General features: G+C 64.9%; 77 protein-coding genes (1 of these 77 only partly in view). 45 read left to right on the top strand and 32 right to left on the bottom strand.

The annotated features are described in order from the left end of the window. On the bottom strand, positions 1 to 1513 hold the 5' portion of the coding sequence (locus AC0MRV_RS07870) for an ArnT family glycosyltransferase (protein WP_472763898.1). Its footprint begins 230 nt before the window's first position; only the first 1513 of its 1743 coding nucleotides appear in the window; it begins with the start codon at positions 1511 to 1513; its stop codon lies off the left edge, out of view. A gap of 36 nt (positions 1514 to 1549) precedes the next feature. After that, a complete protein-coding gene (locus tag AC0MRV_RS07865) occupies positions 1550 to 2926 on the bottom strand; it encodes a sigma-54-dependent transcriptional regulator (protein ID WP_472763897.1) in 1377 nt (458 codons plus the stop codon). A 131-nt stretch (positions 2927 to 3057) separates the two neighbouring features. On the opposite strand from AC0MRV_RS07865, the gene AC0MRV_RS07860 reads away from it, so the two are divergent. After that, positions 3058 to 3909 (top strand): hypothetical protein, encoded by an 852-nt coding sequence (locus AC0MRV_RS07860; protein WP_472763896.1) that lies wholly within the window; start codon positions 3058 to 3060, stop codon positions 3907 to 3909. A gap of 2 nt (positions 3910 to 3911) precedes the next feature. Here AC0MRV_RS07860 and AC0MRV_RS07855 read toward each other — a convergent pair whose 3' ends face one another. The 3 genes from AC0MRV_RS07855 to rnhC all read right to left on the bottom strand — a co-directional run bounded on the left by AC0MRV_RS07855 (position 3912) and on the right by rnhC (position 6988). Further along, entirely contained in the window at positions 3912 to 5081 is a 1170-nt protein-coding gene (locus AC0MRV_RS07855; RefSeq protein ID WP_472763895.1) for a two-component system sensor histidine kinase NtrB, read from the bottom strand. 118 nt (positions 5082 to 5199) lie between these two features. Further along, entirely contained in the window at positions 5200 to 5955 is a 756-nt protein-coding gene (locus AC0MRV_RS07850; RefSeq protein ID WP_472763894.1) for a ribonuclease HII, read from the bottom strand. Between the two features lie 16 nt (positions 5956 to 5971). Further along, the gene (rnhC, locus tag AC0MRV_RS07845; protein ID WP_472763893.1) at positions 5972 to 6988 is read right to left on the bottom strand and encodes a ribonuclease HIII; all 1017 of its coding nucleotides are present in this window, start codon (positions 6986 to 6988) and stop codon (positions 5972 to 5974) included. A gap of 85 nt (positions 6989 to 7073) precedes the next feature. Here rnhC and AC0MRV_RS07840 point away from each other — a divergent pair, with 85 nt between their 5' ends. Next, entirely contained in the window at positions 7074 to 8108 is a 1035-nt protein-coding gene (locus AC0MRV_RS07840) for an A/G-specific adenine glycosylase (RefSeq protein ID WP_472763892.1), read from the top strand. Positions 8109 to 8125: 17 nt separating this feature from the next. Here AC0MRV_RS07840 and AC0MRV_RS07835 read toward each other — a convergent pair whose 3' ends face one another. Continuing rightward, positions 8126 to 8605, bottom strand: coding sequence for a plastocyanin/azurin family copper-binding protein (locus tag AC0MRV_RS07835; RefSeq protein WP_472763891.1), 480 nt, complete (start codon positions 8603 to 8605; stop codon positions 8126 to 8128). 205 nt (positions 8606 to 8810) lie between these two features. On the opposite strand from AC0MRV_RS07835, the gene coxB reads away from it, so the two are divergent. The 9 genes from coxB to pdxA all read left to right on the top strand — a co-directional run bounded on the left by coxB (position 8811) and on the right by pdxA (position 19777). Further along, a complete protein-coding gene (gene coxB, locus AC0MRV_RS07830; RefSeq protein ID WP_472763890.1) occupies positions 8811 to 10115 on the top strand; it encodes a cytochrome c oxidase subunit II in 1305 nt (434 codons plus the stop codon). A gap of 22 nt (positions 10116 to 10137) precedes the next feature. Beyond that, positions 10138 to 12087 carry a cytochrome c oxidase subunit I gene (gene ctaD / locus AC0MRV_RS07825; RefSeq protein ID WP_472763889.1) on the top strand — a complete coding sequence of 650 codons (1950 nt, stop codon included), beginning with the start codon at positions 10138 to 10140 and terminating at the stop codon, positions 12085 to 12087. 23 nt (positions 12088 to 12110) lie between these two features. Next, a complete protein-coding gene (locus tag AC0MRV_RS07820) occupies positions 12111 to 12968 on the top strand; it encodes a cytochrome c oxidase subunit 3 (protein ID WP_472763888.1) in 858 nt (285 codons plus the stop codon). Then, entirely contained in the window at positions 12965 to 13324 is a 360-nt protein-coding gene (locus AC0MRV_RS07815; RefSeq protein ID WP_472763887.1) for a cytochrome C oxidase subunit IV family protein, read from the top strand. Before AC0MRV_RS07820 ends, AC0MRV_RS07815 begins: the two co-directional genes overlap by 4 nt. Positions 13325 to 13735: 411 nt before the next feature. Continuing rightward, positions 13736 to 14992, top strand: coding sequence for a hypothetical protein (locus AC0MRV_RS07810; RefSeq protein ID WP_472763886.1), 1257 nt, complete (start codon positions 13736 to 13738; stop codon positions 14990 to 14992). A 51-nt stretch (positions 14993 to 15043) separates the two neighbouring features. Beyond that, positions 15044 to 15835: a cytochrome c oxidase assembly protein gene (locus tag AC0MRV_RS07805; protein WP_472763885.1), complete on the top strand. Its 792-nt coding sequence runs from the start codon at positions 15044 to 15046 to the stop codon at positions 15833 to 15835. Between the two features lie 49 nt (positions 15836 to 15884). After that, on the top strand, positions 15885 to 17687 hold the full coding sequence (locus AC0MRV_RS07800) for an SLC13 family permease (protein ID WP_472763884.1): 1803 nt from the start codon (positions 15885 to 15887) through the stop codon (positions 17685 to 17687). A gap of 6 nt (positions 17688 to 17693) precedes the next feature. Next, entirely contained in the window at positions 17694 to 18740 is a 1047-nt protein-coding gene (locus AC0MRV_RS07795) for a four-carbon acid sugar kinase family protein (protein ID WP_472763883.1), read from the top strand. Beyond that, a complete protein-coding gene (pdxA, locus tag AC0MRV_RS07790) occupies positions 18737 to 19777 on the top strand; it encodes a 4-hydroxythreonine-4-phosphate dehydrogenase PdxA (RefSeq protein WP_472763882.1) in 1041 nt (346 codons plus the stop codon). Before AC0MRV_RS07795 ends, pdxA begins: the two co-directional genes overlap by 4 nt. Positions 19778 to 19784: 7 nt before the next feature. Here pdxA and AC0MRV_RS07785 read toward each other — a convergent pair whose 3' ends face one another. Further along, entirely contained in the window at positions 19785 to 20255 is a 471-nt protein-coding gene (locus AC0MRV_RS07785) for an MEKHLA domain-containing protein (protein WP_472763881.1), read from the bottom strand. Positions 20256 to 20372: 117 nt separating this feature from the next. Continuing rightward, entirely contained in the window at positions 20373 to 21347 is a 975-nt protein-coding gene (cysK, locus tag AC0MRV_RS07780) for a cysteine synthase A (RefSeq protein WP_472763880.1), read from the bottom strand. Positions 21348 to 21617: 270 nt separating this feature from the next. Between cysK and AC0MRV_RS07775 the strand changes: the two genes are divergently transcribed. Continuing rightward, on the top strand, positions 21618 to 22517 hold the full coding sequence (locus AC0MRV_RS07775; RefSeq protein ID WP_472763879.1) for a PEP-CTERM sorting domain-containing protein: 900 nt from the start codon (positions 21618 to 21620) through the stop codon (positions 22515 to 22517). Here AC0MRV_RS07775 and AC0MRV_RS07770 read toward each other — a convergent pair. Further along, positions 22487 to 23269: an MBL fold metallo-hydrolase gene (locus AC0MRV_RS07770; RefSeq protein WP_472763878.1), complete on the bottom strand. Its 783-nt coding sequence runs from the start codon at positions 23267 to 23269 to the stop codon at positions 22487 to 22489. The two genes, AC0MRV_RS07775 and AC0MRV_RS07770, sit on opposite strands and share 31 nt — an antisense overlap. Before the next feature lie 121 nt (positions 23270 to 23390). Between AC0MRV_RS07770 and AC0MRV_RS07765 the strand changes: the two genes are divergently transcribed. Then, entirely contained in the window at positions 23391 to 24014 is a 624-nt protein-coding gene (locus tag AC0MRV_RS07765; protein ID WP_472763877.1) for a YdcF family protein, read from the top strand. Positions 24015 to 24140: 126 nt separating this feature from the next. On the opposite strand, the gene groL is transcribed toward AC0MRV_RS07765, so the two are convergent. The 3 genes from groL to dnaK all read right to left on the bottom strand — a co-directional run bounded on the left by groL (position 24141) and on the right by dnaK (position 28175). Next, on the bottom strand, positions 24141 to 25775 hold the full coding sequence (groL, locus tag AC0MRV_RS07760; RefSeq protein ID WP_472763876.1) for a chaperonin GroEL: 1635 nt from the start codon (positions 25773 to 25775) through the stop codon (positions 24141 to 24143). A 46-nt stretch (positions 25776 to 25821) separates the two neighbouring features. Beyond that, a complete protein-coding gene (locus tag AC0MRV_RS07755) occupies positions 25822 to 26118 on the bottom strand; it encodes a GroES family chaperonin (protein ID WP_472763875.1) in 297 nt (98 codons plus the stop codon). A gap of 101 nt (positions 26119 to 26219) precedes the next feature. After that, the gene (dnaK, locus tag AC0MRV_RS07750) at positions 26220 to 28175 is read right to left on the bottom strand and encodes a molecular chaperone DnaK (protein WP_472763874.1); all 1956 of its coding nucleotides are present in this window, start codon (positions 28173 to 28175) and stop codon (positions 26220 to 26222) included. Positions 28176 to 28401: 226 nt separating this feature from the next. Here dnaK and AC0MRV_RS07745 point away from each other — a divergent pair, with 226 nt between their 5' ends. Both AC0MRV_RS07745 and AC0MRV_RS07740 read left to right on the top strand, forming a co-directional pair. Beyond that, positions 28402 to 29076, top strand: coding sequence for an LON peptidase substrate-binding domain-containing protein (locus tag AC0MRV_RS07745; RefSeq protein WP_472763873.1), 675 nt, complete (start codon positions 28402 to 28404; stop codon positions 29074 to 29076). Between the two features lie 347 nt (positions 29077 to 29423). Then, the gene (locus AC0MRV_RS07740) at positions 29424 to 30521 is read left to right on the top strand and encodes an AraC family transcriptional regulator (protein ID WP_472763872.1); all 1098 of its coding nucleotides are present in this window, start codon (positions 29424 to 29426) and stop codon (positions 30519 to 30521) included. 103 nt (positions 30522 to 30624) lie between these two features. On the opposite strand, the gene AC0MRV_RS07735 is transcribed toward AC0MRV_RS07740, so the two are convergent. Continuing rightward, a complete protein-coding gene (locus tag AC0MRV_RS07735; protein WP_472763871.1) occupies positions 30625 to 34239 on the bottom strand; it encodes a TonB-dependent receptor plug domain-containing protein in 3615 nt (1204 codons plus the stop codon). A 460-nt stretch (positions 34240 to 34699) separates the two neighbouring features. Here AC0MRV_RS07735 and AC0MRV_RS07730 point away from each other — a divergent pair, with 460 nt between their 5' ends. The 4 genes from AC0MRV_RS07730 to AC0MRV_RS07715 are packed head-to-tail and all read left to right on the top strand — an operon-like array spanning position 34700 to position 44340. Next, positions 34700 to 38278, top strand: a complete 3579-nt coding sequence (locus tag AC0MRV_RS07730) for a CRTAC1 family protein (protein WP_472763870.1) — start codon at positions 34700 to 34702, stop codon at positions 38276 to 38278. Between the two features lie 2 nt (positions 38279 to 38280). Then, a complete protein-coding gene (locus AC0MRV_RS07725) occupies positions 38281 to 40656 on the top strand; it encodes a hypothetical protein (RefSeq protein WP_472763869.1) in 2376 nt (791 codons plus the stop codon). A 35-nt stretch (positions 40657 to 40691) separates the two neighbouring features. Beyond that, a complete protein-coding gene (locus tag AC0MRV_RS07720; RefSeq protein ID WP_472763868.1) occupies positions 40692 to 43733 on the top strand; it encodes a sensor histidine kinase in 3042 nt (1013 codons plus the stop codon). Further along, a complete protein-coding gene (locus AC0MRV_RS07715) occupies positions 43711 to 44340 on the top strand; it encodes a response regulator (protein WP_472763867.1) in 630 nt (209 codons plus the stop codon). The genes AC0MRV_RS07720 and AC0MRV_RS07715 overlap by 23 nt, the downstream gene beginning before the upstream one ends. A 25-nt stretch (positions 44341 to 44365) precedes the next feature. On the opposite strand, the gene AC0MRV_RS07710 is transcribed toward AC0MRV_RS07715, so the two are convergent. Both AC0MRV_RS07710 and AC0MRV_RS07705 read right to left on the bottom strand, forming a co-directional pair. Beyond that, entirely contained in the window at positions 44366 to 45559 is a 1194-nt protein-coding gene (locus tag AC0MRV_RS07710; RefSeq protein ID WP_472763866.1) for a hypothetical protein, read from the bottom strand. A 31-nt stretch (positions 45560 to 45590) separates the two neighbouring features. Continuing rightward, positions 45591 to 47315 carry a family 43 glycosylhydrolase gene (locus AC0MRV_RS07705; RefSeq protein ID WP_472763865.1) on the bottom strand — a complete coding sequence of 575 codons (1725 nt, stop codon included), beginning with the start codon at positions 47313 to 47315 and terminating at the stop codon, positions 45591 to 45593. A 309-nt stretch (positions 47316 to 47624) separates the two neighbouring features. Here AC0MRV_RS07705 and AC0MRV_RS07700 point away from each other — a divergent pair, with 309 nt between their 5' ends. The 18 genes from AC0MRV_RS07700 (at position 47625) to AC0MRV_RS07615 (ending at position 70332) form a co-directional block, all read left to right on the top strand. After that, positions 47625 to 48392 (top strand): hypothetical protein, encoded by a 768-nt coding sequence (locus AC0MRV_RS07700; RefSeq protein ID WP_472763864.1) that lies wholly within the window; start codon positions 47625 to 47627, stop codon positions 48390 to 48392. Positions 48393 to 48405: 13 nt separating this feature from the next. Further along, positions 48406 to 49722 (top strand): FG-GAP repeat domain-containing protein, encoded by a 1317-nt coding sequence (locus AC0MRV_RS07695; RefSeq protein WP_472763863.1) that lies wholly within the window; start codon positions 48406 to 48408, stop codon positions 49720 to 49722. Continuing rightward, the gene (locus AC0MRV_RS07690; RefSeq protein WP_472763862.1) at positions 49707 to 51434 is read left to right on the top strand and encodes a tetratricopeptide repeat protein; all 1728 of its coding nucleotides are present in this window, start codon (positions 49707 to 49709) and stop codon (positions 51432 to 51434) included. The genes AC0MRV_RS07695 and AC0MRV_RS07690 overlap by 16 nt, the downstream gene beginning before the upstream one ends. Before the next feature lie 159 nt (positions 51435 to 51593). Beyond that, positions 51594 to 53126 carry an alpha-L-arabinofuranosidase C-terminal domain-containing protein gene (locus tag AC0MRV_RS07685; protein ID WP_472763861.1) on the top strand — a complete coding sequence of 511 codons (1533 nt, stop codon included), beginning with the start codon at positions 51594 to 51596 and terminating at the stop codon, positions 53124 to 53126. 55 nt (positions 53127 to 53181) lie between these two features. Further along, the gene (locus AC0MRV_RS07680; RefSeq protein ID WP_472763860.1) at positions 53182 to 54114 is read left to right on the top strand and encodes an alpha/beta hydrolase; all 933 of its coding nucleotides are present in this window, start codon (positions 53182 to 53184) and stop codon (positions 54112 to 54114) included. 17 nt (positions 54115 to 54131) lie between these two features. Further along, complete coding sequence (locus AC0MRV_RS07675) at positions 54132 to 55253, top strand: alpha/beta hydrolase (RefSeq protein WP_472763859.1); 1122 nt, start codon at positions 54132 to 54134, stop codon at positions 55251 to 55253. Positions 55254 to 55260: 7 nt separating this feature from the next. Next, the gene (locus tag AC0MRV_RS07670; RefSeq protein ID WP_472763858.1) at positions 55261 to 57204 is read left to right on the top strand and encodes a glycoside hydrolase family 97 protein; all 1944 of its coding nucleotides are present in this window, start codon (positions 55261 to 55263) and stop codon (positions 57202 to 57204) included. A gap of 8 nt (positions 57205 to 57212) precedes the next feature. Next, positions 57213 to 58133: an alpha/beta hydrolase gene (locus tag AC0MRV_RS07665; RefSeq protein ID WP_472763857.1), complete on the top strand. Its 921-nt coding sequence runs from the start codon at positions 57213 to 57215 to the stop codon at positions 58131 to 58133. Between the two features lie 32 nt (positions 58134 to 58165). Beyond that, complete coding sequence (locus AC0MRV_RS07660; protein WP_472763856.1) at positions 58166 to 59101, top strand: alpha/beta hydrolase; 936 nt, start codon at positions 58166 to 58168, stop codon at positions 59099 to 59101. Between the two features lie 590 nt (positions 59102 to 59691). Beyond that, positions 59692 to 60537: a sialate O-acetylesterase gene (locus AC0MRV_RS07655; RefSeq protein WP_472763855.1), complete on the top strand. Its 846-nt coding sequence runs from the start codon at positions 59692 to 59694 to the stop codon at positions 60535 to 60537. Positions 60538 to 60969: 432 nt separating this feature from the next. Continuing rightward, positions 60970 to 61359: an RbsD/FucU domain-containing protein gene (locus AC0MRV_RS07650; RefSeq protein ID WP_472763854.1), complete on the top strand. Its 390-nt coding sequence runs from the start codon at positions 60970 to 60972 to the stop codon at positions 61357 to 61359. A 5-nt stretch (positions 61360 to 61364) separates the two neighbouring features. Beyond that, positions 61365 to 62318, top strand: coding sequence for an aldo/keto reductase (locus AC0MRV_RS07645; RefSeq protein WP_472763853.1), 954 nt, complete (start codon positions 61365 to 61367; stop codon positions 62316 to 62318). 16 nt (positions 62319 to 62334) lie between these two features. Then, entirely contained in the window at positions 62335 to 63363 is a 1029-nt protein-coding gene (locus tag AC0MRV_RS07640; RefSeq protein ID WP_472763852.1) for a zinc-binding alcohol dehydrogenase family protein, read from the top strand. A 16-nt stretch (positions 63364 to 63379) separates the two neighbouring features. Next, positions 63380 to 65701 (top strand): glycoside hydrolase family 95 protein, encoded by a 2322-nt coding sequence (locus tag AC0MRV_RS07635; protein WP_472763851.1) that lies wholly within the window; start codon positions 63380 to 63382, stop codon positions 65699 to 65701. Positions 65702 to 65711: 10 nt separating this feature from the next. Beyond that, positions 65712 to 66617, top strand: a complete 906-nt coding sequence (locus AC0MRV_RS07630; protein WP_472763850.1) for a ThuA domain-containing protein — start codon at positions 65712 to 65714, stop codon at positions 66615 to 66617. Between the two features lie 172 nt (positions 66618 to 66789). Continuing rightward, entirely contained in the window at positions 66790 to 68193 is a 1404-nt protein-coding gene (fucP, locus tag AC0MRV_RS07625; RefSeq protein ID WP_472763849.1) for an L-fucose:H+ symporter permease, read from the top strand. 418 nt (positions 68194 to 68611) lie between these two features. Next, positions 68612 to 69589 (top strand): alpha/beta hydrolase, encoded by a 978-nt coding sequence (locus AC0MRV_RS07620; RefSeq protein ID WP_472763848.1) that lies wholly within the window; start codon positions 68612 to 68614, stop codon positions 69587 to 69589. A 269-nt stretch (positions 69590 to 69858) separates the two neighbouring features. Further along, positions 69859 to 70332, top strand: a complete 474-nt coding sequence (locus tag AC0MRV_RS07615; RefSeq protein WP_472763847.1) for a hypothetical protein — start codon at positions 69859 to 69861, stop codon at positions 70330 to 70332. 97 nt (positions 70333 to 70429) lie between these two features. On the opposite strand, the gene AC0MRV_RS07610 is transcribed toward AC0MRV_RS07615, so the two are convergent. After that, positions 70430 to 71320 carry a phosphotransferase gene (locus tag AC0MRV_RS07610; protein WP_472763846.1) on the bottom strand — a complete coding sequence of 297 codons (891 nt, stop codon included), beginning with the start codon at positions 71318 to 71320 and terminating at the stop codon, positions 70430 to 70432. A gap of 25 nt (positions 71321 to 71345) precedes the next feature. Further along, entirely contained in the window at positions 71346 to 72278 is a 933-nt protein-coding gene (locus AC0MRV_RS07605; protein ID WP_472763845.1) for an MBL fold metallo-hydrolase, read from the bottom strand. 288 nt (positions 72279 to 72566) lie between these two features. Between AC0MRV_RS07605 and AC0MRV_RS07600 the strand changes: the two genes are divergently transcribed. Next, a complete protein-coding gene (locus tag AC0MRV_RS07600) occupies positions 72567 to 73721 on the top strand; it encodes a glycoside hydrolase family 5 protein (RefSeq protein ID WP_472763844.1) in 1155 nt (384 codons plus the stop codon). A 225-nt stretch (positions 73722 to 73946) separates the two neighbouring features. Here the strand turns inward: AC0MRV_RS07600 and AC0MRV_RS07595 are convergent, their stop codons facing one another. Further along, the gene (locus AC0MRV_RS07595) at positions 73947 to 76751 is read right to left on the bottom strand and encodes a glycoside hydrolase family 2 TIM barrel-domain containing protein (protein WP_472763843.1); all 2805 of its coding nucleotides are present in this window, start codon (positions 76749 to 76751) and stop codon (positions 73947 to 73949) included. 24 nt (positions 76752 to 76775) lie between these two features. Beyond that, the gene (locus tag AC0MRV_RS07590) at positions 76776 to 78461 is read right to left on the bottom strand and encodes an alpha-L-fucosidase (RefSeq protein ID WP_472763842.1); all 1686 of its coding nucleotides are present in this window, start codon (positions 78459 to 78461) and stop codon (positions 76776 to 76778) included. A gap of 268 nt (positions 78462 to 78729) precedes the next feature. Here AC0MRV_RS07590 and AC0MRV_RS07585 point away from each other — a divergent pair, with 268 nt between their 5' ends. Both AC0MRV_RS07585 and AC0MRV_RS07580 read left to right on the top strand, forming a co-directional pair. Beyond that, positions 78730 to 81780 carry a sensor histidine kinase gene (locus AC0MRV_RS07585; protein WP_472763841.1) on the top strand — a complete coding sequence of 1017 codons (3051 nt, stop codon included), beginning with the start codon at positions 78730 to 78732 and terminating at the stop codon, positions 81778 to 81780. A gap of 16 nt (positions 81781 to 81796) precedes the next feature. Further along, the gene (locus AC0MRV_RS07580; protein WP_472763840.1) at positions 81797 to 82495 is read left to right on the top strand and encodes a response regulator; all 699 of its coding nucleotides are present in this window, start codon (positions 81797 to 81799) and stop codon (positions 82493 to 82495) included. Positions 82496 to 82627: 132 nt separating this feature from the next. Here the strand turns inward: AC0MRV_RS07580 and AC0MRV_RS07575 are convergent, their stop codons facing one another. The 4 genes from AC0MRV_RS07575 to AC0MRV_RS07560 form a co-directional block, all read right to left on the bottom strand. Then, a complete protein-coding gene (locus AC0MRV_RS07575; protein WP_472763839.1) occupies positions 82628 to 84562 on the bottom strand; it encodes a sialate O-acetylesterase in 1935 nt (644 codons plus the stop codon). A gap of 316 nt (positions 84563 to 84878) precedes the next feature. Next, entirely contained in the window at positions 84879 to 87143 is a 2265-nt protein-coding gene (locus AC0MRV_RS07570) for a cellulase family glycosylhydrolase (RefSeq protein ID WP_472763838.1), read from the bottom strand. Positions 87144 to 87265: 122 nt separating this feature from the next. Continuing rightward, positions 87266 to 89821 carry a non-reducing end alpha-L-arabinofuranosidase family hydrolase gene (locus AC0MRV_RS07565; protein WP_472763837.1) on the bottom strand — a complete coding sequence of 852 codons (2556 nt, stop codon included), beginning with the start codon at positions 89819 to 89821 and terminating at the stop codon, positions 87266 to 87268. 256 nt (positions 89822 to 90077) lie between these two features. Further along, the gene (locus AC0MRV_RS07560) at positions 90078 to 93713 is read right to left on the bottom strand and encodes a TonB-dependent receptor plug domain-containing protein (protein ID WP_472763836.1); all 3636 of its coding nucleotides are present in this window, start codon (positions 93711 to 93713) and stop codon (positions 90078 to 90080) included. Between the two features lie 556 nt (positions 93714 to 94269). Here AC0MRV_RS07560 and AC0MRV_RS07555 point away from each other — a divergent pair. Beyond that, positions 94270 to 95976, top strand: a complete 1707-nt coding sequence (locus tag AC0MRV_RS07555; protein ID WP_472763835.1) for a PQQ-dependent sugar dehydrogenase — start codon at positions 94270 to 94272, stop codon at positions 95974 to 95976. Positions 95977 to 96289: 313 nt separating this feature from the next. Continuing rightward, positions 96290 to 96787 (top strand): VOC family protein, encoded by a 498-nt coding sequence (locus AC0MRV_RS07550; RefSeq protein WP_472763834.1) that lies wholly within the window; start codon positions 96290 to 96292, stop codon positions 96785 to 96787. Between the two features lie 96 nt (positions 96788 to 96883). On the opposite strand, the gene AC0MRV_RS07545 is transcribed toward AC0MRV_RS07550, so the two are convergent. From AC0MRV_RS07545 to AC0MRV_RS07530, 4 genes are all read right to left on the bottom strand, one after another. Beyond that, complete coding sequence (locus AC0MRV_RS07545; protein WP_472763833.1) at positions 96884 to 98026, bottom strand: alpha/beta hydrolase; 1143 nt, start codon at positions 98024 to 98026, stop codon at positions 96884 to 96886. Between the two features lie 18 nt (positions 98027 to 98044). Further along, positions 98045 to 98599, bottom strand: coding sequence for a gluconate 2-dehydrogenase subunit 3 family protein (locus AC0MRV_RS07540; protein WP_472763832.1), 555 nt, complete (start codon positions 98597 to 98599; stop codon positions 98045 to 98047). Between the two features lie 21 nt (positions 98600 to 98620). Next, positions 98621 to 100336 carry a GMC oxidoreductase gene (locus AC0MRV_RS07535; protein WP_472763831.1) on the bottom strand — a complete coding sequence of 572 codons (1716 nt, stop codon included), beginning with the start codon at positions 100334 to 100336 and terminating at the stop codon, positions 98621 to 98623. 105 nt (positions 100337 to 100441) lie between these two features. After that, positions 100442 to 100924, bottom strand: coding sequence for an SRPBCC family protein (locus AC0MRV_RS07530; protein WP_472763830.1), 483 nt, complete (start codon positions 100922 to 100924; stop codon positions 100442 to 100444). A gap of 148 nt (positions 100925 to 101072) precedes the next feature. Between AC0MRV_RS07530 and AC0MRV_RS07525 the strand changes: the two genes are divergently transcribed. Beyond that, positions 101073 to 102527 (top strand): nucleoside hydrolase-like domain-containing protein, encoded by a 1455-nt coding sequence (locus AC0MRV_RS07525; RefSeq protein WP_472763829.1) that lies wholly within the window; start codon positions 101073 to 101075, stop codon positions 102525 to 102527. 123 nt (positions 102528 to 102650) lie between these two features. Then, positions 102651 to 103838 carry an alpha/beta hydrolase-fold protein gene (locus tag AC0MRV_RS07520; RefSeq protein ID WP_472763828.1) on the top strand — a complete coding sequence of 396 codons (1188 nt, stop codon included), beginning with the start codon at positions 102651 to 102653 and terminating at the stop codon, positions 103836 to 103838. Between the two features lie 262 nt (positions 103839 to 104100). On the opposite strand, the gene AC0MRV_RS07515 is transcribed toward AC0MRV_RS07520, so the two are convergent. The 4 genes from AC0MRV_RS07515 to AC0MRV_RS07500 form a co-directional block, all read right to left on the bottom strand. Continuing rightward, positions 104101 to 105666, bottom strand: a complete 1566-nt coding sequence (locus AC0MRV_RS07515; RefSeq protein ID WP_472763827.1) for an MFS transporter — start codon at positions 105664 to 105666, stop codon at positions 104101 to 104103. 47 nt (positions 105667 to 105713) lie between these two features. Beyond that, complete coding sequence (locus AC0MRV_RS07510; RefSeq protein ID WP_472763826.1) at positions 105714 to 109241, bottom strand: PVC-type heme-binding CxxCH protein; 3528 nt, start codon at positions 109239 to 109241, stop codon at positions 105714 to 105716. An 85-nt stretch (positions 109242 to 109326) separates the two neighbouring features. Next, on the bottom strand, positions 109327 to 110454 hold the full coding sequence (locus AC0MRV_RS07505; RefSeq protein ID WP_472763825.1) for a Gfo/Idh/MocA family protein: 1128 nt from the start codon (positions 110452 to 110454) through the stop codon (positions 109327 to 109329). Positions 110455 to 110466: 12 nt separating this feature from the next. After that, positions 110467 to 111345 carry a sugar phosphate isomerase/epimerase family protein gene (locus tag AC0MRV_RS07500; protein WP_472763824.1) on the bottom strand — a complete coding sequence of 293 codons (879 nt, stop codon included), beginning with the start codon at positions 111343 to 111345 and terminating at the stop codon, positions 110467 to 110469. Positions 111346 to 111500: 155 nt separating this feature from the next. On the opposite strand from AC0MRV_RS07500, the gene AC0MRV_RS07495 reads away from it, so the two are divergent. Continuing rightward, positions 111501 to 112226, top strand: coding sequence for a helix-turn-helix domain-containing protein (locus tag AC0MRV_RS07495; protein ID WP_472763823.1), 726 nt, complete (start codon positions 111501 to 111503; stop codon positions 112224 to 112226). Positions 112227 to 112901: 675 nt separating this feature from the next. On the opposite strand, the gene AC0MRV_RS07490 is transcribed toward AC0MRV_RS07495, so the two are convergent. After that, positions 112902 to 115175, bottom strand: coding sequence for a glycoside hydrolase family protein (locus AC0MRV_RS07490; RefSeq protein ID WP_472763822.1), 2274 nt, complete (start codon positions 115173 to 115175; stop codon positions 112902 to 112904). Between the last annotated feature and the right edge of the window lie 168 nt (positions 115176 to 115343).

Genomic DNA, 115343 nt, shown 5'->3' with positions numbered 1-115343 from the left:
GATCGACATCCACCTCATAAAAATCCCGCAGGGTATCGGGCTGGGCCCACACGCGGCTGCTCGAATACCAGGCCGCGCCCGCCGGCACATCACACATCCACCCCGCCACCGGACCACCCCGCAGGTGCATTTCCTGCCCCAGCGCCAGGAAAAACGCCGGATAGTAGGGCGGATAACTGAAATGAATCCGGCGCGGCTCCGCCACGTCATGCCACAGCGGCAGACCTTGCAGGCCGAGCAAACCCAGCACCGCCAGGCGCGGCCACGCGCGCAGAAATTCGCTGCTCGCGGCCAGCACGGTGAAGAACCCCACGCCAAACAAAATGATCAATGGTGCCGCCACCACCGTCGCCGCGCGCTCCCCTTCCCCGGAGTTAAACAAACCCTGCGCCACGATCATAAGACCCAGCGTGAGCGCAAAAACGGTGCGCAGCCGGTTGCTGCGGTCGCGGCGGAAGCGATAGATCCAACCCGTCACGAAAAAGGCCGTCAGGATGAGTCCGCCCCCCGACCACAGGTCCTCGCGCAAACTTTCCTGCACTGCCGTCAGCACCTTGTTGCCCATTTTGTTGACGCTGAGCGGGGGTGGCTCGGCGGTGAGCGTGGTGCGCCACGCCGCCGGGTCCGCCGTCGGGTCGCCGGCGCGCAACGCGACATCCTGCGCCGCCAGTCCCACCGGTGAACCCACGACCTGCAGGTTGCGAATCAACCAGGGCGAGGCCACGGCCAACGCCGCCCCCACCGCCATCACCGCGCCCAGTTTGCGCCGGTGCCACAGGGCGTGACCACCAACGACCAGGAGCAGGGTCGCGAGCGGATAATCGGTCAGAAAAAGTAGACCCGTGACCGCGCCGCCGGCGCCCCACCAAACGAGCGGATTCCGCGCCTCGCCCAAGGCGCGTTCCGCCCGGCCCAGACATTGGAACAAACCCAGGAGCAAGACCATCGCCAGCGGCGTGCCATCCACCGCGACGGCGTGCGCCCAGGCGGGCGTCGAAAGCAACAGGGCGATCGCGGCGACGGCGCCGACTTTGCGATCAAACAAACCGCAACCAAGTCGCCAGGTCTGAAACGCGGCGATCCACAGCAGCACGATGTTCAGCGCCAGCAACACGTAGTCGGCCGCAAACCCGTCCGGCGGCGCCGGCGCGTCGGCATAGAGTCCGGCGCGGGTCGCTTCGGGCAGCAGCCCCAACACCGCACCGATCACCATCGCGTATCCCGGTGCCTGATACACCTCCGGCAGCGGTTGGTCGGGCGAGAAGACGTGACCGCGCGCGGTCAGCACGGTGTAGGCCTGCGGATAGTTGACCGAGGTGGTGAAGCCCTTGCCCTCCGCCAGCGACCGACCGAGGTCGGCCTGGCGCATCGTCTCCTCGGTGCGCGGGCCGTGAAACTGTTTGTAGGCCACCGTGAGCGAGAGCGCCACCACACCCAGCAGCAACGCCACCCGTTTGAGCACGGCCGCGCCCCGTCCCTGTTCCAGCCAGTGGATCCACGCTTGGGCGTTCATGCGGTCGGGCGCGCGGCGATCACCGGGCGAGTGGGATCAATCAATGACATCGAGTTCGGGCCACAACGCGATCTTGCGGTGCAAGGTGCGGCGGCTGATGCCCATGAGCTGGGCTGCCTTGGTGCGATTGCCGCGCGCCTTGATGAGGGCTTCGCGCAACAGGCGCTTTTCGTTTTCCTCGACCGACAAGGTGGCCGTCGGCGTGGGGGCGCCGGCCACGGCCGCACCGTCGTCGGACGTCGTGCCGCCGGCCGAGTCCCCGGCCCCGGCGCGGAACTTCGGGTCGATGTCGTATTCGGTGAGTTTGCCGCCGCGGTGCAACACCACGGCGTTCTCACAAAAGTTGCGCAACTCGCGGATGTTGCCCGGCCAGCGGTAGGATGAGAGCGTGGCCAAGGCCCCCGGCTCGACCGACGGCACCGGCAGGCCGTTTTCCTCGGCAAAGTGTCTCAGGTAATGCGCCAGCAGCGCCGGAATGTCCTCCACGCGCTCCCGCAACGGCGGCATGCGAATGCTCACCACGTTGAGGCGGAAGAACAGGTCCTCGCGAAATTTCCCTTCCCGCACCATGTCCTCCAGCCGCCGGTTGGTTGCGGCGACGAGGCGCACGTCCAACTCGATGGGCTTGGAGCCACCCACGCGCTCGATGGTTTTGTTCTCCAGAAAGCGGAGCAGCTTCACCTGAGTCGAGGCAGAGATCTCGCCGATTTCGTCGAGAAACAAGGTGCCGGTATCGGCCGATTCGAATCGGCCCACCCGCCGTTCCATCGCGCCGGTGAAAGCGCCGCGCTCGTGGCCAAAGATTTCACTCTCCAGCAGGTTCTCGGACAAGGCCGCACAGTGCACCGCCACAAACGGCGCGCGGGCGCGCGGACTCGTCTGATGGATGGCTTGGGCGATCAGCTCCTTACCGGTGCCCGACTCGCCTTCGACGAGAATCGTGGCCTTGGAGGGCGCGACCAGTTTCACCCGATCGATCACCTCCTTGAGCTTCGGGGAGTCGCCGACGATGCCCTTGAAGTTGAACTTCTCGTCGAGGCGCTCGTGGAGCTGTTTGACCTCCACTTCGAGCGTGCGGCTTTTAAGCGCGCGGTTGATGAGAATCTCCAGGCGTTCGATGTTCACCGGTTTGGTGAGAAAATCCACCGCGCCGCGGCGCATCGCCTCCACCGCCGTGTCGATCGAACCGTAGGCGGTCATCATCAGCACCGCCGGGCGATTCGGCAAGGTGAGCGCCTTGTCGATCACCTTCAGGCCACTTTTGCCCGGCATGCGCAGGTCGGTCACGATCACGTCGAAGGTTTCCGCTGCCATGAGGTTGAACGCCTCGTCGGCACTGCCCGCGACGGACACGTCGAAATTGTCCTCCAAGGCCTGTTGCAGCCCTTCCCGGGTGTGGCGTTCGTCATCCACGATTAATACCGTCGGCACCATGCGCTTAACTCACGGGCAGGACCCTGCGCCGGTCAAGCCTAGGTGCGACGAAATGTCCCGCCCACGGAACCGCCCCTTTCGCCACCGGTCGCAACCTCAAACCCCTTCCCGTGACCACCCAACGCTCCACTTTTGTCCCCGGTCTTTTGGCCGCGCTCGCCGCCCTGCTCCTCAGCGCTTGCGGCACCCCCTATCGCACCACCAGCGCGGCCGCGCCGCCGCGATCTCCCATCACCTATGCGATCGTGCTTTACCTCGGGGACGGCGAAACTTTGGACGAAGACGATCGGCTCAACGCCCTCGCCCTCGCTCGCGACACGCTGCTGGCCGCCGGCATCATCACGCCGCAGGACCGCATGATCTCCGACGTGGAACGGGCCCAGCAACTCTACCGCGCCCGGGTGGAGAACGGCGTGCTCACTGAGATCGCCGGTGTGCCCAGCGTCTCCAACTCCACCACCGTCGTGCTCTCCCGTCCGCACTACTCCGGCGAACGCCTCTTTTGGGAAACCTCCTATCCCTACGGTTACCCGGGGTCATTTGAGAGCATCCACAGCGGCTTCCCGCTGCCCGGACCCGGTTGGGGTTATCCCGCCTACGGTCGTGGTGGCTACGGCCGGCGCGATCGGGATCGCGACTACCGGGGCGATCACCGCGGTGGCCATCGGGACGACCAACAACGGGATCGTGACCGCGATCGTGGTCCGCGCCCCCCGCGCACCGATGACAGCAACAACGCCGGACGCCGTATGCCCGATCCAAACCGCGACGGCTCCACCTTCGTGCCGCCGCCGCGGCCGGTGTCAGCTCCACCACCGCGGATGTCGCCCGCGCCCGCGCCCGCGCCGACGCCGCCCCCAGCACCTTCGGTCGACCGCAGCGACCCACCGCCGAGCCGCGACAGCAACCCCGATCGCGGCGCACCGGATCGCAGTCGCTATCGCCGCGACAAGATCGACTGAGCCTAGCGCAGCATCCGCACGCGCCGGTCTTTGCGGGGGAACTCGAGCGTCACCACGGTGCCGGTGCCGCTCTTGCTCTCCACGCCCACCTGCCCGCCGTGCTCGCGCATGATGCGCTGCACGATCATGAGGCCCAGGCCGGTGCCGGTCGCCTTGGTCGTGTGATAGGGTTCAAACATGCGCAGGATGTCCTCCTGCTTGATGCCTTTACCGGTGTCACCAATGAGCAAATACACCGAGTCGTCGTCGGCCCGCGCCACCAGATGCAGGCGGCCGCCCGGCTCCATCGCCTCCATAGCGTTCTTGATGACATTGAAGAAGACCTGCTTGACCTGGTTGCGGTCGGCCATGACCAGCGGCACGTCTCCCTCCGACTCCACATCAACCTCGATGCCGCGGTCGGCCAGTTCGTTTTGTTGAAAACGCAGGACTTCATCGAGCACCTCGAGCAGGTGCGTTTCGGTGAGATCGGGCGGTCGCGGCCGGATCGCCTCGAGGAAGTTGTTGATGATGCCATCAAGCCGGCGCACCTCGTCGCGGCACACCGTGATCGAGTCGGTGAGCCCATCGACGTCCTTGGCCGGGGCCTTGAGTTTGCGCAGGCGGCGCTCGATGAGCTGCAGGTGGATATTGAGCGAATTGAGCGGATTGCCCAGCTCGTGGGCGACGCCCGCCGCCAGCAGCAGGATGGAAGAGGTGCGCTCGTTCTCGATGCGTTCCTCGGTGGAAGCTTTCTCCCGGGTCACATCGCTGAGGATGACCGCGTAGCGTCGCGCGTCCTCACGCCCGCCGTCGGAAAACGGCACCATGTAAAGCCGCACGATGCGCGGCTCCGGATAGGTGAGCTCGAACTCCCGCGCAACCGCCGGCAGCGCCCCGCCGTCGAGCGCGGCGCCAAGCGACGGACGCAGCCCCGGCACCAGGCGCCACAGGGTTTGGCCGGACAGTTCATCGGCGTTGAAACCAATGAGCCGGTGCGCCGAATCGTTGGCGTATTCGATCTCCCCGTCCGGCGTGATGACGAGCACGCCCTCCTGCAGCGCGTTGAAGATTTCCTCGAACAGACCGCGCTCGCGGGCGAGGCGCTGCACGAGGTTGGTGAGATTGACCGTATCCAAAGTATCGAGACGGCCGAGCACGCGATCCAGGGAGCTGTGCTTTTTGGGAGGCATGGAAAACAGGTGGGGTGGGAACCACGAATTCACACGAATGGTGAACCGATCCGATCCGCCGCAGCTTCACGCTCTATTTCATTCGTGTCCATTCGTGGTTGAAGAAAAGGCAGTTTGATCAGTGCAGAAAATCGAGCTGACCGGGGTCGATCCGCGAAGCCATGAGCTTGCGCAGGAAGGTGGTGCGATGGAAGCGGCAAGGGCCGTGCTCCAGGATAGCCGTGCGATGTTCCTCGGTGCCATACCCTTTGTGGGCGGCAAAACCGTAGGCCGGAAAGTCGCCGTCGAGCCGCTCCATTTCGCGGTCGCGCGCGACCTTGGCGATGATCGAGGCCATGGCGATGCAGAGCGAACGCGCGTCGCCGTGCACCACGCCTTCGTGCGGATAGGGAAAGTTTTTCAGGCGCAGACCGTCGACCAGGATGCGCGCGGAGGCGCGGGGTTGGAACGAGGCGATCTCCTCGGCCGAAGAGAACAAGTCGGGCTCGCGACGCCGTTCGAAGGCCGAGGGCGGGTAAATCCCCTCCAGCGCGCGGCGCATGGCCAGCTTGGTCGCGCCGAGGATGTTGAGCTGCTCGATCTCGGCGACGTCGGCCATGCCGAAGTGCGCATGAATCTGGCGCTCCGCCATGAGGGCTTCGAAGTCGAGCCACAGCGCGTCGCGGTCGGCGGCGGTGAGCTGTTTGGAGTCGTTGATGCGGCGGGCGTTCTGCGCGACCCAGTTGCTGTCGAGAAACTCGCGCGTCACCAGCACCGCGCCCGCGGCAACCGGTCCGGCGAGAGCGCCCCGCCCCGCCTCGTCGACGCCGATGAGGCTTTCCACATCGGCAATCTGCTTGAGGTCGTAACCTCGGAGCTGGCGGCGTTTGGGCATGAGTCAGGCGGATCGATCAGTCGCGCTCGAAGCGGTCCTTCGGTTCGGGCAGCGGCAATTCGTGGAGCTTGCCGGCCTCTTTGACGACCTCGTAGGCGGTGCGGAAATGCAGTTTGGCAAAGTCGCCCAGCGCTCGGGCGCCGAACTTTTGGATGATCTCGTGCGCCTGCGCCTTCACCAAGGCGCTCGCGCCTTTCTGCAACGGGCCGCCGAAACGGTCGGAGAGTTGCCGCATGATGCGCACGTATTCGGCGCGCGCGATGATCGAAGCGGCGGCGACGACCGGGTCGGACTCAGCCTTGGTGCGCATGTCGAGGGTGAAGCCGGTGACGCCCTTGCGCTTGAGTTCGTTTTGCACGAGCGGGGTCTTGCTGAACTGGTCGAGCAGGCCGCGCGGGACGCGTTGTTTTTGCAGGGCGTTGATCAGCGCAATGCCGTGCTGCCACGCGAGTAACTTGTTCATGTTGGCGCGGGGCCGCGACATGAGCTCGTTGTATTTCGGCATGCCGCAGGTGCAGACCTCGACGGTCACGCCCCGGGTGGCGCGCACGACCTGGTCGAGTTTGAGAATGACGGAGTCGGCGATCTTCTTGGAGTCCTTCACTCCGGCTTTGATCAGCGCGTCGATCGCGGCGCGATCGGCGGCGATGACCGTCGCGGCGACGACCGGGCCGAAGAGATCACCCTTGCCGCTCTCGTCGAGACCGGCGTGCGGCTCAAACCAGTCGGGGTGATGCACCTCATCGTAACCGAGGCGGGGATCGCCGGTGACCTCGGGTTCCAGCGTCATCGACACGAAGTCCTCGGTGCCCTTGCCCGCGATGACGACCTTGCCGCTGGTGTAGGCGGTGACGTTGACCTTGTCGGTCTCGCCCTTGAACGCGAAACGGGTGTAAGCGACCTCAAACGGCGCCCAGCCGCGCGCCGCACAGATGGCGGCAAGCTTGTCCATCTGGGCGGCATCGAGCTTCACCGTATAGGAGGCAAGCTTCTTGGGAGCGTCGGGATCGACGGGTGATTTCTTCTTGGGCATGGAGGGCGGCGCAGCGTGCGCCATGGCTTCACAAAACGAATCTAGGGTGGCGCCGGGAGGTTTTTTTGCACCTGTTGGGATTTTTGTGAGTTCGACCCTGCTGCAACAACCCGCCGCCTTTCAACGTGATCTGTTGACCTGGTATCGCGCGAACCGCCGCCAACTGCCGTGGCGGGAGGAGCCGTCGCTGTATCGCACGGTGGTCAGTGAACTCATGGCGCAGCAGACCCAGATCAAAACCATGCTGCCCTACTTTGCCCGGTGGATGGAGGCGCTGCCGACCTTCGAAGCCTTGGCGGCGGCCGATGAGGCGACGGTGCTCAAACTCTGGGAAGGACTCGGCTACTATTCGCGCGCCCGCAATCTGCACCGCCTCGCGCAGGCCTTCGTGGCGCTACCCGAGCCGCCACGGTCGGTCGAGGGCTGGCGCGCGCTGCCGGGCATCGGTCCCTATACGGCCGCCGCCGTGGCCTCGATCGCGCAAAACCTGCCCGCCGCCTGCGTGGACGGCAATGTCGTCCGCATCCTCGCCCGGCTGACCGCCGACGGCACGCCTTATCGCGACAGCGCCAGCGCGGCCAAAGCTTACGCTCCGCTCGCTGAGGCCGTGCTCAATCACGCCCACCCCGGCGACCACAATCAGGCCATGATGGAGCTCGGCGCGACGGTCTGCCATCGGCGGGCTCCGCTTTGCACGATTTGCCCGGTCCGGTCGCATTGCGCGGCGTGCGCCGCTGGCGCCCCGGAGGATTACCCGCAACTCGCTGCCAAAAAGATCGAAAAAGTCGCGATCACCCGCGCCTGGTGTGAACGCGACGGCGCACTGTTGCTGCATCGCGCCGCCGCCGGATCGCGACGCCTCGCCAACCTGCACGAGCTCCCCGAGGCCGGGACGCTCGGTCTGGCCGCCGAATCCCTCGCACAAGCGAAGGTCCTCGCGGTGAAGAAGCGTGGCATCACGCGCTACGCGATCACCGAGACGATCGTCGCCCTCGAAGCGCCGCCCGACCTCGCCGGGCAAAGTGGCGAGCTGGTCTGGGTGAAATTGGCGGATCTCGAGCAAGTCACCCTGTCGGGCCCGCACCGCAAGTGGATCACAGCGCTCCTCGCGAACCGTTGATTCGCCCCGGTCACGCCCTACGGCGCCGTCACCACCAGGATGCCCCGCATTCCGGCAGCAAAATGGGCCGGGAAGCTGCACAGGTAGACATACTCACCGGCTTCGCTCGGCACCGTGAAGGTGATGGTGTCGCTCTCTCCGGGGCCAAGCAAAGCGGTGTGGGCCACCACCTCCGCCGACCGGGCCGCCGGGATATAATCTGTCGCCGCGGCCGCGACAGCGGCGTTGGCAAACCGCGTGGCATCAGCTGTTTTGTTCAACACAACCAGATTGTGCCCCATCGCCTCTTTCGGCATTTTGCCGACGTTGCGCAGCACGAGGGTCAGGGACTCGCCCGCGGTCGCTTCGATGCGCGTGACGCTAAACGCCATGCTATCGTTGGCCTCGACCACGACCGCACCTTCCACGGCCGCGGTGTCGGCGCCAGATTTGACGCAGCCGACCTGCAACAAGACCGGGAGGAGCAGCGAAAGCGACGACAGCAGCAAACGATTCACAAACCCCAAACCACGTTGCTTCTCCGTAACCGCCAGCGAATTCGCCCCCCCACCCGGCCTATGCAAATCGCTTCACGCCCTGATAAGCAGGTTCATCTTATCCGCTAACAGTCGATATAATGTCTTGAAATGACCCTGCCCATCGGGACGCTTTGCGGCTTCCCGTGCCCTGTCCCCTGGTCTCGGAACGCGTTTTATTGTCCTCATGAGTTCTTCTGCTTTTTCCGGCAAATCCGCCCGGCGTATCTGCGCCGTGTTGCTGGCAACCCTTCTGCCCGTGCTCTTCGGCGGCTGGCTGAACGGTCCTCAGTCCACCTTGGACACCAAGGGCCCGGTCGCTGAAGCCCAGACGCACCTCTTCTATGTCACCTTGTGGGTGACCGGCGTCATTTTCGCCATCGTCGCCGGCGTGCTCGCCTACGCGACGCTCAAGTTCAAGGCCCGCAGCGACGACGACGAGCATGCCGAGCCGCCGCCGCAGGGACACGGCAACCCGTTGGTGGAGATGAGCCTCATCGTCGCCTCGATCCTCGCCCTCGTGGTGATCGCCGTGCCAACGCTCAAGGGCATCTGGTATACCTATGACGTGCCCGAGGAGGAACGGGAGAACGCCTACCACGTCACCGCGACCGGCTATCAGTGGTGGTTCCGTTTCCAGTATGACAATGAGCTCGCGGCTGATCCCTTCGGCGGCGAAGTCCCGCTGGTCACCGCCAACGAGCTGGTGATCCCGGCCGGCCGCCCGGTCCGCATCGAACTCCGCACCGTCGACGTCATTCACTCGTTCTGGGTGCCGAAGCTCGCTGGCAAGGTCGACATGATGCCCAACCGGGGCAACCACATGTGGCTCAAGGCCGATGAGCCCGGTTACTTCTGGGGCCAGTGCGCCGAATACTGTGGCGACTCCCACGCCGTGATGCGTTTCCGCGTGATCGCGCTCGCCGAAGATGAGTTCAACGCTTGGCTCGAGAACCAGAAGCAACTCGCCCGCAGCGTTGAGGTGCCGGAAGGTGCCACCCTGCCGGCCAGCCACGCCGATTACGGCACCTTCGAAGAAAACCAAAAGGGCTGGACCGAAGAATTTGACGCCGATCCGCTCGGCAACTGGCGCAAGCAGCAGGAGATTGTGGCCGACGAAAACGCCGCCCTGATCGACGCCGGGCGCAAAGCTTTCACCGAAAACCGCTGCGCCGGCTGCCACACCGTTCGCGGTCACGAGGGCGCCGGTGTCATCGGTCCGGACCTCACGCGCATTGGCTCCCGCACCACCATCGCCGCCGGCCTGCTCGAGAACAGCGACGAAAACCTCTATCGTTGGATCACCGAGCCGCAGCGCGTGAAGCCCGGTAACTGGATGTATCACACCCGCATCGTGCAACCCGCCGGCATGGTCATCATGCCCGGCTACACCATCTCCGATCCGGACACGGGGGATGTCGCCACCGTCGACATCGAAATCACGCCCGAAGAAGGCCACGCCCTCGTCGCCTACCTCCACAGTTTGAAATAAGTAACGGCACCGCCCACCCGCCATGGACCAATCCCTGACCAAATCTGACTTCATCGGCCACGAGGAGCATGCCCCGGAGGCCAAGCGCTCCTGGTTGTTTGCCCGGCCCGATCACAAGACCGGCATCGTGAGCTGGCTGACGACCGTCGACCACAAGCGCATCGGCTTCCTCTACGGCATCACCGCCCTGTTCTTCTTCCTCGTGGGCGGTGTCGAGGCGCTGATGATCCGCACGCAGCTCATCGTCCCCAACAACACCTTCATCTCGGCCCAGACCTACAACGAGATGTTCACGATGCACGCGACGACGATGATCTTCCTCGCCGTCATGCCGCTCTCGGCCGCGTTCTTCAATTACATCATGCCGCTGCAGATCGGCGCGCGCGACGTGGCCTTCCCCCGCCTCAACGGCTTCGCCTTCTGGGTTTTCCTCGCCGGCGCGATCATCCTCAACGTCGGCTTCTTCACGAAGGCCGGCCTGCCGGATGTCGGTTGGTTCGGCTACGCGCCCATGACGGCCCAGGCCTATTCCAGCGAATTTGCCGGGGACAATTCCACCGACCTCTGGGTCATGGGTCTGCAGGTGCTGGGTGTGTCGTCCGTGATCGGTTCGCTGAACTTCCTCGTCACCATCATCAACATGCGCGCCCCGGGCCTCACCATGATGCGCCTGCCGGTGTTCACCTGGATGACGCTCTTCACCGCCTTCCTCATCATCCTTTCCTTCCCCGCCATCACCATCGCGCTGGTTGAGGTCATGATGGACCGCAACTTCGGCACCAACTTCTTCGAGGTCTCCGGCGGCGGTTTGCCCATCCTGTGGCAGCACTTGTTCTGGGTCTTCGGTCACCCGGAGGTGTATATTCTCATCCTGCCGGCCATGGGCATCATCTCCGAGATCCTGCCCTGCTTCTCCCGCAAGCCCCTCTTCGGCTACCCGATCGTCGTCTTCTCCGGCGCCGTGATCGGTTTCCTCGGCTTCGGCGTGTGGTCCCACCACATGTTCACCACCGGCATGGGCACCGTCGCCACCGCCGCCTTCTCCATGGCCACCATGACCATCGCGGTGCCCACCGGCGTAAAGATCTTCAACTGGATCGGCACGCTCTGGAAGGGCCACCTCATGATGCGCACGCCCATGATGTTCGCGCTTGGTTTCGTGTGGATGTTCATGACCGGCGGTATGTCGGGCATCATGCACTCCGCCGCCCCAGCCGATGCCCAGCAGCAGGACTCCTACTTCATCGTCGCCCACTTCCACTACGTGCTCATCGGCGGCTCCATCTTCGCGCTGCTCGCCGGCATTCACTACTGGTTCCCCCTCATGTTCGGTCGCAAGGTCTCCGAGACCGCCGGCAAGGTGTCCTTCTGGATCATCTTCGTGGGCTTCAATGTGACCTTCTTCCCGATGCACTTCCTCGGGCTGAACGGTATGCCGCGCCGCACCTTCACCTATGACGGCAACATGGGTTGGGACTCGGCCAACTTCATTGCCACGATCGGCTCCTACGTTCTCGGCGTCGGCATCGCCTACTACTTCTTCGTGATGATCTACACCTACTTCAAGGGTGAGAAGGTCGGTCGCGATCCGTGGGACGGCCGCACCCTCGAGTGGTCGATCCCGAACCCGCCGCCCGCGCACAACTTCGACGTCACGCCGACCGTGCACGCCCGTGATGCCTTCTGGTATGAGAAGCACCACAAGGCCGAGATCGCCGCCGAGAAGGCCAAACAGGCCGCGGCCGATGAAGCCCACGGTGGCATCCACATGCCGAGCAACTCGTGGTTCCCCATCATCACCGCCACCGGCATGCTGATCGGTTCCCTGCTCTTCGCCTTCCACCATATTGCCGGCGCCATTGTCGGCCTCGCGATCACCTTCTTCGGCGCCTGGATGTGGGCGGTCGAAGGTCCGGGTGGCTACCACCTCCACCCGACGAAGTCCGACGACAAGTCCGACGCCGCGCACTGAGTTCAACCTTTTCCAACCCAGTCATGAGTTCCCACGCCGCCACCGCCGGCCACATCGACCACCACCACGACGCGACCACCACGACGGGCATTCCGAACAAGAAGCTCTTCATGTGGGCCTTCCTCGCGTCGGACTGCATGTTCTTCGGTTCGCTCATCGCGACCCACCTCATCTACCGCTTGCACCCGCCGACGGGTTCGCCGGATCCGCGCGACATCTTCTCGATCGAGCTCACCTCGGGTTCGACCTTCATCCTGCTGATGTCCTCGCTGCTCATGGCGCTCGCCGTGAACGCGATCCAGAAGGGCAACGTCGTCACCACCCGCAAGATGCTGCTGGGCACGATCGTCTTCGGTCTGATGTTCCTCGGCGGCCAGGTGTATGAGTTCAACCACTTCGTGCATGTCGGTGGGCTCACGCTCTCCAACAGCGTGTTCGGCTCGACCTTCTACACCCTCACCGGCACGCACGGCACCCACGTGGCGATCGGCGTGCTCTGGTTGGTGCTGATGTATATCCGCACCTTCAAACCCGCCGATGAGTCGAAGGGCCAGGGTTGGATCCTGAAGGGCGCCATCCACTTCGCCGCCTGGGTCGGCACGGTCGTCGTGGGGATGTATACCATCCTCGCCCTCACCCACGCCTTCGAAGAAGGCCACGGTTTCGCCTACTACTTCAGCCACCACTTCCTTTCCTTTGGTGGCACGATCGTCCTCCTGGGCGTGCTCGTCGCGTTTGCCCGTTCGCCGGGCAAAGTGGATTTCGGCGAAGCCAACGCCATCGACGTCGAATCGATGGGCCTTTACTGGCACTTCGTTGACATCGTTTGGATCGTGATCTTCCCGGTCGTTTACCTCCTCGAATACATCGTCCTGCCATGAGCGCTACCGCCGACGCCACCACGCTTTCCGCCCCCGACAGCCACTCGCACGAGGGCAAGTTCCACATCTTCGTCCAGTTGGCGATGGTCCTCGCGATCATCACCGGCATGGAGCTCCTGGTCATCTACATTCCCATGATGACCTGGCTGATCATCACGATCCTCATGGTGCTTTCCGCCGTGAAGTTCATCGCGGTTATCTTCATCTTCATGCACCTGAAGTGGGACAAGGCCTTCTGCACCATCCTCTTCTTCATCGGTCTGATCCTGGGCGGCGGCACCCTCTGGGCGCTGTTGCTCCTCCACGGTGCGGACGCCTCCGCTCCGGTAGGCCCTGCCTACGAAGAGCTGGGCTGAGTTCCGCTTTCGTTTTTCGTTCTAAAAGACCGGCTCAGGCCGGTCTTTTTTTTTGGGGGGGGCCATCAACTGGCGGGTAAACCTCGGCGACCTGTCGTGATTGGCAGCATGCTCGCGTCCCACCTCCTCGCGGTCCTCGTTGTCTCCGGCGCCTGGTGGACCTTGGTTTTGCACTTATCAGGCTGGCTAAGCAGACTTGTCGACCTCCCAACGATCCTCCGGTTCTCCGTCGCATGGGGTGGCGTAGCCGCGACAGGGCTCGCTTGTCTCCCACTCTGGTTCATCCATCCAGCGGTCGGAGCAAGTGTGGGCCTGACCTTTTGGGTGGCGATCGCATGGTTCACTTGGCGCCGACGAAAAATCCTTCTTCAGCAGTGGCGACAGGATCGGGAAACATCCTGGTGTGGCCTGATGCTGATCGGCATCGGACTGGTTTACATTGGATACCTCCACGCCGGCGCCCCGGCCCCGACGATCGATAAACTCGCAGCCAACCGCTTTGTGCAGGGCTTGCCGATCGATAACGAGCTACCTCGGCTGTGGGCCGAAAAACTGATCCGCGGAGATCGTGGCAGCAACCTGCACGCCGAATGGCAGACCAGCGACCGACCACCTTTGGCGACAGGCGTGGTGTTGTTGTTTTGTCCGTTTTTTCCGCGTTCCGTCGATGGTTTCCGGTTCGGCTCCCACGCAACCGGGATGCTGCTGCAACTGTGGTGGGGGCCGGCCATTTGGGCTCTGCTGCGCTGGCGAGGTTGCGAGCCGGGACCGACTGCGGCGGTGGTTGCTGCGCTGGCGATCACCGCCACTCCGTTGATCCACACGCTCTACGTCTGGCCCAAGCTCGGCGCTGCCAGCGCCGTCATCACCGCCGGTGTCCTTTATTTCTCCGAGCCAACTCGGCCGATGGCGCGTTGCCTCCTCGCGGCCGCCTGTAGCGGACTCGCGTGGCTGGCCCATGGCACCAGCGCTTTCGCGTTGCTCACGCTGGGGATCCTCGCCGTGCGCCCCCCGCTGCCGTCGCGGGCGGCACTGCTGGGGGCCATCGCCATATTAGGGCTATTTGTGCTGCCATGGTGGGGCTACCAACAAGGCTACGCGCCGCCAGGCAATCGTTTGCTCAAGTGGCATCTTGCCGGCGTGATCGACATCGATTCCCGCGACAGCTGGCCGACGGTGCGCGAGGCCTACGCCAAACTGAGCCCGACCGAGATCCTCCACCACAAAACGGCGAATCTGCGCTACCCGTTGGTCTACGGCCTTTCCAGTTGGCTGCGTTGGCCTTCGTCCGACCAGATCGCCACACGTTACCAATCCTTCTATTTTCTCTTCGCCGCCTTGGGTCCGTGGAATCTCATGTGGCCGCTTCTCCTGTTCGACCTAGGACAACGTTGGTTCAGACGCGCGGTGGAACAAGCGCCAACCGCCAAGCTACCTTCGTGGGGGCCGGTGTTGGGCGCAGTGGCGATCAACTTTGCGCTCTGGGCCAGCCTTCTTTTCGGCCCGGCAACAACTTCGGTATCCAATGGCAGTCTGGCCGTCCCTTTGGTCCTGCAGGCGGTTCTCATCTCCACGGCGTGGCGCACCCACCCGGGGGTGTTCATCAGCCTTCTTCTCTGGCAAGTCCTGATCTTCTTACTTGTGTGGATGCCACCCGCACCGATCTGAAACGGTTTCAGTTGTCTGACCGCTAAGTGCCGACAAGCATCGGCCGTTTCCATGATCGACTGGCGTCACTGGCACAACGAACCCTACCTGATCGGCGGTCTCCTCCTGCTGGCCTGGAGCTACGCCGTGCTCACCGGTCCGCTGCGCGAACGCATCGCCCCCGGAGCCAAACTTCCGCGTTGGCGGGCGTGGAGTTATTACAGTTCGCTCGTGTTGTTCTACCTCGCGGTCGGTTCTCCTTTCGACCAACTCGGAGAACGTTTCCTCTTCTCGGCCCACATGGCGCAACACGTCGTGCTGATCTACCCCTGCGCAGTCCTGTGGTTGATTGGGCTCCCCGACTGGTTGGTCGACAGTCTGGTGGACCGGCCGGTGCTGCGCCCGCTTGGTCGACTGCTGCTGTATCCGGTGAGCGCCGGCATCCTTTATGTGATGGTGCAAAGCCTCTGGCACGTGCCGGCGCTTTACGACCTCGCGCTGCAGGACCGTTTCGTGCACGTGCTGGAACACGTCACCTTTTTCGGCACGGCCGTGATGTATTGGTGGCCGGTCCTCGCCGTCAGTCGTGTCTGGCCCCCCATGCGACTGGGCGGCCGCTTGGTTTACCTCTTCGCGGTGGCGGTCGGTCTGACCCCGCTCTTCGCCTTCATCACCTTTTCCACCGACATCCTCTACCCCACTTACGAATTTGCGCCGCGTCTCATCGACGGTTTCACCCCGATGGACGACCAACTGCTGGCCGGCGCGATCATGAAACTAAGCAACGTCCTCGTGACGTTTCTCGCCATGACCTGGGTCTTTATCCAGTGGTATCGGCAGAGCGAAGGCCGCAAAGCGGCCTGAAAATTGAGCTGGGAGCGCCGGTTCCGGCCACGTAGCGTCTCATCCGCCCATGACCTGGGAAATCGCGCTTATCTTTGTGCTCCTCGTGCTTACGCTCGCGAGCTTCGTGTGGGAAAAATTCCCGCCCGACGTCACCGCGTTGACGCTGTTCGCCACGTTGATGGTGACCGGGCTGCTGCCCGCGAGTGAGGCGTTGACCGTTTTTGCCAACCCCGCGCCCATCACCGTGGGCGCGATGTTCGTGCTCAGCGCCGCCCTCGTGAAGTGCGGCCTCATCGACCGCATTTCCACGGTGGTCGACCGAGCCGGCAACCTGCCCTACCCGGTCGTGATCGTCGTTATGGTCGCCTTCGTTGCGACCCTCTCGGCCTTCGTCAACAACACCCCGGTCGTGGTGGTCTTCCTGCCCGTCGTGCTTGGCCTGGCCCGGAAGATGAAATTGGCGCCGTCAAAGCTCCTGATCCCGCTCTCCTACGCCGCGGTGTTGGGCGGCACCTGCACCCTCGTCGGCACCAGCACCAACCTCATCGTCAACGGCATCGCGGTCTCGCATGGGGAACGCTCCTTCAACCTCTTTGAGATCGCGTGGCTCGGCATCCCCACCGCAATCCTGGGCGCCATCTATCTGGCGATCGTGGGCAAACGCGTCCTGCCCGTGCGCGAAATGCTGACGGACATCCTCACCGACGAAGAGCGTCGCGAATACATCACCGAGGCCTTCGTCCAGCCCAACTCCCCGCTCGCCGGCAAGACCATCAACGATTCCGGTCTCAAACGCGCCCGCGGGGTGCGCGTGCTCGAAATCGTGCGCAACGGCGTCGCCATCCCCTTCGACCCGACCGAGACCACGCTCCTCCCCGGCGACCGCATGATCCTTTCCTGCCGCCCCAAGGGCATCGCGCACACCCGCAGTGTGGAAGGCATCGACCTCGTGGCCGACCTGCAACTGGGCCTCGAACAGATCGCCGCCCACGAGGGCTCCTTGGTCGAAGCGGTTGTCACCCCGCAATCCGCCCTCGTCGGCCAGACCGTGCGCGGCGTCAACTTCCGCCAACGCTTCCGCATGGTCGTCATCGCCATGCACCGCAAGGGCCGCAACGTGCGCTCGGCCATCGAGACCCTGCCGGTCGAACCTGGCGACGTGTTGCTCATGATGGGCACCGACCAAGCCATCGACCGCCTGCGCAACAGCGATGATCTCATGTTGTTCGACCGGGCGCGGACCCCGGCCAAATCCCCCGCCGGCAAGATGGCCCTGGTCATCGGCGTGATCGCCGCGGTCATCGCTGCCGCCACGTTCGGCATCGCCCCCATCGAAGTCGCCGCCCTTACCGGTTGCGTCGTTCTTCTGGTTGCCGGCGTGCTTAAATCCAAGGAGGCCTACGGCGCCGTCGAATGGAACCTCATCTTCCTCATCTTCGGCATGCTGGGCATGGGACTCGCCCTCGAACGCACCGGCGCCGCCTCCTGGCTGGCCACCCACCTCGTCGACGGCGTGAACAGCCTCGCCAGCAATGAGTATCGGTCCCTCGTGGCCCTGGGGGCGATCTATCTCACCACGATGGTGCTGACGGAGATCCTTTCCAACAACGCGATCGCCGCGCTCATGGCCCCCATCGCGCTGCGCGTCGCGGCCGAACTCGGCGTCGACCCGCGGCCCTTTATCGTGGCCGTGACCTTCGCCGCCTCGGCCGCGTTCTCCACCCCCATCGGCTACCAGACCAACACCTACGTGTATGGAGTTGGCGGATACCGCTTCACCGACTTTCTCAAGATCGGCCTGCCGATGAACGCGCTTTGTTTCGGCATGGCCCTCACTGTGATCCCGGTCATCTGGCCCTTCCACGGCTAAAGCGCCATGCGTGTGGTGATCGCCGACGACCTCTCGGGCGCCGCCGAAATCGCCGGTATCGCGCATCGGCACGGCTGGTCGCCGGTCCTGCTCACCCAAGACCAACTCGGACGCGCGCCGGCAACCTCGGTGCTCGTGATCGACGCCCACACCCGCGATCACCCCGCCGAGGTCGCCGCACAGGTCTGGCAAAGGCTCACCACCCGCCTGCTCGAACGCTTTCCCGCCGCTCGCTTTTTCAAAAAGTGCGATTCCGTGCTACGCGGCCACATCGCCGTGGAATCACGAGCCATGGCCGCCGTGCTCGGCGTCCCGCGAACCTTGTTGGTGCCGGCCAATCCGTCGCGCGGACGCACCATCATCGAGGGAAACTACCTCATCGAGGGCAAACCACTCCACACCACCGCCTTCGCCCACGATCCGGCTCACCCGGCCACCCGTTCCCAGGTTCAGACCCTGCTTGGCGCAGAAGCCGGTGACCTCGCAATCCCGGACCTGCACTCCGTTGCGGACGTGGTGCGTGCCATCACGGCGGCCAAGGATGCCACACTCATCGTCGGCGCGGCCGATGCCTTCACTGCTTGGTGCCCCGCGGCCCCCTCGCCCAACGCGCTCACGGCCAACCCGACCCCGCGACGTCACTTCCTCATCGTCAACGGCAGCACGGCGCCCGCCCCACTCGAAACGCTGCGCGCGCACGGCGTCACGATGTGTGACGCAACCAGCTCGCTTGAAAGCGTGCACAGCGCCCTGCGGCGGGAACGGCGGGTTCATGCGCAGGTCGGCCCGGAGGACCTTAACCGCCTGCAAGCCCTCGCCCGGATGGCCGTGGAAACGGGCGACACGCACCTCGCGCTGACCGGCGGCGCCACCGCCCGCGCCGCCTGTGACGAACTCGGACTCGCTTGTTTTACTGTCAGCGCAGAATGGACGCCGGGGGTGGTCTCGTTGTTGCCGAAAGCCACCACGCTCCCTGCGATCACGATCAAACCCGGCAGCTATCCGTGGCCGGCCGCTTTTCTGCAGCACGCTTGTTCCCCTGAGGCCCCATGACCAACTCCACCATGTCTCGTCCGCTCATCGGCATCGCCACCGGCGATCCGGCTGGCATCGGCCCGGAGATCACCGCCAAGGCCGTCAGCGATCCCGCGCTGCTGGACCTCTGTAGACCGCTCGCCATCGCCGACGCCAGGGTGATGCGCGACATTGTGCAACGCTGCGGCATCGAGCTCGAAATCCGCCCGGTCTCCTCACCCGCGGAGGGCCGCTACGAAGTCGGCACGCTTGACGTGCTCGACCTCGCCAACGTCGATCCGGCAACCTTCGCTTTCAACACCGTGGCGGCTTCGTCCGGTCAGGCGTCGTTTGACTACGTGGTCAAAGCCATCGAGCTCGCGCAGTCCGGCGTCATCGACGCCACCGTGACCGGTCCGATCCACAAGGAGGCCCTGCGCGCCGCCAACCTGGATTTTCCGGGCCACACTGAAATCTACGCCCACTACACCGGCACCCGCGACTACACGATGATGCTGGCCGAAGGAAACTTCCGCGTCGTGCACGTCTCGACCCACGTCTCGCTGGCCGAGGCCATTCGCCGGGTGCAACGCGAGCGCGTGCTCAAGGTCATCCGTCTCGCCCACGCCGCCCTGCGCGACATGGACATCGCGACGCCCCGCATCGCCGTGGCCGGACTCAATCCCCACGCCGGCGAAAACGGCCTGTTTGGGCGGGAGGAGATCGACGAGATCATTCCCGCGATCGACGCCGCCCGGGCCGAAGGCATCGCCGCCCACGGCCCCTTCCCGCCCGACACCATCTTCCCCAAAATGCGCGGGGGCGAATTCGACGTGGTGGTCTGCATGTATCACGATCAGGGCCACATCCCGACGAAGCTCCTGGGCTTCGACTACGACCACGCCACCGACACCTGGAAATCGATGGCCGGCGTCAACATCACACTCGGTCTGCCGATCATTCGCGTGTCGGTCGACCACGGCGTCGCCTTTGACCGCGCCGGCACCGGCACCGGCAACCCCGGCAGCATGATCGAGGCGATCCGCTACGCGGCGCGGTTGTGCGCCAAACGCTAGCGGTCGGTCATCCGACCGGCGTCCATTGCGCAAAGGTGGCCGCCTGCCCTCGCGGCACCCCGGCCTCGTCGCTCACGTTCCAGACCGTCGCCTGCTCGATCATAAAACGCCGACCGGATTTTGAAATCCGCACGCCACGGTAGTCATCGATGAAGCCCTTCGTCGTCACCGCCGCCAACAAGCGCGCCCGCTCTTCGCGACTCACCGGCTCGGCGGAATAGCGCGACGGTAGTTGCATCATTTCCGTCCAACTGAGCTCAAACAGGCGCTGGGCGGTGAGGTTGGCGTAGTTAAAAATCGGATCGGTCTCCGTGCCATGGGAGAGCACCACAAAGGGGGCGTGGTAAAGCGCCCGGGCACGCTCCTCCGGCGTGCTGCCTGCCTGCAGCACTCGTCCAGTAAACGCGCTATACGACGACGCCAACATGGCGACATGGGCAGCCAGGTAGTCATTGGAGGCGGCGGGTTCGGGTCTCATCTCAAAGGCTGAAAACCGAAGTCCCGGCTCCCGACCCTTTCAGGCCAAGAGCCGGGACCGGCTTGGGGTTAGGAAGCCCGACTGCGCTGGGGCGCAGCCGGGGATTTGGAAACTAGATCAGCTCTTGATCAGATCGTCCAGCGAATCACTTTCCGTGTTCACGTCGGCGAAGAGCCAAGTGGACAAGTAGCGCTCGGAGCAGGACGGGATGATGGCAACGACAGTCTTGCCGGCGTTTTCGGGGCGCTTCGCGACCTCGAGGGCGGCCCAGGTGATCGCGCCCGAGGAGATGCCGATCGGGATACCGTCGAGTTGGGAAACTTCTTTGGAGATCGGACCCGAGTCCTCCTCCTTCACGGTCACGACCTCATCGTAAACCTTGGTGTTGAGCACGTCGGGCACAAAACCGGCGCCAATGCCCTGCAGCTTGTGCGGGCCCGGGTTGCCGCCGGAAAGGACCGGCGACGAGGCCGGTTCGACCGCGATCATCTTGAGGTCGCCGTTCTTCTCTTTGAGGACCTCGCCAACGCCGGTGATGGTGCCGCCGGTGCCGATGCCGGCCACGACGAAGTCGACCTTGCCGTCGGTGTCTGCCCAGATCTCCTCGGCCGTCGTGCGACGGTGCACAGCCGGATTGGAGGGATTGGCAAACTGCTGCAGGATCACGGCGTTGGGGATCTGCGCGGCGAGTTCCTCGGCCTTGGCGATCGCCCCCTTCATGCCCTTCGGGCCTTCGGTGAGCACGAGACGGGCACCGAGCACCTTGAGCAGTTTGCGGCGCTCCATGCTCATGGTCTCCGGCATGGTGAGGATGAGCTTCAGCCCCTTGGCGGCGGCGACGAAGGCCAGCGCGATACCGGTGTTACCCGAGGTGGGTTCAATGAGCACGGTGTTCTCGTTGATCGCGCCGCTCTGGAGCGCGTCGTCGATCATGGCGAAGCCGATGCGGTCCTTGACGGACGAAAGCGGGTTGAAGAACTCGAGTTTGAGCAACACATCGGCGACCGCGCCGTGCTTTTGCGCCGTGCGGTTGAGACGCACGAGCGGGGTATTGCCGATGGTTTCAGTGATGTCGTTGTGAATGCGGGCCATGGTGAGGGGATGGGTCGTTGGGTGGATTACGAAATTATTGGGCTAATAGATAAACTTACCTAAATTAAAAGTCTACGGTTTAATCGACTTTGTCGCCGAGGTCAGGCGATGGGCGATGCGGGACGGCAAGCGCACTACCCGCGAGATGCCGATTTCCCCCCAGAGAACACGGACCACAAACCACCAATTTAGGTAGGGTAACACGCCTATTACAAACATCTTGTGAACTTTTCCTCCTTCCCGGAGTCTTCATAGACGGAGGCACGGCCAATGCGGCGCACGATCATCAAACTCCTCGGGCTCCTCGGCACGAGTCCACTCCTTGCGGTGACCTTTGTCTGGGACGGGTCCGAAAGCACTTTGGTCTCCGACGACGACAACTGGTTCTCGGGGAGCGCCCCTTCCGGCAATCCGAACTTGGAGTTTAACGCCGGTGCGCCGCCGAACCTGACGGTGTATTTCGATTTCGGCGCGGGCGCCATCACCGGGGTCGACGATGTAAACTTTGGTGCTTCAGCGGGCGCCTACACCCTCACCAGCGACAGCACCAACCAACTCCAAATCGGCAACATCACCAACAACTCCGGCAACCTGCAAATCTTCGACCTCGAGCTCGAATTTCAGAACAAGGAAACCGTGCTGGCCGGGTCCGCCGTGCAGTTCAACCAGGCGGTGACGACGAAAACCGGCAACACCGAGCTCACCTTCTCCGGCAGCTCGGAAATCATTGCCGGCGCGAGCAACATCTTTGATTCGAGCATCAATCTGTTTCTCAACAATACGACCCTCGACCTCGGCAACACCACGCAGTCCCTGACCAGCATCACGGTAACGGGAGACTCGGTGATCGATTTCGGCGGTGCTGGCGCGGCGCTCACGTTATTTGAACTCAATGTCATTGGCGGCAGTTTGACCGTCTTGAACTGGACCGGCGATCCGGGTGATTTTCTGGTTCAAAGCGCCGTCGACAGTGCCAGCCTCGCCAACATCACGTTTGACGGTTGGGGAGATGCGACCTGGGACTCCGGCACTGGCGTCACGCCGGTGATTGTGCCGGAGCCCGCCACCTACGGAGCGGCTCTCATCAGCCTCATGGCGACCTTCTACGCGCTGCGCCGCAGGCGTTCGTCGGCACCGCTTTACCCTAGTTCCAGGCGTAGACCGTCGTAGGCGATACGCACCGTTTCCGGCAGTTCCGCCTCCGTCTCCGCGTGGTCGGACAAGTGCGTAAGATGCGTGAGGTAGGTGAGCGGCGCACCGATTTGTTTGGCCACCGCCACGGCCTCGTCGATTGACATGTGCGAGGGGTGCGGTTGCGGCCGCAAACCATCGAGCACGACCACATCGGCATCGAGCGCCAGGTCGACCGCCTCGCGGGGCACACGTTTGCAGTCGGTGTAATAAACAAACTTCTTTCCGCTGCTGCGCTCAGTGAACACAAGGCCCAGCGTGTTGATGCCGCCGTGGGGCAGCAGCGTCGATTCGATGGTGCCCTGCTCCAACTCCAGCCGGTCCGGCATCTGGTCCATTTTGAAGGCGGCGTAGCCCTTCACCACCGGACGATCGAGAATCGCATAGGGGTAGATCGACAGCACGCGGCTGATGCCTTCGTCGGTCGAATACACCTTGAGCGCCTCGCCGCCCAGCAGGTCGCAAAAGCGCCTCAGGTCGTCCATGCCGGTGATGTGATCCGCGTGGCCGTGGGTCAGGATGAAGAGGTCGATCCAGTTCACCTTCTCCTCCACGCACCGCAGCCGGAACTCCGAAGAGGCATCCACCTGAATATGCAGCCCGTCCATCACCACATGGATGCAGGCGCGCGTGCGACGATTCCGCGGATCGGGCGACGTGCAGACCGCGCAGTCGCACGCGATCATGGGAACGCCTTGAGAGGTGCCGGTGCCGAGAAAAATGACTTCCATGCACCGACCAACGAACCTGCCAGCCCCCACGCTGGGAAGCGCAAAACGCACCCCTGCATGGATTGTGACCGCGGCGTTGCTGAGCCGGGCCATCCCAGCCACGCTCCCTGATGCCGACGCCATGCACTCGGACCCCGCCCAACTCGTCTTCAACCACCTGAACCTCCGCTCCAGCCAGCCGCCGACCGGCTGTGACGTGATCATTGGCTTCGGTCATTTTGACCAACGCATCGCCCGCCATTGCGGTGATTTGTGGCGCGCGGGCGTCGCGCCGCGGGTGCTTTTCACTGGCGGAGTCGGCGCCGGTTCCGCCGACCTGGATCGACCGGAGGCCGAGGCCTTCGCCGTCACCCTACAGGCGCACGTCCCGGAGTTTCCCGATGCCGCCCTGCTGCTGGAAACGGAGTCCACCAACACCGGCGAGAACATCCGCAACTTGAACCTGAAAGCCAAAGCCGCGCACTGGTCGCTCACCACGGTCGCACTGGTCGCGAGCCCTTATCGGATGCGGCGGGTTGCCCTCACCTGGCGCAAGCAGGGAGCCGGCAAAGCCTTCTTCTGTGCGCCGCCGCCGACTAAGTTTCACGACGAGATCGAGTTGTTTCGCAGCAAGCGCGAGGACCTCATCGCGATGTTGCCCGGGGAAATCGATCGCCTCACCACCTATGCGGAGCGCGGCTGGATCGCCGCCGAGTCGGTGCCACTGGAAGTCGCCGCGGCGGCGGAACGACTGCGCACCAGATAAGGCAGTTGCGCCGCCGCGTTCACGGCCCGTTCGGCGAACGCGCCCTGCCCCCCAACAAAAAACCCGCCCCGCGCGAGCGGGACGGGCTTGGTGATTGGTTTTTGGATACGCGGATGAAGCGCGGACTCAGTAGCCCATGCCGCCCATGCCATCCATACCGCCGGCGGGAGCCGCGGCCTCTTTCTTCTCCGGGATCTCGGTGATCATGCACTCGGTGGTGAGGAGCAGACCGGAGATGGAGGAAGCGTTCTGGAGCGCGGTGCGGGTGACCTTGGTCGGGTCGACGACGCCGGCCTTGAGCAGGTCGACATACTCGTCGGTCGCCACGTTGTAGCCTTGGGCCCCCTTGCTCTTGAGCACGGTCTGAACGACCACGCCACCGTCGACACCGGCGTTGGCGCAGAGCTGCTTGAGGGGAGCCTCGATGGCGCGACGCACGATGCTGGCACCGATCTTTTCGTCACCGGCGAGATCGGCGTCCTCGATGGCCTTGGCGGTGCGCAGGAGCGCGACGCCACCGCCAGGGACGATACCCTCTTCCACCGCGGCGCGGGTGGCGTGGAGGGCGTCCTCGACGCGAGCCTTCTTCTCCTTCATCTCGGCTTCGGTCGCGGCGCCGACGTTGATGACGGCCACGCCGCCGGCCAACTTGGCAAGGCGCTCCTGGAGCTTCTCGCGGTCGTAGTCGGAGGTGGTCTCTTCGATCTGGCGGCGGATCTGCTTCACGCGGCCCTGGATATCCGAGGACTTGCCGGCGCCTTCAACGATGGTGGTGTTTTCCTTGTCGACGGAGATGCGCTTGGCGCGGCCGAGGTCGGACACCTGAACGTTCTCAAGCTTGATGCCGAGGTCTTCGGTGATGCACTTGCCACCGGTGAGCACGGCGATGTCTTCGAGCATGGCCTTGCGGCGATCGCCGAAGCCCGGAGCCTTGACGGCGCAGACGTTGAGCGTGCCACGGATCTTGTTCACCACGAGGGCGGCGAGGGCCTCACCTTCGATGTCCTCGGCGATGACGAGGAGGGGCTTGCCGGACTTGGAGACCGACTGGAGCAGCGGGAGGAGGTCCTGCAGGGAGGAAATCTTCTTCTCGTGGATGAGGATGTAAGCGTCCTCGAGGACGGCTTCCATGGCCTCCTGGTTGGTGGCGAAGTAAGGCGAGAGGTAACCCTTGTCGAACTGCATGCCTTCCACGACGTCGAGGGAAGTCTGGATGGACTTGGCCTCTTCGACGGTGATGGTGCCGTCCTTGCCGACCTTGTCCATGGCGTCGGCGATGATGTCACCGATCTCGGTGTCCCAATTGGCGGACACGGTCGCGACCTGGCGGATCTCTTCGCGGTCGTTGACCTTCTTGGAGATCTTGTGGAGCTGGGCGACGGCGGCCTCTACGGCCTTGTCGATGCCACGCTTGAGGAAGATCGGGTTGGAACCGGCGGCGACGTTCTTGAGACCTTCGCGGTAGATGGCCTCGGCGAGCACGGTGGCGGTGGTGGTGCCGTCACCGGCGTTGTCGGAGGTCTTGGAGGCGACTTCCTTCACCATCTGCGCACCCATGTTCTCGTAGGCGTCCGGAAGCTCGACTTCCTTGGCCACGGTCACGCCGTCCTTGGTGACGGTCGGGGAGCCGAATTTCTTGTCGATGACGACATTGCGGCCTTTCGGGCCGAGGGTCACCTTGACGGCGCGGGAGAGGACCTCGACGCCCTTGAGGATCTTGGAGCGAGCGGACTCGTCGAAGAGGAGTTGTTTGGCTGCCATAATCTTAAATCTGGTTTGGTGTTTAAAGCTTCTGGGTTGAGCGGGATCAGACGATCACACCGAGGATGTCGTCTTCACGGACCAGCTTGTATTTCTGACCGTCGACTTTGACCTCGGAGCCACCGTAGGGGCTGAGGAGCACCATGTCGCCGACCTTGACCTCGAAGTCGACGGCCTTGCCGCTGTCGTCCTTCTTGCCGGTGCCGAGGGCGATGACCTTGGCCTCCTGCGGCTTCTCTTTGGCGGAGTCCGGGATGATGATGCCACCACGGACTTGTTCCTTTTCCTCGATGTGCTGCACGAGCACGCGATCACCGATGGGCTTGATGCTTACTTTAGCCATATGATTGGGATGTTGGGTTGTTTTAGGGATAAGGTTGTTGGATTGCGGGATCACAAAAGCGCACCGCGGGATGACGAATCATCCACGATGCGCGAAAGGGTTTAGCTCTTCTTCTTGTCGTCGTCGTCGACCACCTCGAAGTCGGCATCGACGACATCGCCGTCGACCTTCTTTTCCTTCTTCGGCGCGTCAGCACCGGCCGCGCCGGCGGCGGCCGCGGCGGCCTCGGGGTCAACCCCGGCGGCTTGCGCGGCCTCGGCGGCTTTGGCGTAGAGCTCTTGGCCGACCTTGGAAAGGTTCTCCATCGCGGCCTTCATCTTGTCGACGTCGCCGGACTCAAGGTCTTTCTTGGCGTCGGCGATGGCGGGCTCGATCTTGGCCTTCACGTCGTCGGGCAGTTTGTCGCCGTTGTCCTTCAGCGCCTTCTCCATCTGGTAGATGGTGGAATCGAGCTGGTTCTTGGTCTCAACGGACTCCTTGCGCTTCTTGTCCTCTTCGGCGTGAAGCTCGGCTTCCTTGGTCATCTTCTCGACCTCTTCGGAAGAGAGACCGGAGGAACCTTGGATGGTGATCTTCTGCTCTTTGCCGGTGCCCTTGTCCTTGGCGGTGACATGGAGGATGCCGTTGGCGTCGATGTCGAAAATGACCTCGATCTGCGGCGTGCCGCGCGGCGCCGGCGGGATGCCGTCGAGGCGGAAGGTGCCGAGGTTCTTGTTGTCCTTGGACATCGGGCGTTCGCCTTGCAGCACGACGATTTCGACCGAGGGCTGGTTGTCCGAGTAGGTCGAGAAGACCTGGGACTTCTTGGTCGGGATGGTGGTGTTGCGGGAAATCATCGGCGTGGACACACCACCGGCGGTCTCGATGCCGAGGGTGAGCGGGGTCACGTCGAGCAGGAGCACGTCGCGCACGTCGCCTTGGAGCACGCCACCCTGGATGGCCGCGCCGATGGCGACGACTTCGTCGGGGTTCACCCCTTGGTGCGGCTGCTTGCCGGCGAGGCCGCGGGCGAGTTCGACGACCTTGGGCATGCGGGTCATGCCGCCCACGAGCACGAGCTCGTCGATGCCGGCCGACTCGAGATCGGCGTCGCGCAGGCAGGACTTGAACGGGGCGATCGTGCGCTCGAAGAGCGAATCGCAGACCTGCTCCATCTTGGAGCGGGAAAGAGTGATGTTGAGGTGCTTCGGACCGGAGGCATCGGCCGTGATGAACGGCAGGTTGATGTCGGTGGACTGCGCGGAGGACAGCGCGATCTTGGCTTTTTCCGCTTCCTCCTTGAGACGCTGCAGCGCCATCGGATCGGAGCGGAGATCGATGCCCTGCTCGGACTTGAAGGAATCGACGAGCCAGTTGATGAGGGCCTCGTCCCAGTTGTCACCGCCGAGGTGGGTGTCACCGTTGGTGGCCTTCACCTCAAACACGCCGTCACCGATCTCGAGGATGGAAACGTCGAAGGTGCCGCCGCCCAAGTCGTAAACCGCGATCTTCTCGTCGGACTTTTTGTCGAGACCGTAAGCGAGCGAAGCGGCCGTGGGCTCGTTGATGATGCGGAGCACCTCAAGGCCGGCGATCTTGCCGGCATCCTTGGTCGCCTGGCGCTGGGCGTCATTGAAGTAGGCCGGCACGGTGATCACCGCTTGGGTGACTTGGCCGCCGAGATAGGCTTCGGCATCGGCCTTGAGTTTCTGCAGCACGAAGGCAGCGATCTGCTGCGGCGCGAACTGCTCGGTCTTATCGCCCACCTGAGCCTCGATGTAGGCGTCGCCATTTTTGCCCTCGACCACCTTGTAGGGCAGGTTCTTGGCCTCCTCCGAGACTTCGGAGAACTTGCGGCCGATGAGGCGCTTGGCCGAGAAAATGGTGTTGCGCGGATTCGTCACCGCCTGGCGCTTGGCGGCCTGACCGACAAGACGCTCGCCGGACTTGGTGAAAGCGACGACCGAAGGCGTGGTGCGCGCGCCTTCCGCGTTGGGGATGACCACCGGTTCTCCGCCTTCCATGACGGCCATGCAGGAGTTGGTGGTGCCTAAATCGATTCCGAGAATACGGCTCATGCCCTCCCCCCAAGCAATGCATGTGCCCTACCGGCCTTTCTTACTCTTTTACCTTTATATCAATTATTTACAGTATTCTCTCGTATGTTCCAGGCCTTCTTACCTGCGACAGCTTGCGCCTTCCTGTCTCACCCTGTGACACAGGGTCTGCGCCATGAGCGAGGTGGTGTCACATCAGACCGACCGATGCTTGCAGCCAGGAATTGGCTGCATCTACGTTCACGACGTGGAAACCGAAATCATCGTCCCGGAGGAAATCGGCGTGATGACCCTGCCCGACGTGGCCTTCTTCCCGCAGGCCCTCATGCCGCTGCACATTTTTGAGGAACGCTACCGGTTGATGCTTCGCAACGTCCTGCGGTCCCATCGCATTTTTGCCGTGACGGGACTTCATCCCGCGTCAGATCCATCCGAAGAACGCGGTCAACGCATCGCCACCGCGGGCATCGTGCGGGCGTGCAACCAAAACACCGACGGCACCTCCAACCTCCTGCTGCAGGGGTTGGTGCGCGTGGAATGCGAGTCGATCGTGCGCGAAGACCCCTACCGCATCATCCGCGTGCAACCGCTCGCGAGCACGGCCGGTGCCGCCGAGGCCGAGAATCGCAAGCTGCGGCGGCGAGTCGAACGACTGCTCGCCCTCAAACGCCAACTCGGCTCTCCGGTGCCGCCGGGGTTCACGGAATTCCTGCGCACGGTCGACGACGCCGAATCGTTCGTCGACCTGGCGGCCTTCACCTTGTGCGACAGCACCTCGCTGAAACAAAAGCTGCTGGAGACGCTCGATGTGAACGCGCGCCTGCAACTCTACGGTCGGGCGCTGCGGCAGGAGATCGAGACCTTGAGCCTGCACCGCAAGCTGCAAGGGCGTTTGGGCGACGACGAAATCGCCAACAATTGATTCGGACGGACGTTCTCGCCGGGACCCCGGCCTAGGGCATTCCCCTGAAATCGGACCGTGGTTGCGCTACCACCTGAGTCATAGCAGCCCCTTAACCATCGCTCGCTTGACCGGCGAATCCGCTCTCCGGTGCGATGGTGGTGCGCTGCTGCTCGTTCATTTCCACCCCGGAGCAGCGGCTTTGCCCCCACCCCATGTGCGCCGCCGTTTCACCTCTTCCCCGCCTCGATGCGCCGCCATCGGGTCGTCGTGCAGCGGTGGCCGTTCCGGCCCAGGTGGCGCCTTCCCCGGGTCGCGTTCGACGCCAGCGGATCCTGGTCGCTGCCCCGGGGGCACCACTCGGGTTCATGCAGGGTCTGGCCCAATATGCACGGGAGCAGAATTGGCACTTGGTGACGGACGTGATCCACACCGGCGTGGTGCCTCACCGCTGGGAGGGAGACGGAATCATCGCGCTTGCCTGCTATGGCCACGAAGGGGTCACCGATGCCATGCCCGCCGGCGTCCCCTGCGTCACCGTCTCGCTCGCCGCGGAATCCCGCGCCCGGCCTCGGGTCGAACCCGACCAACGGGAGATCGGGCGGTTGGCCGCGAAACACCTGCTCGAGCGAGGCTGCCGCGATTTCGTGTGGGCGCCGTTCCTCGATGACCTGCCGAACCGGCAACAGTTCGAAGGCTTCCATGCGGTGATCGGTCCCGAAGGTTTCAATTGCCGCCTGCTGCCGCCGGCCCACCGCCGGCTCGGCCGCGCCTGGCACGACAACGAACAGGAATGGCGGCATGCGCTCCGTGACGTCTTCACGTCCCTTTCCCAGCCCACCGGACTGTTCGCCAACAACGACAGTCTGTGCGGTCGTGTGCTGGCCGCCGCCGAGGCCGCCCACATCGCGGTGCCGCGGCAACTGGCCCTGCTCGGTGTCGGCAATGATCCGGCCGACTGCGGTTCAGCCCCGATTCCTCTCTCCACCATCGCGCTGAACGAGCTGCAGGTGGCCCACCGCGCGGCTGAGACCCTGCAGCGGCTGCTCGAGGGTCAGGCGCCCGATTCGGCCGTCGTGCTGGTTCCGCCGCAGGGCGCGATCACCCGCGAGAGCACCGGCATCGAGCCGGAACATGATTCACGTATCCAGCAAGCGGCTACATTCATTTCGCAGCACAGTGCCGACCCGCGCCTGGGCGTGGTGATGGTGGCGGAACAGGTCGGCATCTCCCGCCGTCAGCTGGAACGCGACTTTCGCAAGCTGAAGGGCTGCACCGTGCGGGAATACATCGAGGAAACGCGCATGCTGCTGGCCGCCCGCATCCTGCTCGATCAACCGCAGACGAAGGTGCTCACGATCGCCGACTCCATCGGCATTTCCGACCCCAACAGTTTCTTCCGCAAGTTCCGCAAGCGTTTTGGTCTGACCCCGGCGGCGTATCGTCGGGAACACGCCGCGACCTAAGGGCCGGCCGCCGCCGCAAGTGGGCCAACCCAATAAAAAGCCCCCGGCAATTGCCGGGGGCTTGGTTTTTCCTAGTGGGTGCTTCCAGAGACCAACCAAAGACCTAGAAGCGGAAGGTATTCGTCAGGAATATATTCTGCGGCGGCCTGATGCGGAATGCCGCCGGCGTGCCGTCCGGTTGGACGGTGATGGGCACCAATTCCTCTCCGACCCCGACGTTCTGGACGTTCAACTGGACGCGCCAATCGACCTTGTCGTTCCAGATCTTGCGGCCGTAGCCGACCCACAGGTCGAAGTCGATCTGGGCCTCGTCCTTGTAGGGCGCATCCAGATCGTAGCCGATGAAGCCCGTTCCCTGGAACGGAGTGTAGGCCAGCACGGCGGAGGATTGGTAACGAGCCGAACCACCGAGGCTGAAGCCCTTGAGGACGCCTTCCTTGAAGTCGTAGTTCGTGACCATGTTGATGTGCCAAATGCGGTTTTCCGGCACGTTGGTGCCTTGCTCCGCGAGGCGGGCCTTGAGGTCGCCGTCGGCGTGTCCGCGCCAGTTCTGGCGGGCGGTCGTGCCACCGGCGTTACCACCCCAGATACGGAGGTCACCCATGACGGTGTTGTTCAGGCGATTGTCGAAATCGAGCAGGTATTCGATCTGCGTCATGCCGCTGCCGCCCGGGACCGGGGTCTGGCCGATGTTGTCGAGGGTCGACTCGATCTTGGACGCGTTGAGCGTCAGGCGCCAGTTGTCGGTGATCTGGGCGTGGAGCTCGGCTTCGTAACCCTCGGCCACCAACTCACTGGTGAGGCGGAAGGAACCGAGACCGGATTCGGTGAGGTCGTTGGTTTCCCAGCTGAAGCCCCAGGCGTTGGCCATGATCTCGGGCAGCGGCGCCATTTCGGCGAGCCACTGGTCCCAAGCTTCGATCACCGCGACTTCGAGGGCGCCCGCTTCGGCCGGGGTTTGACCGGCCTCGGGTTCGTAATCGACACCATACTTGATCGGACCCGCGTCTTCGCCCGGCGCCGGGTAAGGCAGGTCACTGACGATGTTGTTGCCGTAGCGCTGACTGTCCGGGTTGCTGCGCGTCTCGTAGTTGTATTTGAAGCGCGACCACGCCTGGGCGTAGATGCCCACGTTGTTGCCGTAGTTCCAGAACTGGATGAACGACGACGGGTTGTTGGCGATGGTCGATTCAAACTTGTTCAGCTTGAACGAATACTTGCCGCTCTTGGAGGCGAGGATCACGCCGATGTCTTCCGTCTCACCGGCCGGCAGCGGGAGCTGTTGGCCGAAGTAGTCGGTGAACACCTGTCCGGTCTGGAAGTTGTTCGACTTGTTGTAGGACGCGCTGATCTGGAAGGGCAGCTTCTCCACGAAGTCGCCGACGAACGGCAGGCGGTTGAAGTGCACCACGGCACCCCAGCTGTCGGAGTCTTCCTCGACCGGGCCGAGTTCATCCTCGGTGGTGGTGACCTTGGTCAGGTCGCCGTCACCCCGGTTCGGGGTGTTCTGCGGATCCCAACGGACGGTCTTCTGATAAACCTCGTCATGACGGGTGCCGGCGGTGGCGACGATGGAGTCGTTCCAGAACTTGCCCTGCCAGACGAAGGCGTAGGCGTCGTTGGAGCGGGTGTCCTGAGTCCAGCCGGTGGTGAGGCGCTCGATGTTCTCCTTGCTGTCCGCGTGGATGAGACCCACCTCGCGGGTGACCCAACCGACGTAGTTGGCCGGGTTCTCGGATTGGGTGGACTCAAACGGACCACCGGCGGTGCCCGCGGAGGCGTTGTTGAACCACGGTGCCCCCGGATCGACGCCCACCGCGTTCCAGGTGGAATCGAAGTAGCGCAGGGAGACGGTGTTGCCGAGCATCGGATCGCCGACCGGCGTCACGATACCGAAGTCGTCGCCGAGGTTTTTGCCGACGAGGCTGTCACCGATGTATTGCGTGCGGATCGGAATGAAGTCGGCCCAGAAGCGACCGTTCGCATTGCGAGTGTCTTCGAAGAACGGTTGGGAGAACCAATCGTTGTCGAAGGCCGAACGCGCCCAGCTGCGACCGAACGAGTAGTAGTCGTCCGACGAAGCCATGCCGGTGATGGTGTGTTGACCGAGCAGCTTGGCGAGCCAGTGCCCGTCGCCGGTCTTGTCGAAGTCGTGGGTGAAGAAACCGGTCGCACGCACGCTGTCGCGGTCGGTCGTGCCCTCACTGGCACCGTTGCCGAGCTGCACGAAAGGCCGGCCGGCGCCGGGGTTCTGCGTGCCGTCGGTGTAATAACCGCCGGCGGCGTCGTTGGTGCCGTCGGGCCAGACCGAATAGTAGTCGACGAAGATGTTACCGGAGCCACCGACCAAGGGCGAATAGTTGCCGTTGGTGACGGTCTCGTGGTGATAACCGATGTCGAAGCCGAGCTTGTCGTTGAAGAAGGTCTGGCTGAGAGAGACGTCGTAGGTCTCGAAGTCGCTCCACTCCCGCTTGATGTCACCGTCGAGGAGGCGGTCGTAGAAGTTGAAGATCTTCGGATCGGTGATGTAGCGGTTCTTGATCAGACTGGCGAAGGGCAGACCCACTGCGTTGGCGTAGTCGCGATAACCGCGAATGCCGTGCGGCCCACCGGGGGCGATACCACCAATGCCACCGTCACGCTCGCCCGTCGGGCCGAGACCGAGGTAGGTGTATTCGTTGATCGCCATGCCCAGGACCGGCGTGGTCGAACCGGGGAGGAACCAGAACTCGGAACCACCGAAGTAGTTGTTGCCGTAGTTCGTGTTGACCCACTGGCTGAAACCCGGGTTGGCGTCGCCGTTGTTGTCGTTGGCGACCGCACCACCGCGCCCCGGCAGCTCAACATACGGGCTGTTTTGCCACGCCATGTTGTAGAGCTCCTTGTTGAGGTCGGTGAACCACGGCGTGATGTTGTCGCCCGGCGGCATGTTGCGGGGGCGGTTGCTGGTGGAATCACCGCGCTCGAAGTTGGCTTTGATGATGGTGCGGGCGGACCCTTCCTTCAGGAAGCCGGGCTCGTAGCGCAGAGCGACCCACTGGCGATCGAAGTCCTCAAAGGCGGGCTCCTGCTTGAACTTGCTCTTGTTGACCACCGCAGCGAAGCGCACGGCCAACTGGTCGTCGATGATTTCGCGATTGAAATCAACCGAGCCGCGGAAACTGCCGTATTGGTCAACGCGCACCGAGACTTCGCTGAGGTTGCGGAAGGTCGCCTGCTTCGTGCGGGTGTTGATCACGCCGCCCGGGCTACCCTGGCCGAACAGAATGGCGTTCGGACCACGCTGCAGGTCAACCGCGTCGATGTTGTAACCGTCCCACGGAATACCGGTGAGGTAGAGATCGCGGGTGTTATCGGCCGAGACGAGACCGCGCACGCGGTTGGTCGACTGCGGGTTGAGGTAGGAGGCGTCCGCGTTCGGAGCGGTGCCGCCGCCCGAGCCGGAATAGTTGCCATTCACGCCACCGATTTCGGTGCCGAGCGTGTATTTGAGGAGCGACTGGTTGTCGGTCGCGCCGATGTCTTGCAGAAACTGCTGGGTGTAAACCGACAGCGAAGTGCCAAGATCTCTGATGTCGGTGTTGAGACGGTTACCGGCCAGCGTCGTCGCGGCGGCATAACCGGAAGTGTCCTCCTGGGCTGTGACCTCGAAAGGCGACAGCACCAGAACATCTTCATCGTCGATCGCGGCGTTCGAGCCGGCGCTCTGAGCGAACATCGGGGTGCTCGCGAGCAGGGCGGCCAGTAGCGAACTGGTGGTCCTGCGGATGCATCTAGTTGGGTTAGGTTCCATGGGGTCTGGTTGTGATACCTGTCAGTCGTTTAAACGTAGGATTTGGTGTTAAACGGATACCCTTGCGCCCCCCTCGGGGGACCGAGGTCCAGAGACCGACGCGGTTGGAATGCGGGGGTTTGAGCGGGGTGCAGGTCGGATACGGAGAACAACGGGGGTTGTTCACTGCATCAGGGTTCCGGAGCCCGTTCAGACTATCGAAGATCCCCCGCCCCTTCCATAGGGGTTTTGCGACATTCGTGTGGTCGAATGCGGCCTCAACCCCCTGTTTGTATAACCTGGGTTATAAAACCATCTCGCACCATTGGCTGGTTGCCCGTTCGCGCCGCGCGCCAGCAAGCTGATCTCCGTTTTCCCCTCCCCACGGACAACGCCGTCGCCCCCCATGCCGATACCCCGTTTTCGTCTGCTCTACCTGCCGCTGGCCGCGCTACTTCCGAGTCTGCCCCAGGCCGCCTTTGCCGATGTGCCCCCGTCCACGGCCTTCGGCGCACCTTCCGAGCCTGCCGGCGACACTCGTTTCTCCACCCTCACGCCCGCCGCCACCGGCCTGGTCGTCGACAACCGCTACGACGACCCGCAGATGTGGGCCCAGCGCTACCGCGAGTTCATGGGCGGCGGCATGGGCTCCGGCCTCGCCGCCGGCGACTTCGACAACGACGGCCTCGTCGACCTCTACGTCAGCACCAAAACCAAACCCGGCCGCCTCTTCCGCAACCTCGGCAACTGGCGCTTCGAAGACGTGACCGACGACGCCAACGCGTCCGAATCCGCCTCCCTCATGGGCTGGTTCAAGGGTGCGATCGGTTCCGACGACGAGGTCATCTGGCGCCAGGGCGCGGTTTTCGCCGACATCAACAACGACGGCTGGCTCGACCTCCACGTCAGCCGCAACGACGCCCCCAACCTCATGTTCGTCAACCAGGGCGACGGCACCTTTGAGGAGGAGGCCGCCGACCGCGGGCTCGATCTCGCCGACGGCAGCGTGGTGGGCGCCTTTGCCGACTACGACCGCGACGGTTGGCTCGATGTGTTTATCCTCACCAATCAAGTCGAGGGCACCGAACCCTCCGGACGATCCGACCGACTCTTCCGCAACACGGGCAAGGGTCACTTCGTCGAGGTCACCCAGCGGGCCGGCATTGCCGGCGCGACCTTCGGCCACTCCGCCACCTGGCTCGACTTCAATGGTGACCGCTGGCCCGACCTCTACGTCGCCAACGATTTCGCCGGGCCCGATCACCTGTATCGGAACAATGGAGACGGCACCTTCACCAACGTGATCGACGCGGTCACGCCGCACACCCCCTACTCCTCCATGGGCGCCGACAGCGGCGACATCAACAACGACGGCTTCGAGGACCTGCTGGTGGCCGACATGGCCACCACCACCCGCGAGCAGGACAAACGCGGCCTGGCCGCCAGCCGGGCCGACGTGCTGGTGATGGGCACCCGCCACGGCACCGCCCCCCAATACATGCGCAACGTCCTGCTGCTCAACACCGGCACCGGGGTCTTTGGCGAGGCCGCCTGCTGGGCCGGGCTCGAAGCCACCGACTGGACCTGGTCACTCCGCTTCGAGGACTACGACAACGACGGTTGGACCGACCTGCACGTCACCAACGGCATGGTGCGCGAAGCCAACAACAGCGACCTGCTCGCGCGCATGATGCGCTCCCTCTCCGATATGGAACGCATCCGGGTGATGAAGAACGCCCCGCCGCTCAACGAAGCCAACCTCGCCTACCGCAACCGCGGCGGCGGCGAGTTTGAATCGGTCGGTCCCGCCTGGGGACTCGATCATGTCGGGGTGTCCTTCGGCGCCGTCACGGCCGACTTTGACCGCGACGGCGACCTCGATCTCGTCGTGATCGACTACGACGGTGGCCTTCGTATCCATCGCAACGATACCACCGACTTCCACCGCGTGCAGGTCCGCCTGCGCGGTCAGTCTTCCAACCGCTTCGGCGTCGGCGCGGTCGTGCGCATCACCAGCCCCACCCTCGGGCAACAATCCCGCACCCTCACCGTCTCCCGCGGTTACGCGTCCGGCAGTGAGTTGGTGGCCCACTTCGGGCTCGGCCGGGACGAAACGATCGCAACGCTCACGGTGGAATGGCCGTCGGGCATCACCCAGACCTTCACCGACCTGCCCGCCGATCGTGCCTACCTCGTCACCGAAGCCGGTCAGCCCACGCCGGCCGCACCGGCCGCCGACACGCTCTTCGCCGATTCCACTGCCGCCCGCGGCCTGGCCTTCACCGACGAATCGGCCCTCGCCATTCCCGACCACGAACAGGTTTTCCTGCCCTTTCGCACCGACCGCCGCGGTCCCGGGATCGCCACCGCCGATGTGAACGGCGATGGGCACGTCGACCTTTACCTCACCGCCACGCCCGGCTCGCCCGCCCACCTGCTGCTGTGGCGCGACGGGAACTACGTGTCCGCTCCGGCCACTGCCCTCAACCCGGATGGCGCGGTCGAGCAGGGACCGGCGCTGTTCTTCGAAGCCGATGGCAACGCCGGCGTCGACCTGCTCCTCACCCGGGCCAGCGCCGACGCCAGCGCCTGGCCGGCGGCCTTCCAACCGGTCCTGTATACGAATGACGGTCGCGGCACGTTCCGCGCCTCGACCGCCTTGCCCGAATTGAATCTCAACGTCGGCGCCGCCTGCGCAGCCGACATCGATGGCGACGGCGATCTCGACCTCTTCCTTGGCGCCCGCTCGCTGCCCGGCCGGTATCCGGAGACCCCCTACAGCGTCCTGCTGCGCAACGACGGCGGTCGTTTCGTGGCGATCACCGACAACTCCCCCGCGCTCGCCGCCGCCGGCCTCGTCACCAGTGCCACCTTTGCCGATCTCGACCACGACGGTGCCCCTGATCTGGTGCTCGCGCTCGAATGGGACCACGTGCGCGTTTTCGGCAACGACGGCCACGGTCGCTTCTCCGACCGCACCAGCGAACTCGGTTTCGATTCCGGCGGCCGCGGCTGGTGGAACAGTGTGATCGCCGCCGACTTCAATCGTGACGGGCGCCTCGACATCGCCGCCGGCAACCTCGGCCTCAACACCACTTACGCCGCCACGCCGGATTCCCCGGCCACCCTGCTCTACGGCGACTTCGCGCAAAACGGCACGCCGCTGCTGGCCGAAGCGGAGCTCGAGAACGGCGCCCTCTACCCGGTCCGGGGTCGCGCCGATATCGGCGCGCGCCTGCCGATCGTGTTGCGCAAATTCCGCCGCAACGACGACTACGCCCGCGCCACCCTGCCGGAAGTCCTCGGCGAAAAGGCCGTGGCCGAGGCGACCGTCCTTCAAGCCGACAACTTCTCGTCCGGCGTTTTCCTGAGCCAACCGGACGGTCGCTACGCCTTCACCCCGTTGCCCCGCCTCGCCCAGCTGGCGCCGATCCAAGGCATGGTGGCCGCCGACCTCGATGGCGACGGTCTCATCGATCTCGCCGTCGTGCAAAACAGCGACGCCGCCACCCCCCGTTTTCACGGTGGCTTTGGTCTCGTCCTCCGCGGTCATGGCGATGGCACCTTCACCGCCCTGCCGCCGACGGAATCCGGTTTGGTCGCCACCGGGCATGGCCGGGCGCTGGTCGTGATCGACCCGGATGGTGACGCGCGACCCGATCTGTTTTTCACCCAACACAGCGGTCCCACCGGCTTCCTCGCCCACCAGCGTTCCACCGACAAGGCGTGGTTGGCTCTCCGGCTGCGCGGACCGGTCGACAACCCGACCGCCATCGGCGCGCGGATCGACGTGCGGCGTATCGACGGTTCCACGACAACCCACCACCTCACCGCCGGCAGCGGCTGGCTGAGCCAGGGTCCGACCACCCTCCACCTCGCCGCCGCCGGACTCGACGAGGTCACCGTGCACTGGCCCGACGGTCAGGTCACCCACCACCGCGACGCCCCCCCCGCCGGCGCCTGGACGCTTTCGCTCGCCGACTGAAGATGACCTCACCCGCTTCCGCTTCGTCTTCGTGGCTGCGCTGGCTTTGGCCGGCGCTTTGCCTGCTCGCCCTGGTGGCGACGGTGCGCAACGACCTCCGCCACCTGCAGTGGGCCGCGCAACTCTCGGACGAAGGCAGTCCGCCGCCGGCCCTCTCCACCGAATCCGCCACCGGCTATGCGCTCGCGCAACGCCACTTCCTCGGCACCCACCTCCGCGGCGAAACCTACCGTTGGATCGCCGCGCAACAAGCCGGCCTCGCCGGCGAAGACCTGCGCGGTCAACCCTACTTGGGCGACACCCTCCCGACCGGCCGTCCCTTCCTCCTGCCCCGCCTTTACTCGGCTTGGCTCGGCGTCGTGCGGACCGCGATCGAAGTCACGACGGGAGCGCCGTCGCCGTTGGCCGCGGAACAGGCCGCGCTGTGGGCGCCGGTGTGGACCCACGCCTTGGCCCTGCTGCTTTGGATCGCTTGGCTTTGGCGGCGGCTGGGTGCACCGGCCGCTGCGCTCGGCGCGGTGTTCTTTGCACTGTATCCGCCGCTCTGCGGCCAATTCATTCCGGGTGCCCTGACCGCCGACACGTGTGCGTTCCTGCTGGCCAGCGCCGCGGTGTTGTTCGCGTTGCCGCAACCACGACGCCCCTCCGCCCCGGCCACCTCGATCGGCGGGGCGATCGCCGCCGCCTTCGCGGTCTGGCTCAATCCGGCGTTTGGTGTTCCGGCGATCCTGCTCGTCGGGTTCACGGCGGTCTTGCGTCGTTCCGCTGCCGATCATGCTGAGCCGCTGCTCCGCTGGGCGCTGATTGGCGCCGTGCTCGTCGGCGTGGGGTGGCTGCTCGACGGCGCACCCTGGGACCCGATGGCGGGCGAACTCCGCACCGTTCATCCGCTCTACGCTTTGGCCTGGTTGGGTCTGGGACTCGTCTTGCGCGGTGGCCGCCGCTTCGGCGGACCGGGAACGGGACGGCGCTGGGGTTGGATCGAAGGGCTCATCGGCCTGGCCCTCATCGCGCCCTTGGTTGTGACGCAAGTGCGGCATGGTTTTCCGGGCTGGCTCCACACCGGCGTGGAGCTTGGCCGTCTTACTTCGCTGGACGAAACCGTCCGCTTTCCCAACGTCTTCGCGTGGCTGGGCGCGGCCGGTGCTGGCGAAAGCTTCTTCGTGCTGGCTCCGATCGGCGCAGCGAGCCTCGCTCTATTGTTGGCTCTGATCCGACGCCCGGTAGATCGCGCTGCGTTGCTGCCGGTCGCCGTCTTGTTTGGCGGCGTGTTGCTGCTGTTCATTTTCAAACTGCGGTGGGCACTCGTCGCAGTGCTCGTCGCGATTCCGGTGTTGTGGCAAATGGCTGGCGCCTTCCCGCAACTCTGGCGTCGCGCCGCCTTGGCCGCGTCCGCGGTGTTCTGTTTTCTGTTGGCCGCATGGTCGCAAAACCTGCCCTCGACCCTGTATCGCCCCGCCGGCGAGTTGGTGCCGCGGGCCGTCGATCTGGAGGCCATGGTATTCCGCCATTTTTCCCATTGGCTCGCGTCGCACACGCCCGGAGCGGAGGTCCGCGTGCTCGCGCCGCCCGCCCTGTCCGACTCGGTGGTGTTTCACGGCGATGGTCATGTGCTGATGTCGACCGCGTGGGAATCGCACCCCGGTCTGGTGGCAGCCTCCCGCGTGCTCAGTTCGCCGGAGTCCACCGAAGCCGAGGCGGTCATCGAGTCACTGGGTTTGACGCACCTCGTGATCACCTCCTGGGATCCGGTTTTTCCACTCATGGTGAAGGCTCCGCTCGAGGACGAACGGGACACCCTTTACGATCGCCTGCAACGCTGGGTGCTGCCGCGCTACCTGCGCCCGATTCCCTACCAACTTCCCGGCACGCCCGGTTACGAGGCGCAGAAACTGGCCGTGTTCGCCGTCGTGCCGCCGCAGGATGAGGCCCTCGCGCTCGCCCGTCTGGCCGAATATTTCGTGGAAGTTGGCCGACCGGAACCGGCCGGACTGGTGGCCCGCACCTTGGTCGAGGATTTCTCCCGCGACCCCAACGCCGCGATGGCGCGAGCCGCCGTTTACGAGCAAGCGCGCTACGACTCCGGGTTTCGCGCGGAACTCGATTTTCTCGCGCAGAACATTGCCGACGGCATCGTGCCCTTGGACTGGGATCGCCGCGTGGTTCGAGCCACCATGCTCGCCCTCGGCAAACGGCACGACCTGGCCCGCCCTGAGATCGTCGCCTGCCTCGCCACCATGAACGAAGAGGATTTGCGTCAGCTCACCCCCTTGCAGGCCTTTCGCCTCGGCAAACTCCTGGAGATCTACCAACTGGAATTCCCTTCCCCGGACCTCGCTGCGCTCAACCATGCCCTTTCCTCCGAATACCAACCCTGAACCGCCCGGGGTCGCCTGAACTCCCCCCCTCGCCGATGACCACCCTCCGGGCGCTTACCACCTCGATTCGACTCGCCCTCGCGGCGAGCGGTCTCGGTGCGGTCGCTAGCCGGGCGGAAGTGCCGACGATCGGCCTGCCGGTCACGCGAACCTACTCGATTGAAGACATCGGCGTGACCCGCGGACCGCAGCTCGATTTCGACCGCTACGGGCGCCTCGCCGTGATCGGGGGCGGCAGCTACATCGTGCTCAACGACGGCGCCTGGATTCACCTCCAGGACAGTATCCCCGGCGAGCCGATCTTTCTCGACGTGACCAACGCCCCGAACGGCACGGCTTACTTCGGTGCCCTCGCGACTTGGGGCGTGGCCGAATACACCGAGCACGGGGTGATTGAAGCCCGCGAGCTGCGCCCGGAGACCTACCCCGAGTGGGTCAACGTCACCAGCTTCACCAAGATCGTGACCCTCGACGATCGGGTGATTTTCTCCGGCGACGAGGGGATCGTGCTACTGCACCCGGCCACCGGCGAACTGAAGTTCTTCGGCATCTCGCGTATCGCAACCACCTTCACCCACGCCGGTGAAGTCTATGTGTCCAATAATCGGGGCACCTCCCGCTTGAACCTCGACACCGGCGAGCTCACCCCGATCGCCGCGGGTCTGACCGTGCATCAAGTCGTGCATCTCGCCGACGGGCGCACCGTCGCCGCTTCGACCGGCGGCAGTCTGTTCTATTTCGACGGCCAGGACTTCAATCCCGTCGGCGACCGGCGGCCCAACGCGCAGCCCGGTGGCATCTCCCACCTCGAAGCCCTGCCCGACGGCGGATTCGCCGCCGCCATCGACGGTGCGGGGCTGTTCATTTTCGACGCCGACGGCGCCTACCGGCTGGCTCTGACCACCAGCATCTACCGGCGCGTTTACGACCTCGCGGCCCGCGAGCCGGGCGTGCTTTGGATCGCCAACGAGAGTTCGCTGCAAAAGCTCCTCTACAATGATCCCGTCTCGGTGATCGACCAACGCTCCGATGTCGTCATTGGCTGGCCCCAAGTCTTTCAGTCCGGCGATCATACCGTCATCGCCTCCAACGGTCGCCTCTACGACATGGAACTCGCGCCGGACGGGCTGCACTACGAGTTCCGGGCGGTAGAACGTCCACCGACCACCGGCGCGTGGGCGGTCGGCACCAATCAACATCACTTTCTGGTCGGCAACGGCGAAGGCGTCTTTGCCCGCCACGGCGACAACTTCGTGCAAATCCCGGGCATGCCGCCGGCCGCCCGCCTCTTTTTGCCCGAGGACGATCTGTGCATCGTCATCGGCATCGACCAAATCGCCGCCATGCGCTTCGCCGACGGGGCTTGGCGGGAATGCGCACCGCGCCTGCCGGGCATTGGCTTCCCTTCAATCGCCCACCCCGGCGAGAAATCGATCTGGATCGAACTGGGGCTCAACCGGGCGGCCCGCGTTTGGTTCGAGGACGGCGAGCTGCACACCCAGCTATTTTTGGATTTTCCGTGGGACACGCCGGTCTGGATCAACATCGGTCTCATGAACGAGCTCGTGGTCCTGAGCGGGCCCAACAACCAACGGGTCTACCTCGACCGGCTCACCGCCGAACCCGTGCCCGCCCCGCCCTATGAACAGGTTTTGGATGACGCCGGCGTGAGCATCCTCCGACTCAACGCCGACGCCAACGGCGTCATCTGGGCGACTCACTCCAACGGCGTAATCACGCTGCACCCGGAGAACGGGGGCTATCGCATCGACACCGAGACCCTCAGCGCCATTCGCGACCTCTACCCGGTCATCACCCTGCTCAATCAGGACCGCGCCTGGATCTCCACCGAGTCGGCGCTCTACCACGTTTCCCAGCACTTCAACACCCATGTCCAACCGGTGCCGCAACCGTTTCTGGTTTCCATCACCGACGGCAAGACCGGCCGGGAGATTTTCTCCGCCGACGGTTCCCTCGACGCCCTCGCGCCCCTGCCCTGGGAACAGAATCACCTCGTTTTCCGGTATTTCTCCGGCGGATACACCACCATCCACGACCCGGTTTATGAGTTCACCATGGAATACGGGGCGAACTCCTGGAGCGTGGAGAGCGCCGACTCCCTGCTGACACTGCCGCAACTCGAAGAGGGCAACTACCGGCTCACCGTCCAACTGCATGACGGCGCCGATCCGATCGGCTCTCCGATCGTGACCGCCTTCACCATCCGCCCCCCGTGGTATCGTTCCCCCCTCGCCTATTTTGCCTATTGGAGCTCGGCCCTGCTCGTCTGCCTCGGCGCCGTCGCGTGGGGCGTTGGCCGGGCCAAGCGCAAACACGACTACCTCGAACAACTCGTGCGCGAACGCACCGACGAGCTGCGCGCGACGATGGCCAAGCTCACCGACGAGGCCCGCACCTCCGCCACCCTGGCCGAACGCAACCGCCTCGCCGGCGAGATCCACGACAGCCTGCAACAGGGCCTGAGCGGACTCGCGCTGCACCTCGAGACCACCCTCAAGAACGACGGCCTCGATCCCGACATTCGCTCCCGACTCGGCCTCGCCCGGCGCATGGTGTCCTACACCCGGCAGGAGGTGCAGCAGGCGGTTTGGGACCTGGAGTCGCCGTTGCTGCAGAACGACTCGCTCTCCCACGCTTTGAGCAAACTGGCCGACCTCATCGGCAACGAAACCAACGTCGTCGAGGTTTCCGCCGTCGGCACCGAAGCCGCGGTGTCGTCCACCACCAAACACCACCTGCTGCGCATCGCCCAGGAGGCCATCACCAACGCCGTGCGCCACAGCGGGGCGCATCACGTGCGGGTGGAGCTGAAGTTCTCCGCCGACACCGCCTTCCTCGCCGTGCGCGACGACGGAAAGGGTTTCGCCATTGATGAGGTTTTGGTCGGCGGCCTCGGCCACTTCGGCCTGCGGGGCCTGCGGTCCCGCGCCCAGAAAATTCAGGGCGACCTGCAGATCGAGAGCACGCCCGGTCAGGGCACCTGCGTCTGCATCACCGTCCCCCTCGCCTCGTCCCCCGTCCCCCGCTCCCGCCATGATGAACAACCGGAAGATTAGAATCCTGCTCGTCGACGACCACATCGTCCTGCGCATGGGCCTCGCCATGGCCGCCAATGATGCCCCTGACATGGAGGTCGTGGGCGAGGCCGAGAACGGCGAGGATGCCGTCAAGGTTTACCGCGCCTGCCAACCCGACGTCGTCGTGCTCGACATGCGCATGCCCAAACACAGCGGCCTCGAGACCATCAAGATGCTCAAGGACGAGTTCGGCGCCCCCAAGGTCCTCGTCTTCTCCAACTACGCCAGCGGCGACGAGGCGTTGCAGGCCTTCCAGGCCGGTGCCCTGGGCTTCGTGGTCAAGGACATGCCTCTGGAGCGCCTGCTGGACGGCATTCGCCGCGTGGATGAAGGCGACCAATACATTCCCTCCGAGGTCGCCGCCCGCATGAGTCGGCGGGTCGTGTCTCAACTTTCCAAACGGGAGTTCGAGGTGCTCTCATTTGTGGCCAAGGGGCTTTCCAACAAGGAAATCGCCGCCGAACTCAATCTGGTCGAGGGCACCGTCAAGGTCCACCTCACCAACATCCTCGCCAAGCTGCAGGTTTCCGATCGCACCCAGGCCATCCTCGCCGCGATCAAGCGCGGCATCATCAACGTCGAGTGAGACGGTCACGCCGCCCGGGCCGGCCTCACCGGCCGAAGTAGTCGGCCGGATTCACCACCAGGCGGCCCGCCACCGCTTCGCCACCTTCCACCGGCGGCAGATAAACGAGCGATTCGACCACGTTGCGCACCTGTGGCGGCACCACCGCGTTGGCGGCCGGGTCGATTCCCGCATAGTTGCCGTCGGCGTCCACATGCACGGTCACCGGATGATCAAAGGGCGCGGGGTCTTCCGCGGCGCGCAACGCGGCCGGCGCCAGCGCCCACACCACTGCGGCCGGCGCTGAATCCTCCCGCGTCTCCGCCCGCCGCAGCTCCACCGCGAACTGACGGGCCTCGTCGGCCGTGAGCGGCACCCGGCGCTCCGACTGGCTGGTCGCCAGCTCGTGCCCGCGGCTGTAAAGGTAGATCTCCGTGTTCAGCAGTTCGAAGCCGGCGGGGAAATCGAATTGGGAAACCGAGATCTCCCGCGGATCCGGTCCGATCGGTCCGATCGCCCGGGTGTAGTTGTAATCGAGCAACTGATCCTCCTTGTCGCGTATCCGCACCAAAATTACGGCGTAGGCGTCGGCGATCGGCTGCGGCGCCGAGACCGTGAAGGTGTGCACCAGCCCGTCGAAGTTGGCCGCGTTGCCGTCGAAGCCGCCCTGCTCCCGGCGCACTTGCGTTTGGTAACGTTGCAACTGGGTCGAGCTATCCGCGATGCCGGCAAATGCCTTGGCGGTCATTTCCTGAGCCGTGGCCTGCCCGCCGCCTTCGCCGCCGGCGTTTTTGATCTTCGCATCCAGGTAACGCAACTCCCGGTCCGCCATCGCCTGCCGCGTGGTCAGATACTCCATCAGGCTCGCCTGTTGGCTTTCGCGCTCAAACTCCGGGTTGGCGACCACCGAGAGCACCGGCGTGTTTTTGAGCTCACTCAGCTCAACCGCCACCGGCGCGACCTTGGCTTCTTTGCGCCAGCGAAAGCCTTGCTCGATCGACCGCGGTTCGATCACCCCCGGTGCGGTTTCAACCCACAGGGTATCATTCTCAATGGTGACAACCGGGAGCGATTCACCTTGGTCGGCCACAAATAGGTCGAGCCCGACAAAGAGTTGGTGATCGCGAATCGCGAAGTCGGTCGATTCCACGTGTTTGACCGCAGCGGGTTCGGCGGCCGCGAGCCAACCGGGGAGCGCCAGCAGACAGACCGTGCGAGACAAATTGAAGGGGTATTTCATGGGCAAAACGGGGTGGGATCGCCGCTCACGGTCAGTTCGAGTCGGTGGCCTGCAGCGCGAAACCTGTGATCAGGGTGGAGCCTGCCGCCAGCGGTGCGCGCACGGAGAGGTTGACCAACTCCGCGTCCACGTCCGCCTGCACCGTCAAAGTGGCGGCGCCGCTGCTGCTCGTGCCGGCGGCGTTCGTCAGCTCGACGTGGTAGCTACCGGCGTCGGCCGGCGCCGCCTCGGTCAGATTGAGAGTCGCTCCGGTCGCGCCCGCGATGGGGGTGTTGTCGCGAAACCACTGATACGCCACCGGCGCCCCCACTTCGGTCTCGACCCACAGACCGGCGCGCTGACCGGAAGCGACCTTCAGCGGACGCGGCTCGGTCACCACCACCGGCGCCGCACCGGGGAGGAATTGCCACCAGTTGAAATTGAACAAGGCTTCGCCCGCTCCCTCAAAGCGCAGATAAAGATCGTGCACGCCCGTCGCGCCCGTGACGGCGCTGGAGACTGTCGACCAAGTCTGATCGCCGCCGGTTGACGCCACCTCGACCGTCGCGATCACCGGGCCGTCTGCCGCGTCGAGGCGGAACTCGATGCTACCTCCGGCGCCGGCCGCGGCCACGCGTGCCTGCACCTGCCCAGCGCCGGCGCTGCCGAAATCAACGCCGCGCACCCGAATCCAATCACCCGCCTGCAGGTCGGTGACGTTCATGCCGCCCTCGGCGCAGATTTCGGTTTCGATGCCGGACTGCTCGTTCAGCGTCTCCGCCTCCACGCGCAGATACGGATTGAGATTCCCCACCTGTCGCACGCCGTCGCGGGTGTAGGCGACGGGAATGATCGAGCCGTCCTTCTCGTAATGCAGCTCTTCGACCGCAATGTTGCGGCGGTAGACCGGCGGGATGCCGGCTTCGTTGGCCACGAAGCGGTTGTGATACACGTGATACCAAGCGCCGTGCAGCTCGAACTCCGCCGCGTGGTTGTTGTTGTTGTTGGACGGCGGTTGGGCGGCCACCACCCCGGCGTAGGTAAACGGTCCGATCGCCGAGTCCGAGGTGAGGTAGTCGATGCGAATGCCCGCCGACGGCTGGGTCGAATAGCTCAGGTAGTAGATGTCGTCACGTTTGTGCATCCAAGCCGCCTCAAAAAAGGCGCGAGCGGAGACTTTGATCGCCTCGCCTTGGACACTGATCATGTCCTCGTTGAGGCGGATGATGCGCACATTGTCTTCGCCGTTGCCGCCAAAGTAGAGGTAGGCCTGCCCGTCGTCGTCGATGAACACCGCCGGGTCGAACACCCAGATGTTTTGCGCGGGCAATACCCCGGGAGTGTTGGCCGTCACCAGCGGACGACCGATCGGGTCCACAAACGGGCCGGCCGGGCTGTCGCTCACCGCCACGCCGATGTTCGACCCGTTGTTGGCGAAATAGAGGTAGAACTTCCCGTTGCGCTCGATCGCGGCCGGGGCCCAGGTGTGCGTTGCCCAGCTCGCCGCGCCCGGCACGCGGATCACCTCGCCATGATCCGTCCAGTTCTTGAGGTCCGAGCTCGAGACGCAGACGAGCGACTTCATGTCATAGCCGCCCTCCAGTGGGCTGTCGTCGTCGTTGGAGCAATAAATGTAGACGCGACCATCGTAGACCATCGCCGCGGGGTCAGCGAGATGGCGGTGCGAGGCGATGGGATAATCGGCCACAGTTCGGGTCGGCGTCGCCACGGCCAAAGCCGCCGCGACCATAACGAGCATCGGGATTCGTCGGGTCATGTTACGGAGGAAGGGGTTGGCAGCCTTGCGGCATTCTCGCCAACCGTGGGGGTGGTGGGGTGAGGCGGTCAAACGACCACCCGTTCAGGCTGATCGCAACCTCGTCACGATGTCAGCGAAACTCGTATCTGACTATGGTTATAGCCGAACGCTAACGATCGGCAGCTTGAGCCGGATTCACGCAGGACCTTCTTGAGCAAACCCCCATGCCGGGCAATGGTCCATCCACCCCGCAGTCCGCCCCACCCTCATCGACGCTCCATGATGCCCCCACGCTTTCGTTCCCCTTTCCTGGTCACTCTGTTCGCGATGCTCACCTTGCTCCTCAAGGTTGGAGCCGCCGAAACCACTCCCGACGGCCAGCACGTGCTGATCCGCGCGATCGGTCCCACCCTCACCCAATACGACATCAGCAACGCCCTCGCGAACCCGCGTCTCACCGTCTTCTCCAATGGTTCGGCCATCGCCGGCAATGAGGACTGGGGCGACGCGGCCAACGCCGCGGCCATCGCGACCACCACGCAAACCCTCGGCGGCTTCCCCTTGCCCGCCGGCAGCCTCGACGCCGTGACGCTCGAAGGCTACGAACCCGGACTCTACAGCACCTACACCGAAAGCGACGAGGACGGCGATGAGGGGCTGGTGCTGCTGGAACTCTACAACACCGCCTCCACCCAGTCCCGGCTCATTAACCTCTCCTGTCGCAACGATGCCGGCACCGGCGAGAACGTGCTCGTGACCGGCTTCACCATCACTGGCGACGGCGCCATGACCCTGCTCATCCGTGCGGTGGGGCCGCGCCTGTCCTTCTACGGCGTGCGCAACACCATGGCCAACCCCAAGCTCACGCTCTTCGAGGGACTCACCCCCATCTTCAGCAATGACAACTGGGCCGACGCGCCCGACCCGGATGGCCTCGCCGCCGCCACCACTGCCGTGGGCGCCTTCCCACTGGTCTCCGGGAGCCGGGACGCCGCCATGCTTGTGACCCTCATGCCCGGCACCTACAGCGCGCAAGCCAGCGGCATCGCCGGCACCACCGGCAATGTGTTGATCGAAGTCTACGCCGTGCCCTGAACCGGCACCCGCCATGCCCCGTGCCCGTGTTTTCCTAATCGGTGCCCTGCTAACCTGCGCCACCGCCGCCGGGCTATGGTGGACCTCCCGGCCGTCGCCCGCGCCCGCCGCGCCGCCGCCGCTTCGCTTCACCCCCGCGACCGGCCCCGCGTCCCCGGGAGCGTCATGGCCGTTCCACTACACGCCCACGCCAATCGGTCTGCCCGCCGCGGCCTTCGACCCGCCCTTCGTCACCCACCTGCAGATCGTCGACCTCGATCAGGACGGCTTGCCCGACGTGCTCTACACCGAGGCCGACACGCATCAGGTGCACTGGATTCGCCAAGCCCCCCGCGGGACCTTCACCGACACCCCGATCGGTGACCCGGTCCTCGGCCCGGTCCACGTCGCCACCGCCGATCTCTACGGCAATGGCCGGCTGGACGTGCTGGTCGCCAGCATGGGCCAGGTCTTCCCCACCAACGACCGCCTGGGCTCCGTCGTCGTGCTGGAGAACCTCGACAACCAAACCTTCACCAACCGCGTCCTCCTCGCCGACACCGCCCGTGTCTCCGATGTGCGCGCCGCCAATTTTTCGAACCACGCCGATGGCCGCCTCGACCTCGTCGTCGGCCAGTTCGGCTACGCCCAGGGCGAGATCCGTCTCATGCGCAACCGCGGCGACTGGAACTTCGCCAGCACCACCCTCAACCAACTGTCCGGCACCGTGCACACGCCCGTGGCCGACTTCAATGGCGACCGCCGCCCCGACATCGCCGCCGTCATTTCCCAGGAATGGGAGGAAGTGCACCTGTTCACCAACCTCGGCTCGGGCAACTTTCAGGAATCCAATCTCTGGGGCTCGACCAACGAGGACTACGGCAGCAGCGGCCTCGCCATCGCCGACCTCAACCGCGACGGCCGCCCCGACCTGCTCTACAGCAACGGCGACGGCTTCGACTACCCCATTCCCGGCGGGCGGCCCTGGCACGGAGTGCAGTGGCTGGAGAACCAGGGCGACGGTCGCTTTGCGTATCGACGGATTGGTGACATGGTCGGCGCCTACAGCCCCCGCGCCGCCGACCTCGATGGCGACGGCGACATGGACGTGGTCGCCGTGAGCTGCTTCGCCGACTGGGCGGACCCCGCCGCCGTTTCCCTCCGGGCCTGGATCAACGACGGCCGCCAACGCTTCACCCCCGTGACCCTCGCTCACCACCCCACCCACCTCGTCGCCCTTGATATCGGCGATCTCGACGGCGACGGCGTGCCCGAACTCGTCACCGGCGGCATGCACGCCTTTCCGCCGGTCCACAACCCCAACAACATCACCCTGTGGCGCCGCAACTGATCCGCTGTCTGCTGCCGATCGCCGTGCTGGGGTTCACCGCCTGTCGCCGCGCGGTGCTGGAGTTGCCGCCACCACCCGATCTCACCGGCGCCCCCACCGAACTCCAAACGCGATTCGCCGACGCCTCCGCCGCGGCGAGCGCAAATCCGTCGATAGACGCCGTCGCCACCCTCGGCCGCCTCGCGCACGCCAACGATCTGCTCCCCACCGCTCAGGCGGTCTGGCGTCACCTGATGGTCATCGACCCGAGCCAGGCGGAGTGGCCCTATCTGCTGGCCGATTTGTATCAGATCGCGGGTGACGAAGTCGGACGCGCCCAGTTGCTCAACCGCACCACCGAACTCGCCCCGGACTATGCGCCCGCCTGGTTGCAGCTCGCCGAACTGCGCTTCAAAGCCGGCGACCTTGCCGGCGCGGCGATCGCTTACCAACGCCGCCTCGACCTCCTGCCCGGCGACCCCTACGCGCGGCTCGGGCTCGCCCGCTGCGCCCGACACCTCGGCCACGCCGACGAAGCCCGCGAGCGGATCGATGCCCTCGTCGCCGACACCCCCGGGTTCGCGCCCGCGCGAAATCTGCGCGCCGAATTGCTCGCCGCCGCCGGCAATGAAGCCGCCGCCACCCACGAACGCTTTCTGGGGGCACAGGCCACCCGCTTTCGCGACGCACCCGATCCCTGGCGGGAGGCGCTCATCGCAGTCTGTTACGACTACGACAAACTCTGCGTGCGGGGCATGATGGACGCCCTCACGGATCACGGCGACCGCGGCCAGGCGCTGTTCGAACGCGCCCGGCGTCTTCGCCCCGATCGCCTCACCGCCTACGAACTGCTCGGCAACCTGCACCTCGACGCCAACGCCGGCGCCCGCGCCGTGGCCATTTACGAAGCCGGCCTGGCAGCCGCCCCCGCGGCGAGCCCACCTGCCGCGTATTTCGAAAAACTCAGCCGTGCCTACCTGCTGCGCGGAGATCCCGGTGCCGCCATCGCCGCCTGCCACCGCGGCATCGCTCGCGCCGGCGCCGTCTTTGAGCTCCAGCACGCGCTGGGCAACGCTCACCGCGCGGCCGGACAAACCGAGGCAGCCGCGGCGGCATATCGCGCCGCGATCCAACTCCAGCCGCACCGGGCCGTCGCCCACCACGACCTCGCCCTCACCTTGCTCGATCAACACGAACTCGACGCCGCCGTCGCCACCTTGCATCGCGCTCTGGAGGCCAATCCCCAATTCCCAGCCTCCCTCGCCCTGCTCGGGCAAATCGAGATTGATTCCGGCCGCTGGCAGAGCGCCGCCCGCTACCTGCAACCCTTGTTCGACGCGCAGCCGGATCTGCCCGAAGCCCGTGCCCGTATGAGCGGCGTGCTGCTGCGCGCCGGAGCCGAAGCCGAACGCGAGGGCAAGCCCGACGACGCGGTCACCGCCTACCAGCGCGGCGCTGCCATCACCCCGGACAATGCGCAACTTCAAGCCCGTCTCGGGGTGTTGCTGCTGCTGGAGGGCCGCGCCGACGAAGCCGTCCTCCCTCTGGAAGCGTTCCACCGCCTCCAGCCACAAGCACCGCAGAGCGCATTCCATCTCGGTCGCGTCTACGCCGCCGTCGGTCGCACATCTGATGCCCGTGCCCTCCTCCAACGCGCGATCGACCTGGCGGTGACGAACCACGATGCAGCCATCGCGCAACGCGCCCGTGAATTTCTGGCCGCTCTGCCCTGATTGGCCGGCAAACCCGCCGATCTAATGATCGACCGGCGTAACTAACGATCAACCTCGCGGCCTTTTGAGGCCCATCGTAGCTTCACCATCTTCACCCTCGCTGGTCGTGCGCCCCCTTTCGCACCCGCGTTGGTTCGGAAAGCTCAACCCCGTTTCCCCATGAAGCCCCTGCTCCCCGCCGCCCTGCTCGCCACGGCTGCCTGCGCCCTTGCCGCGCCCCAAACCGCCCGCATCACCATCGATGTCGGTGACGTCATCGACCAGATCGATCCCCGCATCTACGGCGTCTTCATGGAGCCCATCGGTTTCGAGCGGCCGGAGATGACCTTCAACACCCTCTACGGCCCGCTTTACGATCCCGATGCTCCCGACGCCGACGCCAACGGCTGGCGCCAGGGCATGCTCGAGGCTGCCCGCGAGCTCCAGTTCACCAACATGCGCTGGCCTGGCGGCAACTTCGTCGCCAACTACGACTGGCGGGACGGCATCGGGCCGCGCGAAGACCGCCCGGTCCGTCGTGAACTCGCCTGGAGCGTCACCGAACCCAACCTCGTCGGCACCGACGAGTGGGTGCAGCTCAACGCCCTCCTCGGCACCACCAACGTCGTCTGTATCAACATGGGCACCGGCAGCGTGCGCGAAGCCGCCTGGTGGGTTGAATACTGCAACGGTCCGCTCGGCACCTACTGGGCCGACAAGCGCGCCGAATACGGCCACCCCGAGCCCTACGGCATCGAATACTGGTGTCTCGGCAACGAGGTCGACGGCGAAGGTTGGATCATCGGCTACAAGAACGCCGAAGACTACGTGAAGTTCGCCCGCGTCGTTTCGCGGGCGATGCAGAAGAGTTCCCCCGACACGAAGCTCACCTTCATCGCCAACGGCTCCTCCAACTACAAGGACACCCTGGCTTGGATCGACTGGAACTGGACCGTCATCAAGGGCACTCACGACATCGCCGACTTTCTCTCGCTGCACCGCTACTGGGATGCATCCGATGACTACTACACCTTCGTGGGCGAGCGCGCGATGGACCTGCAGGAGAAGTTCGACATCACCATCGGCCAGATCAAGGCCGTCTCCACCACGGAGAAGAAGCCGCCCCTGCACATCTCACTCGACGAGTGGGCGCCTCCCTACCGCGGCGGCAGCCTCAACACCCTGGCCATGGCGCAGTTTCTCAACGCGTTCATCCGCAACGCAGACTACGTGAAGATGGCCAACTACACCCTGCTCACTTCCATCCTCGCCCGCGATCCCGACACCAACGCGAGCTACAAGACGCCCCTCTTCCACACCTTCAAGGCCTTCTCCACCCGCGCCCACGGTAACGCCCTTCACACCTCCGTGGTCTGCGACACCTTCGGGGTCGATGACTATTACACCTCCATCCCCTACCTCGACGTGACCAGCGTGCACGACACGGAACACCATCGCGTGCTCATCAACGTCGTCAACCGGCACCAGGACGAGGCCATCACCACCACCATCACCAGCGTGCACGGCACCTTTGCCCCCACTGCCGCCGTCACGCTCATCGCCCCCCCCGACACCGAAAACCGGCCTTTCAGCTACGCCGAACGCGACACCTACGCGCCGGTCGAATCGAAGATCGCCACCCAGGGCACAACCCTCACTCACGCGTTCCCCGCCCACTCCTTCACCCAGATCGTCGTCGATTTGGCCGATTGACCCCCAACCGTCCGCCCGTAGCCGCAAGCACAAGCCAGTGTTCCCTTTCCTCGTCATGTTGTCCCGCCTGCCGTTTCTCGCCACCGCCCTCACCTTCGCCGCCGCCCTGCCGGCCCTGTCCGTCGCCGAAACACCGCCCCCGCCGCACATCAACGAAGGCGGCATGTGGATCGCACCGCCACCGGAGCATGCCGTGCCCAGCCTGCCGGCTCTGGCGGCCTCCGACGACACGTCGTTCTACGCCGAACGCGATGTGCCGCACGGCACCGTCGAGATCGTCCGCTACCCGCTCACCGCCGGCGGGGACAAACAGATGCACGTGTATCTCCCGCCCGGATACGACGCGTCCGCCGACCGCCGCTATCCCGTCCTCTACCTCAACCACGGCGGCGGCGAAAACGACACGCACTGGACCGCCTCGGGGCACGCCGACCACATCCTCGACAACCTCATCGCCGACGGCCGCGCCCGGCCGATGATCATCGTGATGCCGAATACCAGCGGCGTCGTCTCCGGCGAGGTGCCCCAACTGGGTGAGGATGATGCCTGCACCCGCGAATTTCTGCAGGACATCATCCCCTATGTCGATGCGCACTACCGCACCATCACGACCCGCGAGGCCCGTGCCGTCGCCGGCCTGTCGATGGGCGGCTTCATTCCCCTGCACACCGGCTTCGCCCACCTCGAAACCTTCGGCGAACTTTACGTCTACAGCTCCGGCTACTGGCCCGGCCGCGTCGAACAGTTCGAGGAACGCTTCGCCCCGATCCTCAACGATCCGAACATCAACCAAAAATTCCTCATGCCGATCTACTTCGGCGTCGGTGAAACCGACATTGCCTTCGCCAACAGCATGAAGACTGAGGCCGTGTTCTCCCGTCACGCCATCCGCCACTACTCGGTCATCAGCTCACACGGTCACGAATGGCTCAACTGGCGCCGCTACCTGCACCAGACGGCGCAGATCATGTTCACCTACCTCGACTGAACCCTCCCCGCTTTCCCATGTTCTCTGCCCCCGTTCGCCTCGCCCTGCTCTCCACCGCCTTCGCCGTTTCCGCCGCCGCCACCTTCGCGCAGCGTCCGCCCCGGGTGGAGTCCCCCGTGCTGCACGAGGACCGCACCGTGACCTTCGCTCTGCGCGCCCCCGAGGCGCAGCAGGTTTCGCTCAGCGGTCAGTTCATGGCCGGCGTCCAACCCATGACCCGCGACGACAGCGGCGTGTGGTCGATCACCGTCGGCCCGATCAAACCCGACCTCTATCCCTACAACTTTGTCGTCGATGGCGTGGGCGTGGCCGACCCCGGCAATCAATACGTTTTCCCCAACGAGGGTTTCAAAGCCTCGCTTCTCGACGTCCCGGGCGACACCCCGGCGCCGCAGCAGGTGCAGGACGTGCCGCACGGCGAACTGCACTACGCCTGGGTGAAATCCGAGATCATGGGCGGCATCATGCGCCCGCTGGTCATCTATACCCCGCCCGGCTACCACGAGACCGACCGCACCTACCCGGTCTTCTACCTCGTCAGCGGCACGACCGACACCGAGGAAACCTGGTTTCGAGCCGGCCGGGTCAATGTCATCGCCGACAACCTCATCGCCGCCGGCCGAGCCGAGCCGATGATCATCGTCATGCCCTACGGCAACATGCTGCGCGGCATGCCGCGTCCCTGGGAGCCGGAGGTCGCCGCAATGTATGCGTATTTTGGTGACGAACTGGTCGGCACGATCATGCCTTACATCGAGTCCCGTTACCGCACCACCGAGGACCGCTCCGCCCGCGCCATCGCCGGCTTCTCGCGCGGGGGCGGCGAGTCGCTCTTTACCGGCCTGAGCCATCTCGACAAGTTCGCCCACATCGGCTCCTACAGCGCCTACCTCACCCCCGAGGTCTTCCGGCAATACTTCCCCCAGTTCGCGGAACATCCGGACCAACTGAATGCCCAACTCGAGACCTTTTGGCTCGGCGTCGGACGCTCCGACTTCCTCTACGAGCCGGCGGTCACCTTCAACGGGCTGCTCACCGAACTCGGCATCGAACACGAGGAGCTCATCACCGACGGTGGGCACACTTGGATGAACGCCCGCCACTACCTTTCCGAAACCCTGCAACGTTTCTTCCGCTAATTTCGCCATGCCCTCGCTTCGCTCCACCTCACTCGCGCTTGCTCTCGCCCTCGCGGCGACGGCCTCCGCGCAATCCGTATCCAGCCCCGACGGCAACATCGCCGTCGAGCTCGCATTGAGTGAACAGGGGCGCCTCAGCTACACCGTGTCCCTGCATGGCGCGGTCGCACTCGAGCCGTCGCCGCTCGGTCTCGAAACCAGTCTCGGGAGCTTCGCGTCCGGCCTCTCCGCCGCCGGCGCCACGACCACCACCGCGATCGACGAACACTACACCCTCCCCCACGGCAAGGTGCGCGAGGTGCACTACGTCGCCAACGAGCTCACCGCCCGTTACACGACCGCCGCGGGCCATGGACTCGATGTCATCTTCCGCGTCAGCAACACCGATGTCGCCTTTTCCTACCGCCTCAGCAGCGAAGCCCAGCCCCGCATCACCATCCATCGCGAGGCCACCGGTTTCGACTTCCCGGCGGAGGCCACGTCGTTCGTCACCTGGCAGGCCCCGGCTGGCAGTGGGTGGATGAAATCCAAACCCAGCTACGAAGAGGGCTACCTCATCGATGAGCCCGCCGGCACCGACTCGCCCACCGAACTCGGTTTCACCTTCCCCGCCCTGTTCCGCCTCGGCGATCACGGCTGGGCCCTCGTGTCCGAAACGGGTGTGACGAGCAACTACGCCGGTTCCCGCCTCGGCGATCCGACCTCGCGTGGGCTTTACCGCATCGCTTTTCCGCAGGAGGGCGAGAACGGCGGCATCGGTGACGCCACCGTCTCCGCCTCGCTGCCGCTGCACACGCCGTGGCGCACCATCACGCTCGGCACCACTCTCGCTCCGATCGTCGAAACCACCGTCGCGACCGACGTCGTCGAGCCGCTCTACGCCGCCTCCACCACCTACCAACCCGGCCGGGCCACCTGGAGCTGGTTGGTCTGGCAGGACGCCTCCATGAACGAGGCCGACCAACGCACTTTTATCGACCTCGCCGCCGAAATGGGCTGGGAATACATCCTCATCGACGCCCTTTGGGACACGAATCTCGGCAAAGCCAAACTCGCCGAGCTCGTGCGTTACGCCAACAGCAAGGACGTCGACGTCCTGCTCTGGTATAACTCCAACGGCGCCTGGAACGACGCCCCCCAGGGTCCGCGCAACCGCATGGCCTCCGCCCCCGCCCGCCATGCCGAGATGGCCTGGCTCCAGTCGATCAACGTCAAGGGCCTCAAGGTCGACTTCTTCGGCGGCGACAAGCAGACGACGATGAAACTCTACGAGGACATCCTGACCGACGGGAACGCCTACGGCCTGCACTTCAACTTCCACGGCGCCACCCTGCCGCGCGGTTGGGAGCGCATGTATCCCAACCACATGACGAGCGAAGCCGTCACCGCCTCGGAAAACCTCATTTTCTCGCAGGGTTTCGCCGACAGTGAAGCGTGGCGCTCCACCGTCATGCCCTTCGTGCGCAACCCCGTCGCCGCGATGGATTACGGGCCCATGGTGCTGAACTCGTCCTTCAACAAAGTCGCCGGCCGCGGAAACTCCCGCAGCACCACCGATGCTTTCCAACTCGCGACCAGCGTCACCTTCCAGTCGCCCGTGCAACATATGGGCCTCACCCCCAACAACCTCGAGGAACAACCGGCCTTCGTCATCGATTTCCTCAAGCAGGTGCCGGCCGTCTGGGATGAAACCCGTTTCGTCACCGGTTATCCCGGCAAAGATTTCGCCGTCGCCCGTCGCCACGGCGACCATTGGTATGTGGCCGCCACCAACGGCGAAGCCGAGCCCAAGGCGCTCACGCTCCACCTCCCCTACCTCGCCGGCCAAACCCTCACCCTCATCCACGATCAACCCAGCGGCCGCGAGGCCGCGCAAAGCCAGGTGACCGTCGCCGCCGACGGCACCCTCCCCCTCGAACTTGCCGCCAAGGGCGGCGCCGTCCTCTTCTGATTTCCCCCATGCGTTTCCCCAGTTTATCCCTCGCGCTCTTCGCCACCGCATTGACCGCCACCGCGCAACCCGCTCCCGCGCCCGCCCCAGCCGACGACGGCGCCGAGCGCGCCGCCGCCAACTTTGCCCGCAAGATCGAGCTCGCGCCCGACGACGTGCGCCTCTTTCCCGAACCGCCCGCCGACTATCGCGTGCTGCCGGAGTCCGGCCTGCGCGGCACCCTCGACGTGCTGCGCTACGAGTCCGGCGTCACCGGCACCACCCGCGAGGCCACCGTGTATCTCCCGCCCGGATACAACGCCGACCACCGCTACCCCGTCGCCTACATCCTGCACGGCATTGGCGGCAACCGCCACGAGTGGACCGCCGGGGTGAAGGGCCACACCATCCTCGACAACCTCATCGCCAGTGGCGCCATCGAGCCGCTCATCGCCGTGTTTCCCAATGGCCGCGCCATGGCCGACGACTCGGTGCCGGAGAACATCTTCAACCCCGAAGCCGTCGCCGCCTTTGCCGCCTTTGAAGGCGACCTGCTCGACTCTCTCATTCCGGCGGTCGAGTCGCACTACGCCACGATCAGCGACGCCCAGCACCGCGCCCTCGCCGGGCTGTCCATGGGTGGCGGCCAGACCTTCAACTTCGGTCTCGCCCACCTCGACACCTTCACCTGGATCGGCGCCTTCTCCGCTGCCCCCAACACCAAAGCCCCCGAGGAATTGGTGCCCGACCCCGCCGCCGCGACCGCCGCGCTCAACCTCCTTTACATCTCCTGCGGCAACCAGGACGGCCTCATCAACTTCTCCCAGCGCACCCACCGCTACCTCAAGGAGCACAAGGTGCCGCACCTCTGGAACGTCGACGACCACGGCCACGACCCCGAGACCTGGGGCAGCAACCTCTACCACTTCGCCCAACGCATCTTTCGCTGAGCCTTCCAACGCTCACTCCTAGACCAACCAAAATGAAGACCCCCAAATCCACCACCCTCGCTGCGCTCCTCGCGCTCGCCGTCTCGGCCTTTGCCCAGGACGGCGCCATCACGCCATATGACGCTCCGGAAGAGCCCAACGCCATTCCGCTCAACACCGGCGGCGTCGAAAACCAACCCGCCTCAGAATCCTGGTTCTTCCAGTGGGGCGAGCCGATGGTGCGCAACGTCACCAACGCCACCCTCACCCCTTTCCTGCCCGATCCCGCCAAGGCCACCGGCGCCGCCGTGCTCGTCGCTCCGGGTGGCGGCTTCCGCTGGCTCTCCATCAACAACGAAGGTTGGAAAATCGCCAAGGCCCTCAACGAACAGGGCGTCGCCGCCTTCGTGCTCAAATATCGCCTCAATCCCACTCCGCCGACCCTCGAGGGCCTGCGTGAGTCGATGAACCGCACCTTCGCCGCGGCCACTCCGCCCGCCGAAGGTGAGGACGCCCCGCCCCCGCCGCCGCGTCCGCGTTGGAGTCTCGACAATCAGCGCGAGGACGCCGAGGCCGCCTACGCCATGATCCTCGACCGGGCCGAGGAATGGGGCGTCGATACTGATCGCATCGGCATGATGGGCTTCTCCGCCGGCGCCGGCCTCACCATGCACTGCACCATGAACTCCGAGACCATGAAGCTCGCCTTCATCGCCCCGATCTACGGCGGCATGGGCGCGGTCGAAGTGCCCGAGGACGCCCCGCCGCTCTACGTCGCCATCGCCACCAACGATTTCCTCTTCAACGGCGACTTTGGCCTCATCGAGTCGTGGTATAAAGCCGGCAAGTCGGTCGAATTCCACCTGTATCAGGATGGTGGACACGGCTTCGGCATGGGCTACCCCGGCCACACCACCTACTGGTGGTTCGAGTCCTTCGTGCACTGGCTCGACATCAACGGCTACCTGAAACCGAAGTCGGCCGAATAAATACCTTCCCTCCCGAGGCGCGGTCGACCACCGCGCCTCTTTTTTTCAAACACAGATTTCACAGAGGGCACAGATCATCCCCAGCCCGGGTTCATCCGTGGTAAAAAGCTGAACCGCAGATCCCACAGATAGTCGCCGATCCCGCCCACCGTAGTCGCAACCACTACCGAGCGCAGCGACATCTGAGAGACGTAGTGCCGAAGCAATTTCACCGAAGATACTATCCAGACCATCGAATCCGTGACGATCCGTGGCCAAGAAAACACTCCCGGTCTCTCCGCATCTGCGCCCATCTGCGTCATCTGCGGTCACTCCTTCCTGCCTCTCAGCTCTGTGCTCTTATGTGTCATCTGTGGTCAAAAACCTAAACCGCAGATCACGCAGATAACCGCAGATCCACTCCGCCGCAGGCTTAACCACTTCCGAGCGCAGCGACATCTGAGAGACGTAGTGCCGAAGCAATTGCACAGAGAGCACAGAACACTGCCTCCACGTCCGTGTTCATCTGTGTCCATCTGTGGTTAAGAACTCTCTGCCTCTCGGCATCTGCGCCCCTCTGCGCCATCTGTGGTTAAAGAATCCTCCTTCCCATGTATCTCCGTTCTCTCTTCCGCGCCCTCCTCGTCGTCGCCTCCTTCATCTTCGCCACCGCCATTACCCGCGCCGCTCCCGATCCCAATTTCCACATCTTCCTCTGCATTGGTCAGTCCAACATGGAGGGCTTTCCCGGCATCCCCGAGGAGGACAGAGTCTTCGACGACGCGCGCTTCCAGGTGCTCGCTGCCGTCGATTTTCCTGACCTCGGTCGCGAGCAAGGCCAGTGGTATACCGCCGTGCCACCGCTCTGCCGACCGAGCTCCGGTCTGAGCCCGGCGGATTATTTTGGCCGCACGCTCATCCAACACCTCCCGCCCGAAATCAAAGTCGGCGTCGTTACTGTCGCCGTCGCCGGCGCCAAGATTCGCGTCTACGACCCGACCACGATCGCCGACTACGAGGCCACCGCACCTGACTGGCTCAAAGGTTTCATCGCCGCCTACGACGGCGATCCCTACGCCCGTCTCATCACCATGGCGCGCCGCGCCCAGGAGGACGGTGTCATCAAAGGTATCCTCCTCCACCAAGGTGAATCCGACAGCGGCGACGAAACCTGGCCGGCCCAGATCAAAGACCTCTACACCCGCATCCTGGCCGACCTCGAATTGGACGCCGCCGACGTCCCCCTGCTCGCGGGCGAACTCGTCAACGCCGACCAAAACGGCGCCTGCGCCGGCATGAACAAGATCATCGCGACCCTGCCCGAGGTCATTCCGACCGCGCACGTCGTTTCCTCCGCGGGCGCCCCCTGCCACAAAGACCGCCTGCACTTCACCCCGGAGGGCTACCGCCTGCTCGGCCAACGCTACGCCGAAACCCTCTTGGCCATCAAAGACTAAGCCGATCCCCCAAAGCTAGCCGCCCGCACGTGGGCGTCACGCTGCCCCTCCGCTCTGTGCCCTTCTGTGTCATCTGTGGTCAAATAACTGAACCGCAGATCACGCAGAACCACTCCACCGCAGGCTCAATCACTTCTGAACGACGAAGTGCCGAAACGATTTCACCGAGAGCACAGATCACCAGTGCCCATCGGTGTTCATCCGTGTCCATCCGTGGTTAAGAAAGTCCCTGCCCCCCAAACTGCGGTCATCCGTGGTCAATACCTAAAACCTAGATCACGCCGGCGAAGCCTCGACACGATCCGACATAAGAACCGGCCAAATTCAGGTGTGAACCCTCGCCCATGGTGAACACAAATTGTCATGCTTCGGGAAAGAATGGCCATTCTACTTTCCGGGCCAAATCGCTATAGTCCGCGCACCCCTTACCCCATGTTACGCTCCGGTATCCTCAACCCCGGCCTGCTTTCCCTGCTCGCCCGCGTTCGCCACACCAACCTCCTCGTCATCGCCGACCGCGGTTTCCCCAGCTGGCCCGCCGTCGAGACCATTGACCTCTCGCTCGTCGATGACCTTCCCACCGTCGACCAGGTCCTCGCCGCCATCCTGCCCAACTTCGTCGTCGGCCAGGCCTTCGCCGCCGAGGAATTTACGTCGCGCAATGCTCCCGCCAAGCTCGATGCCCTGCGCACCCGACTCGGCGACATTCCCCTGCACTTCGAGCCGCACGTGGCCTTCAAACGCCGCGTGCCCAGCGCCATCGGCCTCATCCGCACCGCCGACACCACCCCCTACGCGAACCTCATTCTCGAGTCCGCCTGATTTTCATGCAACGCCGCCCCCTCGGCCAAACCGGCCTCGACGTTTCCATCCTCAGTTTCGGCGCCTCGTCCCTCGGCGGGGTCTTCCGCGCCACCGACGACCGTGAAAGTATCCGCACGGTCCATACCGCGCTGGATCTCGGGATGAACTTCATCGACGTGTCGCCCTACTACGGCGCGACCCGGGCCGAGACCGTGCTCGGCCGGGCCCTCCAGGGTATCGCCCGTGACCGCTACATTCTGGCCACGAAGGTGGGGCAATACGGCGAGGGTGAGTTCGATTTCTCCGCCGCCCGCGTCACCCGCAGTCTCGACGAAAGCTGCGCCCGGCTGGGCGTCGACTACATCGACCTGCTGCAATGCCACGACATCGAGTTCGCCGACCTCGATCAGATCGTCGACGAAACCATCCCGGCCTTGGTTGCCCTCAAACGCGCCGGCCGCATCGGCCACGTCGGGATCACCGGCCTGCCGCTGAAGGTCTTCACCGCAGTCCTCGATCGCACCGCCCCCGGCGACGTCGAGACCATCCTCTCCTTCTGTCACTACGAGCTCAACGACACCTCGCTCGAATCCCTGCTGCCCTATTGCGCCGCAAAGGGCGTCGGCGTGATCAACGCCTCGCCCACCGGCATGGGCCTGCTCACTCCACGCGGCGTGCCCGACTGGCATCCCGCGCCGCCCACCCTGGTCGCCTGCGCCCGCCAGGCCGTTGCCTACTGCGAGTCGGTGGGGGCCGACATCGTGAAACTCGCGATCCAGTTTTCGATCGCCCATCCGGACATCGCCACCACCCTCGTGGGCTCCGCCAACCCACATAACATCCGCCGCAACATCGCTTGGGCCACCGAGCCGATTGACGCCGAATTGCTGGCCAAAGTGCAGGAACTCCTGCGTCCCGTGCACAATCACAACTTCACCCGCGGCCGCCCTGAGAACCACGACCCCATCGTCGCCTGATCCCCCCCCCTTCCGCATGAAAGGCCTTTCCCTTCACGAACCCGGCACCCTGCGCGTCATTGACCTGCCCGACGCCCCCGCCCCCGGCCCGGGCGAAGCCCTCGTCCGCGTGCATCGCGTCGGCGTCTGCGGCACCGACCTGCACGCCTTCCGCGGCAAACAGCCCTTCTTCACCTATCCGCGCATCCTCGGTCACGAGCTCGGCGTCGAGGTCCTCGCCGTTGGTGCCGGGGTCGCGAACGTCGCGCCCGGTGACCGCTGCGCCGTCGAGCCCTACCTCAACTGCGGCCGCTGCATCGCCTGCCGCCGGGGCAAACCCAACTGCTGCACCGAGCTGCGCGTGCTTGGCGTCCACACCGACGGCGGTCACCGCGAGCAGTTCGTCGTGCCTGCGGCCAAGCTCCACGTTTCGCGCCAGCTTACCTTCGATCAGCTCGCCCTCGTCGAAACCCTCGGCATCGGTGCCCACGCCGTCGACCGCGCGCAGCTCAGTCCCGGCGAAACCGTCGCCGTGATCGGCACCGGCCCCATCGGCCTCTCCGTCATCCAGTTTGCCCTCGCTGCCGGCGCCCGCGTGATCGCCCTCGACCTCAACGATCAGCGCCTCGCCTTCTGCCGCGAACGTCTCGGCCTCGCCGACGCCGACCTCATCAACACCGCCACCACCCCCGACGTCGCCGGCCGTCTCGCCGAGCTCACCGCCGGCGACCTGCCCACCGCCGTCTTCGACGCCACCGGCAACCCCGGCTCCATGGCCGCGTCGTTCAACTTCCCGGCCCATGGCGGCCGCCTCATTTTCGTCGGCCTTTTCCCTGGCGAGGTCACCTTCAACGACCCCAACTTCCACCGGCGCGAACTCACCCTCATGGGCAGCCGCAACGCCCGCCCCGAAGACTTCGGACGCATCATCGCGCTGATCGAAGCCGGCACCGTCGACACCACGCCATGGATCACCCACCGCGCCGCCCTCACCGAAGTGCCCGACCAGTTTGCGGGCTGGACCGACCCGTCCAGTGGTGTGCTCAAAGCCATGATTTCTCTCTAACCCCTTGCCTCACCCCATGATCGTCCGCCTTTCCGCCCTCGCTTCGCTCCTGCTCGCCACCACCCTCGGACTCCACGCCGCCTCGCCCTGGGTGCTGCACTACGATCGCCCCGCCACGGAATGGGTCGAGGCCCTCCCGGTCGGCAACGGCCGTCTCGGCGCGATGGTCTTCGGCGGCATCCATCAGGAGCGTCTCCAGCTTAACGAAGACACGCTCTGGGCCGGCGGTCCCTACGATCCGGCCAACCCCGAGGGGCGCGACGCGCTGCCCGAGGTGCGCGCCCTGCTCGCCGCCGGCGACTACCAGGCCGCCCACGATCTGGTGAACGCCAAGGTCATCTCCCGGCCCGGCGTCCAGATGCCCTACCAAACCGTCGGCGACTTGCTCTTCACCTTCGCCGGCGCTGACGCCGTTTCCAGCTATCGTCGGGAACTCGATCTCGACACCGGCGTCGCCACCACGACCTACACCACCGGCCAGGGCCCTTGGGCGATGACCACAACCCGCGAGGTGTTCGTGAGTCCGGTTGACCAGGTCATCGTCGTGCGCCTTCGGGCCCAACGCGGCAGTCGGCCCGGCCAGTTGAGTTTCTCACTCGGCTTCCAAACTCCGATGCACGCCACCAGCCGCACCGCCGGCGACGACACGCTCTTGCTGGATGGTCGCAACGGCAGCGCCAGTGGCATCGACGGCGCGCTCACTTTCCAGGCCCGGGCCCAGGTCACCGCCGAGGGCGGCTCCGTCAGCTCCGACGGCCAGCACCTGCATGTGCGTGGTGCGCACACCGTGACCGTCCGCATCGCCGCCGCCACCAGTTTCAAGCGCTTCGACGACGTGAGCGGCAATCCCGACATCGCCAACCGCGCCACCCTCACCGCGGTGGCCGGGAAGTCCTACGACGACCTCTACGCCGCCCATCTCGCCGAGCACCAACGCCTGTTCCGCCGCGTATCCATCGATCTGGGACACACGCCCGCCGCCGAACTGCCGACCGATGAACGCGTGCGCCGCTTCGCCGACGGCAACGATCCCGCCCTCGCCGCCCTCTATTTCCAATTTGGCCGCTACCTGCTCATCAGCAGCTCCCGACCCGGCACCCAGCCGGCCAACCTGCAGGGTATCTGGAACGACAGTCTCAACCCGCCGTGGCAGAGCAAATACACCCTGAACATCAACGCGGAGATGAACTACTGGCCGGCCGAGATCACCAACCTCGCCGAGCTCACCGAACCGTTCTTCGGCATGATCGAGGACCTCAGCCACACCGGCGCCAAGATGGCGCAGGACCTCTACGGCGCCTCCGGCTGGGTCGTGCACCACAACACCGACATCTGGCGCGCCGCCGGCCCGATTGACGGCGCCACCTGGGGCATGTGGCCCACCGGCGGAGCCTGGCTCACCCAGCACCTGTGGGAACACTACCAGTTCTCCCTCGATCGCGAATTTCTTGCCCGCGCCTATCCGCTCATGAAAGGCGCCGCGGAGTTCTTCCTCGATACGCTCGTGGCCGAGCCGACCCATGGCTGGCTGGTCACCAGCCCGTCGATTTCGCCGGAGAACACCCACAAGTTCGGCGTGTCCGTCGCCGCCGGGCCGACGATGGATTCGCAACTGTTGCGTGACTTGTTTGGCGCCTGCATCGAGGCGGCCGCCATCCTCGGCGAAGACGCCGAGTTCGCCGCCCGCCTGAGCGCCGCCCGCGACCGCTTGCCGCCATCGATGATCGGGGCGCAGGGCCAGCTCCAGGAGTGGCTGGAAGACTGGGACGCCGACGCGCCCGAACAGGACCACCGTCACGTGTCGCACCTCTACGGTCTTTATCCCAGCGACCAGATCGACATCCTCACCACCCCCGACCTCGCCCACGCCGCCCGCCGCTCGCTCGAACTGCGCGGCGACGATGCCACCGGCTGGGCCATCGGCTGGCGACTCAACCTCTGGGCCCGCCTGCACGAGCCGGAGCATGCGATGACCATCCTGAAACTCCTGCTTCGGCCGGAACGCACGTATCCAAATCTCTTTGACGCCCATCCGCCCTTCCAGATCGACGGCAACCTCGGCGGCACCGCCGGCATCGCCGAGATGCTGCTGCAGTCGCACGGCGGCCTGATCCAGTTGCTGCCCGCTCTCCCGACCGAGTGGCCCACCGGCTCGGTCAGCGGCCTGCGCGCCCGGGGCGGTCTGACGGTCGACCTCGCCTGGCGCAACGGCCAACTCACCGCGGCCTCGTTCACCGCCACCCGCGCGGGGACCATCACGGTGCGCACCGCCGACGGGCAAACGACCGCCGTCAACCTCCCCGCCGGCGAACGCACCGTCTGGCAACCCGCCCGCTGATTTCCGTGCCATGCCCGGGTTTCGCCGCCTCTTCCTCTGCTGCTCGATGGTCCTCGGTTGTGCCCAAGGCAGGGCCGCGACGCCGATTCGCGTGCTCCTCGTCGACGGCTTCAGCAACCATCAATGGCGGCTCACCACCCACCTGATCGAAGGCATGCTCGCTCCGACCAACCTGTTCACGATCGAGGTGTCGACCACCCCACCCACCGCAGACGCCGCCGGCTGGGACGCGTGGCGGCCTGACTTCGCCGCCTACGACGTCGTCATCCAAACCTGCAACGACATCAACGGCGGCCCGGCCTGGCCGCGCGCCGTGCAAGCCGACTTCGAAGCCTACGTGCGCTCCGGCGGCGGCGTTTATGTCTGGCACTCCGGCAACAACGCCTTCCCCGACTGGCCCGCCTACAACGCCATGATCGGACTCGGTTGGCGCTCGCGTGATTTTGGCCCCGCCATCGCCGTCGCCGACGACGGCACGCTCCGGCGCATTCCCACCGGCGTAGGTCGCGACACCGGTCACGGCGATCGCGTCGACACCGTCGTTCACCGCCGTGGCGATCACCCGATCCACCACGGCCTGCCCCGCGCTTGGAAAACGCCCGACATCGAGGTCTACTATTTCGCCCGCGGCCCGGCCGAAAACCTCGAGGTCCTTTCCTACGGTCATGATCCGGTCACCGATCAAAACTGGCCGCTCGAGTGGACGGTGAGCTACGGCGCCGGCCGCGTCTACACCTCCACGTTTGGCCACGTCTGGCACGGCGATACTCAACCCGAGCGCACGCGCTGTGCCGGCCTGCAGACCATCGTCGTGCGCGCCCTGCAGTGGCTCGCCGGCCGCGAAGTCACCTTCCCCGTCCCACCCGACTTCCCGACAGCCGACACCGTCTCCATCCGCCCACCCATCAACCGCTAAACACCCAAATCTTTCTCTTTCCTCTTTATCTTTATCTTTCTCCCCACGGGCCGAAAACCGTCCGCTCCTCAGGGAGAAAGAGAAAGTGGAAAGAGAAAGAATAAAGACCCCCAACCGCCTTTCGCCCCCACCTTTCAGCTTTTCAGCCTTTCAGCTTTTCCCAAAACCGCCCATGCCCACCCCACCTGCCCCCACCACCGACACCTCGCGCGTCGTTCCCCGCCAATACCTCTTCGCCTTCATCCTCGTCACCACGCTCTTCTCGCTGTGGGGCTTTGCCAATGACGTGACCAACCCGCTCGTGCGCGTCTTCAAAGAGGTCTTCGTCATCACCAACGCGCAGAGTTCGCTCGTGCAGTGGGCCTTCTACGGCGGCTACGCCACCATGGCCATCCCGGCTGCCCTCGTCATCCGCCGCTTCTCCTACAAGACCGGCATCCTCGTCGGTCTCGCGCTCTACGCCATCGGCGCGCTGCTCACCATCCCCGCCAGCACCGCCCTGTCGTTCAACATCTTCCTTGTTGGCTTCTACGTGCTGACCTTCGGCCTGGCCTTCCTCGAGACCGCGGCCAACCCCTACATCCTCTCTCTCGGCCCGCCCGAAACCGCCACCCGCCGGCTCAACCTCGCCCAGGCCTTCAACCCGATCGGGTCGCTGACCGGCATGATCGTCGCCAGCATGTTCGTGCTGCCGTCGCTCGACGTCTCCAACTTCCGCAACGAACAACTCGCTGCCCATCCCGAATACGCCGAGATGCTGCCGAGCGAAGCCGACGCCGCCATCAGCGCTTCGTGGGAGACCTTCGTGAAGGCTGACCCCGACGGGTTCCAGGCAATCCAGACCCACGACCTCCGCGTCGTGATGATCCCCTACGCCATCATCGCCGCGGTGGTCATCTTCACCTTCATTGCCTTCGCCGTGTCCAAACTGCCCGACACCGGTCACAACGACCAACCGGTCAAATTCGGCGCCCTCACCAAACGCTTGCTCAGCTCCCCGCTCTATGTCGGCGGCGTGATCGCCCAGGCCTTCTACGTCGGCGCGCAGATCATGTGTTGGACCTTCATCATCCACTACGGGATGACGCTCTGCGGCCTCACCGCCTCACAGGCGCAGAACTACAACATCGCCGCCATGGTGCTCTTCCTCAGCAGCCGCTTCATCTGCACCCTCGTGCTGCGTGTGGTGAAACCCGGCCAGCTGCTCGCCGCCCTCGCCGTCGGCGGCCTCGCCCTCACCGTCGGCGCGATCTTCCTGCAGGGCATGCCCGGACTCTACTGCCTCGTCGGGGTCTCCGGCTGCATGTCGCTCATGTTCCCGACCATCTACGGCATCGCGCTCGATGGCCTCACCCCATCCGACGCCAAGCTCGGCTCCGCCGGTCTCATCTTCGCCATCGTGGGCGGCGCCATCATGCCCCGCATGCAGGGCGCCATGATCGACGGGGACGGTTTCACCCTGGGCAGCCTCGCCCTCGAATCGGTGCGCGTGTCCTTCGTGCTCCCGGCGATCTGCTTTGTGGTCATCGCAATCTACGGCTGGATGGCCCACCGCGCCGCCGGCGCCCGCGTCTAGTCGCGGCCAACCGATTTCAGCCGCAGATTACGTAGATCATCACAGATCCAACCCAACGCTGGTTCTTACCACTTCCGAGCGCAGCGACATCTGAGAGACAAAGTGCCGAAGCAATGGACACAGATAAACACAGATCCTGGCCCGCAACGCAGCCGTGCTCATCTGTGTCCATCTGTGGTTAAGAAACTCTCCGCCTCTGCGCCCATCTGCGTCATCTGCGATCAAACATTTCTGCCTCTCCATTCTGTGCCCCTCTGTGCCATCTGTGGTTAAAACCCAAACCGCAGATGACGCAGAGAACCGCAGATCCACTCCAACGCCGGCTTAACCACAGATTTCACAGAGAGCACAGATCATCATACCTATCCGTGGCTACCTGTGGTTAAAAAATCTTCCTGCTCCTTCTGCCTCTCCGACCATGAACAAATTGTGGAAGCTCCTCCTCTCGCTCGGATTTACCGCAGCTTGGCTGATCACCGGCTACGCGCAAACCGCAGCCAAGCCGCCAGCGGAAGACCGGACCGCCTTCTTCCCGCCGAAGATGTTGAGTTTCCCGCTCTACGGGGACGCCGCCATTCCGAACGCCAAGCCCGGACCCGACGAAGAAACCGGCAAGGGCACCGGGTGGGTTCAGAAGGTCTCGCAGCCCAAGATTGAGGTCTATTTGCCCGCCCGGGTCAAAGCCACCGGCGCCGCGGTGGTGATCTTCCCTGGCGGCGGTTACGCCGGCCTCACCTACGAGTTCGAAGGCGTGCAACAGGCCGAGTTCTTTAAGGACCACGGCATCGCGGCGCTGGTGGTCAAATACCGCCTGCCGAGCGACCAAACGATGCTCGATAAGTCCATCGGCCCGCTGCAGGACGCCCAGCAGGCGATGCGTTTTGCGCGGCAGCACGCGGCCGAGTGGGGCATCGATCCGCATCGCATCGGCACCATCGGCTACTCCGCGGGCGGACATCTGGCCTCCACGCTGGCCACCCACTTCGATGAGGCCCTCATCGACAATCCCGAAGAAATCAGTCTGCGCCCCGACTTCCTCGTCGTGATCTACCCGGTCATCAGCATGGATGCCGCGATCACCCACCAAGGCTCGCGCGTCGCGCTCCTGGGCGAGGATCCCACCGCAGAACAGATCCAACGCTTCTCCAACGAGCTGCAGGTCACCCCGCAGACCCCGCCCACACTGATCCTCCACGCCGCCGACGACCGTTTGGTCGATGTCGACAACAGCCTCCTGTTCTTCAACGCCCTCCGCCGCGCCGGCGTCTCCGTTGAAGCGAACTTTTTTGAAAAAGGTCAGCACGGCCTCTTCCTCCTCCCCCGCGATCGCTGGCAGGGCCGGATCATGGACTGGCTGACGATCAACGGCTGGCTACACCCGCGCCCCGGCGAATAGGGCTCATCAACCCGGAGCTGTGGACGGAGCGAGGTCAACGACCGCGAAACCGATCCTGAACCTACGCCGGCAAGATCACCCGTATACCGTTTTCGGGCCCTTTCGTGGGTTTCGTGGGCAACCCGTTCCGTGTTTTCCGGGTGGTCCGTGGGCTATTGAAAAGACGCTACCTCGGTAGTTTCGTTCGAGCCGCTGAATCGCACACTGCGTTGCCCGCTTACAAACCCAGCCGCGGAACACCGATCCCACCCGCGCTGTCTTTCCTCACCATGCCCCGCTCTTCCCTTCCTCGTCTGGCTGCTTTCTTCGCAATGGTCGCTTGGCTCGGCCTCGGTTTCGGTTGTTCCACCTCCCCCCGTGACGTTGCGCTGTCGGCTTCGATTCGGCTGCCGTCTTCTGAAGCCGGCGCCCAACTGACCCGCGTCGAGATCCTCGAGATCAACGGCAAACCGCAGGCGCCACACGGTGCTCTGCGCTCCCTCGACCTTGTGCGAGGCCATCACGAAATCGTGCTTCGCGTGACCCGCAGCGGCCACGCCAACGGCTACGTGGCCCAGGGCACGCTGAACCTCTACTTGGAACCCGGGCACCACTACGAACTGCTGCCGCGACAGGAGGGTGGATCCGTGTCCTTGATCGTGCGCGACCGCACTCCCGGCGTCGCCGCCGAAAACCGCGATCAACGCTTTCCAGCCACGCTCGAAGGTCGCATCGTTCGCTCGACCCAACCGACCGCGAGCTGAACGGTTTCCCGCCCGATGTCCACTCGGACCCCTTCAAGATCACCGAAGGGGGCAGGAGGTTTCCACTCAACCGAGGTAAGCGACGGTCAATGGCCCTCTACACCAGGCTCACCAGTCCGCGCTTGAGGCGGTCGAGCACCGAATAGGCGAAGCCGAGATAACCGGGCCCGGGATCCGGTCGGTTTTGCTCGAGCGCGGTGTGCAGAAGGGCCCAGCCAATCTCGCGGATCATGCAGACGAACTTCATATCGTGCAGCGTGCGGAGGCGCGCGTCATCGACGGCGCCGAAGTAGGTCTTCAACAACGCGTCGTCCGCCGCCGTATCGAGGCCGCAGGAGAAGGAGACCGTGGCGAGGTCGAACCAGATATCGCCCCGGCCCGACAACTCCCAGTCGATGAGCTGCAGCTTGCCCGCCCCGTCCTCCAGCAGGTTGTGGGTGAAGGGGTCGTTGTGACAGGTGTGCCGCATGAAACCGGGATCGGTCTGCCGTTCGGCTTCGATGCGGTCCATCTCCGCCATGAACCCACGCAGGTCCGCCGGACAGGCCAGCCCGAGGTCGGCGATGCCACGCAGATACCCCCGTGTCAGCGAAAAGGGCGTGCTCGTGCGCGGACCGGTGTAGGGCAGTTGATGCACCCGCTTCAGCAGGTCGGTGATCCGCGCCAGTGTGCCCGCATCGTGGGCGTCGGCCACCGTCAGCGTGCGCCCGTCGATGAAGTCGCTGATCAATACGTTAGCGCCGTCGCCCGCCTCCAGCACCGCCGGCGCGAGGCCGTGCGCGGCGGCGAGCCGCATCACCGCAACTTCCTCCGCAAAGTCCAAACCGAGGTAGCGGTTCTGGTCGCCGTTGATCCGCAGCGCATAGGCCCGGCCATCGACGGTGACTTTGTGCACCACGTTGGAGTAACCGCCGCTCAACGGTTCATGGCGGATCGCGCCCGCGCCCCGCCAGGCGGGCACCTGCCGGATCAGCGTGCCGAGGTCCATGCCGATTGGCGTATCGACGCCGCCACTACTCTGCCATGAAGGCTTCGGCGTCGGCCTTGTTCCAGGTGATGGTGGCCTCGCCGTAGCCGAAGTTGGTGTTCAGGTAGGGGCCAAAGGTCACCCGCTCCTCGCTCGCGCGACCGGCCTTGATTTCGCCAATCAGGGTCTGCATGTCCGCGATGTATTGGAAGGTGAGCTTCTCCTTCTCGCGCTTCTGCCAGTAGTGCCCGCCAAAGACCAGGAGCTCATCGGCATCGATGTCACTGGCCGGGTTGTGGATGGTGGCGATCAGCTCGTCGATGCTGCTGCGGTATTTCGCAAAGCCATCGGCGGAGAAGATCCAGACGCCGCCACCCGAGCCAATCGCGTCGCCGGTGAAGACCAGGTTCGCACCGCGCAGAAAATACACGGTCGAGTGCTTGGTGTGCCCGGGCAGCTTGAGGGAATCGATCACCACGCCGCCGCCGAGGTCCAGGGACGGTTGATCGGCGATGTCGGTGGTGCGCTCGGCCGGAAATGGATTTTTCTCCGCAAATTCCGCGAGCTGAATCCAGAAGGTGACGTCGGGGTTATCCTTGAACGCCGGCAACATGCCGGTGTGGTCGCCGTGCACGTGCGTGAGGCCAATGGTGAGCGGCCGGTCGCCGATTTCCTCCCGCACCGCCTGCTGCAAAGACGGAACCGCAGTGTCGTCCCAGGTGATGAAGTTCGACAAGTCGATCAGCAGGGCCCGCTCCGCACCAACGATGAGATACATGTCGGAGCAATTGTTGTAGCCCGTGACCTCGCCGGCCTCGTCATAGTGCAGCCCCGACGGGTTGGTGTGGTTGGCGTCCTCGATGCGCGTCACGCCCGGCGCGATCGGATGCAGCGTGTAGGGCCCCACCTCTCGCGGGGCGGATTCGGCGCGGAGAACTCCGGCGAACAAAAGGAGGAAACAAAGGACGGTCTTTTTCATGGGGTTCAGTATGGGGCCGGGGAAGCAACAGCACCCAAGCGTGCATCGCGACAGGCACCGTGTCACGGCACCGGTCGAATTTTCCAGGAGGGCCAAATCCAAACCGACCTGAGGTCGAATGGAAAGCAGGGCTTTTTTCAGCAGAAAACGAATCCCCCCCCAGCCATGCCTGCTCCCTTACCGTCGTTCCATTCTGCGGAAGGAAAAGCGCGTTGCCTCCCGGTCGCATCACCACCTCCCCCTACCTTCCCGATTGAACCCCCTTCCGCCGCGGCTCATGCTCGGCCCATGTATCCCCGTCTGTTTCGCTGCGGCCGCTTGTTGGCGGCCTTGACCCTGATCGGCGCTGCTGTGCTCAGCAACGCCCGCGCCGTGACCAATCCGGCGGGTTTTGAAATCCGTCGGGGCATCAACCTCAGCCACTGGTTGTCCCAGGACTTCGGCTGGACCCCGCGCGAGATCTTCATCACCGAAAACGACCTCAAGTTCATCGCCAGCTGCGGCTTTGACCACGTGCGCCTGCCCATTGACGAAAAGGAGCTGTGGGCCGAGGACGGCGCGCCCATTGAGTCCGCGTTTGGCGTCCTTCGCCAAGGCATCGAGTGGGCCCTCGCCCACGATCTGCGCGTCATCGTCGACCTGCACACCGTGCGCGCCCACCACTTCAACGCCGTCAACGAAGGTGGCCCCGCCAACACCCTCTGGAGCGACCCCGCCGCGCAGAAACGCTTCCTTGCGCTATGGGCCCAGCTCTCGCAACGCCTGCGTCAATTCCCGGTCGATGCCGTCGCCTACGAGATCATGAACGAGCCCGTGGCCGACGACCACGAGGACTGGAACCGTCTCATCAACGCGGCCCACCAACTCATCCGCGCCGACGAACCCAACCGCGTGCTCATCTTCGGCTCCAATCTCTGGCAGATTCCTTCCACCCTGCCCTTCCTCAAAGTCCCCGCGGGCGACAAAAACATCATCCTGAGCACGCACACCTACTCGCCCTTGCTCTTCACCCACTACCTCGCCGACTGGACGCCGCTCAAAGTTTACACCGGCCCCGTCAACTACCCCGGCCGGGTCGTCGACCGCGCGACGCTCGACCGCCTGCTCGAAGGCGCCCCGCAGAACTTCGCCGATGTCGCCGCCAACGCCGCCGACGACTGGGGACCGGAACGCCTGCGCGAGGAACTCGCTCCCGCCATCGCCCGCGCCCGCGAACTCGGACTCCAGCTCTACTGCGGCGAGTTCGGTTGCCTGCCCACCGTCCCTCGCGCCGACCGCCTCGCCTACTACCGCGACATCATCACGGTGTTCGAAGACGCCGGCATGGCCTGGGCCAACTGGGAATACAAAGGCGACTTCGGCATCTTCGAGTGGTTCCGCGAGCAGACCCGAATCGGCGCCCCCGACGTCGAACTGATCGACACCCTCATGCACCGTCGTTGAGCCGTAACCGCGGGCCGATCTGGTAAACGCTCTTTTCTTAAGGAGTGGGTCACGGAGGCCACGGAGGTGAGCACAGCGTTCACCGCGCGCGGTTTACGAAGCAGATCATGAACTGAGTAAGTTCATCCACTGGATGAACGTCCGTCCTCCTCGAAATGCTGCGTAAATCTCTGTGCAATTCCGGATTGCCGCGGTCCTCTCTGTGACGAACCGCGTTTTTCGGATTTATTCCGACTCCAGTGACTCACCGAATCGGAAATACACGGTCGCCTGATAGGTGCGGCCGTGGCGCGGCACCATGTTCTTCCCGCCCGCCGGGCCGTGGACGTCCGCGGGATGGAGCTTGGTGCCGATCGGCGTGATGCCATGGAAAAAGGACAGGTCGCCGGGCGGAAACGGCACACGCGTGTAATGCGGATTCTGCGATGGATCCTCCGGTTGATCGGGCGTGAAGACCCGCAGAAAAAGATCCTCCGCATCGACCACCATGGTGATGGGACCTTCGGTCGTCGCCAGGCGCGCCCAGCGCACGCCGGCGTGGAAACCTTTGAACTCGGGATATTCCCAGGAGAGTCCGGTCATCGTGTCGTTGAAGTCCTTCTCCCATACCCCGAACTGCGGTCCTTTGCGGCGGTTCTTCCACACTCGATAGGGCCCCCGACCCAGCCAGCGCAACGCCGTGACGTTGTCCTCCGGATAGTCGAAGGTGACCCCGAGGTAGTCGCTCTCGGCGTGGGGCGGAAAATGATAGCGGTAGTCGAGCTGCAGCCAGCCACTCGGATGCAGGCGCCAGGTGACCTCGCGCAGGTTGCCTTCGTAGGTGGCCTTCACCGCATGGGCGTCGCCGTCCGGCGCGTGCTGCAGGTCCACCAGTCGTGATTCTCCGGATACAATCCGCGGGCCGCCGGCGAGCGAATAGGTCTGGCCGTTTCGAACCGCGGACACCAGCTCACCCGAGGTTCGGTCGAGGATGACTTCAAGGTCTCCAACGCCAAGGATGATGCGCTCGTTGTCATCGCGAGCCGTCACGCGTCCGGCCCCGTCGCTCGCCACGATGCGTCGGGCGATCGCACCGGCATCGGCGATCATCCAGGTCCAGGTAAAGATCTCGTCGCCCCGCGGATCGATCGCCGTCAGGCGCAGTCCGTCCCGCTCGGCCCAGCTTGCCGGCAGCGCCAGTTCCAGTTCGCCCACGCTTCCCGGCGCCACCGATGGACCCGCCAACGCGCCCGCCGCGATCACCTGCGTCTGCTCGGCGGCGGCCTCCGGCCCCGCGTAGTCGACCAGTTGCCACTCGAAGCGGACCTGACTGAGGTCGGTGAAATCATAACGGTTGTGCACCCGCAACCGGCCCGCGAAGGACGAACGCAACCGCGACATTTCGCCCTCCTCGATGTAGACGGGTGACCAGATCTGTTGGATGGCGAAATAACTGCCCTCCTTTTCGCGGAACGGCCCCAGGATGCCGTCCGGCGCCGAATTGCCCGCGACATCGACCCGGCCGTCCTGATCCTGCCGCACGATGCCTTCGTCGGCAAAGGCCCACAGAAAGCCGCCGGCCGACAGCGGATTTTGCAGCATGAGGTTCCACCAATCCTCGAGCCCGGCCGCGCTGCCGCCATCGTAGAGGCCGTGGAGAAACTCCGTCGGCATGAAGACATCGCTGCCGTGAAAGAACCAATCGGCCCCCAGGTCATACTGCTCGTAGTGGGAGGTGTTGATGCCGTTGAAATTCTGCCAGGGATGAATGACCGGCCGTGCTTGCAGATCTTCCTGCGCGTAGGTCGGAAGCAACGCCGGATTGCTGCCGCCCTCATTGCCGTTGGCCCAGATCACCACCGAGGGATGGTTCACGTCACGCCGGATCAATTCCCGCACAAGGGGCCGGCCGGGTTCGGTGGCATAGGCATCCTGCCAGCCAGCGAGTTCATCGATCACATACAGGCCGAGTTCGTCCGCCGTTTCGAGGAAGTGGCGGTCCGGCGGGTAATGCGACATGCGGACGGCGTTCATATTCATGCCGCGGATGAGCTGCACGTCCTGCACGCTGAGTTCGCGGCTCGTGGTCCGACCAGAGGTCGGCCAGATCGAGTGCCGGTTCACGCCCTTCAATCGAATCTTGCGACCATTGACATAAAACCCGTCACCGGGCCGCAGTTCGACCGTGCGGAAGCCGATGGTCTCCTCCACACGGTGCAACACCCCCATTGGCGATTCGAGACGGACGCCCAGACGGTAGCGATGCGGCCATTCCGCCGACCATGGCTCCACGCCTTCAATCGTGGTCGATAGCGTCGCCTCCTCCTGGCCCGCCACCACCTCGACCGTGAAAGGCGCACCGACCGGGTCTCCATCCAAAGTCTCCACGTGGCCGACCAGGCGCGCGTCGGCCCGCAGTCCGGCCAGATGAACCCGCGCCACCAAGGCGCCGGTGTGGCGCGCGTCGACATCGAGTCGCACAATGCGCTGGGCCGGACGCGCCTCCAGCCACACCGGCCGGAAGATGCCGCCGAAGAGCCAGTAGTCCGCCCGCCGCTCGGCGAGATTGATCGATGTGTCCGAGGAATACTTACGCACGGTCACCTCGAGCAGATTGTCCTGCCCGAACTTCAGCAGGTCGCTGATGTCGTGGCGGAATTCGTAGAATCCGCCCTGGTGGACCGGACCGGCGAGTTCGCCGTTGATCCGCACCTCGGTGTCGGTCATCGCCGCCCCGAAAACGATGTCCACGGCCCGGCCGCGCCACGCGTCCGGCACGGTGAACCGATGGCGATACCAGCCGGTGTGATCCGGCGCTTCCGATCCCGCCTCCCAGTCACTCCAGTAGCGGTGGGTGCCGAATCCCTGCATCTCCCAGTTGGACGGAACGGGAATGGTCGTCCATTCGCCCGCGCGGCGTCCGCCGCTGACCTTGAACTCCCACTCCACCGTATCGTTATTCCCACTACCACTCAGCGGCAGGGTTTCGGTTTCTTGGGCGACGGCAAAGGCGCAGGTCAGCGCCAGTAATCCGAGCAGACTTGGCTTCATCGGGGTGCAGTCACTGGAACCGGGTCAGCGGGCGACCGCGATCGCGAACACGATCGCAATGTCGTTGGGAATCGTCCGCGGCGCCTCGATCACGAGGGCCTCGGCGGTGCGCGACCAAACGGGTTGTTCGTCGCTGCCCAGCAGCGTGAGGGCGGCAATCTCACCATCGAGCAGTCCGGCGTTCGTGCCCATCGACTGGATACGAATGGTGCCGGTGGGCGCGCCCATCACAAAGGCGTAGACGGTGTCGCCCTGGCGGGTGAAACGGATGTCCGCGGCGGTGAGTTCACTCTTCTGCCCCTCGTTGAAACCGGGACCCTGCAGCGGTTTCACGTTGGCCAGCTGCGGTCCTTCGCCGAGGACCTTCCAGGGGCGGGTGCCGTGAATGGCCTCCTGGTTGATCTGCATCCAGTCGGCGATGCCTTCGACGATCGCAATCGCAAGTTCGTCGGGAGTGCCGTCGCCGCGCAACGGGATGTTGAGCAGCAGGCTGCCGTTCTTGCTGACCACATCGATGAGCGTGTGCACGACGGTTCGGGCGCTCTTGTAGCCGTGGTTGTCGTAGATGCCGCGATCGTAGTGCCAACTGCCGATACAGGTGTCGGTTTGCCAGGGTTCGGGCTCGATCACATTGCTCTGGCCGCGCTCGATGTCCCACACCATGCACCGGCGCTGGTCGGGTTGGAGGATCTTGCCGAAGAGCACACCGTCATTGCCCATCCGCGCCTGGTTGCGGTTGTAGAAATGGGCCGCGATCTTGAGGCCCGCGTCGCTGATCGGCCAGAGCGGCAGGGCCGTATCGTCGAAGTAAAGGAGGTCCGGGTCGTAGCGGTTGATCAGGTCGATGGTGCGGTTGTAGAACTTTTCGCAATACGCTTGGTCGGGCGGCGTGAGCGGCGCCTGCCACTCCCAGACCTGATGGATCGTCTTGGGGTCCTCGAACCCGGGCACCGGCGTGTGACGTTGTTCGTAGAGATCCTGCGGATCCAGTCCCTCCCACCAGGTGCCCGCGCCGTCGGCCGCGGTGAGTTTCCCATCATAGGGCACGCCGGCCAGAGCGCCCTTTTGGTCCGCCCCTTGCGAGGGCTCATACCAGCTCCAGGCGTGGGACGCGTGCACACTCAGGCCGAACTTGAGACCATGCGCCCGCGCGGCCCGGGCCCAGCCCGCAACCAGGTCCTTTTTCGGACCGACCCGGACGGAGTTCCACGGTTGATATTTCGAATCCCAGAGGTCGAGGTTGTCGTGGTGATTGGCGAGGGCGAAGAAGTATTGCGCGCCGGCCCGCTGATAGAGCGCCATGAGCTTTTCCGGATCCCAGCGCTCCGCCTGCCAAGCGTGAATGACCTCTTTGAATCCCGCCTCCGACGGATGGCCATACCGCTCGCGATGGGAAGCGGTGACGTTGGCGCCCCACAAGGGACCGTCCTCCAGATAAAGGTGCCGCGCATACCAGTCACCCCGCTCCGGCTCACACTGCGGTCCCCAATGGGCCCAGATGCCAAACTTGGCGTCGCGGAACCACGCGGGCACTTCGTATTGCTGCAGCGATGCCCAGGTCGGCTCGAAACGGCCCGTCGCCATGGGTTCAACGGAGGTATCAACAATCACCGTCGGCACAGCGTCGCTCGGGATCGAGGCAAACACGGTCGAAGCCAGCGGTATCAGCGCAAGGCACGTGCGCAGGAAGGGCATGGAGGGGGTCATCATGTCAAGGGGTGTCGGGGGCTTGCGCAGACCGGAGGTCTGCCGGTTGGAGAGCGAGAAATCCATGCACTGCAGCGCAGAGAGCGTCCCGGCGCGACCCGCAATGCCGGCGTGACCTGTCCCGAAATCTCGCGACGTGCCGAGCGGCGGTTCGTGCGTTATCCTGCGCGGGCGAGCCGTGGCTCCAATCTTGCCGCCATGCTGGTGCGCTCGCTACGATTCCCATCCCGTCGTCTCCGGCCGTCCGGTGGTCGCCGGCGGTGTTCCCTCCATGCCCCTGGTCCTTCGTCATCTCGCCTGCCTGAGCCTCGCCATCTTGCTCGTCTCGCCCGCCGCCGGCGCCGAGACCGCGCTGGCCGAGGGCTACGCGCTGCGGATCTGGCGCACCGAGGACGGTCTTCCTCAGAACCTGGTGACCGCGGCGCTGCAGACCCGCGACGGCTACCTGTGGTTCGGCACGACCAGCGGTCTCGCCCGCTTCGACGGCGATCGTTTCGTGGTCTTCGACTCGGCCAATACCCCGGAAATTCAGGACCGGCGAATATCGCGCCTGTTTGAGGACGCCGTCGGCAACCTCTGGATCGGCCAGGAAGCGGGCGGCATCGCGCGGCTCCGCGAGGGTCGCTTCGAGCAGCGGGTGACGCCGTCCGGCCTGGGCGTGGAGAAAATCATCGGTCTGGGCAGCGACGACGCCGGCAAGGTCTGGGCCATGCACGAAAACGGGGCGGTTAGCTGCCTCGACAACGGCCTCGTCCTGCCTTCGCAGATCGCCGGCGAGCCCCCCGGCATCATGAACTGGTCGCACAGCGCCGACGGCCGCATCTACCTGATCGAAAACAACCGGGCCTGGCAATTGGCGGACGACCAACTGACGGCGCTCGAACTTCCCGACCCGCACTATCACGACTGGGTCGGCGGCATCGCCGCGGCGGCCGATGGCGGGGTTTGGGTGCTTTACGACGGCTTCATCCGCAAACTCGCCGGCGGACGCTGGACAGAGAACCGCGGCGCCTATCCCTGGCCGCCCGCCACCATCGCGCAATGCCTCGAGTTGCGCGACGGCACCCTCGCCGTGGGCACGATCAGAGCCGGATTGTATCTGATTTTTGGTGACGGCCGCCCGCCCGCCCGCTTCGACCACACCAACGGGCTGCCGCAGGACTGGGTGCGCTTTCTCTACGAGGACCGCGAGGGCACGCTGTGGGTCGGCGCGGGCAGTGCCGGCCTGGTGTCGATTCACCCCAGCGCGTTCAGCACCCTCGAGTCGCCCGACCAGTGGGAGCGTTGCAGCACGCTTGCCCTCGCCCCCGGCGCGGACAACGCCCTGTGGATCGGCACCGACGGCGCCGGGCTTTACCGCCATGCGTCCGGTCGCTGGAACCACTACGGGCCGGACGACGGGCTGAGCAACCCCTACATTTCCGCGGTCGCCGAGGGGCCCGATGGGGCGGTGTGGGCCGGCAACTATTGGTGGGGCGGCCCCTATCGGCTGGAGGGAGACGCATTTGTGCGGCCGCCGGGAGTGCTCGAAACGACGAGTCCCGTGGTCGGCCTCATGGCCCAGACCGACACCGGGGAGCTGTTGGTCGGCCATCGCGATGGGCTGACCGTGCTGCGCGACGACGGCCTGCACCGGATCCTCCCCTCCCCCGGCGGCAGCGGCGACGACGTCAGCGCCATCGCCGCGGATATCACGGGCGCACTGTGGTGCGGTTTTTCCCACGGCGGACTCGCCCGGTTTGCCAACGGCGAAGTGACCTTTTTCCGCCGCGAAGATGGCGTGGGCAGCAACTCCATTCAGAGCCTCCACGCCGACCCGGATGGCAGCGTGTGGATCGGCACCGCCGACAACGGTTTGACGCGTTTCCGGGACGGTCACTTCGTCAACCTCGGCGTGCGGCACGGCCTCGCCGACAGTGCCGTTTGTCACGTGCTGGAGGACGACCGCGGCTTCCTCTGGTTGAGCACCCATCACGGGATTCAACGCGTGGCCAAGGCGGACTTGAACCGCTGCGCCGACGGGCTCAGCCCGACCTTTCCCAGCCAGGTTTTCGATCGCAGTGACGGCCTGCCCGTGGCCGAATTTCTGGGCGGGCGCCAGGGCGCCGGATGCCGCACCACGGATGGCCGTCTGTGGTTTGCCAGCAGTGCCGGACCGGTGGCGGTTGATCCGACCCGCATCCAATCCAACCCCTTGCCACCGCCGGTCGTCTTCGAAGCGCTGGTCGTCGACGGCCAGACGGTGACCACGGCCGGCGGGCTGCTGCCGACGGACCTGCCGCCCGATCACGGGCGCCTGGAATTTCGGTTCAGCGCCCTGAGTTTCGTCGCCCCCGACAAGGTGCGTTTCAAATACCGCCTCGAGGGTTTCGACAAGGATTGGGTGGATGGCGGCAGCAACCGTTTTGCGCCCTACAGCCGCCTGCCCGCCGGGCACTACCGCTTTCGCGTCATCGCCTGCAACAACGACGGCGTCTGGAACAACGTCGGCGCAGACTTGGCGTTCACCGTCACGCCCTTCTTCTGGGAAACCTGGTGGTTCCTCGGCCTCGGCGGTCTCGGCGGGGCCGCCGCCGTCGCCGGTCTCGCGCGGTTCGTCACCCGTCGACGGATGCAGCGACAGATCGAACGCATGGAACGCCAACACGAGATCGAACGGGAGCGCGCCCGCATCGCCCAGGATATCCACGACGACGTCGGCGCCAGTCTTTCCCGTATCGCCATGCTCAGTCAGCCCGCGCGCGGCGACCTCACCGAGCCCGGCCGCACCGCGGCGATGTTGTCCAACATCTACGCCACCGCCCGCGAGGTGACCCGTTCCCTCGATGAGATCGTGTGGGCCGTCGATCCGCGGCACGACACGCTCGACAGCCTCGTCGACTACATGTGCCGCTACGCGCAGGGCTTCCTCGCCCCGGCCGAGCTGCGCTGCCGGCTCGATGTGCCGGTGGAGGTCCCGGCCTGGCCGCTCACCGCCGAAATCCGCCACCACCTCTTCCTCGCCTTCAAGGAGGCGCTCAACAACGTCGCCAAACACGCCGCGGCCCGCGAGGTGCGGGTGACCTTTGAACTGCACGGCGACCGGGCCTTCGCCTTGACGGTGCGTGACGATGGCCACGGCTTCGACCCCACGGCCGCAAATTCCGCCCAACCCGATCGCATCGCCGCCGGCAACGGTCTGTCCAACCTGGCCGCGCGCCTGGCCCGCATTGGCGGCCGGGTCGACCTCACCAGCGCGCCCGGCGCCGGCACGAGCGTGACCTTCGTGGTGCCCGTGCCCGAGGCGGCTTCTCCCGTCCGACCTCCGCCCGCGATTCACTGACCCTCCCCCTTTCATCGTGAAAACAGAATCCCCCCAGTCCTCCACCGCCCAGCCACCCGCCACCATCACCGCCATGGTGGTGGAAGACGACAACTCGGTTCGCGGCATTCTCACCAACTGGTTGAACGAAGCCGAGAGCTTCACCTGCGCCGGCGTCTTTTCGGATGTCGAAAGAGCCCTGCCCCGCATCGCCGAAGTCGGCCCCGATGTGGTGCTGGCTGACATCAACCTCCCCGGCCTCAGTGGCATCGAATGCGTGCGCCAGCTCAAACCGCAGCTTCCCGCCACCCAGTTTGTCATGCTCACCGTGTATGAAGATTCCAACCACATCTTCGAGGCGCTCTCGGCCGGCGCGACCGGTTATCTGGTGAAGACAACCTCGCGCGAAGCCTTGATCGCCGCCCTGCGCGAAGTCCACGAAGGCGGTTCGCCCATGAGCAGCAACATCGCGCGCAAAGTGGTCCAATCGCTGCAACGGCCGAGCCCGGGCAAGTGCCCGACCGACGCCCTTTCCAACCGGGAGAACGAGGTGCTCACCCTCCTCGCCCAAGGTTACCTCTACAAGGAAATCGCCGACGTCATCGGCATCAGCTACCAAACGGTGAACACCTACGTGCGCCGCATTTACGAGAAGCTGCACGTGCACTCGCGCGCCCAGGCCGTGGCGCTGGTCGCCAATCTGCCGCCCTCGATGACCGCGCGCCGCCGCGACTGATCGCGCGGCATTAAAAGGCCGCCGGTCGATTCGGCAGATGACTGTAGCCGGGGTCGGTGACCCCGGTGATTGCGGCGGAAAGGCTCCTGCACCGGGGGCACCGCCCCCGGCTACAGTCTGATTCCAGTCGCCTTAAAACACCGGATCGGTCGCAAACGGCGACGCGGGCAGGCCGGCGGCGTTGTAGAGATTGCCCGCCGCCACGTTGGCCCAGCCGTAGCGCACCGCCACCGGCCCCGCCACCTCGGGTGCGGTCACTTCAACGGTGTCGCCCACGATTTTTGCGCGCGCCGGATGAAACATGCCGTCTGCCCCCGCCAGCCTGAACCCAAACAGTTCGCCGCCGCGGGCGACCAGTCCGCCGCCGACGTGGCTGAAGCTCAGGATCGCGCGATCGCCCTCGACCCGCAACGCCTGGTAGAGCGGGCCGGAATACGGAATGTCCTCGCCATAAGCCAAAGCCCGCGCCGCCAGCGCAAGGCGTTCGCCCACCGGCCGCTTGTTGGCCGGGTGAATGTCCTCGGCATCGCCGACGTCGATCGTCACGGCCATGGCGGAGTTGGGTATCCGGTCGAGCGAGAGACGCTGCGCTTCCCGGATCTCCGGCGGCATCTCCCGGAACGGCGCGATCTGCACATAAAGGAACGGAAAATCGCCCTGCCCCCAGGCTCGCCGCCAGTCGGCCACCATGGTCGGAAAGAGCCGTTGGTAGAGCTCGGCCTGCGGCGCATTGGCCTCGCCCTGATACCAGATCACCCCGCGCATCGCGTAGGGCACGAGCGGCGCGATCATGCCGTTGTAGAGGGTGGTAGGGACCCCGGGACCAACGCCGGGATCAAACGGAGTGGGCGGCGCTTCGCGAGCGGCCACGGTGGACTGGTAGCGCCACGCGCCGGCCAAGGCCAGCGACTGATCCTCGCCCTCCCCCCACGTAAGCCGCAGCGCCTCCTGGCCCCAGATGCCGCCGCCTCCGCCGGTGTCGAGCACCCGCACGGCGATGACATTGCGCCCCGGCCGCAGGAGCCCGCGAGCGAGGCGGTAAACGCGTGCTTCGTTCCATACTCTGCCCCCGCCCACGACGTGGCCGTTGACCCAAGTGGTGTCCAGATCGTCGATCGCACCCAAGTGAAGTTCGGCTTCGCGCGGAGTCCAATCGGCCGGCAGGTCGATTTCGCGCCGAAACCAGACCACGCCATCAAAGCCCGGCAAACCCGCGTTCTCCCACAGCGTCGGCAGGGACATGGTGGGCCACGTTCCACTATCGAGCCCGGCGCCCGTCCACGGAGGATTTGCCCGCGAGCCACGATCGTTCTGCCGAAACCAATCGGCGAGTTCCCGTTCATAAGCCGCCCTGGCCCGCTTGGGATCCCGCCGAACCTGCTCCACCCGGGCGGCGATGGCGTTGAACTCCGGCAGCTGAGCGATGCCCTCCGTGCTGGTCCAGGCCTCCGCCGGCGTGCCGCCCCAAGCCGCGTGAATCAACCCGATCGGCGTGCCCCGCGCGAGGTGCAGGGCCTGGCCGAAGAAATAGCCCACCGCCGAAAACCGCGTCACCGTTTCCGGGGTGCAGACCAGCCACTCGCCACCCACGTCCGTCTGCGGGTCCAGGGCCGTGCGCTGCTCGACCCCGAAGTGACGGATGAGCGGATAGTCGGCCGCGGCCGCCTCCGCCTCCCAGTCGGTGATTGGCGGCTGCCATTCCCGCAGGCCGAGCTGACGCTCCATGTTGGACTGGCCGCTGCAGACCCAGACTTCGCCAATCAGCACGTCGGTGAACTCGAGCCGGTTGCGAGCCGCGATGGTGAGCGTATGCGGTCCGCCGACCGGTAGCGGATCCAACCGCACGCTCCAGCGACCGTCACGCGCGACGGTGGTTGCACGTTGGCCGGCCAGTGTGACGGTCACCTGTTCACCATCATCGGCCGTGCCCCAGACGGGAATCGGCATGCCCTGCTGCAGCACGGCATGATCGCGGAAGAGCGGCGCCGGCACGACCTCGGCGCGCGCGGAGCCCAGGCAGGTCACGACCGCCAACCCAAGGTAACGGAAAACGGGGAAGCGTAACATAAAGGCAAATGGAGGCACCGGCCGACAAGCCGGTGCCTCCCTCATAACATACCTCCTAGACATGGAAACCTGCGGTCTTCGCTGCGACCATCGGACTCCAAAGGGACCACAACAAAAAATCCGCCGTTCGCCCGGTTGCGATGCGGAGAGGCCGGTGTGACCCCACGGTCGCACCCCGGATCGAACGGCGGAAAGTTGCGCAAATCGTATTCAAATCTTGATGACAGAGGAGTTGAGCCGGCATCATAACCGATTTCAGCCGCCAGCGATTGTCGCCAAAATTCATGACAGTTCCGCGCGGCGGGGAATGCGCCGTTCACGGCACCAGATACACCTCCAGCAGAGCGATCCCGGTGCTGTCGCCAACGCCCCGCAACACGACGGAGTAGGCGCCGGCGGGCACGGTGGCCAACAGCACCGCGTCGCGCGACTGGTCCGGCAAGGGGAACGCCCCCACCGCGGCGCCCACCGCCTTGATCTCCGCCACATCGGTCCCCTGGCCCCAGTCATCGTTGGTCGCCAGGACCTGCCCGTCCTTCACCAGCGTCATGTGCGGGTCCGGGAGCACGCCGTCGACATCATAGTCCGCGAGGGTCGGGCCGACCGCCCGCACCAGCAGACGCCGCGTGCCGTCACCGCGCAGCACCAAGCCGGGAATGAGCACCTCGTCACCCGTGCCGACGCGCGCGCTGGTCGAAACGTTCAGGAGCGTCCCGCCGGAGGGGCCGCTCGTCACATCGTAAAACTCCACCAACGCCACCCCGGTGCCATTTTCGGCGCCGGTGGCCCGGGCCGAGTAGAGCCCGGGTTCCAGCGTCACCTGCAACGCGGCGTCGCGGCTGCCCGCGTTGAGCGCAAAGGCCCCCACGCCAGCCGAGGTCGCGGCGATCACCGCCGAATCGGCGGCATCCTCCCAGTTGTCGTTCGAGCTCAGGATCGCTCCCTGCTGACGGTAGACGGCCAGCTGCGGATCGGCCAGCACACCGCCGACGTGGTAGGGCGCGGCGCCGATGGTCGGGCCCACCGCCCGAATAAGAAAATCGCGCGGTGAGTCCCCGCCCACCACAAAACCGAGTGCGAGCGCCTGTTCGCCCGCGCCGACCACGCCGCGCGTCGCCATGTTGACCGGCGAAAGGCCCGAGCCCGGCGTCGCCATGACAAGGTTGAGTTTTTGCCGACCGAGCAATTCGGCGCCAGCCGTGACCGTGATGGTGGCTTGGACCACGGTGCCAGCGGCGCCGCCCGGCGGCGTGCCGCTGATCGTGCCCGTGGTCGCGTCGAGGCTCGCCCAGTCCGGTAGGCCGACAGCGCTGTAGGTGAGTCCACTTTCGACCCAACTGCCGGTGGGCATCCATGTGCCGGCCTGGCCGACCGTGAAGGGCGCCCAGCCATACTCGGGCACGACGGAGGCGACCTCCTCGAGTTCCCCCGACGGCAACAAGGCGGGACCGCCGGTGAGGGCGCGAGCGGCATCCGGATCAATCAGCGGAGCCGACGCTTGCGAGCGGTCGAACAGCCACATGGTGTTGCGTCCGGTCCCGCCGGCGTCCCAGTAGATCGGCTTGATGCCGAGGGCGTTCGCCTTCCTCGTGATCGTCTTGTAATAGTAGGTTCGTGAGGCGAGGTGTCGGACCAGCTCCGTCCCCGTAAGGTCCGAATACCCCGTGCGCTTCATGGCTCCCCATTCGCCGAGGATCACCGGGATTCCCTTGCTGGTGAACTTGTCCGCCATCTTCTGAAACTGCTCGTCGGTGTAGTCCTCCTCGCCCCAAGTGGAATTGCGGTCGGTCATCGTGGGGGAGTGATAGCCCTGGCCCCAGAAGTAGAACATTTTGCCCCAGGACGCATCGGCGTCCATGATGCTCCATTGAAAGGGATAGTGATGGACCTCGACCATGAGCCGGCCGGGGGTGGTGTCCGACGGCAGCGTGTTCACCATGTCGTAGGTGACATCGATGTTGGTATTGGGTCCCTGAATCGCGAGCCAGCGCGTGCTATTGTTGCCGCCGGTGGCGCGGACGGCATCGATGAACGTCTGATAGTAGTCCATCAACGTCGCCACCTCCGCAGCCGTATGGGCGGGCGGCTCGTTCGCTCCAGCGAAAACCAGGTGCTCGTCATAGTCGCTGAACGCTTTGGAGATCTGCGTCCAATAGCTGTTCATCTTCTGTGTGACCACCGGATCAGGCGTATCTCCGATATTTTCGTCGAGCCATCCGCCGTCCCAATGGCAGTTGACGATAACGTATAGGTTCCTCGCGTAGCACCAATCGACCACCTCTTTGACGCGCGCCATGAAGGCGGGATCGATCTGGAGGGTCGACTGATCGGCGTGGGTGTCCCACGCGCAGGGAATGCGGATAACGTTGAAGCCGGCGTCGGCCACGTTGTTAATCAGCGCCTGCGTGGCCGTCGGCCCCCAGGCGCCAGGGTTCGGCAGGGCTTCGTGGTCGTTGCCGAGATTCCACCCGTAGGTCGGCGTCGGCAGCTGGGCGAAGGCGCCAAACGGAATTAAGAGGAAGCCCGAAATCGCGACGGTCGCGAACAGGCCACGGGCACGGCGGAGAAGTGTGGTATTCAAGATGGAAAAGGGAAAAGGGGTTGAGGATGGGTGGACCGGCGGCTGGACCGCATGAACGCAAGGCGCCAAGCCTAGCCGGATCGAAGGGACAGAGCTTGTCCCGAAAACTCGGGACAAGGCCGTCACGGAACGGCGACCGGCGTGATCCGGTAGAGCATCACGTCGTGGCCCGGGACAGTGACCTCGAGCACGCCCTCGACCGGCGCGATGTCCTGCTGACGCCAGACGTCGCGGATGCGGGGCGCGGCGCCGAGCCCGAGCTGCGTGACGTTCACCGGCAGGCGTTGCGGATTTTCGCCGCGGTTGAAGTAACCGACCGCGACGCTCCCGTCCTCGAGCTCCTTGCGGTAGACCTCGATCGCGCCCGGCGTCGCGACGCGGTGCGCGGAGCGGCCGAGGGCATCCTGGTTGATGGCGAGCACTTCGTCATTGGTGAGGAGGTTCAGCGTGAAAGGATCGAGGCGCTCGAGATCGCAGCCGATGAGCAGCGGGGAGGCGAGCATGGCCCAGAGGCTGATGTGGGAATATTGCTCCGCCGGCGTCAGGCGGGTCGGGTGCAGGTTGGGACCCCACCCCACCCAACCGACGACGAGCATGTCGGGATCGTTCCAGTGGCCCGGACCACCGTGCGGCACCCAGCGGTCCTGATTGAAACCGATCTCGGTGACGGAGTTCTGCCACCACTCAGGCGCGGGCGGTGCCCAGACATCGACGATGTCGCCGGTGGTGCGCCAGGCGTTGGCATACTGCGAGAGCTCGGCGATGTCCTCGAACGGCGCGGCATTGGACAGGCTGAAGACGATGTCCCGACCGGTGGCGCGCAGGGCTGCGGCCATGGCCTTGGTGTGCGGCACGTCGTTGGGATTCCAGTCGTATTTCAGGTAATCAAAGCCCCACTCGGCCCATTGCGCGGCGTCATTTGCCTCAAAGGTGTAGGCGCCGAGGCGATGATTGGCCTGGTAGTGGTCGTAGCCCTCGATCCGCGTCCACGAGCCGTCCGGCGCATCGCTGGCACCGCCGCGAAAACCGGCGTAGGTGGTGACCCAAGGCGACGAGTAGATGCCGGCCTTGAGACCCAGGGCGTGGATCTCGTCGCAGAGCTGCTTCATGTCGGGGAATTTCTCGTTGCCGAGGATCGCGAAGTGCGGACCGCCGCGTTCGCCCTGCCAGGTGTCGTCGATGTTAACGTAGGTCCAGCCGTGGTTCGCCAAGCCGGACGAAACGAGCGCGCGGGCCGAGCGCAGCACCTTGTCCTGATCGACCGATCCGGCCCAGGAATTCCAACTGTTCCAGCCCAGCGGCGGCGTGAGGGCGATCTTGTCGCCCACCACGATGCGAAACGGCTTTTCAGCCTCGCCAAGCGCGTTGCTGGCGCGAAACACCACGTGGTGCTCACCGGGCGCGGCGAGGCGACCGGTGATGCGGCCGGTCGCCGCGTCGACAGCGAGGCCGGCAGGCAGGTCATCCACCGCGTAGGTCATCGGCCGCTCGCCGGTCACCGGAATGGTGTAGAGGAACGGGGAGCCGGGACGGACGCCAAAGATCGTCGGGCCGTTGATGCGCGGCGTCGCCGGCGGCGGCGGCGTGCGGATGTCGGCCATCGCCGCCGACGCCGGGGTCACGCTCCGGACGAAGTCCGCCGACCCCAGCAGGGCCAGGCTGTAGGGAAGTTGTGAATACTCCGGCACCGCGCGGCCCACCGGCAGGCCCTGGTAGAGGAAGCGCAGGTTGGCGGGATCGATCGTCATGGTCTCGTCGACTCCCTCGCGCAGGAGCTCGCCGTGACTGATGCCGTCGGTCCAGCGTTCGCCGCCGCCCGGCGCGCTCACGTTGGCGTTGCCGGCGAAGGGCGCGACCTCGGTGTCCGCGCCCGGCAGGGGTTGCCACTCGCCGTCGAGCCGGTCGGCGGTGAAGGCGCGGTAGTAACGGCTGCCGTTCTCCCGGCCGATGCACTCGACGAGGCAGAGGTATTGGTTCGTGTCCTTCAGCTTATAGACGCACGAGCCTTCAAAGAGGTCGGCGGCGTTGGGCTCCTGCAGCACGACGACCGGCTCATCAAAGCCGCGGGGAAAATCGATTAGTCGGGTGCGGCTGCGATAGAAGCGGCCGTGGTCGTCGGGGAAAAACAAATACGCGTGGGTGTCGTCGCAGATGATCCAGTAATCGAGCCAGCCCTCGACCACGCTCGCCGGCGTGCCAGCGAAGAAGTCCTGCGGCTCGCTCCAGGACAGAGGATCCGACAGGTCGTCGGTCGTGGAGAAACGGGGCTGCTGGGACTGGAAGATCAGATACCACTTCTGCTGAGGGCGGAAGTAGAAGACCTGCGGCGCGCAGTTGTAGCCATCGAAGGCCGGGTTCTGGTCGAGATGAAAAATCTCGGCGCGGTCGGCCTCGGCCCAGGACGCGAAGTTGAAATAGGCCATGCGCCATTCGCCGCTCGTATCGGCGGTGGTGGTGAAGACGTGCCAGCGCCCGTCGTGGCGCACGACCGTAGGATCTTTCACCGAAACGATGGGGTGTCGGTCATCGGCGACGGCTGACAGAACCGGGGCGGACGTGATCCACTGGCGCGGCGCGAACGCCGGGTGCGACTCGGCGACGGCACGGGCGGTCGGAGCCAGGGCGAGAACGGCCGCCAGCTGGACGCGGCGACGGAGAGGGAGGAAACGATCGAACATAAGGGGAGGTTTAAGGGGCGGGAACTCCCCCACCCTAACACGCTCCGGTCAGCGGCGCGCGTCCCCAAAACGCGCGACAGACGAGCGGAGGAAGGACTGTGAGCGGGTGAAAGACGCGGACAGGGACGTCTGCGTCCACCTCGCAACCCAGGAGGACGTCGACCGCCGGACGGCGTGCCGACAGAAAAAGACTCCCTGCCGGAGACGGACAGGGAGCCTCGTGATATTCAGACCCGGCCCAAGGGGTCGGAGTTGATCAGAACATGAACTTCACACTCACATCGGCGGTCTGACCGGATTGGATGCGAGACTGGGCGACATCGCCGTTCGGCTGCAACGTGATCGGGACGAGTTTGGTGTTCTCGCCCACGTTGCGGATGTTGACCTGCAGACGACCCCGCACCGCATCGGTCAACTGACGCTCGTAACCGAGCCAGAGGTCGAAGTGTTGGTCGGCCTTGCCTTGGAGGCGCTGGTTCACGTCGGAGATCCAGAGGGTCTCACCTTGGCCGATATCCTTGTTGTAAATACCGAAGCCGAGGGTGGGACGGTCTTCCCAACGGAAGGCACCGCCAATGTTGAAGCCCTTGAGACGGCCTTCGTCGAAGCGATAGTTGGTGATGCCGTTAAAACGCCATTCGCGGACTTCGGGTTGATCGGAACCGGTGAGGGCCACCTGGATGTTGTAGGGAGCCCAGAGGTTCTTGGTGAACTCCGAGCGCCAGGCCCCCGCGTCGTTGTAGGTGCCCCACATCGCGATATCGCCCAAGGCGGTGTCAACGAAGAGGTGCTTCATGCCTTCGAGATGCCGGGTGGCGGCATCGCCGAGTTTGATCTGGGTGGCGTTGACCTTGGCCACGTTGAACGTGATGTCCCAATTGCTCCGCGGGCGGAAGGTGACCTCGAGTTCGTAGCCCTTCGAGCCGACGTCCTGGTCGATGATCTCCTGCACGCCGTGAATGGTGTCGTTGACGCCGGTGATCGTCCAAGGCAGGGTCACCCCCGTGTTGGTGAGGATGTTCCGCCAGTCGCCGCGTTGGATCGCCGCGACGTCGACATTGGCACCGTAGCGGTCCCAGTAGGCTTGGTCGTAGAACTCCGTGAAGTCCTCGCTGAAGGCCTTGGCGATCTGCTGCATCAACGCATCCCGAGCCGGGTCGCGGGCCCAATTGGAGATCCAGCTGCTGGCGACCATTTCCGGATTCAGCTCCGAGTCCGGAAACTCCCAGGCGGCCAAGGCGGAAGCGCCCATGGTGAGCGCCCAGGTGGGCGCCGCGCCGATGAACCAGCCGTTGCCCCCGAGCGGGCTGCCGTAGGAAGCCTGCGCATACTTGCTGACGGTGTCGAACCGGGTCAGGCGCACGGTCAGCTTGCCTTTGTAGTCGACCTGAATCGAGTAATCGTCGGTTTCGCCCGACTCGTTGGGCAGCTGGAGGCCGTCGAGGCCATAGCGGACATTCGGAGTCTCATTGGAGCCGTGGAAGTAATACAGGGAGATATCCGTGCCTTCCGGCAGCTTCTGCTTGAGGACCTTCGGGAGGTGAACGGCGACACCATAGCTGGTCGAGCGCGTGGTGGCCTCAGCCCCGGTGGTATCTTCGATCCGGGTGATTTCCCGGTAGAGGCCGGTTTCAACCGCATCCGGTTTGCCGTCGCCGTCGAGATCGTTTTGCACGGCGGTGGTGCCGCGCTGCACGGTCACGTCCTCGCGATAGCCAAACGACGGGATGATGGTGTCACCCCAGAGGTGGCCCTGATACATGATCGCCTTCGAATCGATGCGATGGGATTTCATCGAGCTGCTGGTGCGCAGCTGGTCCATGTGCGTGTCGGAGGTGATCACCGAAGCCGGGACGCGAACATAACCGGCATAGTTGGCCGGGTTGTCGGCCTGGGTGCGCACCTGGGTGGTGCCGTCCGGCAGGGGCATGTTCCACGCGGCCGTGGGATCCACGCCGGCACCCGCCGTCCACTCATCGCTCCAGACCTGCATGCCGAGATAGGGCAGCTGGTCGTTCTGCGCGGGAATCCGCGTCGACAGATTGCTCAGGGTCGGTCCGCCCGTGTTCCAGCCAAACAGTGAAGGTCCGAGGTAGGCGAGCCAGTTGATCTGGTTGTCGGCGATCTTGGCCGCGCCGCCATACTCCTCCGCGAAGAGCGGATCGATGCCGGCGGTTTTGTAGCCGACGGCACGATCGGTCTGTTCGGAGCGGCTGATCAGACCGGTGAACTGATGGGTGCCCAGCAGGCGGCCGAGCCAGCTCTCATTCGCAAACATGCTCTCGAGATCGAGGTCATAGGCCGCGGTGAACTGCATGTTGTCGTGCTCGGTCCAGTTGCGGTTACCGCCGCCATAGGGACCAAAGACAAAGGGTCGACCCACATTGGGGTTCTTCGTCGCCAGACCGGTAAACCAGGACGGATAGGTGGAAAGATACTCATCGAGGTCGAGCATGAGCGTCGGCCCGTGATTGAGCATGCCTTCGCTGCCCCGGCTGTAGTTTTCGTGTGAAACGACGGCCTGCAGGGAGAGCTTGCGGTCGAACAGGGTCTGGACGACGTTGAGGGAAACGGAATCCCAGTCCTGCCACTCGCGCTTGTTGTCACCGTCGATGAGCTGCTTGTAGTAGTCGAAGATGCCCCGATCAGACAGAGTCTGGTCGAAGTAGGTCACGGAGCCACCGAGGGCCCCCGCGAACTCACCGCCGTCCATTCCGTTTTGCTGCCGGTAGAGGCCGTTCATGTTCTTCGCGAAGTTGTTGTAACCCCAGGTGTGAACGTGGAAGCGGTTGGTGTCCTCGCCGTAACCGTTGAGGGAGGTGTAGTTCGGCTGGCCGGCTTGGATGAGATCTCCGGTCGCCCCGTCCCAATAGAAATACGGGCTGGTGCCCCACTGGTTCCAGTTTCCGAAGGAGCCGTTGCCCGAATAGAAACTCGCGTTGGGGTCCGTTCCGTTGAGCGCGGAACTGACCGAATAGGTCCAGAGATTGTAACCCGTCGCACTCATCCGCGGGTCCTTCAGATAACCCGTGACGTAGTCCATGGGCGGAAGCGTGCGGGGGTTGTTTGACCGGACTTGGCCGCGTTCGAAGTTCGCTTGGATCTTAGTGTGGGCAAAGTCGCCGTCTAGAAACTTCGGCTCCCAGATCACGGCGCCGTAACCGCGCTTCGTATCGCTGTAGGCCGGTTTCTGTTCATACTTCGCATGGTCGTCGACGAAGTCGAAACGCACCGCGAGTTGGCCAGGGAGGATTTCCTTGTTGATATCGAGCACGGCCCGCGTCGATCCATAGCTGCCATAGCGGCCCTCGACCGAACCGAAGTCCTTGTAGGACGCGCTGTTCGTCATGACGTTGGAGATGCCGGACGGAGAGCCGACGCCGAAGAGGAACGAGTTCGGTCCGCGCGCGATTTCGACGCGGCTGATGTTGTAGCCGTCCCACGGAATGCTGCTCAGCAGATAGTTGCGCGTATTATCGAGGGAGCCGATACCGCGGGAACGATTGAGTGCATGAGGCGTGGAAAGACGCCCGGACTCCGCGCCCGCCGTGACGCCGGCGCCGCGGGAGGTCATACCGGAGTAGTTGCCGTAGAGACCGCCGGTCTCGGTGGCGGTGGTGTAACGCAGCAGGTCCTCGGACTTGGTGACACCGAGGTCCTGTAGGAGCTTCGGCGTGATGACCGAAACCGACGACGGCGTATCGATGAGTTTCGTGCGGGTGCGGGCACCACCGAGGGTGTCCTCCGCTTTGTAGCCCTCGTGTTCGGTCGTGACGGTGAACGGGTCGAGGACGATTATTTCCTCGCCTTCCATATCGGAATCCACGGCGGCGGTGCCGCCGGGTGCGGTTTGCGCCCATAACGGAACCGTGCCGAGTGACAGCGCCGACAAAAGAGTCAGGACGCAGCGACTTGTTATCCTTTTCATGTATTGGTGTTGGGGTTGCTTGGGTTGGGATATCCGCCGGTGAGGACGCCGGACTGGCGGCGGCGCACCGGGCGGGAAGCTGGTGGGAAAGCGGGGGGGCGGAGGGGAGTCATTCCTGGTTCGCCACGAAAGATCGCGGCGGCGGAATTCGGGGGAATGGCAGGGCTTATCAGGCTGGGGAAAGTCGCGGTTTGATCCGCGCCGGGTAACTGAATCGATCCTATCACAGCTCCGGGATGACGGCCTGTCCCCAAAACTGGGGACACACCCGCGATCGGCATTTTGGATACAAACACCGGGTTTGGCCGGAGGCGTCCGCCCGTGGCCCACCACCCTCCTCTCGCCACGATCCGCTGTTTCCCGCGACGCACCGCCAGGCGATTGGCGCGTCACTCGTCGGCGTCGACGACGTGGAACAGCGCCCCCACATCGTCTGCTGCACTTTCACCAAGGCGCCCGCTTGCCCGCGCGCGGTGCCCGCTCAAACCTCGGGCTCTTGCCCCTGCTCCCCTCCCACCTTTTGCCCACCGCCCTGGGGGCCACCCTGCTGCTGGCCGCCGTCTCCAGCGCCGCCGACTCCGGTCGCGAACTCTTCGCCAAAAATTGCGGCGCCTGCCACCAACTTGAGGCGGTCTCCTTCGGACCGCCCCTCGGCGGGATCACGCGGTTGCTCGACGAGTCGACGCTGACCCAGTGGATCGCCGATCCCGCCGCCGTGCTGGCCTCCGGCGATACCCGCGCCAAGGCCCTGCTCGCCCGCTATCAAGTGCCCATGCCGGCCTTTGCGCACTTGGGCGAGGACCGCATTCGTGCCATCATCGCTTACCTGCACGAGGAAACCGAATCGCGCGATCTCGCCCCGCGCCCCGTCGCCCCGGTGAGCGCCGATGCTGACGTGCGTTTTGTGCCGCCCATCGTCGACTCGGGCATCGTCCTCACCGTGGAACCGGTGGCGGAGGTGCCGCGCCTGCCCGATCGACCGGCCTACGCCGGTATCGCGTTGCTGCGACCCGATCCCCGTGACGCCGACGCTCTGCTGGTCAACGACCTCATGGGACCGCTCTACCAGATCAAGGACGGCGCCGCGCACCTCGTCTTCCACCTCCGCGAACATTTTCCGCGCTTCACCGACTCACCCGGGGTGGCCTCGGGCTTCGGCGCCTTTGCCTTCCATCCCGACTTTCTCCGCAACGGCCTGCTCTACACCACCCACTCCGAACTGTGGGCCGGCGAAGACGTCATCAATCCGGGCGATTTACCCGAGGTCATCCCGGCCGACGCCAGCCCCCGCCTCGCCTGGGTGCTCGACGAATGGCGTATCGACCTTTCCACGACAGGTGGCCGATTGATCCCGGTCGGCCCACCGCGCGAGGTCATGCGCTGGCTCACGCCCACCACCGCGCACGGCAGCCAGGAGATCGCCTTCGCCCCGATCGACGATCCGAGCGATCCCGACTACGGGCTGCTCTACATCGGCCACGGCGATGGCGGCTCCATCAACCTCAAGGTTCCGGATCGCGCCGGTCACCCGCGCACCTTGCTTGGTTCGATGATGCGCATCGACCCGCGCGGTTCCGACGGCCGCACTCCCAGTTATGGCATTCCGCCCACCAACCCCTTCGCCGATACCGCTGATCCCACGATCCATCGTGAGATCTACGCCTATGGCTTCCGCAACGTGCACCGCTTCAGCTGGGACTTCGCCCACGGTCGCCGCCTGCTGATCGGCGTCGACATCGGCGAAACCAACATTGAGGAGGTCAACCTCATCGAGCCCGGCGGCAGCTACGGTTGGGGCCGCGCCCGCCTTGAGGGTCCCGCCCGTATCGATGTGCTCGACGACCCGACCGTCATCCATCCCGCCACCGCCGAACAGCTTGCCGGGACCATCCTGCCTCACGGCGCCTACGATCACCGCGAGGGCCAGGCGATCACCGGTGGCTACGTGTATCATGGTCCCATCACCTTGCTGCGGGATCGCTACATCTTCGGCGACATCGTGAACGGCCGTCTCTTCAGCATGAATTTTGGCCCCGAGCTCGACGACCACACCATCTCCGAACTGAACTTCGAAACCGCAGCCGGTGAACCAACGACCCTCAAGGAAATCGGCGATCTCAAACGCGCCCACCTACGCGTGAGCTACGATCCGCGCGACGGCACGCTTTACCTGATGACGAAGGACGACGGCATGATCCGCCGCGTCACGGGCGCGCGGCGGCGATAAAATTGGGGCGCGGCGTTGCCCCTCCTCCGTCCCACGCTGCGTTCCTTTGCCCCCTCTGTGGTCAAAGAAATCCAACCGCAGATGACGCAGAGAAACGCAGATCCACTCCAACGTTGGTTTCACCACAGATCTCCGATCACCAGTCCCCATTGGTGCTCATCCGTGTCCATCCGTGGTTAAAAAACATCGCTGCCTATCCGTATCCGCCCGCATCCCTCGGGGGCGGGGGCGAGCGTCTCACCGAGGTCCTGCACTCGTCGCGCTCTCGCGACTGCGGCGTTGCGAAATACCGCAACCAACATCTGGTGACCTGATGTCCACCGCTCCGGTTCGTCCGATTTCACCACAGGTTTCCATTGGTCACGTGCACCTCAAGGTCGCCGACCTCACCCGCGCCCTCGACTTTTACTGCGGGGTCCTCGGTTTCGAAGTAACCCAACGCTATGGCGCGCAGGCCGCCTTCATCTCGGCCGGCGGTTACCATCATCACATCGGGCTCAACACATGGGAAAGTGCCGGCGCTTCTCCGCCGCCGCCGGGTCGCACAGGACTCTATCATCTGGCCATTCTCTATCCGACCCGCGCCGATCTCGCCGATGCCCTGCGACGCCTCCAGACCGCCGGCATCGCGCTCGACGGCGCCGCCGACCACGGCGTGAGCCAGGCGCTCTACCTGCAGGACCCCGATCACAACGGCGTCGAACTTTATTGGGATCGCCCCCAGTCCGAATGGCCGGTCGATGCCGACGGCAACCTGGCCATGTTCACGCGCCCGCTTGACCTCACCGACCTGCTGCAAACGCAGTCCTGATCCTTCCATCGCAGCACCAACGATAGGGCACTGCGAACGGAGGGTCACGATGCTAGGCGCACCGATTGCGATGATTGGGGTCCACCTTGCGGCCGCTCAATTCCGGAACAACAGCGGCGCGAGCTCCTTGAGGCTGCGGCGCCAGGACTGCCACTCGTGGGCGGTTTCGGGCGACACGTAATAGTGCGTGTTCACGCCGGTGGCCGCGAGGGCCTTGGTGGCCTCCTCCGGATGCGGACCACGCCGACGCGGGCGATCGCCTTCCACTTCGCGGCTGCCGTAACTCACGAACACGAGTTTGTTCGCCGCCTTGAAGGCCTCCAAGTCAGCGATGTCCTCGGGGCTGATGCTGCCGCCACTGAACAGGCCGATGTGGGAAAACACGTCGAGATTGCGCAGGGTGATCTGCTTCGTCTCCATGCCGCCCATCGAGAGGCCGGCCATGGCGCGGTGCGGTTGATCGGCCATGGTGCGGAAATGCGCATCAACATAGGGAATCAGCTCGTCGACCAGCACCGTTTCAAAGTCCTCGATCCGGAACTCCGACATACCGCCAAAGCGGATGTGGTTGGTCATGCCGTAAGTCATCACGATGATGAAGGGCTCCACCTCACCCGCTGCGATGAGGTTGTCCATGATCACCGGCGCCCGCCCCTGGTTGCCCCAGCCGTATTCGTTTTCGCCCCACCCGTGCTGCAAATAGAGCACCGGATACCGCCGGTCCGGATTCTGGTCATAGCCGGGCGGAGTATAGACGAACGCGCGACGTTCGCTCTGCGTGCTGGGTGAATGGAAAAAGATCTCGCGCAGCTGCCCGTGCGGCACCTGCTGGATCGTGTAAAACGCTTCGTCATGCGCCGGAATCTCGATCGCGCTGCCCCAGCGCATGGCGCCAAAATACATCTTGCTCTTGGGGTCCGGCACGTCGGCGCCGTCGATCTTGATGGTGTAATAATGGAAGCCCTCATCAAGCGGCCGGGTGACACCATACCACGCCCCGTCTTCGCCCTTGGTGAATTCGCTGCTGTCGCGAAAACTCACCCCCACCGCCGTCGCCTCGGGTGCGTCGATGCGAAACTTCACCCGCCGCTCCGAGTTCACCATCGGGTATAGATTGTCCATCTGATTCGAGGACATCGACACCCAGTCGTCGGCTGGAGCTGGGGTGTCGTCGTTGGCGAAAAGCGGCGAGGCGCACAGCAGCGCACTCAGCCAGAAGAGGGACGGGGATTTTTTCATGGGGTAGACTAGCGGGACTCAGGAGGACCAGGCTTTGCCGCCGACTTCGGCGAGCGGGATATCGGCATCAAGGCGACCCGGAATCGGATCGTAGTTGAACATCGTTTTGCTCACCTCTTCGGAGGTGTAGAAACCGAGCATGGCGGTGCGGCGAAAGAGCAGCAAAAACGCGCGATTGTCGTCAGCTGCCTCGGCGCCGTAGGCACTCAGGAAAATCGCCTTTTCGCTGTCATTCAGCTCGATGAACGCGCGGTCGTGCGCCACGGTGCTGGCCTGATTCAGGCGCATGAGTCCGATGGCAAACAGCTCGCGTTGCGCGGCCGAATAATACTCCCCGTAGCTCAGATCCATGAAGGCCGGCACGCCCACGTCGCTCGCGCCGGGCGTGTCGGTGCGGGGCAGCAGGGTATCGGCGACGGCCGTGGTGAGGGCAAAGTGCGTGGCCGACAGGTATTGCGGACCGGCCGCGGCGGTGGACTGCGCTTGCGCCAACACGCGGGTGAGCGCAGCGGGGGAAAGGCTGAGGCCGAGCAGGGCGGCCGTGCGTTGAATGGCTTCGCGACGAGTCATCATGTTTCGAAATCCTGAAAGGAATCAGAGGTTGTGGCGGTTGAGCTCATCGACCGCGTGCGCCGCGGCGCGGGCGGTGAGGGCCATGTAGGTGAGGCTGGGGTTCACGCAGGAGGACGAGGTCATGCAGGCGCCGTCGGTCACAAAAACGTTCGGCGCGGCGTGCACCTGGTTGTGGCCATTGAGCACGCTGGTCTTCGGATCGCGGCCCATCCGCGCCGTGCCCATTTCGTGAATACAAAGACCCGGCGAGTTGTTGGGATCGTCCCAACCGCCGATATCGGTGAACCCGGCGGCATCGAGAATCTCCTCGGCGGCCGCCCGCATGTCCTTGCGCATGGCCTTTTCGTTGGCCTTGAACTCGCAGTCGAAGTTGACGGTGGGCAGCCCCCATTGGTCGACGTTCGTGGTATCGAGCGTCATCTGGTTGTCGTGATAGGGCAGGTGCTCGCCCCATGCGCCGAGGCCCATGCGCCACGGACCGGGTTCAATGAGGTCGGCCTTGAGATCGGCCCCGACCCGCGAGAGCTCGGCCACGCCGCGCGCCCAGTTGTCCCGGGACGCGCCACCCTGGTAGCCGAAGCCGCGCACGTAGTCCTTCTGGCGCGTGGCCTTGTCGCCCAGATTGCGGAAGCGCGGGACGTAAACACCGTTGGGCCGACGACCACGGTAGTAGCGATCATGAAACCCATCGAAGCGGCCGGTGGCGCCCACTTGAAAGTGATGGTCCATCAGGTTGTGGCCGAGCTCCCCGGAATCGTTGCCGAAGCCCTCGGGGAAACGATCGGACTTCGATTGCATCAGGATCTGCGTCGAACCGATGGCCGAGGCGCAGAGGAAGATGACCTTGGCGTGGTAGTCGATCGCCTCATGGGTCTGCGTGTCGATGACACGCACGCCCGTCGCCCGGCCGGCATCGGCGTCGTGCAACAGCTCGGCCACGACGGAGAAGGGCCGCAGCGTAAGCCGACCGGTGGCGTAGGCCGCCGGCAGCGTGGCACTGTTGGACGAGAAGTAGGCGCCAAACGGACACCCGCGCATGCAGCGGTCGCGCGACTGGCAGTTGCCCCGGCCGTTGTGGGGCTGAGTGAGGTTGGCGGCACGGCCGATGATGATGTGACGTTCCGGGAACGCCGCGTTCACCTTCTCGGCCGCGTGTTTCTCCACACAACGCAGCTCCATCGGCGGCAAGAACTGGCCATCGGGCAATTGCGGCAGTCCCTCCTTCGAACCGGAAATCCCGGCGAAGCGCTCCACGTGGTCATACCACGGCGCGATGTCGGCGTAACGGATCGGCCAATCCACGCCAAAGCCATCCCGGGCGTTGGCTTCAAAATCGAGGTCGCTGAAGCGGTAGGACTGGCGGCCCCAAGTGAGCGAACGACCGCCGACCTGATAACCACGCATCCAGTCGAAACGCTTGGTCTCGGAATAGGGGTGGTCGATGTCGTCGACGAACCAGTGCTCGGAGGATGGCTTGGTGGTGTAACCCGTGCGGCTCTGCTTCGGCTTCCGTGCGCGCGTCGCCGGCGTGATGTTGTCACGATTGGGCAGGTCCCAGATTTCGGTGAAGGCGGTCGGGTATTCGCCGTGCGGCACGTCGCGTCCGCGTTCAAGCAGGAGCGTGTTGAGACCGCGCTCGGTGAGTTCCTTGGCGGCCCAGCCACCGGAGATACCGGAGCCGACCACGATCGCATCATAGGTGTTCTGCGCTTTCGCTTTTCCTTGAATCGTAGGCATGGGGTGAAAGGGGTTGGGTGCCGAAGGTCGCCAGCCAAACGCAGACCCGCGCGTGAAACAACCGCCAAGCTTGCGGACGGTCATTTTATCTTCGGGACAAGGGTGTCACGAGTTGGCGCCACCGTCGCCCGACCCACCGGGCGCTGCGAGAATCCGATCCATGTGGCGACCCACCGCCTGTTTCAGCAACGGCGCCACCATGGCCAACTGCACGCGGCCCGTCAGCCCCTTGGGTTTCAGGTCGAAATGGCGCTGCACAACACAGCCTTCGGCCGTGGTTGCAAAGGTCCACCGTTCATGAAACGCCTCAGCTATCCGATTGAGCGGTGCGGAAAAGTGATCCATGCGCAGCTCCAGTCGCCGTCCGGGTTCGTAGGCGACCACGGTTTCGCGATGAGTCGAGCCATCGGTGTTCTCCACCTCGAAGATCGTGCCCACCCGCGCCGCGTCGTTGCGCTTGGACACCCGCGCGATGCCGGGGATCGGTCCGTAGCCGGTGAAGGTCGCCCAGTTTGCCAGGTCAAAGATGCCTTCGCCGATCGTTTCGGCGCTCAGGCGAGAGGTGCGGGTCACGACAAAGTGGGGCATGGTGCAACGACCTTGGCGTTTCGGCCGCCCCTTGCCAAACGGAAGCCATCGCCCCGCCTCACGTTTTACGGTTATCAAGCGTTTTGCTGCCCCGCCAACTGACGTGATGCTTTGCTCCTCGTTGTCCGCCCCACCCCACCCCGCCGTCATGGTTTTGCTTCGTCCCGTTCTTAGCGCCCTCGCGCTCGCCAGCCTCGTTTGCGCGCCGCGCGCCCTCGCCGCCGACACGCCGCCGCCGCCCGCCAAACAGCGCCTCATCGTCCTCACCGACATCGAAGCCGATCCGGACGACACCCAGTCGCTCATCCGCCTGCTGCTCTACGCCAACCAGATCGACATCGAGGCGCTGGTCGCGACCACCTCGGTGCACCAGCGCCACGCCGTCCACCCGGAGTCGATTCACGCCCTCATTGATGTTTACGGCCAAGTGCAGCCCAACCTGCTGTTGCACGAACCGGGCTATCCCACCGCCGCGCAACTCCACGCCCTCGTCCGTGCCGGCCAACCGCACGCCGGACTCGAAGCCGTCGGCGACGGTCAGGATACGTCCGGCTCCGCCGCCATCATCGCCGCCGCCAAAGCCGACGATCCGCGCCCGGTGTGGGTCTCCGTGTGGGGCGGCGTCAACACCCTCGCGCAAGCGCTGCACACGATCCGCGCCACCGAACCGCCGGCCGAAGCCGCTCGCCTCCTCGCGAAGCTCCGCGTCTACACCATTTCCGATCAGGACAACACCGGCCCGTGGATCCGCCGGGAGTTCCCCGACCTTCACTACATCGTCAGCCCCGGCGGCTACGGCGCCAGCATCTGGATCGCCATCACCCGCGACATGACCGGCGCCGACAACACCGTCGTGAGCAACTCGTGGCTCGCCCGGCACCTGCAGCAGGGCCACGGCCCGCTCGGCGCCGCGTATCCGGATGTTGCCTACGGGCTGGAGGGCGACACGCCGGCCTTCCTCAACCTCATCCCCAACGGCCTCAGCGTGCCGGAGCACCCCGACTGGGGCGGCTGGGGCGGCCGCTACGAACTCAAGATTCCCGATCCCGCCACGCTCGATCTCAACGGCTTCATCGGCATCCCCTACGAACCCGAGACCCGCCCGATCTGGACCAACGCCTCTGATACGCACACCCCGCTCGTGACCTCAGAGTTCGGCCGCGCCACCCATCCCGGCACCGAAACCTTCTCCGGCCCTCGCGTCACGCTCTGGCGCTGGCGCACTGATTTCCAGAACGACTTTGCCGCGCGCATGGACTGGACCACCCACGCCTACGCCGCGGCCAATCACCCGCCGGTTCCCCGCCTGCCTCACCCCGACCGCCTCACCCTGCGCGCCGGCGAGGTGTTTGAGTTCAGCGCGGCCGGCACCACCGATCCCGACGGCGACAGCCTCAGCTACTACTGGTTTCACTACCCCGAGGTCGGCGGCTGGGCCGAGGAGATCAAACCACACGTCCGTTCCCCCAACCTCTACGCCGTCCCCTTCAAGATGCCCGCCGTCGACGAGCCACGCGACGCGCATTTCATTCTGCGCGTCACCGACAAAGGCGCCCCGGCGCTCACCCGCTACCAACGCGTCATCGTCACCATCATTCCTTGAGGTGAACGCGGACGTCCCGACCGCGTTTCCGGCAGCCGCTCCACCCGCGCCGTCCGAAAGTCCGCATCCGCCCTCGATCTCTCCCCCAGCAACCAGCTACCACCGACCACCTCCCATCTTACCATGAAAACACCCCGCCTCCTCCTCCTCCTGCCTCTGGCCGCGTTCGCGCTCACCGCCGCCGCCCAGCAGGCCAACGTCAACCTCGACTGGGACCCGCAACGCAACACCCAGGGCCTCACCCCGTTCAGCGCCGCCGTCAACTCCCCCGAGGTGCACGACGACCGCACCGTGACCTTCCGCGTCAAAGCCCCGGAGGCCACCACCGTCGAGCTCTCCGGTGGCGCCCTGCTCGCCGAACTCGGTATCGCCCGCGGCGAACACCTCTATTTCACCAAGGGCGACGAAGGCGTTTGGTCCGTCACGGTCGGTCCAGTGCCGGCCGACATGTATGCCTACCACTTCCGCATCGACGGTGCCCAGGTCGCCGACCCCAACAACACCCAGGCCTCCTTCACCGGCATGCCGCCCTACAGCCAGCTCATCGTGCACGGCGACGGTCCGGCCTACTACGACGCCCGCGAGGTTCCCCACGGCGCCATCACCCGTCACATCTACACCTCCCAAGTCACCGGCGGCGAACGCGACCTCTATGTGTATACGCCCCCTGGATACGATCGCACCAGGTCCTACCCGGTCCTCTACCTCGTCGGCGGCAGCGGCGAACTGCCGCACAACTGGATGTATGACGGCCGCGTCAACTTCATCATGGACAACCTCCTCGCCGAGGGCCGCGCCGAACCGATGATCATCGCCATCCCCAACAACCAGGTCATCCACCGCAACCACCCGCAGCACGTGGAGCTGACCTTCGACATCTTCGCCCGCGAGATGCGGGAGCACGTGATCCCGTTGGTTGATGCCCACTATTCCACCATCGCCAGTCCGCACGGCCGCGCCCTTTCCGGCCTCTCCATGGGCGGTCGCCACACCATGTATGTGGGCTTCAACAACCTCGATCTCTTCGGCTCCTTCGGGGTGCTGAGCGCCGGCGACGTCACCGCCGAGGAGACGCTGGCCGACTTCCTCAACGACCCCGAGGCCAACGCCAAGATTGACTACCTCTTCGTCGGCCAAGGCACCCGCGAGGCCGAGGGCTTCTTCAATGCCCGGGTGCAGGGCCTCATCAAGGCCCTCGAAGCCCACGGCATTGAGCACGAGTATTACGCCGGCGGTCACGGTGGTCACGACTGGGCCACCTGGCGCCACCTCCTCCACGAACGGTTCCTCCCGAACCTCTGGCGCCAATAAGCTGCCAGCGCCTCGCCGACATTCCAGCGGCCGCCAAGGTGGCGGGGCTTTACGTCCGACCGAACGTCACGGTCGCAGCGTTCAAAACGCAGTCCAAAGTTAGGGTCGGACCGCTGGGCCGACCGCTCCAAGTGCCGCCCAGCCTTCCCACCGCAATCGGCGGGCCCAGCGGTCCCGCCCTACCCCGACGGTAACGCGAGTCCGTTGGACCCGGTGGGTCGGGCGCTACCGTGCCCCAGGCAGGCAAGCGCCCGGCCACCCGTCACGGTCGCAGCGCCTGCTCTTCTTCGAGCGTGAGTCGCCGGTAGCCGCCCTTGCTGCGGTAGTGCAGCAGGAAACCGAGATAGATGAGCGCAAGCGTCGCCGGGATGAAGGAATCGACGCGCAGGGTGCGGCGGTCGCCCGCGAGGTCAGCCTCGATCAGCGCCTGCTGATCCGGGGTGGGCGTTTCCGCACTCTTGGCCTGCGCGAGGATCGAACCGTCGATCGTGTCGACCGGGGCGAAGAAGAGCCACTTGCTCGGGTCAGCCGCCTTGCTCACGACGTGCACGTGCGGGGCCTGCTGCTCGAGTGCCTCAGCCGCGAAGCGGTCCTTGGCGTAACCGAGGCCCGGCAAGCCGATGAGGCCGCCCGACATCATGCCGAGTCCGCCCATGATGCTCATGGCAATGGCGCCGGTGCGCGGGAAGCGGTCACCACAGATGGCCAGCATGGTCGGCCAGAAGAAGGTCTTGCCCACTCCGTAGATGAGCAGCGCCACCACCGCCCCGCCAAAGGTGGCGATGCCGCTGGTCAGGTTGAGGCCGATGAAGGCGAGAATGGCGCACACGAGCAGCAGTCCGACGGGCGAGAGTTTGAGCGTGCGCTCGATCCAAGCCGCACAGAAACGCAGCACAAACATCGTGAGCGAGGTGATCACGAAGAGCGCCTTGCCCTGCTCCGAGCTGAGGATGTTGCCGGTGATGTTCTGAATCCAGCCGTCCGTGCCGAGCTCCACCGCGCCCACCAGGATGTGCGCGCCGAAGAGAATGAAGAGCACCAGCGAACCCGTCGCGAAGTTGGTGATCTTGCCGATCATACCCACGACCACCAGCGCCCCCGCCACCAGCAGCCAGGTCGGCAGCGCCGGGAAGGTGGCACTGAAGAACATCGCCAGCATGACCGCGACGATCGCGCCGCCGAGCAGGCCGACGTCCTTGAACATTTCGCCGAGGCTCAGGCCTTTTTCCGCGGCTTCCGACTTGGGGAACTTCTGGCGGAAGAACATCACGCCGTAAACCAGCGTCGGCAGCAGGAACATCACGAGCTGCACTTTCCACGACACCCCCATACGATCGTCGAGCACCCAGCCGATCACCCCGCCCAGCACCAGCCCCAACGGCCACGAGGCGTGCAGGATGTTGAGGTAGTGCGTGCGGTTCTCGGGGAAGAGGCGCGCCACCAGCGGATTCGCCACCGCTTCGAGTGCGCCGTTGGCCAGCGCGAAAATGAAGGTGCCCCAGAACAGCGTGTTGTAGGCCGCCGCCATGCCCATGCCGGGCGCGGCCGAAAGCGTGATCACGGCCGACAGCAGGTGCAGGACAAACGAGGCCACGATCAGTTTGCCGTAGCCGATTTTGTCGACCACCAGACCGCCCGCGAAAATGCCGAAACAGAAGCCGGTGAGGCCGGCGCCACTGATCACCCCCAGCTGCGTGGCGGAGAAGCCGAACTCGGCGCCCCAGTTGTCCAAAATGCCCCCGCGCACGGCGAAACCGACGCCGGTGGCAAGGATGGCGGTGAAACCGGCCCAGAGGAGCCGTTGGGGATTGACGGATTCTTGCGACATAGGGGGTAGCGGGGTTGGGGGTCGGGTGGGGTTGAGTCAGGACGACGTCACTGCTTCGTATTGAAGGTTTGGATATACGCGATGAGGTCGCGCATGGCCTGTTCGGTCGGCACGGTCTTGGCCATCGCCGCCATCTGCGCGCCGGTGACGTCACGCGGGTCGGAGCCGCGCACGCCGTCGTGGAAGAGCTTCAGGTGAGTGAGCAGATACCAGTCCTGCTTGCCGGTGAGTTTGGGCGCGTTGAGCTCGCGGTTGCCCGCGCCGTCCGGACCGTGGCAGGTCGCGCAGACCGCGTAGAGCGCCTGGCCGGCGGCGGGGTTGCCGACCACGGTGGATTCGGGTTGCACCGGGTCCAACGACGTGAGGTAGGCCGCGAGGCTCGACATGACAAAGGTCTCGCTGCGACTTTGCGCGTCGAGGAACTCCAGCGCGCTGCGCATGGCGATGCCATTGGCGTTTTTGAAGTGCGTGCCACGCAGCCCGGCGCGGAACTTCTGCAACTGGGTCTGCACATACCAGCTTTCCATGCCGCGCAGGGCGGGCGCGCCGACGCTGCGATCGCCGCGGGCTTCCGAGCCGTGACAGGCCACGCAGTTCTGCTGGAAAACGCGTTCGCCCAGCCCGAGCCAGGCGCGTTCGGAGATTTCCGGCGTGAAGGTGTTGGCCTGCAGGAACTCGGCATAGGCCGCTTCGTCGATGTTGGCGTAGTGGAGATCGAGACCACCGGCGCGCAACCGCAGGCGCATCTGCGTATCGCCGTCGAGACGATCGACGAGACGCTGCACCAACGCCACCTCGTCAGCGGTCGGCTCGTGCAGCTTGGTCTTCCACGCGTCGAGCAACGCGATCGCTATCGGCTGCAGCGAGGTGACGGGCAACCCGGACCAGTCGCCGAGCGCGGCGGCCACGTCGCCGTCGACGTTTTCGAAGTAGCGTTTGGCCACGAGGTAGTCGGGCGACTCCTCGACCTTGGCATAGAGCTCAAACACCGTCTTCGCGGCGGGCTCCGGGTGGCTCAGCAACGCGGCCATGTAGGGCGCCTCGTTATCGAGCACAGCGTGGGCGAAGGCGCGCGCCAGGTAGGGATCGGCGGGAAAGGTCGCGCGGCGGCTGAAGAGCGCCTGCGCGTTGGCTTCGCTGGCGGGCAGCAGGCCCAGCGCCAGCACGGCCTTGAGGCGGGTCTTTGCGTCGGGGTCGTCGAGCAGCGTCGCGGCGCGGGCAAGGTTGGCTTCCCCACCCGCTTCGGTCAGCGCCATGACGGCGTTCTTGCGCACCGCCGCGGACGCGTGGCCGAGCGCCGCCGCAACAGAGGCTTCGCCTTCGGCCGTGGTGACGGTGAAGGCGCCGAGCCCCTGCAACGTCCAGATCGCGTGAATCACGCGCGGGTTCAGGCCCAGGCCGTCAACGGCGGCATCGGTCGCGACGATTTCGCGCAAGGCCGGGATGGCGTCGCGGCGCTGCTCGCGCACCAGTTTGCGCTGGGCGGTCATGCGCCAGAACATGTTGTCGTTACCGAAGGCCGCGATGAGCTCGGCCGTCGAGGCGTGGGACAGATCGAGCTGGGTGGAGAGTTTCCCGTTCTTCGCAACCAGGCGGTAGATGCGACCGTGCTGACGATCGCGCAGCGGATTCTCGTGCGCGTTGCCCGCGCCCATCCGGCCCTCGAAGCCGGCCGAGTTGAGCGAAGGCCGCGGGTTGTGCTGGATGATGAAGTTATACCAGTCAGCCACCCACAGCGCGCCGTCGGGACCGACCTCGGCAAAGACCGGCGAAAACCACTCGTCGTTCGACGTGATGATCGCGCCGCGGTTTTGCGCGACGTAGGTCGTGCCGTCCTCCTTCAGGAAGAACTGTCCCAGCAGGTGACCGGTCGGGCCGCCGATGAAGGCGGACTGATTCCAGAAGCGCTCCGGAAAGGAACGCGCGGTGTAGAGGTTGAAACCCGCGCCGGCCGTGTAGCGGCCAAACCAATCGACCTGCAGGAACTTGTCGGTCGACGGGAAGAACTGCGAGAAGTCGTCGATCTTCGCGGCGAGCTGCGGCGGCAAGGCGGTATGGCGATCGTAGGTGAAACGGCGCCACAACGGCACGTGGAAGGCCGGCGCGTTGTTGGCCGTGGACCCGAAGATCTCGAAGTCCTCACTCATGCCGAGGCCCCAGGTGTTGTTGCTGAACATGCCGACCGGCTCAACGACGCCGGAGTTCGGATCCATGCGGAAGACGCCTTGGCCGAACTCGCCTTGGGTCGACTTCTTCGCGTCCGAGTAACCGACCGCGCCCCAGATCTTGTTGTCGAAACCATAGCGCAGGCTCGACGGACCGGCGTGGGTATCCTCGACGCCCCAGTCCTGGTTGATGGCGTAACGCACATCGGCGACGTCGTCGCCATCGGTGTCCTTCAAAAAGAGAAACTGCGGGGCCTGCGCCACGATCCAACCGCCGTCGATCGGCGTAAGGCTGGTCGGGATGTTGAGGCCGTCGGCGAACACGGTGGACTTGTCGGCGCGGCCGTCGCCGTCGGTGTCCTCGAGGATGAGGATGCGGTCGTCGCCCTGTTGGTTCGGATTCACCTCGTTCGGATAATCGATCGTCTCGGCCACGAAGAGGCGGCCGCGCTCATCCCACGCGAAGGCGATGGGGTTTACGATCTGCGGTTCGGCGGCAAAGAGCTGCAGTTCGAAGCCGGCTTCGGCCATGGTGAGTTGCTGCGACTCCTCCGGCGAAAACGGCCGGGCGAACTCCGGCGCCGGATCCTGCTTGCGGTAATTCGGAATGGTGTCGGCCGGCTGGTAGGTGAGCTCCGGCAGCGTCTGCACCAGCGCGCGGTTGGCGGCGGCCTTGGCGTCGCCGGCGGCCCAGCGGATGCCGCGGATGAGCAGGTCGTGAAAGGCGGCCTGGCCCCAGGTGTCCATGTCGTGACCATAGGCCGTGTAAAACACGCGGCCCTGGCCGTGGGTGCGGGTCCAGGTCCACGGCTCCTCCTCGCGCGTCATCAACACGGTGCGATTCACCTCGTTGTGGTCGGCGTGCACGTAGGTTTCGTCGGTCGTCTCAAACTCCGACCAACCGTCCATGATCGGATGGTGCTCCTGCCCCGGCACGATGTGGGCGGTGAAGGCTTCCTTGCCGTGGCTCTTGAAGCGGGCGCCGACGAGGTCGACGTAAGGCTTCGATTTGGGGAAGCACGCACTGGCGCTGTGCACCGGCATGAAACCGCCGCCGTTCGCCACGAAGTCGAGCAGCGCTTTCTCCTGCTCCGGTTTGAGACCGTAATGGTTGGCGTAGATCAGCAGCACATCGGTCTGACCGAGGTCCTCGGGATTGAGCACCGCCGGATCCTCGACGTAGCGCATGCGGATCTTCTCCTTGCCCAGCGAACGGTTGAACACCGGCGCGAACACATGCGACAGGTGGTAACCTTTGCCCTCGCGTGCGCCGTGGCCGAGGAAGAGCAGATCAATCACACCATCGTCGTCGTTGGCGGCGCGCGCCGGCGCGAAGGCCAAGGCGAAAGCCACAACGAGCGGGGCCAAACGGCGCAGGAATTGGGCGGGGGCAAAGGGAGTCACAAACATGGGTTCAACGTGGTTGCGTCGCGCTTGGAGTCGCAAGGCGGCGACGGGGTTGGATCAGCTCACCGTTCATTGGAGCCGGCGGGGTTCAGCCGGCGTGGGGATCATCGAGCGTGAAGTCCGGCATGCGCTTCGGCACGCCGCCCTCCATCGCCGATTCGTGGGCGAGGATGCCGACGCAACTGATGTTGGCTGACTCCACCGCGTTGGGGTAGGGATTCGATTTGTCGAGCACCGCCTTGATGAAGTTGTCCACCAGGTGCGGGTGCGAGCCGCCGTGGCCGGCGCCTTGGGTGAAGGAGAGGTGCTGGTTCTCGTCGGAGTCGTAAACCCCGCGGCCAGTGAAGTGCCGAATCGGCTCGGGCAACAGGTGCGCGTAGTCCGGCACCGGCACGCGTTCGGGGATCTCCGGCTCGGGTTTGCCGAGGGTGTGGATGACCGGCTCCTCGCCTTCGATGAGCGGCCACTCGTAGGATTTTTTCGACCCGTAGACATCAAAACTCTCGCGATACTGCCGGGCGGTTTCGAAGAGCGAACGGTAGATGCGCGCCGCGACGTCGGAGTCCTTCATCTGAATGTGGCAGGACTCGATCGCGAAGGGTGAACCGTAGACCTTGGCCTGCGATTCGTTGATGCGACCCGAACCCACACAGGTGACCTGCTCGGCGAGCTTGCGTTCGAGGCCGAGCACCGGACCGACGCAGTGGGTCGCGTAATGCATCGGCGGCAGGCCGTCCCAGTAACCCGGCCAGCCGGCCATGTCCTGCTGGTGCGAGGCCTGCAGGAACTGCACGCGGCCCAACTCCCCCTTGTCGTAGAGCTCCTTCACGAAGAGGAACTCCCGACTGTAGACCACCGTTTCCATCATCATGTAGATCAGGCCGGTTTTCTTGGTCAGCTCCACGATGCGACGGCAGTCCTCGACCGACGTCGCCATGGGCACCGTGCAGGCCACGTGCTTGCCGGCCTCAAGCGCCTTGATCGACTGCGGGCCGTGGTCGGGAATGGGGGTGTTGATGTGGACCACATCGACGGCCGGATCGGCCAGCACCTCGTCAAAGGAGGTGTAGCGCTTTTCCACGCCAAACTTGTCGCCAATCTCCTTCAGCTTGTCGGGATTGCGCTGGCAGATGGCATACATGTTGGCCCGCGGATGGGCCTGGTAGATGGGAATGAATTCGGCACCGAAGCCGAGACCGATGATGGCAACGTTCATGGGGTGTATTCGTTATTTGGATTCGTCGGCCACACCGGCTTCGCCGCCGGCCTGCCATTGTTGGAGAAAACGCAGTCCCCGCTCCGCAAACGCGTCCTGCGACGGCGCGAAGCGGCGCCAGATGCAGACGGCCGCCGCGAGGCCGGAACTGTCGGGGGAAAAACTCTCGATCGAGAGCCGGCCGTCGTAGCCGATGCGGCGCAGGCCCTCGCGCAGCCCCGCCCAGTCGCTGTTGCCGTCGCCCGGCACGCCGCGGTGGCTGTCCGAAACCTGCAGGTGCAGCAGGCGATCGCCCGCCGCCTCGATCGCGGCACAGAAATCGACCTCCTCGATGTTCATGTGAAAGCTGTCGAGCGACAGGCCCACGTGCGGGCTGTCGATGTCGGCCAACAACCGCAGCGCGCCGGCCGTCGTGTTGACCATGTCGGTCTCAAAGCGATTGAGCGGCTCGATGCCCAGACGCACGCCGTGCGCGGCCGCGATGCCAGCGACGTGGCGCAGGTTGCTCACGGAGCGTGCCCATTCCGCGGTGCGTTCGGCCTCGGTGGGCAGCCGGGCCTTGCCCACGGCCGCGTAGAGCGGACCGACCACCAGCGGACTCCCCCACTCCTGCGCCAAGCCGCAGCAGGCGGTCAGATAGGTCGTTGCCGCCGCGACGTTGGCCGGATCGGCGCTGGAGAGGTCGCGTTCGCCGGCCACCGCCGCGCAGACGATGGGCGTGAGGCCGGTGTCGCTCAGGGCGCTTTTGATGGCCGCGACATCGATCGTCGTCGGGTCTTCGACGGGGATTTCGACAAAATCGAATCCCATGGTTGCGATCTTTGAGAGCAGCGCGACATCGCTGCCGTCAAACGGAGAAGTCCAAAGCCAAGTGCTGGCACCGAATTGCATGGTTTCGGGGTCGGGGGTAAGGGGTTGGGGTTGCGCCGAGCACAGCGGTCGGGCGGGGAAACGACAGACGCCGCGCGGGCAGGCTCCCAATGTAGCCGAGAAAGCGGTTCTCCAGCTTGTATCGACTGGGTTAATAATTGTATTTTTTCGCCATCATGCCTCTCGCCACCTGGCTCGACCAACTCGATCCGCTCCGCTCGATCAACCAGCTCTTCGATCACATCCCGGACCTGATGTATTTCGTGAAAGACCGGGCGTCGCGCATCGTTACCGGCAACATCGAGTTTGCGCAGCATTGCGGCATGCGCACGCCGGAGGAGTTGGCGGGTCGCACCGACGAGGAGCTCTTCCCCGCTTACATGGCGCGCAAGTTCGCGGCCGACGACCGCACCGTGCTGGAGACCGGCGAACCCTTGCTCAACCTCATCGAACTCTTCCCCTCCCGCGAACGTCTGCCCGAATGGTTCATCACCCAGAAGCTGCCGCTCTTCGACCGGACCGGCGCGGTCTGCGGACTTTGCGGCACGGTGCAGAGTTATGAAAACCTGCTGAATATCTCGCAGGATCCGGTGCTCGATTTGGTGCAAAGCATCCGTGCCAACTACGCCCAGCCGCTGGCGGTGCCGGAGCTCGCCCGTAGCATCGGCCTGTCGCAACGCCAGCTCGAGCGACGCTTCCAGGCGACCTTTCGCATGAGCCCGCGTCAGTTCATCGTCCGTCTGCGCGTCTTGATCGCGAGCGACCGCCTGCGCCACAGCGACACGCCCATCACCGAGATCGCGCACGAGTGTGGTTTTTACGATCACAGCAGCTTCATCCGCCACTTCCGCAGCGTTTTCGAGACGAGCCCGCTGCACTACCGGAAGCTGTTTCAAGGGTGAGTTCGGTCGTTGGCGCGTGCGGCCCGGCTCGGTCTCAAACCGTGTTGAAGTCCACAAACCTCGCGGTCGAAAGGCGGCTTGCCGTTGCAGGTTCGCCTCGCTTCTTTGCGCCCCGCGGTTGACTGTTTTTCTGCGGCCAGCCGGCAAACCACGCTAAATCTTCTGCCGCCAGACTGCGCCATCTTGCTACAGCTCCACGCAAACATGATGCAACAATCAGCCCCGACAGGATATTTATCAGTTATCCCCCTGTTTCACAGGGCCTAAACAACGTTCGGCAAAATGCCACATGATCACCGGTATACATTTACCTTTGGGCGGCACTATCGGGCGGCCCGTGATCTATCGTTCGGATTTCGCGAGGACGAGGCGTTCCCATCCGGCACGGAATTCGAATTCCGCGAAGTGAAGTATAGCCATTACGACGGATGTTACGCTTACTGCTTTCGACCAGTTTCGACTTCCGAGGTGAGCGAGCTATGGGTGCACGAAGATACGTCCCCAAGCGAAGTCACTTCATGGTTTTCGACGACTCCATGACTCCTACTCCGAGAAACAAAGAGCCGAACCAGCCGGCGCAGACAAGGCCGACCAGTCGGCCTGTCTGACCTCAAGCGTTAGGGGGCCGGAAAGGGGTCATGTCGTTACTTGTCAACAAACGGCATGATCAGGCGCTCAGGGCACGCGGGTGCCTCCGCTCGTGAGCTCGGCGTAGAGCTGCGGGTCGCTGGCCTGCAGTTCCATGATGCCATGGAGGTGGTTGGCGGAGATCCACGGCAACCAGAAGCGGTGGCCGCTGCCGCCGCGGCCACTGCCGCCGGGACCGAAACGCCAGCCTTCCTGCTGCCAGCCAATGCCCTTCAGGTCGTATTGGCGGCCCGGGATCGCGACCATCGATTTGGTCGCATGCAGGAGAATCGCGGCGACGTCGCGGTAGTGGGTGTCTCCAGTCAGCCGATACAACTTGGCGTAGCTCGGCACCGCCCAGTCGAGGTATTCGTCCACGCTGCCGGCGTAGAGCGCGCTGATGCCCTGCGGGCCGATGGTGGAGACGCCGCGTTTGTAGTTGAGCTGCTCGTCGGTCGCGTCGACCGGCATGGGCAGGTTCCAGATCCACATCCAGGTTTCGGTGAAATCGGCCGCCATCCGCGCGCGCTCCAGCCACTGGGCCTCGCCGGTCGCCTCGTGCAGACCGAGGAAGGCTTCCATACTCAGCATACCCGCTTCCTTGTCGGTGATGTTGGGGTTGTCGCTGGCTCCGCCGATGTAGAGGCCGTGCCGGCCCCAGTTCTGCCACACGTAGTCGGCCGCCCGCGCGCCCGCCTCGCGGTAGCGGGCGTCACCGGTTTCCGCGCTCATCGCCACCAGCAAAGGCACGGGCGCGTAACTGGTCGTGCCGGTCGGTTCGGCCACTTCGCTGCTGCCGCGTTCCCAGCGGCGCGGAAACGAACCGTCGGGCCGCTGTTGTTCGACTAGCCAATCGGTGTAGGCCTTCACCCAGGCGAACCACTCGGGGTGATCCCGACCGAGGTCCTTTTCACGCCGATAGGTGTGCATCAGCACGCACATGTCTTCGGAGGCGTTGCGCAACCAGGGGGCCAGCCAGTGGTGATCCCACGGTTGGCCCGTCGCCAGGTCGTAGCCGGTGGCCTCCAGCGGCACGGTCGGCAGGGCCTCGATGAGCGAATGGATGATGCCAAACCCGATCTCGCGCATGCGCGCACCGCGCTCGGTCGGATCGGCCTCGGCCTCTCGCAGCAGCAGATCGGCGCACTCAAGATTTTTGCCCACAAAGCCCATCGCCACCATCGTCCAGTTCCATTGCAGCTTGTCGTTGAGGGTGCTCTTCACGAAGGGCATCCCGGTGCGGCCGTCGATCGTCGCCGCCTGCGCGGCGAGGTGGTCGATGAGGACGCGCTGCATCTGGACCACGTCGATGGCCTCGACTTCGGGTTGCAAGGTGGACCACGCCCAGCGCCAGGCGGCGCGAGTCATTGCCGGGAAGCCTTGTTCTTCGCCAAAACGGAAAGCCACGGTGTAGGCGTGCTCCACCTCGGGCTCGATCGGGTGGTAGCGCCGATACCAGATCGGCTCAGGCGCCGCATCGCCGTTGGATCGCGGATACCGCGCAACCGATCCGGGATAGCGGAAACCAAGCTCCACTGGCGCGCCTTCGGGCTGCCACGCTCCAAGCGCGCCGAAACGAAACCGTTCGTCGATCATCACCGCCTCGGCCAACCGCGTTTCATCCCACGTCGAGTCTCCGGCCGGATCCGGATCGAGCACGGCCACGGAACCGCCACCCGCAAAGCTCACCCCAAACACCGGCGCCGGCAGCAAATCTTCGCGCATGAGGAAGCGACGATGGGCGTAGTTGAGCGTGCCACCCGGCGAACGCTCCCCGTCGTAGGTCGGGTCACCATACAATGCCCCCGGCGCGAAGCACTGCACCTCCGCCCAGTCGACCTCCGGTGCGATCGCAAACTCCACCGCCGAACTGAAACCGCCGCGGCCGCCGCGGGTCACCGCAACGGCGCGTCGCACCGTCGCCACGTTTCCCTCGAGTCGCCACGTGTCGCGCACCTGAAATTCCGCGCCGTCGGCACGCACCGTGGCTTCCGCCACCACCTCTTCGCCCGTTGCGGTGACGCTCCCATAGGGGAGCCGCGTCACCGCCGGCTCCACGCTTCCCTCCCGGAACTGTTCCAATCGCACCGGGGTGGCAGACTCCAGGTTCGGCGCCGCCGGTCGGTCGACGAGAATCCTCCAGCCAAGGGAGTTTTGTTGTTCAAATCGAACGCTGCCTCCATCCGGCAAATCTCCCAAGGCCACAACCCGCGTCACTTGCGCGTGCCCGACACCTCCGGCGAGCGTGAAGCTCAGCAGGCTCATGCACAGCATGCGCCCGAATTTCGCCACGAACGAAAGCACGGGGGTCGGGGAAAACATGCCTGCCTCCTAGCGGGTCGCCCGCGCGAGCGCAACCGGTCTCCGCCGCACCGTTCATCCGGGACACGGTCCGTTCACCCAATCGACATCGCCGCGCGCCGCTCCAGTCGTTTGTATAAACGACAGACTCAGGCTAGCGCCTTGATGACCACCGCTGGGCGATCCAGC

The sequence above is a fragment of the Actomonas spartinae genome, assembly GCF_051209155.1.
Lineage (GTDB): Bacteria > Verrucomicrobiota > Verrucomicrobiia > Opitutales > Opitutaceae > Actomonas.
The sequence above is the reverse complement of the archived record's forward strand: the minus strand, read 5'-3'. Positions and strand labels throughout refer to the sequence as shown.

Coding starts and splice junctions, on each gene's coding strand:
- AC0MRV_RS07855 (WP_472763895.1), bottom strand. CDS start 5,081: ATGCCTCCCAAAAAGCACAGCTCCCTGGATCGCGTGCTCGGCCGTCTC.
- AC0MRV_RS07850 (WP_472763894.1), bottom strand. CDS start 5,955: ATGCCCAAACGCCGCCAGCTCCGAGGTTACGACCTCAAGCAGATTGCC.
- rnhC (WP_472763893.1), bottom strand. CDS start 6,988: ATGCCCAAGAAGAAATCACCCGTCGATCCCGACGCTCCCAAGAAGCTT.
- coxB (WP_472763890.1), top strand. CDS start 8,811: ATGAGTTCTTCTGCTTTTTCCGGCAAATCCGCCCGGCGTATCTGCGCC.
- ctaD (WP_472763889.1), top strand. CDS start 10,138: ATGGACCAATCCCTGACCAAATCTGACTTCATCGGCCACGAGGAGCAT.
- AC0MRV_RS07820 (WP_472763888.1), top strand. CDS start 12,111: ATGAGTTCCCACGCCGCCACCGCCGGCCACATCGACCACCACCACGAC.
- AC0MRV_RS07815 (WP_472763887.1), top strand. CDS start 12,965: ATGAGCGCTACCGCCGACGCCACCACGCTTTCCGCCCCCGACAGCCAC.
- AC0MRV_RS07810 (WP_472763886.1), top strand. CDS start 13,736: ATGCTGATCGGCATCGGACTGGTTTACATTGGATACCTCCACGCCGGC.
- AC0MRV_RS07805 (WP_472763885.1), top strand. CDS start 15,044: ATGATCGACTGGCGTCACTGGCACAACGAACCCTACCTGATCGGCGGT.
- AC0MRV_RS07800 (WP_472763884.1), top strand. CDS start 15,885: ATGACCTGGGAAATCGCGCTTATCTTTGTGCTCCTCGTGCTTACGCTC.
- AC0MRV_RS07795 (WP_472763883.1), top strand. CDS start 17,694: ATGCGTGTGGTGATCGCCGACGACCTCTCGGGCGCCGCCGAAATCGCC.
- pdxA (WP_472763882.1), top strand. CDS start 18,737: ATGACCAACTCCACCATGTCTCGTCCGCTCATCGGCATCGCCACCGGC.
- AC0MRV_RS07785 (WP_472763881.1), bottom strand. CDS start 20,255: ATGAGACCCGAACCCGCCGCCTCCAATGACTACCTGGCTGCCCATGTC.
- cysK (WP_472763880.1), bottom strand. CDS start 21,347: ATGGCCCGCATTCACAACGACATCACTGAAACCATCGGCAATACCCCG.
- AC0MRV_RS07775 (WP_472763879.1), top strand. CDS start 21,618: ATGCGGCGCACGATCATCAAACTCCTCGGGCTCCTCGGCACGAGTCCA.
- AC0MRV_RS07770 (WP_472763878.1), bottom strand. CDS start 23,269: ATGGAAGTCATTTTTCTCGGCACCGGCACCTCTCAAGGCGTTCCCATG.
- AC0MRV_RS07765 (WP_472763877.1), top strand. CDS start 23,391: ATGCACTCGGACCCCGCCCAACTCGTCTTCAACCACCTGAACCTCCGC.
- groL (WP_472763876.1), bottom strand. CDS start 25,775: ATGGCAGCCAAACAACTCCTCTTCGACGAGTCCGCTCGCTCCAAGATC.
- AC0MRV_RS07755 (WP_472763875.1), bottom strand. CDS start 26,118: ATGGCTAAAGTAAGCATCAAGCCCATCGGTGATCGCGTGCTCGTGCAG.
- dnaK (WP_472763874.1), bottom strand. CDS start 28,175: ATGAGCCGTATTCTCGGAATCGATTTAGGCACCACCAACTCCTGCATG.
- AC0MRV_RS07740 (WP_472763872.1), top strand. CDS start 29,424: ATGCAGGGTCTGGCCCAATATGCACGGGAGCAGAATTGGCACTTGGTG.
- AC0MRV_RS07735 (WP_472763871.1), bottom strand. CDS start 34,239: ATGTTCGCTCAGAGCGCCGGCTCGAACGCCGCGATCGACGATGAAGAT.
- AC0MRV_RS07730 (WP_472763870.1), top strand. CDS start 34,700: ATGCCGATACCCCGTTTTCGTCTGCTCTACCTGCCGCTGGCCGCGCTA.
- AC0MRV_RS07725 (WP_472763869.1), top strand. CDS start 38,281: ATGACCTCACCCGCTTCCGCTTCGTCTTCGTGGCTGCGCTGGCTTTGG.
- AC0MRV_RS07720 (WP_472763868.1), top strand. CDS start 40,692: ATGACCACCCTCCGGGCGCTTACCACCTCGATTCGACTCGCCCTCGCG.
- AC0MRV_RS07715 (WP_472763867.1), top strand. CDS start 43,711: ATGATGAACAACCGGAAGATTAGAATCCTGCTCGTCGACGACCACATC.
- AC0MRV_RS07710 (WP_472763866.1), bottom strand. CDS start 45,559: ATGAAATACCCCTTCAATTTGTCTCGCACGGTCTGTCTGCTGGCGCTC.
- AC0MRV_RS07705 (WP_472763865.1), bottom strand. CDS start 47,315: ATGACCCGACGAATCCCGATGCTCGTTATGGTCGCGGCGGCTTTGGCC.
- AC0MRV_RS07700 (WP_472763864.1), top strand. CDS start 47,625: ATGCTCACCTTGCTCCTCAAGGTTGGAGCCGCCGAAACCACTCCCGAC.
- AC0MRV_RS07695 (WP_472763863.1), top strand. CDS start 48,406: ATGCCCCGTGCCCGTGTTTTCCTAATCGGTGCCCTGCTAACCTGCGCC.
- AC0MRV_RS07685 (WP_472763861.1), top strand. CDS start 51,594: ATGAAGCCCCTGCTCCCCGCCGCCCTGCTCGCCACGGCTGCCTGCGCC.
- AC0MRV_RS07680 (WP_472763860.1), top strand. CDS start 53,182: ATGTTGTCCCGCCTGCCGTTTCTCGCCACCGCCCTCACCTTCGCCGCC.
- AC0MRV_RS07675 (WP_472763859.1), top strand. CDS start 54,132: ATGTTCTCTGCCCCCGTTCGCCTCGCCCTGCTCTCCACCGCCTTCGCC.
- AC0MRV_RS07670 (WP_472763858.1), top strand. CDS start 55,261: ATGCCCTCGCTTCGCTCCACCTCACTCGCGCTTGCTCTCGCCCTCGCG.
- AC0MRV_RS07665 (WP_472763857.1), top strand. CDS start 57,213: ATGCGTTTCCCCAGTTTATCCCTCGCGCTCTTCGCCACCGCATTGACC.
- AC0MRV_RS07660 (WP_472763856.1), top strand. CDS start 58,166: ATGAAGACCCCCAAATCCACCACCCTCGCTGCGCTCCTCGCGCTCGCC.
- AC0MRV_RS07655 (WP_472763855.1), top strand. CDS start 59,692: ATGTATCTCCGTTCTCTCTTCCGCGCCCTCCTCGTCGTCGCCTCCTTC.
- AC0MRV_RS07650 (WP_472763854.1), top strand. CDS start 60,970: ATGTTACGCTCCGGTATCCTCAACCCCGGCCTGCTTTCCCTGCTCGCC.
- AC0MRV_RS07645 (WP_472763853.1), top strand. CDS start 61,365: ATGCAACGCCGCCCCCTCGGCCAAACCGGCCTCGACGTTTCCATCCTC.
- AC0MRV_RS07640 (WP_472763852.1), top strand. CDS start 62,335: ATGAAAGGCCTTTCCCTTCACGAACCCGGCACCCTGCGCGTCATTGAC.
- AC0MRV_RS07635 (WP_472763851.1), top strand. CDS start 63,380: ATGATCGTCCGCCTTTCCGCCCTCGCTTCGCTCCTGCTCGCCACCACC.
- AC0MRV_RS07630 (WP_472763850.1), top strand. CDS start 65,712: ATGCCCGGGTTTCGCCGCCTCTTCCTCTGCTGCTCGATGGTCCTCGGT.
- fucP (WP_472763849.1), top strand. CDS start 66,790: ATGCCCACCCCACCTGCCCCCACCACCGACACCTCGCGCGTCGTTCCC.
- AC0MRV_RS07620 (WP_472763848.1), top strand. CDS start 68,612: ATGAACAAATTGTGGAAGCTCCTCCTCTCGCTCGGATTTACCGCAGCT.
- AC0MRV_RS07615 (WP_472763847.1), top strand. CDS start 69,859: ATGCCCCGCTCTTCCCTTCCTCGTCTGGCTGCTTTCTTCGCAATGGTC.
- AC0MRV_RS07610 (WP_472763846.1), bottom strand. CDS start 71,320: ATGGACCTCGGCACGCTGATCCGGCAGGTGCCCGCCTGGCGGGGCGCG.
- AC0MRV_RS07605 (WP_472763845.1), bottom strand. CDS start 72,278: ATGAAAAAGACCGTCCTTTGTTTCCTCCTTTTGTTCGCCGGAGTTCTC.
- AC0MRV_RS07600 (WP_472763844.1), top strand. CDS start 72,567: ATGTATCCCCGTCTGTTTCGCTGCGGCCGCTTGTTGGCGGCCTTGACC.
- AC0MRV_RS07595 (WP_472763843.1), bottom strand. CDS start 76,751: ATGAAGCCAAGTCTGCTCGGATTACTGGCGCTGACCTGCGCCTTTGCC.
- AC0MRV_RS07590 (WP_472763842.1), bottom strand. CDS start 78,461: ATGATGACCCCCTCCATGCCCTTCCTGCGCACGTGCCTTGCGCTGATA.
- AC0MRV_RS07585 (WP_472763841.1), top strand. CDS start 78,730: ATGCCCCTGGTCCTTCGTCATCTCGCCTGCCTGAGCCTCGCCATCTTG.
- AC0MRV_RS07575 (WP_472763839.1), bottom strand. CDS start 84,562: ATGTTACGCTTCCCCGTTTTCCGTTACCTTGGGTTGGCGGTCGTGACC.
- AC0MRV_RS07565 (WP_472763837.1), bottom strand. CDS start 89,821: ATGTTCGATCGTTTCCTCCCTCTCCGTCGCCGCGTCCAGCTGGCGGCC.
- AC0MRV_RS07550 (WP_472763834.1), top strand. CDS start 96,290: ATGTCCACCGCTCCGGTTCGTCCGATTTCACCACAGGTTTCCATTGGT.
- AC0MRV_RS07545 (WP_472763833.1), bottom strand. CDS start 98,026: ATGAAAAAATCCCCGTCCCTCTTCTGGCTGAGTGCGCTGCTGTGCGCC.
- AC0MRV_RS07540 (WP_472763832.1), bottom strand. CDS start 98,599: ATGATGACTCGTCGCGAAGCCATTCAACGCACGGCCGCCCTGCTCGGC.
- AC0MRV_RS07535 (WP_472763831.1), bottom strand. CDS start 100,336: ATGCCTACGATTCAAGGAAAAGCGAAAGCGCAGAACACCTATGATGCG.
- AC0MRV_RS07530 (WP_472763830.1), bottom strand. CDS start 100,924: ATGCCCCACTTTGTCGTGACCCGCACCTCTCGCCTGAGCGCCGAAACG.
- AC0MRV_RS07525 (WP_472763829.1), top strand. CDS start 101,073: ATGGTTTTGCTTCGTCCCGTTCTTAGCGCCCTCGCGCTCGCCAGCCTC.
- AC0MRV_RS07520 (WP_472763828.1), top strand. CDS start 102,651: ATGAAAACACCCCGCCTCCTCCTCCTCCTGCCTCTGGCCGCGTTCGCG.
- AC0MRV_RS07515 (WP_472763827.1), bottom strand. CDS start 105,666: ATGTCGCAAGAATCCGTCAATCCCCAACGGCTCCTCTGGGCCGGTTTC.
- AC0MRV_RS07510 (WP_472763826.1), bottom strand. CDS start 109,241: ATGTTTGTGACTCCCTTTGCCCCCGCCCAATTCCTGCGCCGTTTGGCC.
- AC0MRV_RS07505 (WP_472763825.1), bottom strand. CDS start 110,454: ATGAACGTTGCCATCATCGGTCTCGGCTTCGGTGCCGAATTCATTCCC.
- AC0MRV_RS07500 (WP_472763824.1), bottom strand. CDS start 111,345: ATGCAATTCGGTGCCAGCACTTGGCTTTGGACTTCTCCGTTTGACGGC.
- AC0MRV_RS07495 (WP_472763823.1), top strand. CDS start 111,501: ATGCCTCTCGCCACCTGGCTCGACCAACTCGATCCGCTCCGCTCGATC.
- AC0MRV_RS07490 (WP_472763822.1), bottom strand. CDS start 115,175: ATGTTTTCCCCGACCCCCGTGCTTTCGTTCGTGGCGAAATTCGGGCGC.